Origin of the sequence: Thermus brockianus, assembly GCF_001880325.1 — a bacterium.
Taxonomy (GTDB): Bacteria; Deinococcota; Deinococci; order Deinococcales; family Thermaceae; genus Thermus; species Thermus brockianus.
Genome location: NZ_CP016312.1, coordinates 328,081 through 437,058, shown reverse-complemented (window position 1 = coordinate 437,058; position 108,978 = coordinate 328,081). Strand labels below are relative to the sequence as shown.

The window sequence follows — 108,978 nt, the reverse complement described above, 5'->3', positions numbered from 1 at the left end:
CCCCCGGCCACCTGGTAGGGGCCCCCTTGGGGGCGGTGCTCCCGGAGCTCGTGGTCCTCCTCCTCATGGGGGTTGCCTTCATCCCCTTGGGCCTTTGGGTGTTCGGTCTGGCGGAGCGCTGGGCCAAGCGCACCGGAAAGCTCAAGCGCACGGGCTAGGCCAGGGGTAGCTCCAGGGGCTCGGGCTCCCTCAGGATGGCCTCGGGGTCGGGGTAGCGGAGGATGCGGTAAAGGGGGTCCCGCTCCGCCGGCCTAAAGCCCGCATCCACGATGTGGCGCACGATCTGGCGCACCGTGGCGTGGGTGCGGCCGTGCCCCCCAGCGGCCGAGACCACGTTCTCCTCCAGCATGGTGCTCCCGAAGTCGTCTGCCCCGTAGTAGAGGGCGGCCTGGGCCACCTTGAAGCCCAGGGTGGGCCAGGAGGCTTGGAAGTGGGCGAAGTTGTCCAGGGCGAGCCGGGCGATGCTCAAGGTCTTCAGGTACTCGTGGGCCGTGGCCCCGGGCGCCTTGCCCTTGAGGCGGGTGTGTTCCACCTGTAACGTCCAAAGGGCGAAGGCGGCAAAGCCGTTTTTGTAGCGCTCCTGGGCCCGATCCTGCTGGGCGCGGAGGCCGAGGAGGTGGGCGGTGCGCTCCTTGGTGCCTTCCCCAAACCCGATCACCATGCTGGCCAGGGTGTAGAGGCCCAGGGCCTGGGCGGCATCCACGATGCGGTACCAGTCCGCTGTCTTGATGCGGGCGGGGGCCGCTTTGTGCCGCACCTCGTCCACCAGGATCTCCGCCCCCGCCCCCGGCATCCCGTCCAGCCCCGCCGCTTTGAGCTTTTCCAGGATGGCCTCGGCCCTAAGGCCCGTGAGGCGCTCCAGGCCCAGGATCTCCTCGGGGCTAAAGGCGTCAATCCGGAGGTCGGGGAACCGTTCCTTGAGGTAGCGGAGGAGGTCCAGGTACCACTCCAGGGGGAGGTCGGGGTTCACCCCGCCCTGCATGAGGATGCGCCTTCCCCCCACCTGGTAGAGTTCCTCCACCTTCCTGGCGATCTCCTCGTAGCTTAGGGTGTAGGCGTCCTTCTGGCGTTTGGTGCGGTAGAAGGCGCAGAAGGCGCAGGCCACGGTGCAGACGTTGGTGTAGTTGATGTTGCGGTCTATGAGGAAGGTGACCACCTCGGGGTCGGTCTTCTTGAGCCGCACCTCGTGGGCGGCGGCGGCCAGTTCGGGAAGGGGGAGGTCAAAGAGGGCGAGGACCTCCCTTTCCGAAAGCCTCTCCCCGGCCACGGCCTTCTCCAGGACGTCCATGCCCCCTATGCTACACCGGAGAGCCCCCCGGCATGGGGGCCTGGCCCACGGGTACAATGGCCCCATGGAGCTCAAGCTCATCCCCATTGAAAAGCCGGACAACCTGAACGTGATCCTGGGCCAGGCCCACTTCATCAAGACCGTGGAGGACCTGCACGAGGCCTTGGTGACCGCCGTGCCCGGCATCCAGTTCGGCCTCGCCTTCTCCGAGGCGAGCGGCAAGCGCCTCATCCGCCGTTCGGGCACGAACGAGGGCTTGGTGGAGCTGGCGGTGAAAAACCTCCTGAACCTGGCGGCGGGGCACACCTTCCTCATCGTCCTGGGGGAGGGGTTTTTCCCCATCAACGTCCTCCATGCGGTGAAGGCCTGCCCCGAGGTGGTGCGCATCTTCGCCGCCACCGCCAACCCCCTCAAGGTGGTGGTGGCGGAGGAAGGGGAGCAGCGGGCCATCCTGGGGGTGATGGACGGGTTTAAGCCCCTCGGGGTGGAGGACGAGGCCGAGGTGGCCTGGCGCAAGGACCTCCTCCGCCGCTTCGGCTACAAGCTATAATGCCCGCCATGGAAGGCACCCTAGCCCCCGATTTCGCCCTTCCCGACCAGGAGGGCCGCATCCACCGCCTTTCCGATTACCGCGGCCAGTGGGTGGTCCTCTACTTCTACCCCAAGGACGACACCCCGGGGTGCACCAAGGAGGCCTGCGGCTTCCGCGACCACATGGGAAGCCTGCAGGCCCTGGGGGCGGTGGTCCTCGGGGTCTCCGCCGACGACGTGGAAAGCCACAAGCGCTTCGCCGAGAAGTACGGCCTCAACTTTCCCCTCCTCGCCGACCCCGAGCGCCAGGCTATTGCCCTTTACGGGGCCTGGGGGAAGAAGAACCTCTACGGCAAGGAGGTGGAAGGGGTCTTGCGCCAGACCTTCCTCATTGACCCCGAGGGGAGGGTCGCCAAGGTGTGGCGCAAGGTTTCCCCCGAGGGGCACGCCCTCGAGGTGGCGGAGGCCCTGAAGGCCCTAAGGGGAAGCTGATGGAACGCCCCCTGGAAAGCTACAAGAAGGAGGCGGCCCACGCCGCCGTGGCCTACGTGCAGGACGGGATGGTGGTGGGCCTGGGCACCGGCTCCACCGCCCGCTACGCCGTTTTGGAGCTCGCCCGCCGCCTGAGGGAAGGGGAGCTTAAGGGGGTGGTGGGGGTGCCCACCTCCCGGGCCACGGAGGAGCTCGCCCGCAGGGAAGGAATCCCCCTGGTGGACCTTCCCCCCGAAGGGGTGGACCTGGCCATTGACGGGGCGGACGAGATCGCCCCGGGCCTCCTCCTCATCAAGGGCATGGGGGGGGCGCTTCTCCGGGAGAAGATTGTGGAGCGCACGGCCAAGGAGTTCATCGTCATCGCCGACCACACCAAGAAGGTGCCCGTCCTGGGCCGGGGGCCCGTCCCCGTGGAGATCGTCCCCTTCGGCTACCGGGCTACGCTAAGGGCCATCGCCGAGCTTGGAGGGGAGCCTGAAGTCCGCATGGACGGGGACGAGTTCTACTTCACCGATGGGGGCCACCTCATCGCCGACTGCCGCTTTGGGCCCATCGGGGACCCCTTGGGCCTCCACCGGGCGCTTTTGGAGATCCCCGGGGTGGTGGAAACCGGGCTTTTCCTGGGCCTCGCCACCCGCGCCCTGGTGGCGGGGCCTTTGGGGGTGGAAGAGCTTCTGCCCTAGGGTGTAAACTCCTTCCCATGAAGGGCATGCCCCGGCGCTAGGGCGGGAGGCCATCCCGCCCGGGGCGCATGCCCCGGTTTTTTCTTGGAGGAGGGCGCATGGAGAAGGTCTTTTACATCACCACCCCCATCTACTACGTGAACGCCGAGCCCCACCTGGGCCACGCCTACACCACGGTGGTGGCGGACTTCCTGGCCCGCTGGCACCGCCTGGACGGCTACCGGACCTTTTTCCTCACCGGCACGGACGAGCACGGGGAGACCGTCTTCCGGGCGGCGGAGCGGGCGGGGGAGGACCCCAAGGCCTTCGTGGACCGGGTTTCCGAGCGCTTCCGCAGGGCCTGGGAGCTTCTCGGCATCGCCTACGATGACTTCATCCGCACCACGGAGGAGCGGCACAAGCGGGTGGTGCAGCAGGTTCTGCAGAAGGTCTACGAGGCCGGGGACATCTACTACGGGGAGTACGAGGGGCTTTACTGCGTTTCCTGCGAGCGGTTTTACACGGAGAAGGAGCTCGTGGAGGGGCTTTGCCCCATCCACGGCCGCCCCGTGGAGCGGAGGAAGGAGGGGAACTACTTCTTCCGCATGGAGAAGTACCGGGAGTGGCTTATCGGCTACCTCCAGGACCACCCCGACCTCATCCGTCCCGAGGGCTACCGGAACGAGGTCTTGTCCATGCTCTCCGAGCCCATCGGGGACCTTTCCATCTCCCGGCCCAAGGCCCGGGTCCCCTGGGGCATCCCCCTGCCCTGGGACGAGGACCACGTGACCTACGTGTGGTTTGACGCCCTCCTGAACTACGTGTCCGCCCTGGGCTACCCCGATGGGGAGCGCTTCCAGACCTTCTGGCCCCACGCCTGGCACCTCATCGGCAAGGACATCCTGAAGCCCCACGCCGTCTTCTGGCCCACCATGCTCAAGGCGGCGGGTATCCCCATGTACCGCCACCTGAACGTGGGGGGGTTTTTGCTGGGGCCCGACGGCCGCAAGATGAGCAAGACCCTGGGGAACGTGGTGGACCCCTTCTCCCTGGCGGAGCGCTACGGCAAGGACGCCCTGCGCTACTACCTCCTGCGGGAGATCCCCTACGGCCAGGACACCCCGGTGAGCGAGGAAGCCTTAAGGGTCCGGTACGAGGCGGATCTGGCGGACGACCTGGGCAACCTGGTCCAGCGTACCCGGGCCATGCTCTTCCGCTTCGCCGAAGGGCGCATCCCGAGGCCCGTGGCGGGGGAGGAGCTCGCCTACGGTACGGAGCTTGCCGGGAGGCTTCGGGGCCTTGTGCGGGAGCTCAAGTTCCACGTGGCCCTGGAGGAGGCCATGGCCTACGTGAAGGCCTTGAACCGCTACATCAACGAGAAGAAGCCCTGGGAACTCTACAAGGCGGACAAGGAGGCGGCCCAGGCGGTGCTCTACCGGGTGGTGGAGGGCCTAAGGATCGCCTCCATCCTCCTCACCCCGGCCATGCCCGGGAAGATGGCGGAGCTTAGGCGGGCCCTGGGGCTTAAGGAGCCTGGGAGCCTCGAGGAGGCGGAGGCGTGGGGCCTGGCAGCGCCCCTCCCCCTCCCCGAGGAGGCCCCGGTCCTTTTCCCCAAAGAGGCCAGACCCCCAAAGAAGGAGGAAAGCGTGGAAAGGATCACCATAGAGGACTTCGCCAAGGTGGAACTCCGGGTGGCGGAGGTGGTGGCGGCGGAGAAGCACCCGAACGCCGACAAGCTCCTGGTCCTCCGCCTTTCGCTGGGGAAGGAGGAGCGCACCGTGGTTTCGGGCATCGCCCAGTGGTACCGGCCCGAGGAGCTTGTGGGCAAGAAGGTGGTGCTGGTGGCGAACCTCAAGCCCGCCAAGCTCCGGGGCATAGAAAGCCAGGGCATGATCCTGGCGGCCCAGGAGGGGGAGAAGCTCGCCTTGGTCACGGTGGAGGGGGATATCCCCCCGGGGGCGGTGGTGAAGTAGAAGGGGGGCCGGGGCTTTAGCCCCGGCCCCAAATCGTAGGGGCTACCGGTTCAACTCCTCCAGGGCCCGCTTGAGGATGGCGTCGTTTTCGGGGTCCAAGACCGCCTGGCCCCGCTCCTCGGGGAGAGGCCGCTGGCGCTGGGGTTCGGCGTAGGTGAACTTGCCCTCGGCGTCCGCCTTCACCTTCACGGTCTTCCCGTTGAGGGTGACGCTCACTTCCGCCCCCGGCGGGGCCCCGGCCCCTTGGAAGGAGAAGGGGGTGGGGAAGCGGGTGTCCTTGACCTCAACGTCGGGCTTTAGGCCCTCCTGGTTGATGGCGCGGCGCTTGGGGGTGAGCCACTCAAAGGTGACCAGGGTGAGCTCCCCGCCGTTGGCCAGGGTGTAGGGGGTCTGGCCCACGCCCTTGCCGAAGGTCTTCTCCCCGATGACCTTGGCCCGCCCGTAGTCCTGGAGGGCCCCGGCCACGATCTCGCTGGCGCTGGCGGAGTTGCCGTTCACCAAGACCACCATGGGGCCATCCCAAAGGGGCCTTCCCGAGGCCTCGCACCAAACCCGGGTGAGGTTCTTGGTGCGGGTGTAGACGATGGGGCCCTCTTTCAGGAAGGCGCTCGCCACGGCGCACCCCTGGTCCAGGAGGCCACCCCCATTGTCCCTTAGGTCAAAGATGAGCTTCTTGACCCCCTGGGCCTTCAGGTCCTCAACGGCCTTCTTGAGCTGGTCCTCCACCTTGAAGTTGGCGAAGGTTTCCAGGGCGATGTAGCCCACGTCGCCGATTTTGCCGGTGGAAACCGAGATAATCTCCACCTTCTCCCGGATGAGCTCAAAGACCAAGGGGGCCGGCACCCCTTCCCGGCGCACCTTGATGGTGACCTTGGTCCCCTCCCGGCCGCGGATGCGGGCCACCACCTCCTGCAAGGGCAGGCCGGTCACGTCCTCCCCGTCCACCTCGAGGATCACATCCCCCGCCCGCATCCCCGCCCGCTGGGCGGGAAGGCCCTTCATGACCCCCTCAATCCTCGCCCCGGTGCCGTCGGGGTTGGCGGGGCTTAGGGTGGCCCCGATGCCGTAGAACTCGCCCCTAAGGTCCTCCTGGCGCAGGCTTGCCCGCTGGGGCGGGGAGTAGCTGGTGAAGGGGTCCTTTAGGGCGGCCACCATGCCGCCGATGGCCCCTTCCAGGAGGGCGTTGAGCCTCTCCTTGGGCAGGGTTTCCAGGTAGTCCTGCTGAATCCGCTGGTAAACCTCCAGGAGGGCCTGGCCGTTGGGGTTTTGCAGGAGGCTTTCCGCCTGGGGCCTGGGAAGCTGGGCGTAGACCAGGGCGAGGAGCACCCCGATCCCGGCGATGAACCACGCGCGTTTTTTCATCTTCTCCCTCACCTAGCCTCCACTATAGCGCCCTTCCATGAGAAGCAACCGTGGCCCGCCTCCCGTATAGTGGGGGCATGATCGCCTTCCACCGGGTGGGTCTGGAGTACCCCCGCACGGGGACCAAGGCGCTTTACAACGTGAACCTCGAGGTGAAGAAAGGGGAGTTCGTCTACGTGGTGGGGCACTCGGGGGCGGGGAAGTCCACCCTCCTCTCCCTCATCTTGCGGCGGCTCCTTCCCACCCAGGGAGCGGTCTACTTCGCCGGCCAGAACCTGAAAAGCCTCCGGGGCGACCAGGTGGCCCTCCACCGCCGGCGCATCGGCATGGTCTTCCAGGACCACCGCCTCCTTTCCGACCTAACCGTGGAGGAGAACCTGGCCTTCGTCCTGGAGGTGCAGGGCGTGCCCCGCAAGGAATGGCCTGAGCGCATCGCCACCGCCCTTCGCCGGGTAGGGCTTGCCCACAAGAAGCGGGCCTTTCCCGAGGAGCTTTCCGTGGGGGAGGCCCAGCGGGTGGCCATCGCCCGCGCCCTCCTCCTGGATCCCCCCGTGATCCTGGCGGACGAGCCCACAGGCAACCTGGACCTGGAAAACGCCCTCCAGGTCCTGGACATCCTCAAGGCCGCCCACAGCCGCGGGGCCACGGTGGTGGTGGCCACCCATAGCCGCGAGCTTCTGGAGGCCTATCCCGCCCGGGTGGTGGTCCTCAAGGCGGGCCAGGTGGTGCGGGACGAGCGTCCCGGGGAAGGTGGTAGCATAAGGGTAAGGGAAAGCCCTGACCGGGGCGGAAAGGAGGGCACATGAACGTCTACAAGCTCATCGGCCGCAACCTGGAGATCACCGACGCCATCCGGGAGTATGTGGAAAGGAAGCTCTCCCGCCTGGACCGCTACCAGAACGGGGAGCTCATGGCCAAGGTGGTCCTCTCCTTGGCGGCGAGCCCCCATGTGGAAAGGAAGGCCAAGGCCGAGGTGCAGGTGGACCTCCCCGGGGGGCTGGTGCGGGTGGAGGAGGAGGACCCGGACCTCTACGCCGCCATTGACCGGATGGTGGACCGTTTGGAAACCCAGCTCAAGCGCTTCAGGGAGCGGCGCTTCATCGGTAAGCGCCACTCCTACCAGGGCCCTCCTCCTCCCGAGGTGCGGGACCTCGAGGCCCTGCGCAAGCCCGAGGAGGAGGAAGGCCCCAGGATCGTGCGGGTGAAGCGCTTTGAGATGAAGCCCATGTCCCCCGAGGAGGCCGCCTTCCAGATGGAGGCCTTGGGGCACGACTTCTTCGTCTTCCGCAACGCCGAAACCGAGGAGATCAACGTCATCTACCGCCGCAAGGACGGGAACTACGGGCTCATTGAGCCCGCCTGAAAGCCCACCCGCCCCGCCCTGGGAAGCCCCGGGGCGAGGCTAGTAATAGGCGGCGGGGTCCACGAAGCGGGTCTCGCTTCCCACCCGCACCGCCACGCGGAACTCCAGCTCCTCGGGGCGGATGAGGAGGCCGCCCCCCGTGTACCCGAGGAGCTGGCCCCGTTCCACCTTCTGCCCCTCCTGGACCAGGGGTTCTTGCAGGTTGGTGTAGACGGTGGAGAGGGTTTCCGTGTGCACCAGCATTACCGTGTAGCCCAGGTTGGGGAGGTAGAGGATGCCCGCCACGTACCCCTCGGCGGCGGCCTGGACCGGGCTTCCCGGGGCGGGCCCCTGGATGACCTGGAAGGGGCCCTCCCGGCCGTAGGGCACCAGGACCCGCCCTCCGGGCACGGGGAAGGCCAGGCGGCCCACCTGGGCGGGGAGGGGTGGGGGTGGCACCACCGCCTGGGGGCGCAGGGCGGCCTGGCGGCGGGCAGCCTCCTCCCTCCTTCGCGCCTCCTCTTGCCGCCTCCTCTCCTCTTCTTGCCGCCTTAGTTCCAAAAGCCGCGTCCTTTCCGCTAGGACCCGGGCCTGGAGGGCGGCGAGCTCCGCCTGGAGGCGCTGCCTTTCCTGGAGGGTGTCCCGCAGGAGGGCCCTTTTCCCCTCCTCTTCCCTTTGGAGGGCGGCTAGGGTGGCCTCGAGGCCCCGCCTTTCCCGCTCCAGGGTGGCTTGGGTTTGCGCCAGGGACCTCTCCTTCTGGGAAAGGTCGGCGAGGAGGAGGCTTAGCCGCTCCCTTTCCTCCCGTAGGGCCTTCAAGGTGGCCTGGAACGTGCGCACCAAGGCGGCGTCCTGCCGGGAGAGGTAGCCCACCCAGCGGGCCCTCACCGCCAAGTCGGCGAAGGACTGGGCCCTGAGGAGGGGCAGGTAGCGCCCAGCCTTTTCCCGGTGAAGGCTTCCCATGAGGGCTTGGAGCCTGGCCTTGAGGTTTTCCAGGTCCTTCCCCAGCTTGGCGATGCGCCCTTCGGTTTCCCGCACCGCCTCCTTGAGCCTGCCGATCTCCTGGCGTAGCCGGGCGCGCTCGCCCTCCAGGCGGGCGATTTCCCCTTCCAGGCGGGCCTTTTCCTCAAGGAGGCCCTTCACCCGTTGGGAGAGGCGGCTAAGCTCCCGGTTGAGGGTCTGGATGCGCCTTGCCGCTTCCTCTTCCAGGGCCCTGGCCCGGGCGGTTTGGGCCTCGAGGCGGCGCACCGCCTCCTCCTGGGCCTTGAGGTCCTGGGCTAGGCCCAGGAGGGAGAGGGCCAAGAGGAGAAGGGGCCAAAGCCGCACCCTAGACCTCCTTCAGGTAAGCCCGGCTCGCCATGTAGGCCCCGCCCGCCCCCAGGACCCCGGCCAGGAGCAAAACCCCAAGCCCCGTGCGCAGGAGGTCCCCCGGGCCTAGGACCGGCACGAAGGGAAGAAGCCCCTGGACCGCCTGGGCCAGGCCCCGGTAGAGGAGCCCGCCCAGGACCAGGGCCAAGGCCCCCGCCCCCAGGGTGAGGAGAAGCCCCTCCACCACGAAAGGCCCCTGGATAAACCGCCGGGTGGCCCCCACCAGGAGCATGATGGAAAGGGCCTCCTTGCGGCTTTCCACCGAAAGCCGGATCGCCCCCATGACGCTGAAGAAGGTGTTGAGGAGGAGAAGCCCCACCAAAACCCCCATGGCGAGGCGGCTTCCCGAAAGCACCTGCACCAGGCGCTCCGTGAGCTCGCCCCCGTACTCCACCTCCTCCACGCCGGGGAGGTTCTTCAGGCGCTCCGCCACCTTGCGCACCTCTTCGGGGTCCTTGAGCCGCAGGCGCAGGGTGTCGGGGAGGGGGTTTTCCACCAGGTCCTTGGCCTCCGCCAGGTAGGGGTAGTCCAGGACCAGCTGGGCCAGGGCCTCCTCCTTGGTCTGGAGGCGCACCTCCCCCACCTCGGGCCAGGCCTGGATCTCGGTGAGGATGGCCTCCAGGTTGGCCTCGGGCTTGAGGAAGGCCGCCACCTCCAAATCCCTTTCCAGGGTTTCCACCACCCGCTCCAGGTTCCAAAGGAGAAGCCCGAGAAAGTAGAGGAGGGCGAAGGAAACCAAAGCGGTGAAGAAGGTGGCGAGGCTGGCCGTGGGGTGGCGGAGGATCTGCCTTAAGCCCTGGCGGATGGCGTACACGCCCTACATCTTACGCAGGGCCTTGGGGCTTGCGGATGAGATGGCCTTTAACGCAGGCGCTCCCGCAGGTAGGCCAAGACGGTGTCCGCATCCTTAAAGGGGTTCACCCCCCACCAGATCTTTTGCACACGTCCTTCGGGGTTCAGGAGGAAGGTATCCCGGCTGTAGAAGCCGAAAAGGCTCCGCACCCCGTAAGCCCGGGCGAGCCGGCCTTGGGGGTCGGGGAGCATGCCGCCTTTTAGGGAAAGTTTATCTATAAAATCGCACTGCTCGCCGGCGGGATCGTGGCTTACGCCGTAGACCCGCACGCCCAGGCTTCGGAACTCCTCGTAGAGCTCGCTATAGCGCTTGGCCTGGGCGGTGCATTCGGGGCTTTTGGCCTTGGGGTAGAACCAGAGGACCACGTGGCTTCCCCGGAGGTCCACGGGGCGGCCGTAGCTGTCCTGGGCTTCTAGGAGGGGGGCCTTATCCCCGGGGGCGAGGGCTTGCGCCCGGAGGAAGCCTAGAAGGAGGAGGAAGGCCAGGGAGCGCATACCCTTAGCCTAAAGGGGGATTTTGGAAAAAAAGGTGGCCTGGCCCCCAAGGAAAGGGAGCCCCCGCCTTTTCCTCCGAGGCCGGGGCTGCTAGGCTTGGGCTATGAAACCCTTCCTTTGGGGTTTGGCCCTGGGAGGGCTTCTGGGGGCGGGGGTGGCCTTCCTGGCCCGTCCTGGAGAGGCGCCCGTGCAGTTCGCCTTGCCGCCTGCCCAAGGGGAGGAGGCCTGCGAGCCCCAGGTCTACCTCTTCCTAAACGGGCAGTTTTTCCGCATGCTTCCCGTCCCGGGCGGCGAGCCCCAGGAGCTCTTCCCGGTGGAGCCCGTGCCCAACCCCTTTGGCGGCTCCTAAGCGGGGGAGAGGTAGCGCCTTAGCCCCACCCCCAGAAGGGCGAAGACCCCGCCCAGGAGGGCGAAGAGGCCCGTGGCCTCCTCCTTGGCCACCTCCAGGCGCACCCCTTGGGCGAGGCGGCGGTAAAGGGAGGCAAGCTCCCCTTCCGAGCGGATGAGATGGTGCTCCCCACCCGTCATCTCGGCGATGGCCCAAAGGAGCTCCTCGTCCACCTCGTAGGCCCCAGGGAAGAAGCCGAAGCCCATGACCGGGTCCTCGGGCCCTGGGGTCCAGCCCGGCACCCCCACGCCCACGGCGTGGACCTTCACGCCCATCCTGGCCGCTTCCGCGGCTGCCTCCAGGGGGTCTATGCCCGTGCGGTTCCGCCCGTCGGTGAGGAGGAGGATCTCCCCTTTGCCCCCGGCCTGGCGGATCTGGGCTAGGGCCTCCATGATCCCTTCCCCGATGGCGGTGGAGCGGCCGAACTCCAGGCTATTCAGGCTGTCCCATAGCCGCTTGCGGTCCGGGGTGGGGGGGTGGACGGTCTGGGCGTAGCCGCTAAAGGCCACGAGGCCGATGCGGAGCCCCCTGGGGGCCTCATTGAGGAAGGTGCGGGCCGCTTCCTTGGCGGCCTCGAGGCGGTTCGGCTTCAGGTCCGTGGCCATCATGCTCCGGCTCACGTCCACCACCAGGACCACCACGTTCTCGCTCGTCCGCCCTATGAGGGGCAAGAGGGGGCGGCTTGCGGCGAGGGCGAGGAGGAAAAGCCCTAGGGCGAAAAGGGCCGTGGGAAGCCAGGGGAGAGGCCCCTTGGCCTCCCGGGCCGCCTCCTGGAGGAGGGCTGCCAGGGGGTGGGGCAGGCTGGCCTTGGGCCTTCCCCGCCAAAGCCCTAGGAGGAGGAAGGCCAGGAGGAGAAGGAGGCTTAAAGCCTCCGGGGCGAGGAGGCTCACGGCCACCTCCCTTCCCGGGCCAGGGCCACGTAGGCCCCAAACCCGAGGAGCAGAAACCCCGCCACCACCAGGGCCTGGGTGAGCTCCTGGGGGCGGGTTTTCCAGACGTAGTGGGGCTTAAGCGCTTGGTAAAGGGGGCGGAAGTCCTCCTGGAGCACCCCGCCCCCCGTGGCCTGGGCCAGGCGGAGGAGGGTGCCGGGGTCCGTGGGCACGAAGTAAAGCCCCTCCCCGATGCGGCTCACCGCCCCCCGGGGGTCCCCCAGGGGCCGGACGAAAACGGGAAGCCGGGAGCGGCCAAGGGCTGCCGCCGCTTCCAAGGGGTCTTTGCCGGCGTTGGCCGCCCCGTCGGAAAGGAGCAGGATGGCGGCGGGGGGCCTCGCCTCCGGGAGGTCCCGTTCGGGGCCCTCGGGGCGGAGGACCCGCCTGGCCTGTTCCAACCCCTGGCCCAAGGGGCTTACACCCCCCGGCTTCAGGCCCGAGAGGGCTTCCAGGAAGGTCTGGCGGTCGGTGGAGGGGGCAAGGACCAAAACGGCCTGGGGGCCAAAGCTCACGAGGCCCACCTTCACCGAGGGGTCCAGGCCCTTGAGGAAGGCCCGGACCAGGGCCTTGGCCTTTTCCAGGCGGCTTGGGTCCTCGTCGTCGGCGGCCATGGAGTGGCTGGTGTCCACCACCACCACGGCTTGGGTGAGGTTTTCCCGCCAGGGGAGGCTGGCCTCGGGCCGGCCTGCCGCCAGGAGGAGAGGGAGGGGGGCGAGGAGGTAGGGGAGGGGAATGGGCTTGGGCCTGGGGGCGAAGGGGGGGTCCAGGGCCGCCTCCAGCCGCCTCCTACCCCCTGCCCAAAGGAGGAAGAGGACGAGGCCCGCCACCCCCAGGAGGAAGGCCCCTAGGAGAAGGGTTTCTGGGCTCTTGAAGGCCACCTGCGCCTCCTTTCCACAAAGCCGAGGAGGAGGGGGAGGAGGTCCATCTCCGTGGAGGCCAAAAGGAGGTCCGCCCCCACCTTCCCGATCTCCCGGATCCGGTGCGCCCTTAGGGCCTCCGCCCGCTTCCGGTAGGCCTCCCGCACCCGGGGGTCAAAGGCGTTCACCTCCACCTCCAAACCCCTTTCCGGGTCGCGGAAGCGCCAAACCCCCCCTTCGGGCAGGGCCCGCTCCAGGGGGTCTTCCACCAGGACCGCCACCACATCGTGCCGGGCGGCGAGGCGGGCGAGGGCCTCGGCAAAGGGGTCCAGGAAGTCCGAGAGGACGAAGACCAGGCTCCGCCGCCGGGCCACCCGCCCAAGGAGGTCAAGCCCCTCGGCGAGAGGCCTCGCAGGGCCTCCCTTTTGCGCCTCTTGGGCCAGGAGGAGGGCCTGGGATTTTCCGCCCCTGGGGGGCAGGAGGCCAGAGGGGAGGACCGCCCCTACCCGGTTCCCGTGCCTTAGGGCGATGTAGGCCATGCTCAGGGCGAGTTCCAGGGCCAGGGCGTACTTCTCCCGCCGCTTGGAGCCGAAGCGCATGGAGGGGCTCCCGTCCAGGAAGAGCCAAAGGGTGAGCTCCTTCTCCTCCCGGAAGCGGCGCACGTGGACCTCCCCCGTGCGGGCGGTGGCGGGCCAGTCAATCCGCTCCGCCTCGTCCCCGGGCTGGTAGGGGGCGATCTCGGCAAGCTCCAGGCTCTTGCCGTAGAACACCCCCCGGTAGTCCCCAAAAAGGAGGCCATCCAGAGGACGCACCACCTTAAGCTCCAGGCGGGCTAGGAGTGCTTCGGGCGTCTCCATAAGGGTCATGCAGGGGTACGAAGGGGGCGGGGAAGTGGGCGAGGATGGCCTTGAGCACCGCCTCCGCCGTGATGCCCTCCGCCAGGGCCTGGTAGGAGAGGACCAGGCGGTGGCGGAGGGCGTCCAGGTAGAGGTCGCGCACGTCCTCGGGGAGGGCGTGGGCCCTGCCCCGCACCAGGGCCAAGGCCTTGGCCCCCTGGACCAGGGCCAAGGAGGCCCGGGGGCTTGCCCCGTAGGCCACGTAGGGTTTGAGCTCCTTTAGCCCCGCCCCTTCCAGGTTCCGGGTGGCCTGGACCAGGGCCACGGCGTGCTCCGCCACCTTGGGGTGGACGTAGACCCGGTCGGCCAGGCGGGAGAGCTCCAGAAGCTCCTCCAGGGAGAGCACCTTTTCCACCCGGATCTCCTCCCCCGTGGTCATGCGGCGGACGATCTCCAACTCCTCGTGGAAGGCGGGGTAGTCCACCACCACCTTGAGAAGGAAGCGGTCCAGCTGGGCCTCGGGGAGGGGGTAGGTGCCCTCGCTCTCAATGGGGTTTTGCGTGGCCAGGACGAGGAAGGGCTTGGGCAGGGGGAAGGTTTCCTTGCCTAAGGTCACCTGGCGTTCCTGCATGGCCTCGAGGAGGGCCGACTGCACCTTGGCCGGGGCCCGATTGATCTCGTCCGCCAGGAGGAGGTGGGCGAAGATGGGCCCGAGCTCCGTGCGGAACTCCCCCTCCTTGGGGTTATAGATGCGGGTGCCGAGGAGGTCCGCCGGCACCAGGTCCGGGGTGAACTGGATGCGCTTGAAGCTCCCCCCCAGGGTCTCCGCCAGGGTCCGCACCGCCAGGGTCTTGGCCAGGCCGGGCACCCCCTCAATGAGGAGGTGGCCCCGGGCCAAGAGGGCCAAAAGCATCCGCTCCAGGAGGTGGTCCTGGCCCACGATGACCCGCTTGACCTCTTTGAGGAGCCGCCTAAGCTTTTCGCCCGCCTCTATAAAGGGTTCCTCCTCCCAGGGCATGCCCCCTCCTTCCGCTTTGCCGGGAGTATAGCCTTAGCCCCTTGGGGCCATCCCCGCCTAGGGCACATTTGGCCGGAAGAGGGCCTTGCCCCGGGCGGAGAGGGCCTCCTTCCAGGCGGGAAGGGGATAGATCCCGCCGATGAAGGCCTCCAGGCCCCCAAGCTCGGGGAGGAGGGCCACCGCCTCGGCGAACTCCTCCCGGGTGTAGGTGTAGCTTCCCACGAGGCCCACCTCCTTGAACCAGAAGGGGGAGAGATCCACGGCCTCTAGCCCTGGCGCCCCCAAAAGGAGGACCTTTCCCCCTTCCTCCGCCAAGGTGAGGGCCTCCCGGAAGCCCCGGCCGCTTCCCGAGGCCTCTACCACCCCTTGGTACCCCCCCCTATGGCCCGTGAAGAGGAGGTAGCGGTAGCGCCGGCTTCTCGCCTCGAGGGCCTCCCGGGCGCTTCTGTAGACTGCGTCTGCCCCGAAGGCCCTCGCCCTTTCCGCCTGGTGGGGGTACTTGGCCACGGCCAAGACCTTCCCCCCGTAGCCCAAGGCCCGGAGGAGGCGCACGGCGAGGAGGCCCAGGGTGCCCATGCCGAGGACGAGGACCTCCCCGGGCCAGGGCCTGAGCTTCTTGAGGCCCCTTAGGACCACGGCCAAGGGCTCCGAGAGCACGGCCCTTTCCTCCGGGACCCCGTCCGGGATGGGATGGAGCCGCTCGGGCCGGGCCAGGACCCACTCCCCCCACCCCCCGGGCAGGTCCCGGTTGTAGCCCAGCATCCCCGGGGCCAGGGCCCCCTCCGCCACGTTTTGGCATAGGCCCTCCTCCCCCGCCTGGCACCGGGCGCAGGGGGAAAGCCCCCGGTCGGCGCAGGCCAAAAGGGGGTTCACCGCCACCAGGCTCCCCTCCACCTCCCCCAGGATCTCGTGGCCCAAGACGGCGGGGAAGGAGAAGAAGGGGCTTATGGAGGGGGGGCTTTTGCCGTAGAGGAGGGCGAGGTCCGAGCCGCAGACCCCGCTGAGCCGGACCCGTACCCGCACGAAGCCTTCCCGTTCGGGCAGGGGGATTTCCGTGAGGGCGAGGGGGAGGAGCCCCTTGGGGAAGCGCTTTCCCAGGAGCCTAGCCCCGAAGAAGCGGGGGAGGGAGGGGGTATAGAGGAGGGCCTTCATGACATGGGGACGGTGCGGATGAGCTTGCCCTCAATGCGCTCCAAAATCTCGTCCAGGCTCCGCCCGGTGATGGTGAGCCCGTGGTTCTTAAGTCCCACCACCGCCCGGGTAGGGTCGGGCGCTTGGCGCACCTTCTCCGCCACCGCCTGGGCCAGCTCGTAGGTGCCGCAGGGGTAGTTGAAGGAGGTGGCGGGCACCCCCTCCATCCAGGCGTGCACGTGCAGGATGGCCCCTACCCCGGGGTGTTCCCGGTAGATCATCCAGTGCTCTATGGCGTCCACGCTCACCCGCCTGGGCTCCACGTGGGGGGGGACGGAGAGGAGGATGGCGTTCCGCTTGGGGTCGTAGTCCTTCACCATGAGGATGTCCCGGCCGATCTCCCTAAGGTTCGCCTTGTCCACCCCGCTGGCCGACATCCAGAAGCGCCTTTCGTCCTTGCGCACGGAGAGGTTGCCGTAGGAAAGCCCCCCGATGCCGTAGAGGCGCTTCACGTGGCGGAGGTCCTCAGGGGGCAGGATCTCCTCAATGGGGAAGGGGGCGGGGAGGAGGTCCCATTCCTTAAGCTTCTTCCCCGCCCGGTACATGCTCTCCGTAAGCTCGTCCCCGTGCCAAAGTTCGGGCTCGAGGTCCTGCTCAAAGAGGTTGTTGATGACCAGGCGGCTACAGGCGATGGGCCTTAGGCGGGCCGCCACCCTTTCAAAGAAGCCTTCCCCCTCGGGTTCTTGGTAGTGCCCCAGTTCCAGGGTGAGGAACTTCACCCCTTTTCCCGGCACGTAGGCCAGGAGGACGTTGGAAAGGGCCCGGACCAGGTAAGGGTAGAGCTGGCGCAAGGGGTCTTCCGGGTACTCGGGGAGCTCCAGGACGGAGGCCACGAAGGTGGCCTGGGCCTTGCGGCGGTAGGGCCTCGGGTTTTCCGGGGTAATGGCGTTCAGGACCAGATTGGGGGCTTCCGCCTCTGGGTTGAAGCGAAAACCCTGGGCCTCCAGCGCCTTGCCCACCCCTTCCAAAAAAGCTTGCAGCCTGGGCGACGGTTCGCCGTGGATGAGGTACTCCCACATACCGCCTCCTTGTCTTGCCCCTAAGCCTACCCCATACTGGCCCTATGGCGGAAGCCTTGTGGGGCAAGGAGGCGCTTTTCCCTAGGGTTAGGGTGGGGCACTTCACCGACCTCGAGGCCCGCACCGGGTGCACCGCGGTCCTGGTGGAGGAGGGGGCGGTGGCGGCGGCGGACGTGCGGGGGGCAGCCCCGGGCACGCGGGAGACGGACCTCCTCCTCCCCGAGAACACCGTGGAAAGGGTACAGGCCGTCCTCCTCACCGGGGGGAGCGCTTTTGGCTTGGGGGCGGCGGAGGGGGTCATGGCCTACCTCCGGGAAAGGGGCAGGGGTTTCCCCACCCCGGCCGGGGTGGTGCCCATCGTCCCCGCCGCCGTGCTCTACGATCTCGGCCGGGGGAAGGTCTTCCGGCTCCCCTCGCCCGAGGCGGGCTACAGGGCCGCCTTGGCCGCAGGGGAGGAGGTGGCGGAGGGTAGCGTAGGGGCGGGCACGGGGGCGGTGGCGGGCGGGGTCAAGGGGGGGGTGGGCCTTGCGGGCTACCGCCTGGAGGAGGGCTTTAGGGTGGTGGCCCTGGTGGCGGTGAACAGCCTAGGCCGCCCCTTTGACCCTTCCACGGGGAGGCTTTACGCCGAGCCCTTCCTGGCCGAGGGGGAACGGGCCCTTCTGCCCGACCTTGCCCGCTACCGGGGTTTCCCCGAGGACTACCGCTTTCCCTCGCTTTTGGGCCAGAACACCACCTTGGCCGTGGTGGCCACGGACGCTCCCCTCACCAAGGCGGAGGCCAGACGGTTCGCCATCATGGCCCAGGACGGCCTTTCCCGGGCCATCCGCCCCGCCCACACCCCCTTGGACGGGGATGTGGTCTTTGCCCTGGCCTTGGGGGATGGGCGGGGAGTTGGGCCCATGGGCCTTTTGCGCCTAGGGGCCTACGCCGCCGACGCCGTGGCCCGGGCCATCGCCCGGGCGGTCCTCCTGGCGGAGGGGATGCCGGGTGTGCCCGCTTACCGGGACCAGATGGGTTAGCGCCCCGGGAAGGGGGCGAGGACCGCTTCCACCTGGAAGACCTCGGCCCCTCGGCGCACGGTGAGGCGCACCCTTTCCCCCACCTCCCGCTTGCGCACCTCCCGCAGGAGGTCCTCAAAGGAGTTCACGGGGGTGCCGTCCACCTCGAGGATTACGTCGGGCACGCCGCCGGACTCCAGCCCCCTGAGCCCCGCCCGGTGGGCCGCCCCACCCGGGACCACCTCGCCCACCAGCACCCCGCCCGGCGTAAGCCCAAGTTGTTGGGCGAGGTCCGGGGTGAGGGCCCTAGGCCCCCTGAGGCCCAGGTAAGGCCAGTAGCGCCTTTCTCCCCGTTCCAATGCGGTGAGAACCCCTTGCCGCCCCAGGAGGGGCGTGTAGAAGCTCCGGAACCCCTCCTTCGTCTGGCCGATGGCCACCGCCACCCCCAGGACCTTCCCGCTTGCGTCCAGCACCGGCCCCCCCGAATCCCCCGGGGCGAGGGGGAGGGAGGTTTCCACGAGGCCTTGGGGGAGGAACGGGGAGGGGCTCACCTCGAGGCGGGTCACCCGCCCGTACCGGGGGGCGATGAACTGGTTGCGGCCGTTACCGATGTGGAGCACAGCCTCCCCCACCCGGGGCCGCCTTTCCGTTTCCAAGGGGAGGGTCTTGGGTGCTTCTCCTTCCGGGGAGAGCACCGCTAGGTCCAAGGGTTCGGCGAAGCCCAAAAGCTGGGCCGAAGCCCGCCTGCCGTTGGCGAGCACCAGGGTGTAAGGCCCCCCTTCCGCCACCACGTGGTAGGCGGTGAGGACGAGGCCTCGGGCGTAAAAGAACCCCGTGCCCCGGCTTCCCTCGGGGCCCTCTATGCGGAGAACGGCGGGATGGGCCTCGGCGTAGAGGGTTTGGAGGGTTTCGGGGGGTGCCTGGATGGGTTCAGTCCAAGGGCGAGGGGGTGTGAGGAGGCGGAGGGAGAGGGAAAGGAGGGCCAGGGCCAGGGGCAGGAGGACGAGTAGGCCCCACGCTTTGCGCATACCCCCATGCTTCCCTAGGCTTCAAGGGGCCAGAGTACGTAAGGCCACTATCCGTGCCCGAGGAGGAGAAGCCCCAGGAGGAAAAACCCCACCCCCGGCCAAGGGTGGGGCCTGCGGAGCAGGGCGTGGGCCAGCGCCACCCCGAGGAGGGCCAGGAAGGGGTGCGGGGATAGCGGCGCCCCCAAGGCCAGGTAGAGGAGGCCCAAGAGGGCGTTCAGGTCGTAAAGCCCCAGGGCGAAGCGGGCTGCCCGCGGCACCTCCTTGCGGAAGAGAAGCCAAAGGCTCAGGGCGAAGGCGAGCCCCACCAGGGCCCACCCCAGAAGCCGGTGGAGGCTTGGCACCCCCAAAAGGGCGGTGGGAAGCCCCCTCTGGGTGTAGCCGAAGGCGGTGAGGAGGACCAAAAGGAGGCCAAACCCCATCTGGGTCCAGCCGATGACCCGGGCCGGCACCGGGGGGCGGAGGAGGGCGTAGCTTCCGTAAAGGGCGAGGGCCAGAAGCCCAAAGAAGACAGGGTAGGGGAGAAGGCCACCCTGGGCGAGGAGGAAAGCTAGGGCCGTCGAAAGGGAAAGGGCCAGGAAGGCGGGGTAGCGCTTGGGAGAGGCGCCCCGGGCCCTTAGCACCTGGGTCCGGGCGTAGTAGAGGGCGGCCACGTCCCTTAGGGCCAGGGCGAGGAAGCTTCCCAGGGCCACCCCCGCCTCGAGGCCGCCCGCAAGCGCCCCTGCCGGGGCCAAGGCGGCCATGAAGAGGGCCGCCGCCAGCTCGGGGAAAAGTTCCCGGGACCGGTTCTTGGCGTCGGCGTAGGCCACGTAGGCGGCAAGGGGGAGGGCCAAGAGGAGGGGCAGGAGGAAGGGCCCTTGGGCGGTAAGGGCAGCGAGGAGGAGGCCCGAAAGGGCCAGGAGGAGGTAAAAAGCGCCTACCCTTAGGGCCAGGTCCGTGCGGGGGTAGCGCTTTCCCTTCCGCAGGTCCTGGTAGGCGAGCTTCAGCGGGTGCCGGGCCAAAAAGCCGAAAAGGCCGAGGAGGAAGATCCCCAGGGTGGCGGGCCCCGGGGCAAGGAGAAGGCCCAAGAAAACCGGCTCCAAGGTGAAGCCCCAGCCCCCGTGCTCCGCAGGCAGGGCCACCGACTTTAGAGGGACGCTCTGCACGCGCATCCTTGCCTCCAGGGTAGGGGAAGGGCGTAGGGGCAAAAGTCCTTTAGCCCCACAGCACCTCCAGCATCAACAAGGCGAAAAGAAGCCCGGCCACAGCAGAAACCCCGGCGAAGACCCCCCAAAGGGTTGGGCCCCAAGCCAACCCCCAACCCAAGGCCATGCCCAGAAGCCCTAGGTTGGCGAGACCCACCTGAAAGAGAGCAAGCCCAGGCCGTCGGAAGACCACGCCCCGAAACCGGGGCAGGGCGTGGTAGGCCACGCCGTAGATCATGAGGCTCACAAAGCCTAAAAGTTGCGTATGGGCATGGGCCGGTTTCCAGGTAAGGGGTAGGGCGCCAAGCCCCATTAGAACACCGAGGAGGTTGGCTACCAGGAACCAAAAGAGGGCGCTGGTCAGGGCCAGGCGGCTTGCGGGGATCATGGGTGGGGGGTGATGATGCCGAGGACCAAAAAACGCCCCTGGTCGGCCCGCGCCCCGTGGGGCTCGCCTGGGGAGGCGTCCAGGAGCGTGCCTGGCCGGGCCAGGACCTCCCGTTCCCCAGCGAAGAGGGTGCCCTCTCCTTCCAGGCAGAGGAGGTGGACTCGAGGCTCCCCCCTCCCCCGCACCTCTTGGCCCCCTTGCAGGCTGAAGAGGACCAGTCGCACCTCGGGGTAGTCGGCCAGAAGTTCCACACCCCGCACCGCCCCATAGCGGGCCTTTTCTCGCAGGTTCATTGGCGCACCTCCTTTTGCAGGAAGTTTGTTAAGGCGTTCAGGACCTCTATGGGGTCCCGCCCTGCCTGCCTGGCCGCTTCCTCCAGGGGCTCAGCTCCGCCGCAGCAGGTGTCCAGGCCAAGCCCGCTCAGAAGCCGCACCGCTTCCGGGTAACGCCGCAAGATCTCGTTGACCGGGGTCGTCAGGGCGATTCCTTCCATGCCCTTAGCCTGGGGGATAAGGGTGGGCGGGGCCATGACCTGGGTCAAACCTTTTCGGGAAGGAGGTCCTTAAGGGTGAGGCTCCCTAGGGCTTTCCGGATTTCTAGGTTCATGCGCACCAGGTTGGGCTTGAGGTAGCAGACGCCCCGCCTCTCCTCGGTGGGACAGCGTTTTAGGGTGGCGCAGAGGTCCAGGGCCACGGGGCCAGAGAGGGTCTCCATGACCTTGAGGAGGCTAATCTCTTCAGGGGTGCCTTTGAGCCATACCCCTCCCGCACGTCCCATCCGGCTTTCCACCAGCCCCGCCTTGGCCAGCTTGGAAAGCACCTTGGCCATGAAGGCAGGTGGAGCCTTGAGTTTTTGGGCGATCTCCATTGCGGATAGGCCGGGTTCCTCCGCCAAAAGGAGGAGGGCATGGAGGGCATAGGACTCTTCCCGCCGAAGAAGGCTGCGCACGGGCATGCCCCTATGGTAAACCCCCGGGATTCCCCCGGGGGCTGGGAGGGAAGGGTTTTACCGGATGCCGATGGGCCACGCTTGGGAAAGGAAGTAGTGGTTGTAAAGATAGTACAGGAGGAAGAAGGCGAGAAAGAGCAGGGCGAGCAGGTAAACGCCTTTGGGGGTGGCGGGGCCTTCCTCGGAGCGCACGGCGTAGGTGAGGCGAATCTCCTCATCGCTTAGCCGTTTGCCCCCAAAGAGCGAGCCCACCACCAGAAGGACAAAGAGCAGCCCCCCTGCCAGGGACAGCGCACCGCCAATGCCCATGGCGGCAAGAAGGGTAGAAGCCTCCGGGGGGTAAGCGAAGCCAAAGGGGCTTCCCCCAAACTGGAAAGTATCTCCGAACCGCCGGGGGAGGCCGTAGACCACACCAAGGCGCATCATCGCTAGGGAAAGCAAGGCCATCCCTAGGCCGAAGAGCCAAGGTTGCCAGGCGGCCAGGCGCGGCAAAACCACTTTCCGGCGGAAAAGAAGCGGAAGGAGGTAGTAGGTCAGCCCCATAAAAGCGAGACTCGTTCCCACCACCACTGTCCCCTTGAAGTGGCCTACCACGGCCAGGGTATTGTGCCACTTCAGGTTCATGTCGTAGGAACCCATGGTTACCCCGCTTACGCCGCCCAGCAGGCCGAAGAGGACTACAGAAAGGAAAAGGGCGGAGAAACCGGGATTCCCCCAAGGGGCGCGAAGGAGCCAGGTGAAAAGCCCCTGGGTAAAGCCCTTCATGCGCAACCCGCGTTCAATGGCTGCAGGCACGGAAAAGGCATGAATCAAGCTTCCCAGAACGGCCACATGGATGAGGTAGCCGGTGTTCACCCAGGTCCAGGCGCTAGAGAGCGCCCCCGTCGGTTCGGTGAGGAGGTGGTGAGCCGAGCCCAGGTTAATCCCTAGCAGGTAAAGCAGAAACGCAATGCGGGATAGCCTCTCGCTTGGAGTTGTGCCCCCCACGGTGAAGAGGGCCAGGAGGTACCAAGCGGTGACCATGGCGGCCAGGTTGACCTGTTGGGCTCCGTGGCCGAAACCCCAGTAGGTGTGCCGCCACCACAAGGGATCTAAGCTCGGTAGGAGGCCTAAGGACCAGAGAAAAGCGGGGATGAAAGCGATCGCTCCCGAGAGGAGGGTGGTGGTGGCCAGGATGGCGGCGGTGAGTGCTCCGAAAGCGGCTAGGGGCATAGAGGGGCCGTAGACCTTTGTTTTCCAGGCGCGGTGGAGGGTGAGGAAGAAAACGCAGACGGCCAAGATGGCACCCACGGCGAAGAGGAGGACCGCTAGGTAGAAAAGAGGGGGGGCCTTTAGGGGCACATAGGGGGTAAAGGGCAGGAACGAAAGGGGCTGGGCCATGCCCAGGTAGTTGATGAGGACCGCCCCGCCTAGCATGAGCCCGAACCCTCCCCACGCGAGCTGGGGCAGGGCCAAGGGCGTTTTGAGAATGGCGGAAGCGGCAAAGTAGAGGAGGGCCACCTCAAAGAAGAGGATCCAGAAAATGAGCATGTTCCAGCCGTGCAGGAAGGTAGCCTGATAGTACAGGTTGGGGGAAACCACTTCTGGCCCAAGAACCCGGTTCAAGGTGGTGGGGATTACCCAGAGAAAACCCAAAAGCAGGAAGACCACAGCAGCTACGGCGTTCCACCGGACCAGGGTTTCGGCAACGCCAAAGAGCCTAAGCCCTGTGGCAGGGCACGTGCGTTCTAGAGGCAGGGCCACGGTTCACCTCCTTGACTGCTCCTTCTCCACCAGGATTCTTCCTAGCATGGTATGGTGTCCTAAACCGCAATAGTCGTTGCAGACGAGGGTGTATTCGCCGGCCTTGGTGGGCTTAAAAGTGTATACCCACTCGTATCCCGGGTAAAGCTGGAGGCTCCACTCGTGGGGGTAAAGGCTAAAGCCGTGGGGGAAATCCACAGAGCCTACGTGGAGCCTGTAGGTTTCCCCCTCTTTAAGCTTTAGGACAGGGTACCAGCTGAAGGCTTGGGCCATGAGGTAAATGTCTCCAGGAGGTGGAGCCACTACGGGGATTCCGTTTAGCTCCCCCACGCGATGCAATTCTGTAAACTCCAAGACCTTTTGCCGATAAGCCTGGGGATCTACCCGGTATGCCTCGCCATGGGTGGTTTGGCGGCCCGTGAGGTGCCATATGCCCATGAAGGCGGATAGGAAAACGATGGCGAAGAGGGCAGCCAGGGTCAACCAAATTCGCTCTTCGCGAGCAACGGATTCGTTTTGCCAGTCCTTGGGAGGATAGAGGGCCATGGAAACCTCCTTAAGGCCTAGGGATACGGCTGATGTCCAGCCAACCCCACACGAGGTAGAGGCCGACAAAGAGGACCACGTGGATGCCGAGGAGGAGCCAGGGGTTGTCTAAGAGCCAGTGTTCCTTTTCGGGCATGTGCCACCTCCTTTAACTACGACCTACACATCCGAGTTTTATGAAAAGCTGGGGGGGCGTCAAGTACAAAAGTCCCTGGGGGGTCCCCTAAACTTGGTCTATGCCCTTGTGGCTTCCTTCCCTGATGGCCCTCTTGCCGGCTCACCTACAGAGTTTGGGTGCAGGGTTGGGCTGGAAGGGGTTTTGCGGGGACCTGTTGGCAAGCCTAGGACAAAGGGCTTATGGGGGTGCGGCGGAAGCCTTTTTCTACGAAAGCGTTTTGTTGTGGGGGCTAATCCTTCAGGGGGGTCTAGGCTATACCCTTCTTTTCCTCAGTTTGGTACTGCCGGAGGCTTTGAGGGGTGGTCTGGGAACCTTGCTCCGGGCCTCTTCGGCGCTTTTGGCCTTAAGCCTTGCGGCGTTCTACCTGGCCTCGAGGCTCCTTGGCCTGCCCCTTCCCACGCCCTACGGCCTAGCCTGGGGAGGCCGGGCGGCCTGGGATCCTTTGGGCGGGTTTTTGGCCCTGTGGGAGTTATTGGTGTTTTGGGCCTTCTTGCGGCGCTAGGGTGGGGACCCGCCACCAAAGGAAATGGACCCCATAGGCGACGAGGAGGAAGACGAGGGCCCGGATCCAAGGGTGGGGGAGGCTAAGGGTGCTGAAAAGCGCCGCTACCAAGGCCATGCCGGTAGCTAGGCGCTTGGTGTTGAGGGGTATGCCGCGGCCTTCGCGGTAGCTCTGGAGCAGAGTGCCGATCCTGGGCAAGGAGAGAAGCCAACGTTCCAAGCCCGGGTGGCTACGGGAAAAAAGATATACCGCCACCAGAAAAAAGGGGGTGGCGGGGAGGACGGGAAGCACGGTCCCCAAAAAGCCAAACCCGGCGAAGAGTAGGCCGAGTATAAGGTAAACGAGCCGCATGGTTCTAAGTCTATGCCCGCCCTGCGAGGTTTGACCTTGGGCTAGGTCAAGACGTAGCCCTGTCCCAGGATGTGGGGCGATAGGGACATCTGTCACAAGGACACCTGTCCTTAGGGGTAGATGCTAAAACACGGATGAACAGGTCCGAGTTGGGACCTGCCGGAGGTGAGCGATGAAAGGCGCAAGGTTCTTACTGATGGCGGCGGTGGCCCTGGGGGTGCCTGCCCTAGCGGCGGTCAAGCGTTTTGAGCTGACGGCGCAAAGCAGTGTATTCCCCGTGGACGAGGGGGTTTACGTAAAGGGGTTCTCCTTTAACGGCATGAGCCCGGGGCCCATGTTGGTGGTGGAGGAAGGCGACACGGTGGAAATCGTTCTGAAGAATGTGGATAGCGTAGCCCATGGGCTTTCCATCCACGCCGCCAACACCCAGACCTCCAAATTCCTGGGCAACGTCCAGCCCGGGGAGGAACGGGTCTTCCGTTTCACCGCTGACTTCCCAGGTGTCTTCATGTACCACTGCGCCCCGGGTGGGCACGGGATTATGGCCCATACCATGGGTGGTCAGCACGGCATGATCGTGGTGGAGCCGAAGAAGAAGTACCGCCTCGAGGCTGAGCTCAAGCGCCCACCTGACCTCAAGCTCTACATCGTCCAGAGCGAGTGGTACGCTTCGGGAAGGGACTTCTTTGATGGCAAGGCTACCTACGTGGTTTTTAACGGGTACAACTTCCGCTACGTCAACGAGCCTATTCCCGTGCGGCCGGGCGACTACATTCGCATTTACTTCCTTAACGCCGGTCCCAGCCTCACCAGCACCTTCCACGTGGTGGGGGGCGTTTGGGAGTACATCTACTACCAAGGCAACCCGGACAACGTCATGAAAGGAAGCCAGACCGTGTTGGCAGGCCCTTCGGACTCCTGGGTTATTGAGTGGCGGGTACCTCCGGTGGAGGGGGACTACACCCTGGTGACCCACGTGTTCAATACCGCCATCAAGGGGGCCGTGGGAATTTTGCGGGCAAAGAAGGATGCCCCGCGGGTGCGCGCGGTGCCGGCAGAGGGACCGAAGGCCCTCACCGCCATCCCTGCGGATGCGAAGCGGGTACTGGACCCCTACGGCCTGGGAACCCCTGATCACGAGCACACGGTGCGCATGCCCCTGGACCCCGCCTTGACCCAACCCGTGGCCGTGGGAGCGAAGGCCCTGGAGCCCTTACCTGTGCGGGTACAAATGGTGGGCAACTCCTTCTACCCGAAAATCTTAGAAATCCCTGTGGGAACTACAGTGGAGTTTGTCAACGAGGACGTCTTTGACCTCTTGGAAGGAGAGCGCACGGGACGGCATGATGCCGTGGTCATCAACGTCCAAGGGCCCGAGCCTTTTGTTACCCCCAAGCTGGGTCACGGGGAGCGGTACCGCATCACCTTTACCCAGCCCGGGGAGTACACCTACATCTGCAGCATCCACCCCTACATGAAGGGTGTGATCCGGGTGTACGCGCCCGCCGAGCAAAAGGCCCACTCCCCCACGCACTAGGACTCGGGTAAGGTCCCCGGAGGACCCCTCCGGGGACCTCTTCGTGCGGAACCCCCCCACAGCGAATGGCGTGCGGTGAGGCTTGGGGCAGGGAGAGACTGGTACCCCTACGGGCAAGCTCAACGTGTCCAACACCGCCTACGACATCTACTAGGGGGCTGGAGGAAGAGACATGACCCGGGTCATGGACGGCGAGGGCCTTATAGCGAAGGCTAGAAACGTGGAACGCCCCGATTTCGCCCAATACCCTTACCTCGTCGCCTGGGAGGTGACGAACGCCTGCATGCTGGCGTGCCGGCACTGCCGGGCCTCGGCCATGCCGCATCCCCTTCCTGATGAGCTTTCTACGGAAGAGGGCCTACGGCTTTTGGAGGAGGTGGCCACCTACCGGCCTAAGCCCCTCCTGCTTCTTACCGGGGGTGATCCCCTGGCTCGAAGCGACCTCTTTCTCCTGCTGGAAAAGGCAAAGGAGCAGGGGCTCAAGGTGGGGCTCACTCCTGCGGCTACGCCGCTTCTAACCCGGGAGATGGTTTTCCGCCTTAAAGAGGCGGGGGTTAACCGGCTCGCCCTTTCCTTAGACGGGGCGGCCCCTGAAACCCACGACGCTTTCCGGGGAGAAAGGGGAACCTTTGCCCGGACCCTCGAGGCCCTGGACTGGGCCAAGGAGGCAGGGCTTCCCACCCAGGTGAACACCACCGTGGCCCAGGACAACTGGCCGGAAATCCAGGCGCTTCCCCCTCTTTTGGCGGAGAAAGGGGTGGTGCTCTGGAGCCTGTTCTTCTTGGTCCCGGTGGGTCGGGGAAAGGTGTTGAAGCAACTTTCCGCCCGGCAGTTTGAGGAGGTCCTCCACTGGCTTTACGAGGTTTCCCGAACCTACCCCTTTCATGTGAAAACCACCGAGGCCCACCACTTCCGCCGGGTGGTTCTGCAAAGGCGGAAGGCGGAGGGAAGGCCTGACCGGGCCCTGGCGGCAGGGGAGAGCCTGTACCAGGAGTACTTCCAGGACGGGATGGAACACTCCCGCCTAGGGGTTACGGATGGCAACGGCTTCGTTTTCGTCTCTGCCACGGGGAATGTGGCCCCGTCGGGCTTTTTGCCGGTGTATGCAGGTAACGTGCGCGAAAAGCCCCTTCTGGAGATTTACCGGGAAAGCTTGCTCTTCCGCGAACTCCGTGACAAAAACCTCCTCAAGGGGAAGTGCGGGGTTTGTGAGTATCGCTATGTTTGTGGGGGGAGCCGGGCCCGGGCCTGGGCGGAAACGGGGGACTACCTGGCTGCTGATCCCCGCTGCGCCTATGTGCCTCCCGCATGGTTGGACTTAAAGGGCAAGCGTCCTCTTGCGGAAAGGAAGGAAGCATGATGAGGAACGGGTGGATGATCTTAGCGTTGGGGTTATGGGGGATGGCCTTGGCCCAGGATGGAGGCAAGCTTTACGCCCAGTATTGTGCCGGATGCCACCAGCCCACGGGGCAAGGAGTACCGGGAGCCTTTCCATCCCTGGTGGGGTTAGATCCTTTATTCAAGGACCCTAAGGGGCGGGCCTATTTGGTGCAGGTGGTGGCCTTTGGCCTGCAAGGCTCTCTTAAGGTGGGTTCTTTTACCTATAACGGCCTGATGCCCCCTATCGGCCAGCTGGGAGACGAGGAGATCGCCCGCTTGCTCAACCACATAGGCGCTAGCTTCGGCAACCGAAACCCGCAACCCTTTACGCCTGTTGAGGTTCAAAAGGCTCGGGAAAGGCGCTTAACCCCGCAAGAGGTGCTTAAGGGAAGGCCTACCCGGTAGAGGATAACTTCAGGCGGGTGCGTGGTCCGGGCAGGCGAGGCGCAAGTCCTCTGGGGCGAGGTGGAGGCGGAGGAGGGCGCAGTAAAACCCTCCTTCCCGCCGCAGGTGGCGGCAGGTGAGGCAGAGGCCGGTATCGGCCATCACCCCTTGGCGCACGAGCCCCTCGAGGAGGGCCATGAGGGGGATTAGGAGTGCCTCGGCATCTACCCCCGCTAAGGCCTTCCGCAAGGGTTGGGCGTAGCCCTTTAGGGCTTCGGCGAGGCGCCCTCCTTCCGCCGTGGGGGCGAGGCGGAAGCGGCGTCCGTCTTTGGGGTCTTTTTCCCGCACCAGAAGCCCTTTCCGCTCCAATGCGGCCAGGGCCTTGTCCCGCATCCAGACAGAGGGCCCTCCCTTAAGGTCAGGGAGGTAGACCTTCGCTCCCTGGGGAGGGTAAAGGGTACAGGAGAGTAAGGGTTTACGGAGCATACCCTTAGCGTATGCAAAGGCCCCGGAGCAAGGGGCCCATGCGGGGGCTTGATCTGGGTCATGGACCCGTGCTGGGGCTGTCCTCCAGAGTGCGCCTTGGGAGGTGGCCTATGCCCCACGTGATCTGCGAGCCTTGTATCGGTGTGAAGGACCGGTCCTGCCAGGAGGTCTGCCCGGTGGAGTGCATCTACGATGCCGGGGAGCAGCTTTACATCCACCCGGACGAGTGCATTGACTGCGGTGCCTGTGTGCCCGCCTGCCCGGTGAACGCCATCTACCCCGAGGAGGACGTTCCCGAGAAGTGGCGGGACTACGTGGAGAAGAACCGGCTCTGGGCCCAGACCCTGCCCAACGTGCACGTTCTGGAACCCCAGGGTTAGGTACGCCACCAGTAGACCTCCCCGGGTTCTTGGCACGCGCCCCGGAAGGCGCAAGTCCCGCAGGCGGTGCCGCAGGGGAGGGGTTTGGCGTAACCCCGACGGGCAAGCTGGTGGAGGAGGAGCCTTGCCGCCTCCGGGGTGAGGCCCAGTTCCCGGGCCAGTTGGGATGCGGTCTTGGGCGTTTTGAGGAGGTCCAGGGCCTTCTGGGTCATGGCTTAAGGGGGAGGTGTCCGGCGAGGAAGGCCAGAGCGTAGGCCAAGAGGAGCTGGTAAGCCACGGACGAGGCGGCCCAGCGCGTCCCCACCACCTGGCGCAAGGCGGCCAGGGTGGCCACGCAGGGGGTGTAGAGGAGGACGAAGACCAGGTAGGCCAGGGCCCCCATGGGGTCCACGGCGTCCTTCAGGACGGCCTGCAAGGGGGTGGGCTCGAGGGCCAAGGAAAAGCTCACGGGGGCGACCAGGGAAAGGAGGCCTTGCAGGGTGCCCGCCAGGGCGTGGCCGAAGGCTTCGCCTAGGGTGCGCAGGCCCTCGAGGAGGCCCAAGGGGGCCAGGCCCGCTTCGCCCAGGAAGCTCACCCCCAAGGCCCCCACCACCACCTCCTTGGCCACGAAGCCCGGGATGAGGGCCCCCACGAGCCGCCAGTCCCCCACGCCCAGGGGGTCAAACAGGGGGGTCAGCGCTTGGGCCAGAAGGGCGTAGGGGCTGGTTGCCCCCAAGGGCACGTGAAGGAGGGCCCAGATGAGGAGGACGGCTACCAGGATGGGCCCCCCGGCCCCCCGCACGAAGCTTCCCGTGCGGGCCAAGGAGAGGCGGAGGAGGAGCTTTAGAGGCGGGAAGCGGTAGGGGGGAAGCTCCATGGCCCCCTCGCCCCGCCCGGCTTGGAAGAGGCGCCCAAGGAGCAAAGCGGTGGCGAGCCCCACGAGAAGCCCCAGGAGGTAGAGGCCAAGCACCACCAGGGGGGCGTTTTTCGGGAAGAAGACGAAGGCGAACAGGGTGAAGACGGGAAGCCGGGCCCCGCAGGCCAAAAAGGGGAGGGCCAAGGCCACCCGCAGGCGGTCTAGGGGGTGGGCGAGGGCCCGGGTGGCGTAGACGGCGGGCACGTTGCAGCCAAACCCCAGGACTAAGGGGATGAAGGCCTTTCCGGGAAGTCCCGCCCACTGCATGACCCGGTCGGCCACGAAGGCCATGCGGGCGAGGAACCCGGAAGTTTCCAAAAAAGCCAGGGCCAGGTAGAGGAGGAAGAGCACCGGGGTGAAGGCCAGCACCGTGCCCACCCCCGCCACCACGCCCTCCGCCAAGAAGGAGCGGAGAAGGGGCGGCAGGGGTGAGGCGGCAATCCATCCCGCAAGCACCTCTTGCACCCGGCCGATGAGGTCCACCCAGGGGCTAGAAAGGGCAAAGGTGAAGCGGAAGGCGAGAAAAAGGGCCAGGAGGAAAAGGGGTAGGCCCAAAAGGGGATGGAGGACCAGGCGGTCCAGGCGCTCGGTGAGGGGTGAAGGGGTGCCGTGGCGCTGGACCGCTTTTTCGTACACTTCCTTGGCCTTCTGGTAGCGTCCTTCCAAGGCCAACAGGTAGGGGTCGTGCCCCTTGCGTAGGAGCTTTTCCCGCTCCTCCTGGGCTGCCCTAAGGAGGGGTTCGGGTAGCGGCACCGCCTCCCCCAAAAGGGCGAGAAGGGCCAGCCCCCGGTTGGGGTAGGACGGTTCCAGGGCGGCCAAGGCCTCCTCGAGGGGGGCGGGGTAGCGCACGGGGGGCTTGGGCGCCAGGGCCCCTAGCGCCGCCTCCAAAACCCCTTCTACCTGGCCCCGGGCGGCTATGGCGCCGGCCACGGGCAGGCCCAGGGCTTCGGCCAAGGCCTCCAGGTCCACCCGAAGCCCCTTGGCCTCGGCCTCGTCCAGGAGGTTCACCACCAAGGCCATGGGCAGGCCGAGTTCCATGAGCTCCAGGGTGAGGACCAGGTTGCGTTCCAGGTTGCCCGCATCCAGGACGTTCAGGATCCGGTCCGGGGGGTTTTGCAGGAGTTCTTTTAGGACAAGGGCCTCCTCCGGGGAGGTGGGTAGGAGGCTGTAGGTGCCGGGCAGGTCCACAAGCTCCACCCGGCCCTCGCCCACGGACAGGTGGGCGGAAAGGCGCTCTAAGGTGGTCCCGGACCAGTTGCCCACCTCGAGGTCCGCCCCCGCCAGGGCGTTGATGAGGGAGGACTTGCCGGTGTTGGGGTTGCCCACCAAGGCCCACCTTTCCTCCGCCTTTAGGGCCAAGGGAGCCTGGGGTGCGCACCGGGGGCAGCTCATGCTTCTTCTAAGGCCTCCACCATCACCGCTTGCGCCTCTTCTTTGCGCAGGAGCAAGAAGGCCTCCCCCGCCCGTACCTCCAGGGGGTCGCCTAGGGGGGCCTGGAGCAGGACCTCCACGAGGGCCCCGGGACGGAGACCCAAGGCGAGGAGGCGGCGGCGCTCAGGTGCCACCTGGAGCACGCGGGCGCGTTGGCCGGGAGAAAGCTGGGAAAGGGGATACATAGGGGCACCTCCTGCTCCTGAGGCTAGGGTAGGTTCGGGGCAAAAGTCAAGTATTTTGCTCGGATTTCCTAGGTTAAAAGCGATAATCGCTCTCACAAGATCTCCTCCTCTAGCGCCATGGGGTTAGGGATTTCCACCTTCCGGCCGGAAAGGCGGATTAGCCCCCGCCGGTAAAGCTCCCCCAGGTTGCGGGAAACCGCTTCGGGCACGGTGCCCAAAAGGGCGGCGAGCTCGGGGTTGGTGGGTAAGGGGAAGCCCTGTCCCTTTGCCCGCAACTCTTCCAGCAAAAACTCGCAGAGCCTCTCCCGCACCTCGTGGAAGACCAGGCGGTCCAGGAGGTGGAGGAGCTGGCCTTGCCGGCGGGCCAGGTAGCGGATCAGGGCCCGGGCCAGGGGGGGTCTTTCCTCCACCAGGCGGAAGAAGACTTCCTTGGGAATGGCCAGGACCTGGCTTTCCTCCAGAGCCTCGGCGCTGGCAGGGTAGGTGGGCCGTTCCAGGAAAAGGGCCACCTCGGCCAGGACCCGGCCTGGCCCCTCCACGTGGAGGACCACCTGCTTCCTGCCCTCGGGGTCTAGCTTGTAGACCTTGATGAGCCCCTTTTGCACCACAAAGAGGGCCCGGACGGGCTCCCCCTCCAGAAAGAGCACCTCGCCCTTTTGCAAGGGGCGGGGCCTAGCCTCCCGGGCCAGGGCTTCCAGGTCCTTGGGGTCCAGCTCGCGGAAGAGGGGTACTTGGGAGAGGTCCATGCTTCACCCCTTCAGGGCCTCGAGGCGCCTTTTGGCTTCCTGGAGGAAGGGTTCCAGCTTTAAGGCGCGGGCGTAAGCTTCCTTGGCCACCTCCTTGTAACCCAGGGCCTCGGCCAGGTCCCCTAGGCGCAGCAGGCCGGAAAGGGCCCTTTCTTGGAGGTAGGTCCGTTCCGCCTCCGCCCACTCCCCGTAGGGGTCGTCGCCGAACAGGGGGCCTTTATAAAGCTCCAGGGCCTGGCGCAGGGTTTTGAAGGCGGAAAGCCCCTCCTCCAGGTCCGCTTTGCGCATGAGCTCCTCAAAGCGCTCAAAGTCCAGGAAGCGCCGCTCCGGGAGGTGTAGACGGTAATACTCCCCTTCCCGCTCCACGATGCCGGGTAGGGTCTTGCGCAGATGGTAAACGAGGGCGTAAACCTCCTGCCGGGCCCGCTCGGGTTCCAGCTCGGGAAAGAAGGCTTCGGCCAGGTCATCTGTGTAGAGGGCCCGGTCCTTGTTGGCCAAGAAGAACTTGAAGAGGCGGTAAGCCCCGCTGCGGCCAAAGTCCTTGGGGGAGAGCTCCTTGCCCCGGAAGCGGAGGCGGAAGCCTCCCAAGGCGTAAACCTCGAGGTCCAGCTCCTGCGCCTCGTTGTGGGGAAAGAGGAGGGGGGTGGCGAGCCGGGAAAACCACAGTGCGGGGGCGGCGGGGCCGGTGGGAGGCTTGGGCGGGCGGGCGTGGAACAAGGTGCCCACGGCCACCACCTGCCCCTTGGCCCAAAGGGGCAGGCAGATCCTGGGCCTCCCTTCCGCTTCGGGGCAGTCGGGAAGACCGTTTTTCAGGCCCACCACCTCCCCCCGCCAAGCGGGGCAGTTCCGCATGGCGCACGGGGGGACAAGCCCCAGCTCCATCCGCTCGCCGCCGGGAGTCACCAGCCTTACCCCGGTGGCCTGGGTGAGCCGTTTGAGCGCCTGGAGGAAGGTGTGCCGGGCCTCGGCAACCTCCCCCCGGTAGAGGCGTTCCCCTAGGGCCAAAAGCCCCACCTCGCCCAGGCGGGTGAGGAGGGTGTAGAGGGTGCTGGCGAAGAGGGGAGCGATGCGGGAAAGGGCCTCGAGGGCCTCCTGGTGGTCCAATTCGGGGTTACGCGCCGCCAGGTTGAGCACGCCGATGAGGCCGTGGGGAAGCTCCAGGGGGTAGCAGATGTAGGTCTGGTATCCTAGCTGTTTCACCTTTTGCCGGAGGTACCGGGGGTCTTGCTGTAGGGCGTGGGTGAAGAGGGGTTCCCGATGGAGGGCCACGATGCCCGGGTAGCCCTCGCCCAGGTGAAACCAGGGCTTTTCCAAAAACGCTTCCCGGTGTAGCCCCTCATAAGCGGTGAGGATCAGGTGGTGTCCCTCGGGGTCGGCGAGGAAGAGCTCGGCGGCGTCCATGCCCAACCCCTGGCGCAAGACGCCCAGGAAGCTTTCCAAGGCGTCGGGGAAGGCTTCTGGGTGGCGCAGGAGGTGCCGGGTGAGCCGGGAAAGCTCCAAAAGCAGATCCGGGGGTTCAGCCCGTTCGGGGTAGAGCTCCACCAGGTACCCTCCATTTTCCCGGTAGCCCTGGCAGCGAAGCCGCTTTCCCTTGAGGAGAAGGGGGGTGCTGGCCCGGTAAGCGCCCCGCTTCAGCTCCCGCTGCACCGGGCAACGGGAGCACAAGGGGCGGCCAAAGGGGTCTTGCCCCTGCACCAGCTCTGCGCAGGGGCCTCGGCCTTCCAGGCCCAAGGAGGGGTCCGCCTCCAGGACCTCGGCCAACCCTTCGGCGGTAAGCCTGAGCCGGGCTAAGGGCCGCATCGCCTTCAGGGTAGGCCTCTTCTCTTAGGACAGATGTCCCGGGCCGGGCCAGTGTCTGTGAGGTGGTGTCCCCACACTAAGGGCCGGAGGTGAGGATGAAGCGAAGGCTCTATCCCCTGGTCCTGGCCTTCCTCCTGGCCCCTACCTTGGCCCAGGAGGGGAAGGCCCTTTACGGCCAGTTCTGCGCCGGTTGCCACGGGGCCGAGGCCCAGGGCATTCCCGGGGCTATCCCGCCTTTGGCCGGGAACCCCAGGGCCTTGGACGAAACCCACGTGGTCCAGGTGGTGCGCCAAGGGCTTTCCGGGCCCTTGGAGGTGGGGGGCGTCACCTACAACGGGGTCATGCCTCCCATGCCGCAGGTTTCCGAGGCCCAGGCCCGGGCCATCGCCCAGTACCTGAAGGGGCTTTCCGGAGCCGAGCCCCAGGGACCAGCGCCGGTGGCGACCCAAGGGGACCCCGCCTTGGGCCGGGCCCTATACCTGGGCCAAAGGCCCTTGCAAAACGGCGGCGCTCCCTGCCAGGCCTGCCACACCGTGGCCGGGTTGGGGTTCCTGGGGGGTGGTTCCCTGGGCAAGGACCTCACGGACGCCGCCAAGCGGCTGGGAGGGGAGGCGGGGCTTACTGCCTTGCTCACCAACCCCGCCTTTCCGGTGATGCGGGAGGCGTATAAGGGCAAGCCCCTCACCGAGGCTGAGGCCGCCGCTTTGGCTGCGTTCTTGGTGCAGGTTTCGCAGGAAACCCCCAGGCCATCTTCCCTGTACCTGGGCCGCTTCTTGGTGGCCGGGGTGTTTCTTTTGGGGCTTCTTCTGATCTACCAGGCGGCGGTTTGGCAGCTCCGCCCCAAGAGCTTGGCGGAGCGCATCCGGAGCCAGCTTAGGAGGTGAGCATGAAAGACTGGATTAAGGAAGTGGAAAACCCGGCGGAAAGGAAGTGGGAGGAGTTTTACCGCAACCGCTTCCAGCACGACAAAAGGGTGCGCACCACCCATGGGGTGAACTGCACCGGCTCTTGCTCCTGGGAAGTTTTCGTCAAGGACGGCATCGTCACCTGGGAACTCCAGGCCACGGACTACCCGAGCCTCGAGGCGGGCCTCCCCCCCTACGAGCCCCGGGGGTGCCAGCGGGGCATCAGCTTTAGCTGGTACCAGTACAGCCCTATCCGGGTGAAGTACCCCTACGCCCGCGGGGCCCTTTTGGACCTCTGGCGGGAGGCTAAGGCCAAGCACCCAGACCCCGTGGCTGCCTGGGAAGCCATCCAGAACGACCCCCACCGGCGCAAGCGCTACCAAAAGGCGAGGGGCAAGGGGGGTTTCCGCCGGGTGACCTGGGACGAGGCGCTGGAACTCATCGCCGCCGCAGTGGTTTCCACGGTGAAGCGTTACGGGCCTGACCGGGTCATCGGGTTTTCCCCCATCCCCGCCATGAGCCAGATTTCCTACGCCGCCGGAAGCCGTTTCCTCTCCCTTTTGGGCGGCGTACCCATGAGCTTTTACGACTGGTACTGCGACCTGCCCAACGCCTCGCCGGAGATCTGGGGGGAGCAGACGGACGTCCACGAGTCCGCCGACTGGTATAACGCCCGCTTCATCGCCGTCATGGGCTCCAACCTCAACATGACCCGTACCCCGGACACCCACTTCATCGCTGAGGTGCGGCACGCCGGGGCTAAGCTCACCGTTTTCAGCCCCGACTTCTCCCAGGTTTCCAAGTACGCCGACTGGTGGATTCCCATAAACCCCGGTCAGGACGGTGCCTTCTGGATGGCGGTGAACCACGTCCTTCTAAAGGAGTTCTACGCCGATAAGGAGGTGCCCTACTTCCAAGACTACCTAAAGCGCTACACGGATAGCCCCTTCCTGGTGGAGATCAAGGACGGCCGCCCCGGGCGCTACCTCCGGGCGAACCGCCTTTCGGCCTACGCCGAGGAGGAAAACGGCGACTTCAAGCTTCTCGTCTATGACGAGGCCAAGGGTGCCCGGATGCCCGGTGGGACCTTGGGTTTTCGCTGGCAGAAGGAAAAAGGCCAGTGGAACCTGAAGCTGGAAGACCCCAAAACCGGCGAACCCCTTAACCCCCGCTTGAGCCTCCTGGGGGTGGAGGATGCGGTGGTCCTGGTGGAGCTGGACGATTTCGCCTCTGACCGCAAGCTCAAGCGCGGGGTTCCCGTAAAGTACCTCACCACCAAGGAAGGGGAAAAGGTGGCGGTGGCCACGGTCTTTGACCTGCTCATGGCCCAGTTCGGGGTGGGCCGGGGTTTGCCCGGGGACTACCCGCAAAGCTACGAGGACGACCTGCCCTACACCCCGGCTTGGCAGGAGAAATGGACGGGGATCCACCGGGAAACCCTCCTCCGGTACGCCCGGGCCTGGGGGGAAAATGGCCTCAAGACCCAGGGGAAGAACCTCATCATCATCGGCGCGGGCATCAACCATTGGTACCACAACAACCTCATGTACCGCGCTGGGATCGTGGCCCTCATGCTCACGGGGAGCGTGGGCGTGAACGGGGGCGGCCTCGCCCACTACGTGGGTCAGGAGAAGCTCGCCAACCAGGCCAGCTGGGGCCCCATCGCCTTCGCCACCGACTGGGGTTACCCCCCTCGGCAACAGAACACGCCGAGCTTCCACTACGTCCACTCGGACCAGTGGCGCTACGAACGGGGCTTCTCCGCCTACGACAAGACGGCCCAAGGGCTTGCCGACCACACCGTAGACCACCAGGTGCGGGCCGTGCGCAAGGGGTGGCTTCCCTTCTTCCCGCAGTTCAACAAGAACCCCTTGGAGGTGGTGAAGGAGGCGGAGGCCAAAGGGGCCAAAACCGAGGCGGAGGTGGTCCAGTACGTGGTGGAAGCCCTGAAGCGGGGTGAGCTTAAGTTCGCCGTGGAAGACCCGGATGCCCCGGAGAACTGGCCGAGGGTCTGGTTCATCTGGCGGGGGAACGCCATCGGCACCAGCGCCAAGGGGCACGAGTTCTTCCTGAAACACTACCTAGGTACCCACACCAACGCCATCGCCGAGGAGGTGGCGGAAGGGCACGTGGCGGAGGTGGTGTACCGCAAACCTGCCCCCGAGGGAAAGCTGGACCTGGTGGTGGACCTCAACTTCCGCATGGACACCAGCGCCCTTTATTCCGATCTCGTTCTCCCCGCCGCCACCTGGTACGAGAAGGACGACCTGAACACCACCGACCTCCATACCTTCATCAACCCCCTGCAGGCCGCCGTGCCCCCTTCCTGGGAGTCCAAGCCCGACTGGGAGATTTTCAAGGCCATCGCCAAAAAGGTCTCCGAGTTGTCCAAGGTCCACCTGCCCAAGCCCGTAAAGGACATCGTCATGATCCCCTTGCAGCACGACACCCCCGACGAGCTGGCCCAGCCTGAGGACCGGGACTGGAAGCGGGGTGAGGTGGAACCCATCCCCGGGAAAACCATGCCCAAGTTCCGGGTGGTGGAGCGCGACTACACCCAGCTCTACGAGAAGATGGTGACCCTCGGTCCTGCCGTGGAGAAGAACGGGGTGGGGATGCACGGGCTTTCCATCCCCGTGGAGGACTTCTACAAGGAGCTTGCCGAGCGCCAACCCCGGCTTTACCAAGGGGAGAAGCGGCCCAGCCTCGAGGAGCCCCGCCAGGTGGCGGAGGCCATCCTCTTCCTGGACCCCGTTTCCAACGGCGAGCTCGCCTACCGCGCTTTCTTGGACGAAGAGAAGAAGACCGGGGTGAGGCTCACCGATCTGGCGGAGGGCAACCGCCACGTGCGCATCTCCTTCAAGGACCTCGTGGCCCAGCCCCGGCGCCAGCTCACCACGCCCACCTGGAGCGCCATCCTCAACCACGGCCGGGCCTATAGCCCCTACACGCTGAACGTGGAACGGATGGTGCCTTGGCGCACCCTCACGGGGCGGCAGCACTTCTACCTGGACCACCCCAACTACCTGGCCTGGGGCGAACACCTGCCCACCTACAAGCCTCGCCCCGAGGTTCACATGCTCCAGGAAACGGAAAGAAGCGCCAAAGAGGCTCAAGGCAAGCTCATGAACTACATCACCCCCCACGGCAAGTGGTCCATCCACTCCACCTATTCCGAGAACCACCGCATGATGACGCTTTCCCGGGGCGGTTACCCCATCTGGCTCAACGATAAGGACGCTGCCGAGCTCGGCATCCAGGACAACGACTGGGTGGAGCTTTTCAACGACAACGGCGTTTTCGTCCAGCGGGCCATCGTTTCCGCCCGCATTCCCCGGGGCACGGTCTTCGTCTACCACGCCACGGAGCGCACGGTGGGCATTCCCAAGAGCCCGCTGAGGGGCCAACGGGCGGGGATGAACAACTCCATCACCCGCGCCCGCCTCAAGCCCGTGCTGATGTCGGGCGGCTACGCTCAGTTCACCTATGCCTTCAACTACTGGGGGCCTGTGGGGGTAAACCGGGACACCTGGGTCTTCGTGCGCAAGCTGGAGAAGCCCCCGGAGTGGTAAAGGAGGAAGCCCATGAAGGTTAGAGCCCACATGTCCATGCTCTTCCACCTGGACAAGTGCATCGGCTGCCACACCTGCTCCATCGCCTGCAAAAACCTTTGGACCGACCGCAAGGGCGCGGAGTACATGTGGTGGAACAACGTGGAAACGCGGCCTGGGGCTGGCTACCCCACGGGCTGGGAGGACCAGGAGCGCTTCAAGGGGGGGTGGGCGTACAAGGACGGCCATCTGGACCTTAGGCTCCACTCCCGCGCCCAGGGCCTTTTCCGCCTCTTCTTCAACCCCGCCCTGCCTTCCTTGGACGACTACTACGAACCCTACACCTTCCGCTATTCCGACCTTTTCACCGCTCCTGAAAGCGAGTACCAGCCCACGGCCATCCCCGTGTCCATGATCACCGGAGAGCCCATGACCCCGGAGGCGGGGCCCAACTGGGACGACGACCTGGGGGGAAGCCCTCTCTACGCCCAAAACGACCCCAACCTAAAGGCCCTAGACCCCGAGGTACGGGCGCAGCTTCAGGAGATTGAGGGGGTGGTCTTCCAGTACCTGCCCCGGATCTGCAACCACTGCCTGAACCCCGCCTGCGTGGCCGCTTGCCCCAGCGGAGCTATCTACAAGCGGGCCGAGGACGGCGTGGTCCTGGTCAACGAGAACAAGTGCAAGGCCTGGCGGATGTGCGTGGCCGCTTGCCCCTACAAGAAGGTCTACTACAACTGGGCCACGGGCAAGAGCGAGAAGTGCATCCTTTGCTTTCCCCGGCTGGAAACCGGCCAGGCCCCGGCCTGCGCCCACTCCTGCGTGGGGCGGATCCGCTACATGGGGGTCTTGCTTTACGATGCCGACCGCATCCCCGAGGCGGCCATGGTGCCGGACGAGGACCTGGTGGCCTCTCAACTCTCCCTCATCCTGGATCCCTTTGACCCCGAGGTTATCGCCGCCGCACGGGACGAAGGGATAGACGAAGGCTGGATCAAGGCGGCCCAGAATTCGCCCATCTACAAGTTCGTCAAGGTATGGGGGCTCGCTTTGCCCCTCCACCCCGAGTACCGCACCCTGGCCATGATGTTCTACGTTCCCCCCCTCTCCCCGGTGGTGGCCACGGTGGAGAAGGCCCTGCGGGCGAGCCAGGGTAACGGGGGCCTGGTGCGGCTGGACCTGCCCGAAACCGACCTGGACTTTGAACTTTACGCCGGTTTGGAAAAGGCCCGCATGCCCGTGAAGTACCTGGCGAACCTCTTCGCCGCTGGGAACGAGGCCCTCATCCTTCCCATCCTCAAAAAGATGCTGGCGGTGCGCATCCTGAAGCGGCAGGAGAGCCTCGAGGGCCGCCCCACGGAAAAGGCCCTGAAGGTTTTGGCGGATGCGGGGCTTTCCCTAGAGGAGGCCGAGGCCATCTACCGCCTCACCACCTTGCCCACCTTGGAGGAGCGGTTCGTTCTGCCCCCTTACCACCGGGAGATGGCCGCCGAGGTGTGGAACGACCCCCTGGCCGCCAAGGGCGAGGTGGGCTTTGGCTACATCCAGCCGCCCGTGCGGGGGGAGTAGGAGGGAAGCATGCTGAACCCCACCCTGTTGGAAACCCTGGCCCTGGCGTTGGACTACCCGGTGCCGGGGCGGCTGGAGGAGCTTTGGCGCCGGTGGATTGAGTGCCCCAGGGGTCCAGCCAAGCAACGGTTGGAGCGCTTCTTGCGACAGGTGGAGGATCTTTCCTTGGGCGAGTGGGAGGAGCTCTACACCCGGACCCTGGACCTTACCCCCACCACCGCTCCCTATGTGGGCTACGCCGCTTACGGGGAAAGCTACCATCGGGGCGAGCTTTTGGCGGCTTTGGTGCGGGCTTATCGGGAGCTCGGCCTTGACCCGGGGAGCGAGCTTCCCGACCACCTGGCGAATGTCCTCCGCTATTTGGCCCGCTGCCAGGCTCCCTTGCCTGAGCTTTTGGAAATCCTGCCCAAGGCGCTTTCGGAGATGGAACGCACCCTGCGGACCCTGGACGCCAAAAACCCCTACCTTCTGGTCCTCGAGGCTGTCCGGGAGGCCTTGCAAGGGGTCTTGACGGGGAGGTGAAGGATGAGCTGGAACACCCTCCTTTTCGGCGTTTTTCCCTACATCGCCCTCACCTTAGCGGTGGCGGTTACCGCCTACCGCATGGTCTACCGGCCCTTTTCCGTTTCCGCCCAGTCCAGCCAGCTTCTGGAGCAAAAACGCCTCTTCTTCGGCTCCACCGCCATGCACTGGGGGTTGGTCATCGTCCTCTTAGGCCATCTTCTGGCCCTCTTGCTTCCCAAAGGGCTTCTCCTTTGGAACGCTGTCCCCTTGCGGCTTTACCTCTTGGAGATCACCGGACTTGGCCTAGGCCTGTGGGCCCTTGTGGGCACGTACGTCCTCCTCACCCGCCGGATCGCCGTGGCCCGGGTGCGGGCGGCCTCCACCGCCATGGACTATCTCGTCTTGGTTCTGGTCTTCCTCTCCGCCCTCACTGGGGTCCTCACCGCCCTCCTTTACCGCTACGGGAGCTACTGGTTCCCTGCGGTGATGACCCCTTACCTGTGGTCCGTCTTCACCCTTCAGCCTAGGTCCGAACTCGTTCTGGACCTACCCTTTTGGACCAAGCTCCACGTGTTCAACTTCTGGCTCCTGCTCGCTGTCTTCCCCTTCTCTCGGCTCGTGCACATCGTCACGGTTCCCCTGGGGTACCTGGTGCGGCCCTGGCAGATCGTGATCTGGGTTAGGAAGCTGGCGAGGTGAACCATGGTCCATGACCCTGCGCAACTGGAAAGGGAAAAGCCGGAGCGGCTCCGCGTCCTTTGGCTTTCCACCTTGGCCTTCACCCTGATGTTCGCCGTCTGGCTGATGTTCGGGGTGCTGGGCGTGCCCATCCGTAAGGAGTTTGGCCTCACGGATGTGCAGCTTTCCTGGCTCTCAGCGGTGGCCATTCTGAATGGTTCCTTGTGGCGTCTCTTGGCGGGCATCTTTGCTGACCGCTACGGGGGACGGCTGGTCTTCACCCTGATGCTCTTCTTCACCGCCATCCCCGCCTACCTGGTGTCCCGCGCCGGAAGCTACGAGGAGCTACTTCTCTACGCCTTCTTGGTGGGCTTTGCCGGGAACAGCTTCAGTGTGGGTATCGCTTGGAACTCCGCTTGGTTCCCCAAGGAGCAACAGGGGTTCGCTCTAGGGGTCTTCGGGGCGGGGAACGTGGGGGCCAGCCTCACCAAGTTCATCGGCCCTGCCCTCATCGCCAGTATCCCGCCTGCCGGGTATCTGGGGGGGCTCATCCCTGGGGGTTGGCGCTTCATCCCCTTCCTCTACAGCATCCTTCTGATCCTCATGGGCCTGGCGCTGTGGTTCGGCACCCCCCGGCAAGACAAGCGCCCAGGGCAGGGAAGGCCTTTCTTGGAGATGCTTAGGCCTCTCAGGTACGTGCGGGTCTGGCGCTTCAGCCTCTACTACGTGGTGGTCTTCGGCGCTTACGTGGCGTTGTCCGCTTGGCTCCCCAAGTACTACGTGGATGTCTTCGGTCTACCGTTGCACGAAGCCGCGCTCCTCACCGCCCTTTTCATCTTCCCAGCGAGTCTCCTCCGCCCCGTGGGTGGCTACTTCTCCGACCGGCTTGGGGCCCGGCGGGTCATGTACTGGACCTTCGGCATCATCCTCCTCGCCTCGGGCATCCTCATGATGCCCGAAGGGCACATCGTCCTCTACACCAAGGGGGGACCAAGGAGGTTATGCGCTTTACCATGAACGTCTGGCTGTTCACCCTTCTGGTCTTCCTCATCGGGGTGGGGATGGGCATCGGTAAGGCGGCGGTCTACAAGCACATCCCCACCTACTTCCCTCAGGACGTGGGAGCGGTGGGGGGATTGGTGGGGATGCTTGGGGCTTTGGGGGGTTTCTTCCTCCCGCCTCTTTTCGCCTACGCCCAGGCTTGGACAGGACTTCCCCAGATGACCTTCTTCGTGCTCTTCGTCCTCACCGCCCTCGCCTTCCTTTGGATGCACCTCACGGTGATCAAACTTCTCCAAGAGGAGGCCAAGCACCTCAAGCACGATTTTGAACTCAAAGGAGACCGGCCATGATCAAGACCCTCAAAGGCACCTGGCTCAAAGAGTGGGATCCCGAGGATCCCAAGCGCTGGGACCCTGCCTTGGCCTGGCGCACCCTTTGGATCACCACCTTCAACCTCACCCTCTCTTTCATCACCTGGTACGTGGTGAGCGCCCTGGTGGTGCGCCTGCCCAAGTCCGGCTTCCCCTTGGACACGACCCAGCTTTTCTGGCTCACCGCCATGCCGGGGTTGGCGGGAGGGACGTTGCGCATCGTTTGGACCTTCCTACCGCCTATCCTGGGCACCCGGCATCTCGTGACGTTTTCCACCTTGCTCCTCCTTGTGCCGTTATTGGGCTGGGGCTTCGCCGTTCAGAACCCGAATACTCCCTACTGGGTTCTCCTCCTGCTCGCCTTTTTGGCCGGCGTGGGCGGAGGGAACTTTTCCGGCTTCATGCCCTCCACCAGCTACTTCTTCCCCAAACGCCTACAGGGAACGGCCTTGGGCTTGCAGGCGGGGATCGGCAACTTTGGGGTTTCCGTGGTGCAGTTCGTAACCCCTTGGGTCATCGGCTTTGCCCTCTCCAGTTCCCTGCTGGGGAGTTCCCAGACCTTTACCCCTAAGCCTGGCGTCAGCCAGCCCATCTGGTTGCAAAACGCCACGTTTGTTTGGATTCCCTTTGTGCTGGTGGGAGCCTGGCTTGCCTGGACCTTTTTGCGGAGCGTCCCAGTGCGGGCCAACTTCCGCGAGCAGCTGGACATTTTCCGGGATAAGCACACCTGGATCATGACCAGCCTCTACATCATGACCTTCGGTTCCTTCTCGGGCTTTTCCGCCATCTTCCCCCTGCTCATCCGGGAGGTCTACGGGAAGTTTGATGGCGCCCCCGATCCCTTGCGCTATGCCTTCCTTGGGCCCCTGGTGGGTTCCTTGGCCCGGGTGATGGCCGGGCCCGTTACGGACCGCTTCGGCGGGGCCATCGTGACCCAGGTGGCCGCCATGGGCATCTTCCTTTCGGCCCTCCTGGTTACCCTCTTCACCCGCCCTACGTCCTTGGAACAATTCCCTTTCTTTGTGCTGGCCATGCTCCTGGTCTTCTTCTTTAGCGGGGTGGGCAACGCCAGCACCTTTAAGCAGATGCCCATGATCTTCCCCCCCAGGCAGGCGGGTGGGGTGATCGGCTGGACGGCGGCCATCGGCGCTTACGGGCCCTTTATCTTCTCCACACTAGCCGCTTACACCCAAAAGGCCACGGGGGGCTTTACCGCCTTTTTCTACGGCCTCATGGTCTTCTACGCTCTGAACCTCTTCCTGAACTGGTACTACTATGCCCGTAAGGGGGCGGAGAAGCCCTGTTGAATCCAGGCCTGGCTGGTGGCCCCCGCCTTTGGCGGGGGCTTTTCCCTTTGACCCAGGTCATGGCGAAAGGGGGACTGGCCCGGGGAAACTGAGGGCGCTATGGAGCTGGACGTTCGCACCATACCCCCAAGAGAGCGGCACCCACGGATTTTTGGCGTCTTTGACAGCTTGAAGCCGGGGCAGAGCTTCGTTTTGGTCAACGACCACGACCCCAGGCCCCTTTACTACCAGTTCCAGGCGGAGCGGCCCGGGGCTTTCGCCTGGGAGTACCTCGAGGCCGGGCCGGAGGTGTGGCGGGTTCGGATCACCCGGCAGTAGGAGGCGGTATGGTCCGGCCGGAGATGAAGGTGGCGGAGGTCCTAAAGCGCTGGCCTGGGCTCCTGGAGGTCTTTTTGGAGGCTAGCCCTGCTTTCCAGAAGCTGAAGAACCCTCTCCTGCGCCGGACCATGTCCAACCTGGTCACCGTGGCCCAGGCAGCCAGGGTGGCCGGGCTCGCTCCTGAGGAGCTGGTGGCGCGGCTCAACCAGGCCTTGGGGGTGGCCTCGGAGGCCCCACCGCCTTCCTCCTTGGAGGAAAGCCTCCTTCTTACCCCGCCCCCTCCCTGGCTGGATGCCCCCGTGGGCTTTCACCTGGACGTGCGCCCCATCCTGGAAAGGGGTGGGGAACCGTTTGCCCACATCATGGCCGCCGCTAAGGAGGTGGGTCCCGGAAAGAGGCTCGTGCTGGAGGTTCTTTTTGAGCCCGTGCCCCTTTACCGGGTGTTGGGTAAGCAGGGCTTTGCCGCCTGGTGCGAAAAGCTAGGGGAGAACCACTTCCGCGCCCACTTCTACCGGGAAAGCGTGGGGGAGAGTCAGCAAGCCCCCCCGTTGCGCTCCCTCGCCGAGGAGGATTGGGAAGACTACCAGGCGGAGGTGGTCGTTGAGGAGAACCTCGAGCCTCCCCTGCCGATGGTGCGGGTTTTGGAGGCGCTGGCCTCCTTGAGGCCGGGGGAGAAGCTATTGGTCCACCACGTGCGCCGCCCCATCCATCTCCTCGCCCGTTTGGAGGAGGAAGGGCACGCCTACGCCCTAAAGGACCTGGGTCCGGGCCAGGTGAAGCTCCTCATCCGCAAGGGAGGGTAATGGGTTTTTGGCACTTCCTCTTCGTGCGGGCGGCTCTTTTGTACCTGGTGTACACCGCCCTCCTGGGAAGCCTCTTTTACCTTTTTCCTTCCCTGGTGGGCCCCTTTCGTCCAAGCCACGTGCACGCAGGCCTCGTGGGGTTTTTCTTGCAGATGGTCATGGGCGTGGCTTACTGGATGATGCCCAGGCCTGGCGGGCTTCGGCAGGAGGCCCTCGAGGCCCTGACCTTTTCCCTCCTCAACGCCGGGCTCCTCCTGCGGCTTGCCTTGGAGCCCCTCTACCTTATGGGCCACGAGGGGCTTCGCCCCTGGCTTGCCCTTGGGGGGGCCTTGCAGCTTCTCGCCACCTTGGTATTCGCCCACGCCATGGGCAAGCGGGTGGTGACGGCGGATATGCTGAGGAAAATGCGCGAGGAGCGGGAAAGGAGGAAGGCGTGAAGCCGGTAGAGGTGGGGGTGGAAACCCTTGCGCTAGAGCTACCCCCCTTGCCCGAGGAGGTTTTCCAGGACCTCTTGGCCTTTGGGGGGCTTACCGAGGAGGCCAAGCGGGGCATGCGCCTGGATACGGAGCGGCTTCTGGAGGGGGCTTCCCGCTTCGTGGCCGAGGTTTACGAGCACCTAAGCCGCCACCCCGGCACGGCCAGGGCCTTAGGCTGGGAAGGACGGGTGCCCGAGGGGGAGCTTTACCTTAGGCGGGCTTTTTTCGCCGCCTGGTTGGCGCGCACCCTGGGGGTGGACACTTCGGCGGAGTTCGCCCGGGAGGTCTACCGGGCCGGGCTTTGGCACGGGGGCCTGGGGCCCAAGGGGGCCTACATCCCCCCGGAGTACGTGGGCCTTTCCTTCGCCCAGGTGGGGCGGTACGTGGCGGAAAGGGTGGGGGACGTCCGCCCGTGGCTCGTCTACCTCTCCGCCCAAGAGGAGGTGATGCGCAAAGGCTTTGACGCCGCCCTGGCCCTACGGGAAGGAGGGGTTTCCGTCCGCTTCCAGGCCCTAGGCCTGGCCTACCCCGCCTTGCCCAAGCCCCTTTCCCTGCGGGCGGGTAGCGTGGAGGAGGCCTTGCGCAAGGTGTATACCGCCTTCCCCGCCCTAAGGGACGTTTCCCTAGAGCCCCTCTTTGCCGAGGAGGCGGTGGGGCTTTGGTTGGAGCCCAAAACCCTTTGGCGCCTCCGCCCCCGTTTCGCCGTCCTCTTAAACGGCCGGGACGTGCGCTACCTAAAGGGCCTGGCCACCCTCTTGGCCGAGGGAGATACCCTCACCCTGCTTCCCCCCGGGCGCTAGCCATGACCTAGGTTATGGCGAAGCCTGCGTGGGGCCCTGAGGATTAGGGCATGGTGGCGACCGCCCACACCCGGGTTATCCCCTTGGCTGTTCCCGCCGGGTTTATCTTCCTGGGGGAAGCCTTTCTCCTTTGGGGGGCTTGGCTTTGGGTCCTCCACCCGGAGGCGTTCCTCGTGCCCCGGCACCCCGTGGGTCTGGCGGGGGCCCACCTCTACCTCTTGGGCTTTGGGGTAGGGGTGCTCCTCGGGGCCATGCACCAGCTTTTGCCCGTAGTGCTGGAAGCCCCCCTCTACCGCCCCGGCCTCGGCTACCCGGTGATGGCCCTTTGGGCCTTGGGGGTAGCGCTCTTGGCCCTGGGCTTTGCCTGGCTGCCAGTCCTCGTCCCCCTGGGCGGGGGGTTGGCCCTTTGCGCCCTCCTCCTCTTTGCCTACCATGCCTACCGGACCTTCCGCCTCGCCCCCCGCTGGAACCGGGTGGCCACCGCCCTCGCCTGGGTGGTCTTCTACCTGGTCCTAACCCCCCTCTTGGGCTTGGTCCAGGCCCTTGCCCTCCGCTTCGGGTTCTACGACCCCGAGCGCTTGGCTTGGCACCTCCTCGCCGGGCTCGGCGGGGTTTTCCTCCTTTCCATCCTGGGGGTAGGGTACAAGCTCCTTTCCATGTTCACCCTCACCCACGGGGTGGACGAGGGGGTCTTGGGGCTTCTCCTCTGGGTGGCCAACCTGGGGCTTGGGGGGCTTACTTTGGGGGAGAGGCTTGGGTATGTTCTCCTCCTCCTCGCCTATGGCCTTGCTCTTTACGATACCTACCGGATCCTTCGCCACCGGGCAAAGCGGAACCTGGACATCGGGGTGCGGCACTACCTGGCGGGGCTTGGTTTCCTGGGCCTGGCCCTGATGGCCCTTCCCGCTAGGCCCCTCTGGGCCGTTTGGTGGTTCGCCCTGGGGTTTGTGGGGCTCGTGGTGAGCGGGATGCTCTACAAAATCCTTCCCTTTTTGGTCTGGACCCACCGCTACGCTCCCAGGGCGGGGAAGGAACGGGTACCTCTCCTCAAGGACATGCTCCCAGAGGGGCTTGGGTACCTGGCGGGGGGGCTTTGGGGGCTTGGGGCCTTGGCCTTTCCCCTCTTCCCCTGGGCGGGGTGGGCCCTGGCCCTTGGGGCGGCGGTGCACGCCTTCGCCCTTTGGGAGGTGATGCGGCGATGACGCTGGAAGAACAGGCATGGAACCTGCTCAAAGCGGTCTACGATCCCGAGCTGGGCCTGGATGTGGTCAATCTCGGGCTCATCTACGAGCTTAAGGTGGAGCCTCCCCGGGCCTTGGTGCGCATGACCCTCACTACCCCGGGTTGCCCCTTGCACGACAGCCTGGGGGAAGCGGTGCGGCGGGCCTTGTCCTTCCTGCCCGGGGTGGAAGAGGTGGCGGTGGAGCTCACCTTTGACCCCCCCTGGACCCCGGCCAGGCTTTCCCCCGAGGCCCGGCGGCTTTTGGGCTGGGACTAGGGGGTGGACTCGGGGCCTTCCTCCGCCATGAGCCGGAGGAAGGCTGCCACCACTTCGGGGTCAAACTGCTTGCCCGCTTGTTCCTGCAGGTAGGCCAAGGCCTTTTCCCGGGGCCAAGCCTTGCGGTACGGCCGGTCGGAGGTTAAGGCGTCGTACACGTCTACCACGGCGAAGATGCGGGCGGAAAGGGGAATCTCCGAGCCCTTTAGCCCCCGGGGATACCCGGAGCCGTCCCAGCGCTCGTGGTGGGCGTAGGGGATCTCCAGGGCCTTCTTGAGGAAGGGGATGCCGGAAAGCCACTCGTAGGCGTAGACCGGGTGTTTCCGCATCTCCTGCCACTCCTCCTCCGTGAGGGGGCCTGGTTTCAGGAGGATGGCGTCGGGGATGGCGATCTTGCCCACATCGTGCAGGATGGCACCCCGCCTCAGGTCGTCCAGGTCCTCCTCGGGCACCCCTAGGGCGCGGGCGAGGCGTAGGGTGAGTTCCGTGACCCGTTCCGTGTGGCCGGCGGTTTCCTGGTCGCGCAGTTCCACCGCTTTAGCCCAGCCCCAGAGGGTGAGGTCGTAGGCGGCTTCCAGCTCCCGCTGGCTTCTTTGGAGCTCTTGAAAGGTGAGGGCGTTGTCCAGCGCCACAGCCCCTTGGCCCACCAAAGCCTCCAAGAACTCTTCTTGCTCTGGAGAGAGGTCCCAGGGTTTGCGGGTGAAGACGGCCAGCGCCCCCAGAAGCCTACCCTTGGCAAAAAGGGGATAGACCCGCTCGGATACAAACCCCTCTTTAAGGGTAAGGTCGGGAAGGGCCCCGGGGTCTAGGGCTAGGTCGCCCACGTGCACCGGCTGGCCCCGCAAGGCGGCCCGCCCCACGTGGCCCTGGCCCAAAAGGGTGGTTTTGGACCAGAGCCGTTTGGGGGTAAGGAAGCCCCGAAGCTCTACGAGTTCCAGCGTCCGTTCCCGGGGGCGATACAGGAAGAAGGCGGCGGCATCCAGGGGGAGGCGCATCACCTGGTTCAAAAAGACCTGCAGGGTGGGGGTGAGGTCCAAGGAGGCGGCGATGGCCTGGTCAATGGCCCGGAGGGCCTCCAGATGCTCTACCCTTTGGGCCAGTTTTCTACGCAGGCTGGCGCGCCGCACGGCGTTGCCCATGGCCTCGGCCATAAGCTGGGCTCGCTCCACCTCCGCCGGGGTGGGGGTGCGGGGGTGGGGCCAGGCCAGGGTTAGGGCGCCCACGGGTTCCGTCCCTGCCAGGATGGGTACCACCACCCCGCTAAAGCCCTCCGGTACCAAGGGCCTGGCTTCTGGCCGCACCCGAGGATCGTTTTTCAGGTCCTGGCTCACCACCACTTCCCCCTGGAAGGCCCGGGCCACCATGCCCTCCCTCGCAAGGGTGGGCGGCGTGGGGATGGCGCTCAGCCACCCCCGGCTTGCCGCCTCCTCCAGGCGGCCCGTGTCCTGGTCGTAGAGGAGAATGCTCCCCACGGGGGCTTCCAGGGTGGCCAAGGCGGCGTCCAGAGCGCTTTCCATCATCTCCTTGAGGTTTTCGCTTTTGCGCAGGGCGAGGCTTACCCGGGCGAAGGCCTCCAGGGCCAGCTCCTTCTCCTTAGCCTCGGTGATGTCCAAGCCCACGCCCAGAATGGCGGGCCTGCCCCCGATTTCCACCCGGGCGGCGGAGTAGTCTAGCCAGCGCACCTCTCCCCCTCGGGTCAGGATGCGGAAGGCGTAGCGTCCCGGGGGCGTTTCCCCCCTTAGGCGGGCCAGGCCCCGCTTTTGCACCATCTCCCGGTCGGCGGGGTGGACGAACTCCCAGATGGGCCGGGCGGCCAATTCCTCCTGGGAATAGCCGGTGATTTCCGTGGCCATCGGGTTGGCGAAGGCGAGGCGGGCGCTTCCCGGGTCCTCGGGGTTTTCCAGTTGCCAGAGGAGGATGAGGGCGGGGGCGGTCTCGGCTAGGGTGCGGAAAAGGGCCTCGGACTCGCGCAGGGCTTGCTCCTTGGCCTTCTCTTCGGTGACGTCCCGCTTGAAGGCGATGAAGTGGGCCACCTGGCCTTCCTCCAGGACCGGAGTGATGGTCATGTGCTCGGTGTAGAGGGTCCCGTCCTTACGGCGGTTGATGAGTTCCCCCTCCCACACCTGGCCCGCTAGGATGGTGGCCCACAGGTGTTGGTAGAACTCCCGGGGATGGCGGCCCGACTTGAGGATGCGGGGGTTCTGGCCCAGGGCCTCCTCGGGGGTGTAGCCGGTGAGGCGGGTGAAGGCGGGGTTGACCCAGGTGATGCGCCCGTCCTTATCCGTGAGGACCACGGCCTCGTGGGCGGCCTCGAGGGCCTTCTGCAAAAGCCTTTGGGTGGCTTCGGCCTTCAGCTTTTCCGTGACGTCCACGGCCACCACCAGGACCGCCGGGCGGCCAGCGTACTCCAGGGTGTGGGAGTGGATTTCCACCTGGATCTCCCGCCCGTCCTTCAGGCGGTGGGTCCAGGGACCGGAAACCTGGTAGGGTTCCCGAGGGCGCTTGAGGTCTTCTAGGAGCCGGGGGCGCTCTCCTTCTGGACGGATGTGCAGGATGGTCATGGAGAGAAACTCCTCCCGGGCGTAGCCGTACTTCCGCACCGCCGCCTCGTTCACCTCCAGGAAACGGTAGGTTTCCCGGTCGTATACCCACATGGGCAGGGGGTGGGCCTGGAAGAGGAGGCGGAAGCGCTCCTCCTGGGCCACCTCCTGGCTCACGTCGTAGGTGTAGCCCGTGAGGAGGCGGGTTGCCCGGTCAAAGACCAGGGTATCCCGGAGCCAGACCCAGGCTTGTTGCCCCCCGTGCCAGAAGCGGTAGGTGCAGACCTGCACCACCCCGGGTTCGGCCACCGCTCGGCGCACGGTGTCCATCAGGGGGGTTCGGTCCTCGGGGTGGACCTGGGTGAAGTAGAAGGCGGGGTCTTCCAAAAGCCTCTGGGCGGGGTAGCCCAGGAGGGTTTCCGCCTGGCGAGGGGCGGCGTAGAGCAGGGGGGCGTAGGCGGGGTCTTGGCCTTCGGCCACCCGGGCCTGGTACACCTCCCCCGGAAGAGCTTCCAAGATGCCTTTGAGCCTGGCCCGCTCCTCCTCCAGCTCGGTCTCGTCCTGGATGTTGAGGACGATACCTTCAATAGCGGGGTCTCCCAAGAGGTTTTTCCCCCAGACCTGCACCGTCCGCACCCTGCCCCAGCCGTCCAGGATACGGAACCGGTACTCCCGCACCTCCCCTGGGTGGCGGAGGAGGTCTTCCAAGGCCGCCTCGGCATAGGGGCGGTCCTCCGGGTGGACGAAGTCTAGGACGAAGAGGTCCTGGCGGGTGTAGCCCAGGGGGTCATAGTTCAGTACCTGTTCCACGTTGGGGGAGGCGTAGCGGATGTACCCCTTGGCATCCAGGAGGTAGATGAGCTCGCGGCTATGCTCCACCATGGCGCGGAAGCGGCGCTCCCAGGCCTCCAAGGACCGGACACTCCTCCGCCACAGGTTCTCCAGGCCTCGGGTCAGGAGGAGGATGAGCCCGCCAGAGAGGAAGACAAAGACCACGCCCTTGGCGCTTTGCCAAAGGGTAAGGGTTTCTGGGGAAGGGTTGAGGGCAAGGAGGAGCCGGTCGCTTCCCAAAACCCAGGCCAAGGAGAGGAAGATATAGGCGAAAGTGATTTTCCAAGGCTCGCTAAGCCTCACTCTTCCTCTGAGTATAAGGGCGTGGGCTTTCCCAGGAGATACCCCTGACCTAAGCGAAAGCCCAGGGCCTTCAGGTAGGCCAGCACGTGCTCGTCCTCCACGCCTTCGGCCACGGCTTGGAGCCCCAAGGTCTTGGCCAACGCCAAGACGGCGGCCACCACCCGGGCGGCGGGGCTTTGGGGATCAGGGGGACTTCCCAGGGCCTGGGTGAAGGCCTGGCCCAGCTTGAGCCCGTCCACGGGGAGCTGGGCCAGGCGCTCCAGGCTGGAGTGGCCGCTTCCGAAGTCGTCCAAAAAGACCCTTACCCCAAGCCGCCTTAGGATCTGCAGGCTCCCCGTGGCCTCCCGGCCCCGTTCGTCGGGGATTAGGGTGGACTCCGTGACCTCCAGGACCAGATTCTCCGGGGCGCAACCCGTTTCCTCTAGGATCTGGGCCACGTGGGCGGGGTAATGGGGGTCCAAAAGCTCATGGGGGCTCACGTTCACGTGAACGGGCAGGCCATGGCGGGGTTGCTCCTGGCAGGCCCGCCGCAGGACGAACTGGCCCAAAGAGGCCATGAGCCGGTGGCGCTCCGCTAGGGGAATGAACTCCCCGGGCGAGGCGAGGCGCCAGCGCAGAAGGGCCTCCAGGGCCACGGGTTTACCTGTCTTCAGGTCCACGATGGGCTGGTAGGCGAGCCAAAGGCCCTTTTCCCGCTCCAGGTCATGCCTCAGGGCTTCCAAAAGGTGCATCTCCCGCCGCAGGGCTTCCTGGAGGTGGGACTCAAAAAAGGCCAGGCGGTCCTTTCCTTCCCCCTTGGCCCGGTAAAGGGCCAGGTCCGCCCGTTGCAAAAGCTCCCCGGGGCCGAGGCCCCTTTCCCCCAGGGCCAGGCCAATGGAGGTGGTGAGGTGGTAGACCCGCTCCCGCAAGGGAATGGGCAGGCGCACCACCTCTAAAAGCCTTTCCGCCACGGCCACCGCCTCCTCGGGGTTTTTCAGGTGGGTTAGGAGGACCAGAAACTCGTCCCCTCCTTGCCGGGCCACCAGGTCCCGGGGGCGCAAGGTGGCCCGTAAGCGGGCGGCCACCACCCGGAGGGCTTCATCCCCGGCGGCGTGGCCGTCCAGGTCGTTCACCAGCTTGAGCCCGTCCAGGTCCAGGTAGAGGAGGGCCAAGGACTCGGGTTCTTCCTGTAGGGCTTGGGCCAGCTTTTCCAGGAAGAACAGGCGGTTGGGAAGGCCCGTGAGGGGGTCGTGGTAGGCCAGGTGCTGGAGCGCCCCTTCCAGCTCCAGCCGCCGCAGGAGAAGCCCAAGCTGGCTAGCGAAGGCCTGGGCGAGCTCCAGGTCCAGGGGGGTAAAGGCGTCGGCGCTTTCAAAGTTGTCCAGATACAAGAAAGCCTTGCGCTCCCCGGCCAAGAAGACGGGTACGGAGAGGATGGCCTTGATGTCCCGCACCCGGCCCGCTTCCTCCATGACCCGGCGCCTTTGGGGGTCCAGGCGGGCGTTGAAGCGCATGAGGTCCTGCCAGGTGAAGACCTGGGCTTCCCGGTGGCCCGTGAGGGAGAGGGGTTCTTCGGGACGGAGGCAGACCTGGCGGAGGGCCTCGAGGTCGTAGCCCTGGGCGGCCACGAAGTGGTAACAGCCGTCTTCCATGAGCACGGTGACGCTACCCGCCTGGGCGCTGGGGATGGTGTCCAAGGCGGCGTCCAGGATGAGGCCGAAGATGGAGTCGGAAAGGCTCTCGGCCATGAGGGTTTCGTAAACGCGGAGCAGGTTCCGCCGGAAGGCGTTCCAGCGGGCTTCCCGCGCCTGGGCCTCCTCCCTTTCCGTCACGTCCACCCCTAGGGCCAGCACCTCCAGCGCCTCCTTGCCCGGCCCCGGTACCCCAAGGAGGGTCCACTCCACCACCCGCTCCTTTCGGGAAAGGTGGGTAAAGGGGCGGCCAGGTTGGGCCAAGGCTTCGCTTAAGGGCAGGGAAAGCCCTTGGGGAAAAGCGCCCTTTAAGGCGGGGTTGGCGTACAGCAACCTCCCCTCTGGGGAGAACCGGGCCAGGTAAAAGGGGGATAGCTCCACCAAGAGCTGGAGCCAACGGGTGCGCTCCCAAAGCTCCAGGGTCTGGGCCAAAACCCCGGCTAGGGCCCGAAGGGTAGCCTCCTCTTCTCGGGTGAAGGCCCTTTCCCGGGCGCAGTCGTCCACCCCTAAAAACCCCCAAAGCCTTCCCTCCACAAAGATGGGCACCACCAGGAGGCTTTGGATGGCCTGGGCCTCGAGGAGGGGCCTTTCCTTCTCGGGGAAGGTGGCCACGGGGCCGCCCACGCTTCGGTCAGCCAAAAAGCGCGCTAGCCAGCGCCCGTAGCCGGACTCCACCATGGGCAGGTTTTGCAAAGCGGGGTTCTGGATCTGGGGTTCTACGTCTTCTTTGGCCCACTCCGCTAGCTGGCTGGCGTACCAGATCCCTTGCCGCTCCTCCAAGCGGAAGAGGTAGGCCCGGTGGGCCTTAAGGAGCTGGGCCACGTTCTTTAGGCTTTCGGGAAGCCCTGGCAACCCCTTCCGAAGGAGGGGGAGGAGAAGTTGGGTTAGGCTTCCCCCAAGAAGGCGCATGCTCGGACCGAGCCCATTTTACGCCTTTGGGGAGCTTTTGCAACGGCTTCAGGCCACCACCGCCTGGCCCAGGGCCTTGGCCTGGTACATGCGGGTGTCGGCGGCGCTTAAGAGTTCATCGGGCGTGGTGCCGTCCTCGGGGTAGGTGGCCACCCCGATGTTCACCCCCAGGCAGATCTCGCCAAAGCAAAGTCTTTCTATGGCCTGGGCGTAGCGGTAGGCGGCGGCGATGGCCCCCTTCTTGGGGGTGTGGGGGAAGAGGACGGCAAACTCGTCCCCGCCCCAGCGGAAGATGCGGTCGCCGTTGCGGCGTTCCCGCTGCAGGACCTCCGCCACCTTCATGAGGGCGAGGTCCCCCGTGGCGTGGCCCAGGCGGTCGTTCACGGGTTTGAAACCCTTGAGGTCCAAGATGGCCAGGGATAGGGGGTAGCCGTAGCGCTCTGCCCGCTTGAGCTCCTCCAGGAAGTAGCGGTCAAAGGCCCGGCGGTTGAGGAGGCCCGTGAGGGGGTCGGTGAGGGCGGCTTCTTCCAGGAGGCGCCGGGTCCGGTGCTCGTGGAGGAGGGTGGCCAGGGGGGCGGCGAAGAAGCGCGCCACCTGGAGGGAGTCCTCCCCGAAGGCCCGGGGGTCGTGGTGGTTGTCCAGGTTCAGGTAGGCAAGCACCTCGCCCTTGTAGGGCACGGGGAGGCAGAGGTTGGCCTGGATCTCCTTGGCCCGGCCGGTGGTGTCAATAACCTCCGGGGGAGCGGTCTGGTGGCTGATCTCGGGGATGGGGCGGTCCTCCACGCTCATGATCCGGGGCTCTCCCCGGCGGGCCTCTTCCTCCCCCCGGCCGTACCAAAAGAGCATGCCCTCAGGGCTGAAGCGCACCGCCTTGAGCCCCTCCAGGTCGTAGCCCACCACCGCCTGGAAGCGGTATTCCCCGCCTTCCAGCACCAAAAGGCTCCCCGCTTCCGAGCCCGGGACCTGGCGGATGGCCTCTTCCAGAATGGCTTGGTAAAGCTCTTCCAGGGGCCTTTCCACTAGTTCCAGGAAAAGCTGGTTCACCGCCTGGTGCCGGCGCTTTTCCGTAAGGCCTTCCAAGCCAAGGCCCACGGCCCGGCAGGCGGAGAGGAGAAGCTCCTCTTCCGCCTTGCGCCAAAGCCTTTCCTCCCTCTGCCCCACCACCAAGACCCGCCGGGCCCGGGGGCTTCCCGGGGAGGGGATGGGCAAGGCGGCGAAGGTGCGCCAACCCAGGTTTCTGAGGGCGGGAACGGTCCGGCTTTCCTCGGCGTAGCGGGCGGTGAAGAAGGGGCTATGGGATTCGTAGACCTGCCAAGCGAGGCCCACCCCATAGGGGAGGCCTTCGGCAATCACCTGGAGGAGGCTAGGTTCCTTCACCCCTTGGTAGGCCAGGGCGACCAGGCGGCTTCCCCTAGCTTCCCACAGGGTCCCGCTTTCCAACCTGAGGACCTCCAGGAGGAGGCCTAGCGCCTTTTGGGCCGCCTCCTCGGGGGTGGCGGCGCTTTGCATCCTCTGGGCGAGTTCGGCGAGGAGCCTCCGCTCCTCCATGTCCGCCAGGCGGGAAAGCTGGAGGCTCACCGCCTGGGCGAAGCGGGTAAGGCCTTCCACCTCCTCCCCGCTGAAGGGGCGGTTGCGTTCCACGTTGAGGACCGCCACCACCTCCCCCCGTTCCAGGAGGGGAAGGGCCAGCTCGGCCAGGGCCTGGTGGCCGGGTGCGCTGATGTAGGCGGGTTCTTGGCGCACGTCGGGCACGTGGATGGGCTTCCCTTCCCTGAAGGCCCGTCCCACCACCCCGGTAGCGGGGATGGTGTCCAGGGCGAGGGGGGGCTCGCTGGCTAGGAGGCGGAAGCCCTCCCGCACCGGGACCCAGACCCCGATGTGCCCCCCTTCCCCTAGGGCGGCGAGCCTTTCGGGGAAGGTGCGCAAGAGGGTTTCCCGGTCCTCGGCCTGGGGGAGGGCCTCGAGGGCCTCGGCCAAAAGCCTTTGCACCCGGGCCAGGTGCTTGGCCTGGCGGTGGGCCAGGCGGAGGCTTTCGCCCACCTGGTGGGCGAGGAGGGCGGAGAGAAGAAGAAGGGCCGCCGCCACCAGCTCAAAGCCGGGAAAGAGAAGGAGGAGAAGGGTGGAGAGGAAGGCCGCCCCCAGGCCCACCCCAAGCCCCCGGGCGCTGGCCAGGGTGGCGGTGAAGATCATGAACCAGGGAAGGACATAGGGGTCGCTATACCCCAAGACCCCGGCCAAGAGCCCAAGGAGAAGTGCCCCCAGGGCGATGGCGGGATAGGGGAGACGCATGTTGGGATTATCCTAACCGGGGGGTTTCCTTTTCGCCAGGGGGGGTCAGGGAGAGGTGGGCGAGGGCCCTGGCGGCCGCTTTTTCCCCCGAGCGCACCACCTCGGGAAGGCCCACCCCCGAAAGGTAGTTCCCGGCCAGGAAGAGCCCCGGGGCCTGGAGAAGGACCATCTCCAGGCGGGCTATCCGCTCCTGGTGCCCCACGCGGTAGGCGGGCATGCCCTCGGGGAAGCGGAAGACGAAGGTGCGCTCCGGGCGCACCTCCCGGCCCAGGTACCGGCGAAGCTCCGCCAGGGCGAGGCGGGCGAGCTCCCCTTCGGAAAGCCTCGCCGCCTCCCCGGAGAAGTAGGCCCGCACCAGGCTCCACCCCTCGGGGGCCCTTCCCGGCCACTTGCGGTGGGTCCAGGTGAAGCCCCGGGCCTGGTAGCCTTCCCCTTTGGCGATGAGGAGGCCGTGCCCGCTTACGGGGAGTTCCTCCTTAAAGGCCAGGCTCACCGTGGCCGCCGGGGTGTGGGGAATGCCCTTGAGGAGGGCCGTGGCCCCGGGGAGGAAGGGCCTTAGGAGGTTGGCGGCCGTGGGGGCTGGGGTGGCGAGGATCACCGCCTCGGCCTCGAGGGCCCCCCTTGGGGTGTGGAGGCGGAAGCGGTTGCCTAAAGGCTCTAGGAGGAGGACTGGGGTGGCGAGGAGGACGTGGTCCGCCACCCTTTCCGCCATCCTCCGGGTGAGGGCGGAAAGGCCCTCGGCGAAGGAGAAGAAGAGGCTTCCCCCTTCGCGGCTTCCCCGCCCTTTCCGGGAGCGCATGGCCCCGAGGAGGAGGCTCCGGTGTTTCCGCTCTAGCTCCAAGAGGGCGGGGAAGGCGGCCCGCATGGAGAGCTCCTCGGGCTCGCCCCCGTAAATCCCCCCGGCCAAGGGGGCCACCAGGGCCTGGAAGACCTCCGGGCCGAGCCGCCTTTCCACGAAGGCCTTTAGGCTTTCGTCCTCCCCGCCCCCTCGAGGGAGAAAGAGGTCGTAGAGGGCGCGAAGCTTCCCGGAAAGGGAGAGGAGGGGCGTCTTGGCCAGGGCCTTCAGGTCCCCCGGCACCACCTGCAATAGCCCCTCGGGGAGGGGATGGGGTTTTCCCTTGCGCAGGATGTAGGCGGAGGGCTTGGCGGGGAGGGTGCCCATGGGTTCCAGGCCCAGGGCCTCGGCCAAGGCCAGGACCTCCCGCTTGTAGCGCACGCTGGCGTCGGGCCCCCCTTCCACCAAAAACCCTTCCCCCCGGTGGGTGAAGACCTTGCCCCCAAGCCGGGGACTGGCCTCCAGGAGGAGGAAGTCGGCCCCTGCTTCCTTCAGGGCGAGGGCGGCGGCGAGCCCGGCCCAGCCCCCACCCACGATGGCTACCTGAGCCACGCCGCCTCCACCAGGTCCTTAAGGACCTGGATGTAGTCTAGATCGGCGTTGAGGCTTCGGGCCCGGAGGAGCCTGAGGCCCACCGCTTCTGCCGTGGCCTGGGCCTCGAGGTCCAGGTCGTAAAAGACCTCCAGGTGGTCGGCGGGGAAGCCCACCGCCTGCACCACCACCTCGGTGTAGCCCTCTTCCCTGAGTTGCCGCAAAAGCTCGTTGATGTCCGGCCCAAGCCAGGGCTCGGGGGTACGCCCCGCCGACTGGTAGGCCACCTGGAAGCGGGGCAGGGAGAGCCTTTTGGCTACAAGTTCCGCCGTCTTCTCCACCTGGCGCGGGTAAGGGTCCCCCCGCTCCACCGCCGCCACGGGGATGGAGTGGGCGGTGAAGACGTAGGCCGCCCGCTTGGGGTCCTTAAGCCGCCAGATGGCCTCCTCCAGCCGCCTGGCGTAGGCGGCGATGAGGCCGGGGTGGGCCTCGTAGCTTTCCACCCAGACGAAGTGGATGGGCTCGGGAAGGGCTTTCAGGGCCGCCTCCACCTTCTCCTTGTACTCCGCCACGCTCCTTAGGGAGTAGTGGGGAGCCGCCACGATGGCCACCGCCCGGCGCACCCCGTCCTCGTGCATGGCGGCCACCGCCTCGCCGATGGTGGGGTGCCAGTGCTTGGTGCCCACGTAGACCCGGGCCGGCCCCTGGGGGGCGCGGGGCGGGAAGGGGCCCAGGAGGCGCTTGGGAAGGGGAGGGGCCTCGAGGTTCAAAAGGGCCTGGAGCCTCAGGGCCTGGACCAGGGTGATCTCGTTCAGGGGGCTTTTGCCGATTTGCTCGTAGCGCTCGGCGAGTTCCTTCAGGAGTTCCTCGGAAGGCCTTTTGCCCCGGCGGATATCCGTGTAGTAGGGCTCAATCTCCTCGGGGGCGTAGGGGGTGCCGTAGGCCATCAGGAGTACGTTCACGCCGCCACCTCCTTCACGAGTTCTACCACGTAGCGCACGTTCTCCTCTGGGGTCTTGGGCAGGATGCCGTGGCCCAGGTTGAAGATGTGCCCGGGCCGCCCGGCGTTCTCCTCCAGGATGCGGAGGACCTCGCGCTTCAGGACCTCCTTGGGGGCGAAGAGGAGGGCCGGGTCCAGGTTGCCCTGCACGGGCGTTTCCCCCAGGACCTCCCGGGCCCAGGGGAGGGGGGTATGGTGGTCCAGGCCCAGGACATCCCCTCCCGCCTCCCGCATCTCCGCCAGGAGCCCCATGGTCCCCACCCCGAAGTGGATGGCCGGCACCCCCAGGGGCCTTAGGGCTTGGAAGAGCCTGGCCATGTGGGGCTTCACGTAGCGGCGGTAGTCGGCCGGGCTCAAGGCCCCCACCCAGGAGTCAAAGACCTGGAGGAGGTCTGCTCCCGCCTCCGCCTGGGCCCTCAGGTAGCGGGCCATGGCCTCGGTGAGCTTCTCCATGAGGCGGTGCCAAAGCGCCTCGTCCCCGTACATGAAGGCCTTCACCTGGAGGAAGTGGCGGCTTGGCCCCCCCTCCACGAGGTAGCTCGCCAGGGTAAAGGGCCCTCCGGCAAAGCCGATGAGGGGCACCTTAAGGGCCCGCTTTAGGATGCGGATGGTTTCCAGGACATAGGGCACGGCGCTTTCGGGCTCTAGGGGCAGGAGCGCCTCCACCCCCCTCGCATCCCGGATGGGGCGGTGGATCACCGGGCCCTTGCCCTCCACCAGGTCCAGGTCCACCCCCATGCCGTAAAGGGGGGTGGTGATGTCGGCGAAGAGGATGGCGGCGTCCACCCCAAGCTCCTCCACCGGGCTTAGGGTCACCTGGGCGGCGAGTTCGGGCTGGCGCACGATTTCCGGCAGGGTGTAGCGCTCCCGGAGCGCCCGGTAGGACCTTTGGTAGCGGCCCGCCTGGCGCATGAACCAGACGGGGGGCCTGGGGGTGGCCTGCCCCCGGGCCGCCTTGAGGACGAGGTCGTTCACGCCCCCCATGCTAGCATGGGGCATGCGCGCTTTCCTTGTCGCCTTAGCCCTTCTAACCCCTTTGGCCTTGGCCCAGGAAGACCCCGTGGTGGCCCAGGTGGGGACGGAAACCCTCACCAAGAGCCAGTTTGACCTCCGCTTTGGCCTTTTCGCCAAGAGCGCCTTGAGGCAACTGGGCCTGCCCGACACCGAGGAGACCCGGGCCCTCCTCGCCCAGTACCGGCCCCAGTACCTGGAGGCTCTGGCGGAGGAGCGGGCCCTTTTGCAGGTGGCCAAGGCCCAAGGTTTCTGGCCCAGGCCCGAGGCAGTGGAGGCCCGGGTGCAGGCCCTTATGGAGGCCTTCCCCGATGAAAACGCCCTGGCGGAGGCCCTGAAGGGGGCGGGGCTTCCCGACCTCGCCACGTACCGCCTCCTCCTGGCGGAGGCCTTGGCCCTCGAGGCCCTGGAAGGGCACTACCGGGAGAAGCTCCAAGTATCTCCTGCCGCCCTTAAGGCCCTTTGGCTCCTTTCGCCGGAGTACCGCCACGAAACCCTTTACTGCGCCCGGCATATCCTCCTGCCCACCCTGGAAGAGGCCCGGGAGGCCTTGGGCCGTTTGGAGAAGGGGGAGCCCTTCGCCCAGGTGGCCCAGGCCCTTTCCCAAGACCCCGGCTCCAAGGAGGCGGGGGGCGCCTTGGGGTGCGAGCCCCAGGGCACCTACATCCCCGCCTTTGAGAGCGCCCTTTTGCGCCTGAAGCCGGGGGAGGTGTCCGGCCCGGTGGGGACCCCGTTTGGCTTCCACGTCATCCTTCTGGAAGCGGTGAAGCCCGCCGGGCGCTACCCCTTGGAGGAGGTGGCGGAGGAGCTCGCCTTGGGCGTGAAGGACCGGGCCTGGGAAAAGCTCGCCAAGGCCCTCACCCGCCCCTACCCCATCCGGCTTTTCCCCGAGAGGCTTTAGGGAAAGTGGAGGAGGGCCTCGTCCCCCAGGGGCCTTTGGGCCAGGGCCAAGGCCTCCCCGGGGGCGTAAATGCCGCTTTGCCCCTCAAAGCGAAGCCCCAGGATCTTCCCGTTCAGCATGGGGTTTAGGAGCACCTTCAGGTGCTCCCGCCCCAAAAGCCTTGCCCGGGCCGAGGCCAGCCACACCTCCCCTTCCCGCCGGGAAGGGTCCGGGGGCCAGGGCCTTTCCCAGGGGGCGGGGTTGGCGGAGGGTTGCAGGAGGATCTCGGCCCCCAGGGCGTCCAGCCGGGCGAGGTGCCCCTCAAAAAAGCCGTCCAGGCAGATGAGGATCCCCACCCGGCCCGCCCGGGTCTCCACCAGGTGGGGGCCGAAGCCTCCCCGCTTAAGCCAGCGCTCGGGTGGGGTGAGCTCCATCTTGGGCACCTGGGCCAGGAGGCGGCCTTCGGGGTTAAAGAAGAGGGCCAGGTTCTGGAAGAAGGGGCTTCGGGGGAAAAGCCCCCGGGCGAGCTCCTCCTCGTAGGGAGGGGAGAGGAGGCTTCCCGCGAGGAGGTAGGTGCCATAGGCCTTCGCCGCCTCCGCCATCACCCGGTGGAAAACCCGGTAGGCCCGCCTTGCCCGCCGCCAGGGGGCGAGGGGGTCTTTCAGGAGCTCTCTGGGGTGAAACGCCCCCTCCAGGTGGAGGAGGAGGGGGAGGCCGAAGAGCTCGGGGAAGGCGGCGAGGCGGGGGGTGGGGGTACCCTTTAGGGGGCTTAGAAGGCTATGGACCCGTTCCCGGAAGGCTTCCTCCGTGCGGTAGGCCTCCGGCAGGACCTCCGCCTGCACGGCCAAGAGGGTGCGGAACGGCACCCCCTTAGCATACCCCTAGAGGCTTTGGGCCACGATGTAGACCCCCATGACCACCAGGAAGAGGGCGAAGCCCCGCTTGAGGGTTTCGTGGGGTACCTTAAGGGCGAGCCTTCCCCCAAGGAGGCTTCCCAAAAAGCCCACCCCCACGAAAAGCCCCGCCACGGCGTAGTTCACGGAGAGGCCATGGGCGGGGAGGAGGTGGAGGTACTTGTAAAACCCGGCGAAGGACTTGAGGGCGATGATGAGAAGGCTCGTGCCCACCGCCAGGTGCATGGGAAGCCCCCCTAGGAGGACCAAAGCCGGCACGATGAGGAACCCACCCCCCACCCCCACGAACCCCGTGAGGGCTCCCACGGCGAGGCCTTCTAGGACGATTTTCCAGGGTTTGCGCTTCCCGCCCTGGGCCAAGGGGACGGGGCGGGCCATGAAGTAGGCGGCGAGGAGCATCACCAGGGCGAAGACCAGGAGTTGCACCTGGCCGGAAACGAACTGAGAGAGGAAGGCGCCCAGGTAGGTGCCCGCCATGCCCGGCAGGCCGAAGAAGAGGACACTCCGCCCGTCCACGAGGCCCCTGAGGGCGTAAGGGATGGCTCCCAGAAGGGCGATCCCCCCCACGATGAGGAGGCTTTCGGCGATGGCTTGCTTGGGGGGCTCCCCCAGGAGGTAGACCAGGACAGGCACCGTGAGGATGGAGCCCCCCGAGCCCAAAAGCCCCAAGGAAAGGCCGATGAGGAGGGCGCCGAGGAGGGCTAGCGTCATCGCTCCAGGGGGAGGCCGGAGGCGGCCCAGGCGTAGGTGCCCCCCTCCAGGTTGTACACCTTGTCCCCGTCAAAGCCTTGCTCCACCAGGAAGTCCGCCGCCACCCCGGAGCGGTTTCCCGAGTTGCAGACGAGGAGGATGGGCCGCTCCCTGGGGAGTTCCGCCAGGCGCTGGGGCAGGGTGGAAAGGGGGATGTTTATGGCGCCCGGCACGTGGCCCTCCGGGTACTCCCAGGCCTCCCGCACGTCCACCACCAGGGCGCTTTCCAGGAGGTCCTTGGCCTCGAGGGGCCCCACCTCCCGGTAGGGGGTGGCGGCGTAGCCCACCTCCACCGGGGTGGTGTCCACGGGAAGCCCGGCGCGGTACCAGCGCACGATGCCCCCATCCAGGTTGTACACCTGGTACCCCTGGGCGGTGAGCCAGGCTGCCGCCTGCCAGGAGCGGTTGCCCGTGCGGCAGTAGAGGACCACGGGCCGATCCTTGGGGATTTCCCCAAAGCGGGCCATGAACTCGGAAAGGGGAAGGAGGCGGGCCCCGGGGATGCGGGCTTGGGCGTACTCCTCCACCTCGCGCACGTCAAAGAAGGGCACGCCTTCCTCGTAAAGCCGCTTGGCCTCCTCGGGGGAAAGGTCTTTCACGGGCGTCTCGTACATGAGGGACCTCCTTAGGCGGTTACCAGCTCCTCGCCCTTCACCACGGGGAAGCCCGCCTCCTGCCAGGCCCTAATCCCCCGGTGAGGTTCAGGGCGTTCCCGAACCCGTGGGAGAGGAGGGCGGAGATGGCCGTGCTGGAGCGGTCCCCACCCACGCAGTGGACGATCAAGGGCTTGTCCTTGGGAAGCCGGTCCAGGTGGGCGAGGATGCGGCCCGCATGGATGTTCAGGGCGCCCGGGATGTGCCCTGCCAGGTACTCGTCCCGCCCCCGCACGTCCAAGACCACCGCCTCCCCCCGCTCCCAAAGGGCCTTGGCCTCCCTGGCGGTGATCTGGGGCACGGTTTCCAGCTCGCCCTCGGCGTACCCCTGAAGCCCCGGGATGTACCCCACCACCTCATCCAGGCCGATGCGGATGAGGGCCCGGGTGAGGGCCTCCACCTCCGAGGGGTGGGCGAGGAGGACGAGGGGCCGGTCGTAGGGGAGAAGCCAGCCCGCCCAGGTGGCGAAGTTCTTTCCTGCGGGGATGTTGATGGCCCCCTTCAGGTGCCCCCCGGCGAAGGCGAACTTGTCCCGGGTATCCACCAGGATGGCCCCTTCCCGGAGCCAACGGAGGAACTGGGCCTGGGTAAGGCGGCCCGGGTGGGGCACGCCGCCCAGGATGGGCATCCCGTCCCGGTTTAGCCGCTTCATCTCCTTGAAGTAGGTGGGGGCTTCCGGCTGGCCCTTTAGGAGGGCCTTCACGAAACCGGCCTCGTCGTTCCTTTCCAGGTACTCCGCCCACCAGGCGTGGCGGCGCTCGTAGCCCACGGTGGTGGCGGGAAGGGCTCCCAGGGCCTTGCCGCAGGCGCTCCCTGCCCCGTGGCCGGGCCAGACCTGCACGTGGTCGGGAAGGGTGAGGAACTTTTCCTTTAGGCTTTGGAACATGCGCCGGGCCCCAGGTTCCGCCGTGCCCTTAAACCCGGCGGCCTCCTCCAAGAGGTCGGGCCGGCCCACGTCCCCCACAAAGACGAAGTCCCCGGTGAGGAAAAGGAGGGGCTCGTCCGTCACCGCCCCGTCCGCCACCAGGAAGGAGAGGTGTTCGGGGGTGTGGCCGGGGGTGTGCACCGCTTGAACGCGGATGTTCCCCACCTTAAACGCATCCCCGTCCTTGAGGAGGACGTAGGAGAAGCCTTCCAGGCCCCGGTACTTCCAGTTCTCGTCTCCCTCGTCGGAGAGGTACAAGGTGGCCCCGGTGGCCTTGGCGAGCTCCCGGGCCCCCGAGAGGTAGTCGGCGTGGATGTGGGTTTCGGCGATGGCGGTGATGCGGAGGCCCAGGCTCTGGGCGAGCTCCAGATAGGTGTCCACGTCCCGTTTGGGGTCCACCACCAAGGCTTCCCCGGTGGCGGCGCATCCCAGCAGGTAGCTCATCTGGGCGAGGCCTTCCTCGTAGATCTGCCGGAAGATCATGGCTTTACCTCCCTATCGGGACCTTTGTCCCCTCGGCCTGAACATACCCTATGGGGGTACAGGGTGTCAAGCCCGGGCAACGTGAGCCTCCCCCCTATGAAGGAAGGGCCCCATCTGCTATATTTGTCAAAGGACGTACCCCTACGGGGGTATCTGACCGAAGGAGGAAGCGATGCCGTTGCTGGGACCAAAGGAACAGGAAATCGTGCGCGAGCGGCTTTCCACCCTGACCCGGGATGTGGAGATGGTGCTTTTCACCGACTCCTCCACCCTCATCGCCCCGGGCAAGGAGCCCTGCCTTTACTGCAAGGAAACCAAGCAGCTTCTGGAGGAGCTCGCTGGCCTTTCCGACAAGCTCCACTTGGTGGTCTACGACCTCGCCACCCCCGAGGGTCAGGAGAAGGCCAAGGCCTACCAGGTGGAGGCGGCCCCCACCCTGATCCTGCGGGAGAAGGGTTCCGAGGCCATAAACCTCCGCTACCGGGGTATCCCGGCGGGCTACGAGTTCGCAAGCCTCCTCGAGGACCTGGAGATGCTGGGCCGGGATGGGCACGGCCTGCCGGAGAACGTGGTCCAGGAGCTGAATAGCCTCCCCGAGGAGGTGCGGCTCCAGGTCTTCGTTACCCCCACCTGCCCCTACTGCCCGCAGGCGGTGCGCACCGCCCACCGCATGGCTTACGCCTCCCCCAAGGTTTGGGGCGAGATGGTGGAGGCCAACGAGTTCCCCGAGCTTTCCAACCGCTACCACATCCACGGGGTACCCGACACCATCATCAACGAGGGCAAGGAGCGGGTGCTCGGGGCCCAGCCCCTTTCCCAGTTCCTCCAGGCCATCCGCAAGGCCGTGGGGGTCCAGGCCTAAGATGACCCGCCGCGCCCTTCTTGCCCTTCTCCCCCTCCTCCTCTTCGCCTGCGGGCCCAAGGGGAGCTACCAGAACGTGGGCCCGGAGGAGCTCTACCGGGCCTTGGGTTCCGGGGCCTATGTGGTGGACGTGCGCACGCCCCAGGAGTTTGCCCAGGGGCACGTGCCCGGGGCCATCAACCTCCCCGTGGAGGAGGTGGCCCGCTGGGCGGACACCCTTCCCAAGGACAAGCCCGTCTACCTCTACTGCCGTAGCGGCAACCGGAGCCGCCAGGCGGCGGAGTACCTGAAGGGGAAGGGCTATACCAACCTCTACAACGTGGAGGGGGGCGTGTTGGCCATAGAGAGCGCCGGCTACCCCCTGGTCCGCTGATGGACGCCCTGCAGCTTGGCCCTTTCGCCATTCCCTGGGCCCGGGTCCAGGTGGCCCTGGCCCTCTTGGCGGGGGTGGTGGCGGCGGAGGTCCTGGCCCGAAGGGTGGATCAAAAGCTTGCCCCTTGGGCCTACAACGCCATCCTGGTAGGGCTTTTAGGGGCGCGGCTCGGGTTCGTCCTGGAAAACCTTTCCGTTTACGCCCGCGACCCCCTTTCCGTCCTCTACGTCTGGCAAGGGGGGTTTGACCCCCTTTGGGGTATCCTGGCTTCGGGAGGGTACACGCTCATGGTCTTGCCCAAGCACCTTTGGCGCTACGCCCTCGTGCCCGCCTTAGCGGCAGGGCTCGTGGTGGGTCTTTTCCTCACCCGGGGAGGAACAAAGCAGGAGGCGACGCTCCCTTCCCTTTCCCTCACCACCTTGGGGGGCACCCCGGTGAACCTCCAGGACTTTCGGGGAAAACCCCTTGTCCTGAACGCCTGGGCCACCTGGTGCCCCCCTTGCCGCCGCGAGCTCCCCATGATGGTGCGCCTGGCCCAGGAAAACCCGGACGTGCGCTTCGCCTTCGTGAGCCAAGGGGAGGGCCCGGCGGTGGTGCGCTCGTTTGTGGAGGAAGAGGGCCTGACGGCGGACTGGGTCTTGCTGGACCCGGAAACCCGGCTCTCCCAGGCCCTGGGGGTGCAAGGCCTACCCACCACCTTCTTCTTTGACCGGGAGGGGCGGCTTGTGGCCCGGCACCTGGGGGAGCTTTCCGAGGCGGTGCTTTTGGGCTACCTTCGGGTCCTCCGCTAGGTCCCGGCGGAAAGGAGGCGTTCCTTTCCCCCCACCACGGTCTTGAGGTGCACGGGCCGTCCCCAGAGGCGGTGCAGGTTCTCCAGCACCGCCTGCGTTTTTTTCAGGTCCAGCTCCACCCCTTCGTAGGCGTGGACCAAAAGGAGCTCGCCCCGGTTCTGGTAGTTGGCGTCCCATAGCTCCACGATGGGGTAGCCAGCGTTGGTGAGGCGGAAAAGGAGGGCCTTTTTGGCCTGGGAAAACCCTTCCAGGTCCTCGGGCCCCAAGAGGCCCTGGCGCAGGGCGAACTCGGGGGTGAGGAACTCCTCCAGGAAGGGGAGGTCGGTGTAGATGGTGCGCACCTGGAAGAGCTTCCGCCTCCCTTCCCCGGTGGGTCTCTCGTAGCGGAGCTTTTCCCCCAAGGGCAGGGCCTCGTACCCGGGGCCAAACCGCCCCTTGTCCCAGCGCTCCTCCACCTCCTTGAGGAGGTGGTAGCCCAGGCGGTAGGGGTTAAGCCCGTGGGGGGCGAGGAGGCCTGCTTGGAGCTCGGCGAACTCCAGGGCCTCCTCGGGGGTGAGGAGGGGGAGGAGGATCTGGGTGTGCCAGTAGGTGGCCCAGCCCTCGTTGAGGATTTTCGTGGCGACCTGGGGAGCGTAGTAGAGGCTTTCTTCCCGGATGATCTCCAGGATCCCCTTCTGCCAGGGGGCCAGGGGGGCGTGCTGGACCAGGAAGCCCAGGATGTCCCGGGTGGGCCTTGGGGGGAGGGGCTTGGGGCTTGCCCCTTCCTCCGCCTCCTTGGGAAACCCGGGGGGCGGGTTCACGAAGGGGTCCAGGTAGGGGCGCACCCTAAGCCGGGCTTGGGGCTTTTCCTCCTCTGGCCCTTCCGGCCTTTGGATGTAGGGGGCGTGGGGGTCTATCAGGTTCTCCAGGGAAAGGGCTAGGTCCAAGAACTCCTCCACCGCCCTGGTCCCGTGCCGCTCCATGGCCTTTTCCACATAGGTGGCGTGGTGGGCCATCTCGTCCAGCATGTCCTTGGGGATGGGCTTGAACGCCAGGTTGTGGTGGAAGAAGTCGGCGTGGGCGTAGACGTGGGCCATGACCAGTTTTTGGGCGAGGAGGGTGTTCCCCTTGAGAAGGTAGGCCTGCACGGGGTGGGTATTCACCACCAGCTCGTAGATGCGCCCAAGGCCGTAGCGGTAGGTTTCGCGGTAGCGCAGGTACTCGCTCCCCCACCGCCAGTGGGGGTAGCGGCGGGGGAAGCCCCCGTAGGCGGCCAGCATGGCCATCTCCTCGGGGGTGACCTCCTCAAAGAGGACGGGGGGAAAGGAAAGCCCCAGGGCTTCCGCCCTTTCCCGCAGGCGCTCAGCCCAGTGGCGAAGCTCCTTCTCCACGCTAGCCTCCCAAAAGGCGCCTGAGGGCTTGGGGAAGGTCCTCCCGGCCCCGCACCTCGGCGGTGGCGAGGCCCTCCTGGCCCCCCAAGGCTTCCCGCAAATCCTCCAGGAAGCGGCCCTGGCCGTAGGGGCCCTCCACCTGGGCGTAGCCGTAGAGGGCGAGGGAGGGAAGGAGGCGCTTTAGGGCCTCGAGGGCCAAGGGGGTATCCCCTTGCCAGTTCTCCCCGTCGGAGAAGTGGTAGAGGTAGCGGTTGTAGAAGGCCTCAGGGTAGGCCTTGAGGATTTCCTCGGCCAGGAGGAGGGGACTGGAAAGCCTGGTACCCCCGCCCTCCCGGGCGCGGAAGAACTCCTCCTCGGAAACCTCCCACGCCTCGGCGTCGTGGAGGAGGTAGCGCCTTTCCAGGCGGGGGAAGTGGCGCTTGATCCAGAGGGTGATCCAGAAGGAAAGGGTTTTCACCAGCCTTAGCTCCTCCTCCCGCATGCTCCCCGAAACGTCCAGGGCGAAGAGGACCACCGCCTGGGCGTGGGGCTTTGGCCGGCGCTTGGCGGCCTTGTAGCGGAGGTCCTCCCTTTCGGGCACCAGGAGGGGGTCTTCCGGGCGGTACTCCCCGGTGAGGAGGGCCCGCCTAAGGCTTTCCTTCAGGGTGCGGCGCACGTGGCGAAGCCCCCTTGGGCCCTTGCGGGCGATGGTGGTGTAGCGGAAGGCTTCCTCCGTGACCTCCCCCTCCCCCTTGGGCAGGAGGCGGGGCAGGCGCAGGGCCTCCCCCATGAGGTCCAAAAACTCCTCCAGCTCCAGCTCGGCCACGGGGATGTGCCCCCCGGGGCCAAGAGCCTCGTCCCCCGGCCCCCCAAGGCCCAGGCCTTCCCCTATGGGCTCGCCGTAGACGATCTTGGGCAACTCCAGCTGGGGCAAGGGGATGGAGACGAGCCGCCCCTCCACCTGGCCGAAGAGCTCCTCCCGGGTCAGGAACTCCCGGGCCCTTTTCTTCACCTCGCCCCGGACGATCTCCTTGAAGCGCTCCAGGTCGCGGGCGATGGGCAGGAAGCCTTCCCCAGGGGTCATCGTTCGCTCCGGGCGAAGAGGGAGGCGGCGAACTCGAGGACGCCTGCGGCGCAGTGCTCGCAGTAGCCGTGGTCGCGGATGAGCCTCGCCTTCACCACGTCAATCTTGGCCTGGGTCTCCGGGTCCACCACCCCCGAGACCAGGGCGGAGAGCCGGATGGTGTCCTTCTGGTCCTCAAAGAGCTTGAGCTCCAGGGCGCGGCGGAGGCGGTCGTTGTCCTTGTAGGTGAACTGCCGCCCCTCCAGGGCCAGAGCCCCGATGTAGTTCATGATCTCCCGGCGGAAGTCGTCCTTGCGGGACTCGGGGATCTCAATCCGCTCCTCCACCGAGCGCATGAGCCTTTCGTTGGGGGGCTCGGGGGCCCCGGTGTAGGGGTTTTTCACCTTTTCCCCCAGCACGTAGGCCTTCACGTGGTCAATGTAGTTGTGGAAGAGGCGGTTTAAGGCCTCCTCGTCAGCGGCGATGGCCCGTTGCACCTCGTTGCGGACGATCTCGGCGTACTCCGCCTTGACCTCCTGGAGGAGGGCCTTGTAGCGCTCCTTGGTCTTCTCGTCGGAGATCAGGGAGTGGTGCTTGAGCCCCTCTTCCAGCTCGTTCATGACCATGAAGGGGTTGATGCACGGCTCCTCGCTGGTGACGAGGACGTTGGAGATCTTGTCCTGGATGTAGCGGGGGCTTATCCCCTCCAGACCCTCCCGCTTGGCTTCCTGCATCAGCTCCCGCACCGCCTCCTCCGTCCAGCCGGGGAGGAGCCTGCCGTCGTAGAGCTTGAGCTTTTGCATCAGGGTGAGCCCGGCCCGCTTGGGAGGCTCCAGCCGGGTCAGGACGGCCCAGGTGGCGGCCATCTCCAAGGTGTGGGGAGCGATGTGCTTGCCCCGCACCTTGGCGAAGTCCCGCTGGTAGATCCTCACCTCGTCGGAAACCCGGAGGATGTAGGGGATGTCAATCTTGATGGTGCGGTCCCGCAGGGCCTCCATGTACTCGTTGGCCTGGAGCTTCCTATATTCGGGTTCGTTGGTGTGTCCAAGAATAATTTCGTCTATGTCCGTCTGCGCAAACTTCTTAGACTTGATTTTGTGCTCCTGGCTGGCGGTGAGGAGGTCGTAGAGGAAGGCCACGTCCAGCTTCAGGATCTCAATGAACTCCACCAGGCCCCGGTTGGCGATGTTGAGCTCGCCGTCAAAGTTGAAGGCCCGGGGGTCGGAGTCCGAGCCGTAGATGGCCACCTTGCGGTAGTTGATGTCCCCGGTCAGTTCGGTGGCGTCCTGGTTCTTCTCGTCCTTGGGCTGGAAGGTGCCGATGCCCACGCGGTCCTTTTCCGAAAGGACGAGCCGCTTCACCACCACCTCGCGCTCCAAGACGGCGGCCAGGTCCCCTTGGTGGCGGGCCAGGGCTTCCCGCATCTGGAAGCGGCACACCGGGCAGAGGTCCCCCTCCACCTCGAGGGGGTACGGGTACTCGGGGTGAAGCGCCCTGAGCTCCTCCAAGAACTCCTGCCGGATGTCCATGGGCAGGAGGTGCAGGGGCTCCTCGTGCATGGGGCAGGGGAGGGGGCCTTCCGGGGTCTTCCAGTAGAGGGTGAACAGCCTGCCCTCCTCCGTGCGGCTATAGGCCTCCAGGCCTTTCTTGAGGAGGCGGGCGATGGTGCTTTTGGCCGAGCCCACGGGGCCGTGGAGGAGAAGGATGCGGCGCTCGGGGCCCAGGCGGTGGGCCGCCGCCTTCAGGGTGGCCACGAGGCGCATGAGGGGCTTGTCCAGGCCGAAGATGGCGTCCTTGCCCCCCTCAAAGGGGTCGTCAAAGAAGCGGTAATGGAGGAGCTTCTCCCGGAAAAGGGTGTACTCCTCCACCCCTTGGGCCAGGATCATGTCGTGGACCCGCTGGAAGCTGGTCCTTAGGGGCCTCGGGTCCTCCTTGAGGAGGCGCAGGTAGTCGGCAAAGGACCCTTCCCAGCTTAAGGCCCGGTAGGCCTCGAGGTCCTGACGGCGGCGGATGCGCTCCAGCTCGTTCATGTGCGCCCTCCTTCATAGGGGCTTGGCGGGAGTTGTCATAGCTTAGCCTCATTGTACCACGTTCCGGAGGGAAATTGTGGCGCGCACCCTAGGCAAAAGCGCCCAAAGGCCCCACAATAACCGATTGGTCTAGACGCTTAGGCCTCCCGCCAGAGCTGGTAAAACCCCCGGGCGTTATGGAGGATGTGGGCCAGGATGCCGGGGAGGAGGCTTCCCGTGAGAAGGTAGCTGAGGCCAAAAAGGAGCCCGGCCATCCCGGTGTAAAGGGGGTAGGCGAACGCCCGCTTGGGGGCGGGGTGGAGGAGGGCAAAGAGGAGGGCCTGGAGGGGAAGCCCGACGGGCCCTAGCCAAGCTACCAGGAGGTTTTGTAGGAGGCCTCGGAAGAAGAGTTCCTCCGCCACGCCAGAAAGAAAGGCCAGCAAAACCAGACTAGGAGGGCCTAAACCTTCCCTTTTAAGGGTCAAGCCCAGTTGCCGGTGGAGCCGTTCTGCCTCGAGGAAGGAAGCAGGGAAAATGGCGCGGAAGAGGATTTCCAAGGCCCAGAGCAAAAAGAGCAGAACTGCGGCCACCCAGATGTTTTGAGCTTCGGGAGGCGTATTCAAGCGGAAGCCGAATAGAAGCATTCCTGAAGCTCCTAGGAGAAGGAGACCTCCTTGTAAGAGGAGCAGTATGCGAAGGATCTGCACAGGCTAATCTTCTTTCAGCAAAGCGCGCACGAACCGTAGGCGGCTCATGACTCCCCCAGACAACAAGGCCCAAGGGCTTTCTCCGCCAAAAAGGCGGTCACGGATTTCCTTCGGATGCAAGCCTCTTCGTTTCAGTTGGAGCGCTTTCTCGCGGCTTTTTTCTATAAAGTCCAATTTAGCCTTGAGGGCCTGGACAGGGTGTTCCACCGGTCCTGCATGAGCACAAAAGAAATGGCGCGGTTTGAGTTCTATCACTTTCCGTAGGCTCCGGATGAGGGCTTGTACGTCAAACCCAGGGGGCGCTAAGTTGGCACGTACGGAAAGAAAGAGATCACCCCCAAAGACCAACCCCACTTCTTCGTCGTATATCACCACGTGGTCGGGCGCATGTCCCGGAGTGGGGAGGACGAGGAAGGACCCAATCCGCTCAACAGCCTGGGCACGGACAGATTTCACTGTTCCCCATACTAGGCGCCGATACAGCGGGAGCAAAGGAGGCTTTTGCAAGAGGTGTGCCGCCTCTTTCCCTGTGAAAATAGGCAGAGAAAGGCGAGACGCTCCGCCAGCATGGTCCTCATGAGTGTGGGTGATGAAAAGGGCTTCCGCGCGGCTGGTGTAACGCGGCGCCCGGAGGGGGCCTGCATCAATTTGAAACCCTTTGTACTGATAAATATAAACCCCGAAGTTTATCCACCTGGTTAAAGGTGTGACGAGAAAGAGGCTTTCCACACCGTGGCCGAGGGGTTTCCAGTCCCGCATATACTTAGTATAAAGTGAGAGGCTCCCCAAGTATGTCTGAAAAGATGGCCTCTTGGCTAGACCTCCAAGATTTTCTTGGGGCGAAACGCTAGGGCATCGGCCGAAACCAAGTGGAGGGGAATGCCCCGGTATGCTGAGGGAAGTTTCGCCGGGTCCGCCCCGTGGAGGTGGCCGTAGACGATGGCGTCCGGTTTGGCCAGGGCGGCTAGCTCCAAAAGCGGCGTGGCCTCCCCCCCAGGGCCGAAAGGGGGAAAGTGGAAGGCCACCACCAGGTGCCGGTAGGTCTTCCCGTCCAGGTCCTTTAGGGAAAGCCTAAGCCTTTCCACTTCCCGGGCGAAGATCCGTTCGTCCTCCGGGCTTGGGGGTGGGTACTGCCAGCCCCGGGTTCCGGCCACCGCCACTCCCTCCAGGACCAAGGCATCGTTTTGCAGGGCGTACATCCCGGGAGGCAATACGGCCCTTAGGCGGCTGATGGAGGGCCACCAGTAGTCGTGGTTGCCCTTGAGGAGCACCTTCTGGCCTGGAAGGGCGGCGAGGTCCAGGAGGTCGGGAATGGCCTCGCCGAGGCGCATGGCCCAGGAGATGTCCCCGGGGACGAGGACCAGGTCCCCTTCCCCCACCACCTCGCGCCAGCCCCGGAAAAAGGCCTCCGGGTGCCCCTGCCAAGCGGGACCGAAGACGGTCATGGGCTTGGGGTGGACGCGGGAGAGATGGGGGTCGGCGATGGCGTAGACCCGCATGGGCCATAGCGTACCCTAAAGGGGTGGGGGAGTCGGAAGCCTTGGCCTATGCCCTCAAGCTCTTGGCCCGCCGGGGCCTGAGCCGGTGGCGGCTTCGGGAAAAGCTCCTCGGGCGCTTTCCCGAGGGGGAGGTGGAGGCGGCCTTGGCCCGGTTGGAGGCGTTGGGCTACCTGGATGACCGGGCCTTTGCGGAAAGCTTCGTGGCTGCCCGGCGTAAGTTTGGCCCCGCCAAGCTCCGCTATCTGCTCCGGGCCCAGGGGGTGGCGGAGGAGGTGGTGGCGGAGGTGCTTGGGGGAATGGGGGAGGAGGAGGTCTTGCAGGCGGCCTTGAAGGCGCTTCGCCGCTACCCCCGCCGCCACGACCAGGCCAAGGCGGTGCGCTTCTTGCAGGGCAGGGGTTTTCCCCTCTCTGTGGCCCTCGAGGCCTACCGGCTTGTCAAAAAGGAGGAAAGGCGGTAAAAAGAGCCCATGCCTGAGGTACACGTTGAGCGTTTCATCCTGGCGCCTCCTGAGAAAGTGTATGCTTTAGCCAAGGACCTGGAGGGTCTAAAACCTTTCTTGAAAGATGTGCAAACACTTCGCCTTCTTCACCAGGAGAAGAACCGGACTCGTACGGAATGGGTGGGCGTGGCGATGGGCAAGAAGGTCCGGTGGATAGAGGAGGAGGAGTGGGATGACGCCCATTTACGCAACCGGTTTTGGTCACCCGAGGGCGATTTCGATCGCTATGAAGGGACCTGGGAGTTTATTCCCGAGGGGGAGGGTACGAGGGTTGTGTTAAATATAAGCTACGAGTTGACCATCCCTATTTTTGGTCCCCTCTTACGCCGGTTGATCCACAAGCTGATGCAGGAAAATGCCCAATCCGTACTCCAAGGACTGGAGGATCGCGTATTGGTTAGCTAGTTGCATAAGAGGGCTATTTGTTCTAGCATGGGCCTTGAAGCCGCCCATGTTTTTGCCGAACGGGGTGGCCCAAGAGCTTTCAGGAGGTCAAAGTGGAAACGTTGCGCGTCTCTTCCAAGTCCCGCCCCAACTCCGTGGCCGGTGCCATTGCGGCGCTGTTGCGCACCAAAGGCGAGGTGGAGGTGCAGGCCATCGGGCCCCAGGCGGTGAACCAGGCGGTGAAGGCCATCGCCATCGCCCGGGGTTATATCGCCCCCGATAACCTTGACCTGGTGGTCAAGCCCGCCTTCGTCAAGCTGGACCTGGAGAACGAGGAGCGGACCGCCCTGAAGTTCAGCATCAAGGCCCATCCCCTGGAGTCTTGAGGGCCTCAGACCCTAGGGCCCTAGCCCTCGCCCTTCTCCTCGAGGTGGAGGGGGGGTGGGGGGCCCAGCAACTTTTGGACCGGGCCCTGGACCGGGTGGCCTGGCCGGAAAGGGACAAGGCCTACGTGACCCACCTGGTCTATGGGGCCCTTAGGCGCCTTAGGCTTTTGGACCACCTTCTCGCCCCCCATCTGCCGCGGCCGGAAAAGCTCCCTCCCCTAGTGCGCTGGGCTTTGCGCCTAGGGGCTTTGGAGTGGCTCTTGGGCAAGCCGGACCACGCCCGGGTGAGCCCTTGGGTGGAGGCGGTGAAGGGGCGCTACCCCCGGCTCGCCGGCCTCGTGAACGCCGTTTTGCGCCGCTTGGCGCCCAGGGAGGCCCCGGAATGCGTGCGCCTCTCCCTCCCCGACTGGCTTTGCGAAAGGTGGCGGGGCTTTTTCGGAAGCCTGGACTTCGCCGAGGGGTTCAACGAGCCCGCTCCCCTCTTCGTCACCGCCTTGCGCAAGGTGGAAGGGTTAAGGCCCGGCCCCGTTCCCCATAGCTTTGTCTTTGAGGGTCCCAAAACCGACTTTTCGGCGTTAGGCCTCCAGCCGCAAAACCCCGCCTCCCTCTTCGCCGCCCAGCTTTTGGAGGCGCAGAGGGGGGAGAAGGTCCTGGACCTCTGCGGCGGGGCGGGGCTGAAGGCCTTCTATTGGGCGAGCCAGGGGGCGGAGGTGGTTTCCTACGACCTCAACCCCAAGCGGCAGGAGGCGGGCAGGCGCACGGCGGAGAAGCTCGGCCTAAAGGTGGCCTACCGCACCCAGGACCTCACCCTTCCCATCCCCGAGCGGGCGAAGAAGGTGCTTTTGGACGCCCCTTGCACCGGCACGGGCACCTTCCGCGCCCACCCCGAACGCCGCTACCGCCTCGCCCCGGAGGACCCGGCCCGCATGGCCGAGCTCCAGCGAAGGCTTTTGGAAACCGCCGCCTCCGCCACGGAGGAGGGAGGGGTGCTGGTCTACGCGGTCTGCTCCTTGACGGAGGAGGAGGGGGAAGGGGTGGCGCGGTCCTTTTTGGCGGGGCACCCCGAGTTCCGCCCCGAGCCCATTGCCTGTCCTTTGCCGGTGCTTCGGGAAGGCCTTGGCGTGTACGTGGCCCCGGAGGGGGGCCTGGACGGGTTTTATTACCTGCGCCTCCGGAAGGTAGACTCTAGGGCATGAGGCTTGCCTTCTTGGGCCTGGGAAAGATGGGCCGGAGCATCCTGAAAGGGGCCCTGGAGCGGGGGTTTCTGCGCCCCGAGGAGGTGGGGGTGGTGGGGCGCACCCGGGAGCGCACGGAAGAGCTGGCGCGCGCCTTTGGCATCAGGCCCCTGAGCCTCAAGGACCTGGCCCAGGCGGAGCGGGTCCTCCTGGCGGTGCAGCCCAGGGACTTTCCCCACCTGGCCCCGGAGATCGCCTTCCCCCAGGTGGGCTATGTTTCCATCATGGCGGGGGTGTCCACCGCGGTCCTCGCCCGCAGGCTGGACTCGAGGCGGGTGGTGCGGGCCATGCCCAACCTGGCGGCGGTGATCGGGGAAAGCTCCACCGCCCTCACGGCCCTGCGCGAGGCCCGGGAGGCGGGGGACCTGGACTTCGCCCGCGCCCTCTTCTCCACCGTGGGGGATGTGTACGAGATCCCCGAGCACCTCTTTGACCCCTTCACCGCCATGTCCGCTTCCGCCCCCGCCTATTTGGCGGTGGTGGCGGAAGCCTTGGCGGACGCCGGGGTGAAGATGGGGATGCCGAGGGGCCTCGCCCTGCGCCTGGCGGCGGAGGCCTTGGCGGCCACGGGGGAACTCCTCAAGACCCGCCACCCCGCACAGCTCAAGGACGAGGTGGCAAGCCCCGGGGGCACCACCATCCACGGCCTTCACGCCCTGGAGGCCCGCGCCCTCCGCGCCGCCTTCTACGAGGCGGTGGAGGCGGCCACCCGGCGGGGGCACGAGCTGGGGGAGGCGGAGTAGGTGCGCTTCCTGGCGCTTCTTCCCCTTTTCCTCCTGGCCTTGGCCCAGGCCTTCCCCCCAGGGGGAGGCCGCTACGCCTACTCCGACAGGACGCTCCAGGAACTCCTCCCGCACCCGGAGGGCTTCCGCCTGCGCTACCGGAAGGAAGGGCGGGTATTCCGGGAAGACCGGCTCCGCCTCGCCCCGGAAGGGGTGTACCTCCTGGGGGTGAGCTTCCCGGAGGGGTATTTCCCCTTTGACCCTCCCCTCCTCCTCTACCCAAACCCCTTGGGTCCGGGGGTGGCCTGGGGGGGAAGCGCCCGCTTCCTTGGGCAACGGGTGGCCCTCTCCGCCCGGGTGGAGGGCGTGGAGGGGGTAAAGGTGAGGGCGGGTGCCTTCAACGCCTACCGGGTGCGGGTGGCCTACACCACGGAAAAAGGGGGCACCGACCTCAAGGAGCTTTACCTGGTGCCGGGCCTCGGGGTGGTGGCCTACCGGGCGGGGCAGGCTTGGGTGGAGCTCCTCCGCTTCACCCCAGGTGCGCCCTGAGGTAGTAGCGGAGGATCTCGCGGTACATGCGCATCCGGTGGAGAAACCCCGGCAGGAGGCCCCGCTTTTCCTCCTTCATCACCTGGCTCACCCCGGGAAGGGGCAGGTAGCGCACCCGCCAGCCCTGGGCCTTGGCGTGGCGGGTGAGGAGGAGTTCCAGGTCGTAGCGGGCCCTTTCCAGGCCCGGCACCTCCCGAAGCGCTTGGGTGGCCAGGGCCCGCTGCCCCGAGAGGAAGGGGGTGAGGCGCATGGCCAGGTCCGTGGAAAGCCGCCCCCCCTGGAAGACCCCCACGGCCATCTCCGCCTCCTTTGCGCGCACAGGGTTTAGGAGGGCATGGAGGTGCTCGGGCTTAAGCCCAAGGAGGTCGGCGTCCAGGAGGACCACGTGGGGGGTCATCACCCGCTTGAGCCCCTCGGCGATGGCCCCGCCCTTGCCCCGGTTCTCGGGGAGGCGCACCACCTCCGCCCCCGCCTCCTCGGCCCTTTGGGCCGTGCCGTCCTTGGAGCCGTCGTCCGCCACCACCACGGGAAAGCCCGCCTCCCGGGCCACCCGCACCACCCGGGCGATGGTGGCCTCCTCGTTGAAGGCGGGGATGAGGACCGTGGCCTCCATCAGCCCCCCAGAAGCCGCCTCAGGTCCTGGAAGGTGACCAGGAGGACGAGGAGGATGAGGAAGAGGAAGCCTAGGTAGTGGACCACCGCCTCCTGCTCGGGGCGGATGCGGAAGAGGCGGGCGAGGGCGAGGAGGAGGATCCGCCCCCCGTCCAGGGCGGGGATGGGGAGGAGGTTGAAGAGGGCCAGGGAGAGGTTGATGGCCGCCGCCAGCTCCACCAGGCGGAAGAGCCCCTCCTGGGCCGCCCGCCCCGTTTCCGCCACGATGCCCACCGGTCCCACGACCCCGCTATTGGGGTTGCCCGAAAGGACCCCGAGGAGCCCTCCCACCAGGGCCCGCACCATCTCGGGGCCGAAGGCCAGGGTGCGGCTGGCCGCCAGGGCAAGCCCCTCCCCAAAGCCCACCTTGCGGTAGGTCACCTCCGGCTGGTAGACGAGCCCAAGCCGCTCCATCCCCGGCTCCCAGGTGAGGGTGAGCTGGACCTCTTCCCCTTGGCGGAGCACGGTGAGGGTGTGGGGGCCTGGGGTCTTGACCTTTTCAATGTCCTGGGGCCTTTGGAAGGGAAGGCCGTCCACGGCGAGGAGGACGTCCTGCGGCTTTAGCCCCGTCCTTTCCGCCAGGCTCCCCGGCACCACCTCCAGGACCACCGCCCGGCCCGTGGCCTCGGGCACCCCTTGGGCGCTGAAGAGGTAGCCGAGAAGCCCCCAGGCCAGGAGCACGTTCATCACCACCCCGGCCACCAGGACGAGGAGCTTCCCGAGGAAGGGGAGGGCGTCGTAGCCCCTGCCCCGCTCCTCGGGGAGGAGGCCTTCAATGTCGGCGTAGCCGCCCAAGGGGATGGCGGAAAGCCGCCACTCGGTGCCGAAGGCCTGCCGCCGCAGGAGGATGGGGCCGAAGCCCACGCTGAAGGCCTTGACCCGTACCCCCTGGAGCCTCGCCGCCAGGTAATGCCCAAGCTCGTGCACGAAAACGCTCACGCCGATGATGAGGAGAAACCAAAGAAGGCTCATGCCCACCTCTTGGCCTCTTCCCGGGCCCAGGCGTCCACGGCGAAGAGGTTCTCCCATGTTAGGGGAAGGGAGGGGGTGGCTTCCAGGACCCGGGCGAGGATCTCCGGGATGCGGGTGAAGGGGATACGGCCCGCCAGGAAGGCCTCTACCGCCACCTCGTCGGCGGCGGAAACCGCCACCTGGGCCACCCCGCCCCGCTTGCCCGCCTCGTAGGCCACCTCCAGGGCGGGGAAGCGGTTCAGGTCGGGCTCCAAGAACTCTAGGACCCCGGGGAGGGGAAGGTCCTTTAGGGGGGTTTCCGCCCGCTCGGGGTAGGTGAGGGCGTACTGGATGAAAAGCCGCATGTCCGTGGGGCCCAGTTCGGCTTTAAGGTTCCCGTCCACGAAGCGCACCAGGCCGTGAACGTAGGCCTGGGGGTGGATGAGGACCTTGATCCTCTCCAGGGGGAAGCGGAAGAGCTCCTTGGCCTCCAGGACCTCGAGGCCCTTGTTAAAAAGGGTGGCCGAGTCCACGGTAACCTTGGGGCCCATCCGCCAACGGGGGTGGTTCAGGGCCATCTCGGGGGTCACCTGGGAGAGGTCCTCGGGGGCTTTTAAGAAAGGCCCTCCGCTGGCGGTGAGGATGAGCTCGGCCACCTCCTCCCGCCTTTCCCCAAGGAGGGCTTGGAAGAGGGCCGAGTGCTCGGAGTCCACGGGGAGGATCTCCGCCCCAGAGGCCTCCACCTCCTGCCAAAGGAGGGGGCCCGCCGCCACCATGGCCTCCTTGTTGGCGAGGGCGATGCGCTTGCCCGTCTGGGCCGCCACCCGGGTGGGGGCGAGGCCGCCGAGGCCCGGGATGGCCGCCACCGCCACCTCCGCCTCCAGGGCGGCCACCTCCTCGGGGGTGCCGAGCTTTAGGCCGGGAAAGCGCGCCCTAAGCTCGGGGTGGAGGCTTTCGTCGGCCGCCACGAGGAGGGGCTTCCACTCGGCGATCTGCTGGGAGAGGATTTCCAGGTTTTTCCCGGCGGCGAGGCCCACCACCCTATAGCCCCGCCAGCGGCAGACCTCCAGGGCCTGCCTCCCGATGGAGCCTGTGGAACCCAGAACGACCACCCGTTTCATGTGAAGAGCACCACCAAAAAGTAGGTGAGGGGGAAGGTGAAGAGGAGGCTGTCTATGCGGTCCAAAAGCCCCCCGTGCCCCGGCAGGAAGCGCCCGGAGTCCTTGACCCCGGCGAAGCGTTTGAGCATGGACTCCGCCAGGTCACCGAGTTGCGCCGCCAAGGAGAGGAGGAGGCTAAAGAGCCATAACTCCAAAAGGCCGAAGGGAAAGACTTCCCGCACCAGGCCCGTGTAGGCAACCAGGGCTAGAAAGCTCACCAAGATGCCCCCAAGGGAGCCCTCGAGGGTTTTCCCAGGACTGATCTCGGGGGCGAGCTTCCGGCGGCCAAAGGCCCGGCCGGCAAAGTAGGCCCCGATGTCCGTGGCAAAGCTGACCACGATGGGCAGGCTCAGGGTCCAAAGCCCCAGGGTGCCGTCGGGGGTTTCCCGCAGAAGGAGGACGTAGCCTAAGCTCCAGGGCAGGTACAGGAAGGCGAAGAGGGTGAAGACGAAGCGGGTGATGTCCGCCCCCTTGAGGAGCTCGTAGCTGAAGCTCGCCATGAGGAAAAGCCCCAAGGCCACCTCCCGCCAGGGCACCTGGGGGAAGTGCCAGTACAGGACGGGCAAGGAGAAGAGGTAGACCCCCACGCCCCCCACCAGGAGAAGGGGGAGGTTCAGGCGGATGCCCCGCCGGGCCAGCATCTCCTTGAGCTCCAGCGCCCCCAAGAGGAGGACCAGGACCAAGGTGGGCAGGATAAGGGCTACCCCGGCCCAGAGGACGAGGAGGAGAAGGGCCGCCCCCACCAGGGCGGAGACCACCCGGGTGGGGAGGTCCTCGCGTCCCGTCATCCCCCACCCCCAACCCGGGTGGGGGGGCCATCCACCGCTAGCACCCGCACACCGCCCCTTGCCCGGCCTAGCCCAGGATCTCCTGCTCCTTCTTTTCCAAGAGCTCGTCCGCCTTGGCGATGAACTCGTCCGTGATCTTCTGGATTTCCGCCTCGGCCCGCTTGGTGTCGTCCTCGGAGAGGTGGAGGTCCTTGGCGAGCTTCTTTAGCTTTTCCAGGGCCTCACGGCGGATGTTGCGGATGGCTATCCGGCCTTCCTCGGCGTAGTGGCGGGCCGCCTTGACCAGCTCCTTGCGCCTTTCCTCCGTGAGGGGAGGGATGTTGATGTAAAGGGCGTCCCCCTTGTTGGCGGGGTTCAGGCCCAGGTCGGAGTCGCGGATGGCCTTTTCAATGGCCTTTAGGGCGTTTTGGTCCCAGGACTGGACCACCAGGGTCCGGGCATCGGGGGCGGTGACGGTGGCGATCTGGTTGAGGGGGACGTGGGTGCCGTAGTACTCCACCTTGAGGTGGAGGAGCAAGGCGGGGTTGGCCCGCCCCGAGCGCAGGCCCGCCAGGTTGTGCTCCAGGGCCTCGAGGCTCTTTTGCATGTGGCTTCGGGTTTCCGCGTAGAGCTCCTTCAGGGTCATGGCGCCTCCTTTCTAGGCGTGGATCAGGGTGCCCACCTTTTCCCCTTGGATAATACCCACCAGGGCTCCCGGCTTGAAGATGTCAAAGACCACGATGGGAAGCCCCGCCTCCATGCACAGGGTGATGGCGGTGGTGTCCATCACCTGGAGGCCGCGGTTGAGCACCTCCAGGTAGGTGAGCTCGTCAAAGCGCACGGCGTTCGGGTTCTTCCTTGGGTCATCGGAGTAGACCCCGTCCACCTTGTTCTTGGCCATGAGGACCACCTCGGCCCCCACTTCCAAAGCCCTCAAGGCGGCGGCGGTGTCGGTGGAGAAGAAGGGGTTGCCCGTGCCGCCCCCGAAGATGACGATGCGCTCCTTCTCCAGGTGCCTTAGGGCGCGGCGGCGGATGTAGGGCTCTGCCACCTGGGTGATGGTGAGGGCGGTCTGGACCCGGGTGGGGATGCCCAAGGCCTCCAGGGCGTCCTGGAGGGCCAGGGCGTTCATGATGGTGGCCAGCATGCCGATGTAGTCGGCGGTGGCCCGGTCCATCCCCACCCCCTGGCGCGCCCCGCGCCAGAGGTTCCCCGCCCCGATGACGATGGCGAGCTGCACCCCGGTTTCGTAGGCGGCCTTGATCTCCCGGGCCAGGGCCTTGGTGGCCTCGGGCTCTATGCCGAAGCCGTTGGACGTTAAGAACTCGCCGGAAAGCTTGAGGAGGACCCGCTTGTACTTCATGGCTTCAGGAAAAACCGGGGCCCTTCTAAGCGGGGCCCCGGTTTGGCCGCATGGCTTACGCCCCCAGTTCCAAGCGGCAGAAACGCCGCACCACGATGTTCTCCCCGGTCTTGGCGATGGCCTCTTGGATGAGCTCCTTGACCTTGACCTTGTCGTCCTTGACGAAGGGCTGCTCCAGGAGGACCACCTCCTCCAGGTACTTTTTCAGGCGGCCTTCGGCGATCTTCTCGGCGATCTGCTGGGGTTTGCCCTCGTTGAGGGCAGCCTGGATGTAGATCTGCCGCTCCTTCTCCAGCTCCTCGGCGGGGATCTCCTCGGCGGAGATGTAGCGGGGGTTCATCATGGCGATGTGCATAGCCAGGTCCTTGGCCAAGGCCTGGAAGAGCTCGTTGCGGGCCACGAAGTCGGTTTCGCAGTTGAGCTCCACCAGGACGCCCACCCGCTGGTTGTGGTGGATGTAGTGGCCGATGATCCCTTCGCGGGCCTCCCGTTCCGCCTTCTTGGCGGCCTTCATGGCCCCCCGCTCCCTGAGGAGCTGCACCGCCTTTTCCTCGTTCCAGCCGGCGTCCTCGAGGGCCTTCTTGACATCCATCATCCCGGCCCCCGTGGCCTCGCGTAGCTTCTTGATGAGTTCCATCTGGCTCATGCTTCCACCTCGTCCTCGCCGCCGAAGTCCTCCGTGGCGGCTTGTTGGGCCTGGCGCTCCGCCTCCTCCACCAGGGCGTAGGAGGGGGAGGGCTCCACCACCCCGCCCCGGGCCGCAATGATTAGGTCCGCCGCCCGGGAGAGGATGAGCTGGATGGAGCGGATGGCATCGTCATTGCCGGGGATGATGTAGTCCACCAGCTCCGGGTCGGAGTCCGTGTCCGCCAGGGCGATGACGGGGATGAAGAGCTTCCTGGCCTCCCGCACGGCGATGGCTTCCTTGGTGGGGTCCACCACGAAGATGGCGTCGGGCAGGCGCTTGAGGCGGCGGAAGCCCGAGAGGTACTTTTGCAACCTTTCCAGCTCGTGCTTCAGGCGCACCTGCTCCTTCTTGGGGCGCTCCTGGATAGCCTCGGAGGCGAAGAGGGCCTCCAGCTCTTCCAGGCGGTTCACCCGTTGGGCGATGGTCTTGAAGTTGGTGAGCATCCCGCCCAGCCAGCGCTGGTTCACGTAGGGCATTCCCGCCCGGTCCGCCTCCATGCGCACGATGTCCTGGGCCTGCTTCTTGGTGCCCACAAAGAGCACCGTGCCGCCCCGCATGGCCAGGTCCTCGAGGAAGCGGAAGGTGCGCTCCAGCTCCACCATGGTCTTTTGCAGGTCAATGATGTGGATGCCGTTGCGCTCCGCATAGATATAGCGGGCGAACTTGGGGTTCCAACGCTTGCGCTCGTGGCCGAAGTGCACCCCGGCTTCCAGAAGCTCCTTCACGCTGATGTTTACAGGCATATTCCTCCCGTTCGGGGAAGGTTGGGCTTGGCGTTTCCCGTGCACCGGCCTCTTTCCCGCAGGACCTTCCCCTGCCTGGCGGGCTGGCCCGGCACACCTCTCCGATTATAGGGGGCCTTTCCCCTTTGCGTAAGCCCCCCCTTTGGGCTATACTCCCTAGGGCGTGGGGCGGTAGCTCAGAGGGAGAGCACCCGCCTTGCAAGCGGGAGGTCAGGGGTTCAAATCCCCTCCGCTCCACCAGGTGTAAGGGCCGGGAAACCGGCCCCTTTTCTTATGATGGCCCTATGGCTCCACGGCTCCTCTTTCTGGGGGCGGGAAACCGGGGCTTCGCCTACGCGCGCCACGCCGCCGCCTTGGGGGCGAAGGTGGTGGGGGTGGCCGAGCCCCAGGTAGAGCGGCGGGAAGCCTTTCGGAAGGCCTTTGGCGCCACGCAGGCCTTTTCGGACTGGCGGGAAGTCCTGGACGCCCCCCTCTTGGGTGAGGCCGCCGTTGTGGCCCTTCCCGACCGCCTGCACAAGGAAGCGGCGGTGGCCCTTATGGAAAAGGGCTACCACCTCCTCTTGGAAAAGCCCATCGCCCCCACCTGGGCCGAGGTGGAGGAGGTGGCAAAGGCCAAGGCCAGAACAGGCCGCCTGGTGGCCGTGGCCCACGTCCTCCGTTACACCCCTTACGCCCAAGCCCTGAAGGCCCTGCTCCGGGAAGGGGCCATCGGGGAGGTGGTGTCGGCGCAACACCTGGAGCCCGTGGGCCACTGGCACTACGCCCACAGCTACGTGCGGGGGAACTGGCGGAAGGAGGCGGAGTCCAGCTTCTTCCTCCTGGCCAAGAGCGTGCACGACCTGGACTGGCTCCTCTTCCTAATGCCGGGGGAGGTGAGGCGGGTTTCCTCCTTCGGGGGCCTTTACCACTTCCGGCCGGAGCGCCGGCCTGAGGGGGCGGCGGAGCGGTGCCTGGCCTGCCCGGAAGGGGTGGAACGCACCTGCCCTTTCTCCGCCAAGCGCATTTACCTAGAGGCCTTTGACCGGGGGGAGAGGGGCTGGCCCTTGGACGTGGTGGCCTTTCCCCTGACCCGGGAGAACCTCCTTCGGGCCCTGGAGGAAGGCCCCTACGGGGAGTGCGTGTATCTGGGGAAGAACGACGTGGCGGACCACCAGGTGGTGGCCCTGGAGTACCGGGACGGGAGGACGGCGAGCTTTCACACGGAGGGGCTATCGCGGATGCGGTTCCGGGAGACGCGGCTTTTCGGCACGGAGGGGGAGCTTTACGGGGATGGGCGGTACCTGCGCCTTTTTCACTTCGTGAAAGGGGAGCGGGTGATGGACCTAGCGTCGGAGCGGGAAGGCTCGGTGCGCACGGGGCACGGGGGTGGGGACCTTGGGCTCGTGCGGGCTTTTTTGCAGGGGGTGGCCCGGGAGGACGAAGGATTTTTGGAGCCCTTTGCCGAAGCGGTCTACGCCCACCGCCTGGCCTTTTGGGCCGAGGAGGGGCGGCGCCTGGGGCGGGTCATGGAAACGAAAGGCCCCTAGCCAAGGGGCCAGGGGCTTGGGGTTGGCGGAGAGGGCGGGATTCGAACCCGCGAGGCAGGTTTAAGCCCGCCTACACGATTTCCAGTCGTGTCCCTTCAGCCACTCGGGCACCTCTCCAAGTGCCGACCTTGAGTCTACCAAGGCCCATTCCCATCGTCAAGTAATCTGAAGGCGTGCGGGTGGTGGTGGCCCACGAGAACCTGGACTTTGACGCCTTGGGCTCCATGGTCCTGGCAGGGAAGCTTTTCCCGGGGAGCCTCCTCGCCCTGGTGGGGGGCCTCGAGGGGCCCCTGAAGGACCTCGCCCCCCTTTTGGAGGACCGGCTGGACCTGGTGCCCGCGAGCGAGATCCCCTTGGACAAGGTGTCCGAGGTGGTCCTGGTGGACAACGCCCGCCCCGAGCGCATCGGTCCCTTTAAGGCCCTGGTGGGAAAGGTACCCTTCCTCGTCTTTGACCACCACCCCAAGGCCCCGGGGGACGTGCCCGCCGTGGGGGGGAGGGTGGCGGCGGTGGGGGCCACGGTGAGCCTGCTCCTGCCCCTCCTAGTGGAACGGGGGCTTGGCCTCGCCCCCTTGGAGGCCACCTTGGCCTACGCGGGGGTGTGGGAGGACACCGGGGGGTTTAGCTTCCCCTCCACCACCGCCCAGGATTTGGAGGCGGGCCGGCTTCTCCTGGAGATGGGGGCGGAGGCCTGGCGGGTGCGGGAGTGGGTCAGGCCCCACCTTTCCGACGAGGCCCGGAGCGTTTTGAGGGCGCTCCTGAGGAGCGCCCGGGTGGTGGAGCGGGAGGGCTTCCGCCTTCTCCTCGCCGAGGCCAAGGAGGAAGGGTACGTGCCTGCCCTTGCCCCGCTAGCCCACACCCTCTTGGACCTCCACGAGGCGGACGGGGTGCTCTTGGTGCTCCGGCTGGGGAAGGAAACCCTCCTCATCGCCCGGAGCAAGGCCCGGCTGGACGTGGCCCGTTGGCTTGGGGAGGTGGGGGGCGGGGGGCATCCTAGGGCGGCCTTCGCCCGGGTGCGGGGGTGAAGGGGGCGGTGGGGCGCCTCCTCCAGAGCCTTTCCCGCCACCTGGAGCCCGAGCCCACCCTGGGCGAGGCCATGACGGCGCCCGTGGAAACCCTGGCCCCCACCTCGGTGCGGGAGGCCCTCCGCATTCTGGAGGAAAGGGGCTACGGGGCCATGCCGGTGGTGGTGCCCGAGGGGGAAGGGGTGAGGGTCTTGGGCCTGGCCCGACGGCGGGACCTGAAGAAGGCGGAGCGGCTTGGCCTGGGGGACCACCCCGTGGAAGGGTTTTTGGCCCGGGCGGTGGTCCTCCCCCGAGGACGCCCCTTTCGCAGGTGGAGCCTTACCTGAAGGAAGGGGGAGGGCGGGTGTTGGTGGGCGAACGGATGGGGGAAGGGTGGCGGCTTCTTGGCATCTTCACCCGCACGGACCTCTACCGGAGGCGGCCCTCTGGGGAAAAGCCCCTGGGGGAGAGGATTCTGGAGGCCCTTCCCGAGGGGGCGCGGCGGGTCCTCGAGGCTTTGCGGGAGGCCTTTCCCCAAGGGGTCTACCTGGTGGGCGGGGCGGTGCGGGATGCCCTTCTGCTGCGCTCGGGGCCGGATATAGACCTGGTCCTGGAGCCGGGGGTCCGGGTGGAGGCGGTGGCCCGCTTCTTGGTGGAGCGGTTTGGGGGTAGCTTCTCCCTCCACTACGCCTTTGGCACCGGGCGGGTGCGGCTTCCCTTTGGCCTCGTGGTGGACCTGGCGGAAAGCCGGGAGGAGGTCTACCCCTTCCCCGGGGCGCTTCCCAAGGTGCGCCCGGCCCCCATCGCCAAGGACCTGGAGAGGCGGGACTATACCGTGAACGCCATGGCCCTCTCCTTGGCCACCCGGGAGCTTTTGGACCCCTACGGGGGGCTGAAGGACCTCGAGGCCCGCCTCCTCCGCCCCCTCCACCCCCTTTCCTTCGTGGAGGACCCAAGCCGCATCGTCCGCGGGGCGCGCCTTGCGGCCCGGCTTTCCTTCCGCTTTGCCGAGGAGGCCCTAAAGGCCCTTCCCCCGGCCCTTCTCCCCGAGGTCTTGAAGACCGCGAGCCAAAGCCGCCTGAGGGACGAGCTTCTCCTAACCTTGGAGGAGGACACCTTTTACCAGGCCCTGGCCCTCTTGGAGGAGCTAGGCGCCCTCAGGCCCCTCTACGGCCTAACCCTTCCGCCCAAGGAGCCCTTCGCCCGGCTCGGGCTTCCTGAGGGGCCCCACCCCGAGCGCCTCCTGGTGGAGGCAAGGCTCGTGGTCCTCCTCTTCTTTCAGGAAGACCCCTTGGCCCGGGCCCAGGCCCTCTGGCTTTCCCGGAGGCTGCGGGAGGGGCTTGCGCTCCTCCTGCGGGTTCGGCGGGGGGAGAAGGTGGAGCGGGAAGCCTTGGCCAACGAGCCCTTGCGGAGCGCCTTCCTCGCCCTTTTTCCCGAGCGGGAAGCGTGGCTTTTGGAAAGGCCCAGGACCCTTCGGGGCCGGGACCTTTTGGAGCTTGGCCTAAAGCCGGGGCCTAAGGTGGGGGAGATCCTGCGCCGGGTGGCGGAGGCCCGGGCCCGGGGCGAGGTGAAGACCTTTGAGGAGGAGCTGGCCCTGGCCCGTAGACTGATAGGGGATGGGACTCTTTCCGCTCCTTAACGATCCGCCCGTTTTCGTTTTGGCCTTCCTCCTGGGGGCCTTGGGCCTCATGCTCCACAACCTGGCCCAGGCCTGGCTCGCCGACCGCTACGGGGAGGTGGCGCCTAGGCGCTATGGCTTCCTCTCCCTGGACCCCAGGGTCCACCTGGAGCCCCTGGGGCTCGTCCTGCTCGTCCTCCTGGGCTTTGGCTGGCCCCGCTTCGTGCCCACAGGGCTTCCCGGGCGGAAGGGCGCCTTGGTGGCCCTCATGGGGCCTTTGGGCTTCTTTGGGGCCGCTTTCCTTTATGGGCTGCTTGCCCGCTTCCTCCCTTACCCCTTTGGCGAGGGGTTGTTGGTGGCCCAGGACCTCATGCTCCTCCACGCCACCATCTACCTCTTCCCCGTGCCCCCCTTGGACGGGGCCAAGGCGCTTTACGCCGTGGGCGGGCGGGAGGCCCAAAGGTTTTTGGACCAGCTGGCGGGCTATGGCCCCATCGGGTTCATCCTCATCTTCTTGGTCCTCTCCTACACCGGGGTGACGGGGGCGGCGGTCCAGGGGCTTAGCGGGCTCCTTGGGGCCCTGTACCGTCTATTGGGCCTATGATCGCCCTTATCCAACAAGACCCCTTGGCCTTCCTGCTGGCCTTCGCCGCCTTGCTCTTTAGCCTTTCCCTCCACGAGTGGGGGCACGCCTACGCCGCCTTCCGCTTTGGGGACGGTACCGCCAAGCGGCTTGGCCGCCTCACCCTGAACCCCCTAAAGCACCTGGACCCCTTGGGCACGGCGCTCCTCCTCCTGGTGGGCTTTGGCTGGGCAAAACCGGTGCCCGTCAACCCCTTGGCCTTCCGCACCTACCGGCTGGGCCTTTTCGCCGTTTCGGTGGCGGGGATTGTCCTGAACCTCCTCCTCGCCGTTCTCTTCGCCCTGCTCGTGCGGGGGCTTTTCGCCTTTGACCCCTGGGCCGTGGCCCTGGCCTTCCGGGGGGAAGGGGGGGCCTGGTGGGGGTCTTGGCGCTGGCCTTTTTCTACGCCAGCTCCGTCAACCTGGTCCTGGCGGTTTTTAACCTGCTTCCCATCCCTCCCCTGGATGGCTCCAAAATCCTGCAAAGCCTCCTGCCCCTTTCCTGGCATCCCCTCCTTTGGCGGCTGGAGGGGTACGCCTGGCTTTCCTTTCTCCTCCTCCTCACCGTGCTCCGGGGGCCGGTGCAGGAGGTGCTGCGCTTTGCCCGCAGGGTGTTTTTCGGCTTTTTCTTTGGCTAGACTTTTCCCATGCGGACCCTAAGCCTGGTCCTGGCGGTTTTGGCCCTGCTCCTCCTCCTGCCTGCTCTTTTTCCCCTCATGGGCTGGCTCAACTGGATGGTCCTCCCCTTGGCCCTCCTGGGGGCGGGGCTTGGGGTGCTCTCGGGGGAGGACAGGGCGTTCAAGCTCGGGCTATTGGTGATGGCGGTTTCCGCCCTGCGCCTCCTCTTGGGCGGGGGCCTCCTCTAGCCAGGCGCGGAGGACCTTTAGGTTCCAGGCGTCCTCCTCGAGGCCCCTTGGGGTTTCCAGCACGAAAAGGCGGCCTTCTAGCCGGGGGTCCAGGAGGACCCCTTTGAGCCCCTCGCCGATTTCCCCCTGGAGGAGGTGGGCGTGGTGGTCTATGCGGCTTCCCAGACCCCCCACCGAGTCGTTCAGGTGGACCACGGGCACCCGCTCCAGGCCCACCGCCTGGTCCAGGGCGGTGAGGACCCCTGCGGGGTCCTCCTTCACGCCGTACCCGGCGGCGAAGGCGTGGCAGGTGTCCAGGCAGACGCCCATGGGGGTATCGGCGACGAGCCAGGCGAGCTCTTCAAAGCGCGCCCCCACCTTTTCCCCACCCCCAGCGGTGTTCTCCAGGAGGAGGGTGGGGCGGTCCTTGACCCCGGCCAGGCGGAGGGCCCTAAGCGCCCCTTCCTTCACCCGCTTGGGGTCCCCGGAGCCGGGGTGGACCACCACGTACTCAATTCCCAGGAGGCGGGCCTTTTCCAGGTCGTCCGCCAGGCTCATCACGCTCTTCTCCCATAGCTCCCCCTCGGCCCCCAGGTTCACGAGGTAAGAGGCGTGGATCACGGCGGGGAGGTCCGCCATCTCCTTGAGGGCCCGGAAGGCCTCCACCTCGCTTGGGGAGAGGGTGCGGGTCTTCCAGCTCCTCGGGCTTTTGGCGAAGATCTGGAAGCAGGAAAGGCCCAAGGCCATGGCCTCCTCCACCGCCCCCGCCGCCCCCTTTTTCCCGGCGATGGAGAGGTGGAAGCCGTAGCGCCTCACGGGAGCACCTCCAGCCTCACCCGGGTGGCGGAGAGGGCCCCGATGGCCTTGGCGGCGGCGTAGGAGAGGTCTATGATGTACCGGCCCCCAAAGGGTCCCCGGTCGTTGATGCGCACCACCACGCTCCGCCCGTTTTTGAGGTTGGTCACCCGCACCCGGGTGCCGAAGGGGAGGCTCGGGTGGGCGGCGGTGAGGGCGTGCATATCGTAGATTTCGCCGCTGGCCGTACGCTTGCCGTGGAAGCCGGGGCCGTACCAGACGGCGAGGCCCTCTTGGTAGGGGCGGCCGGCGGGGGGGTTTTCCTTTGGGCTTATCCGTAGCACCTCTCCGGGCCGGATGAGGTCCGAGGTGAGGCCGTTTAGGCGCTTAAGCTCCGCCACGCTCAGGCCGTGGACCTTGGCGATGCGGAAGAGGGTGTCCCCCCGTTTCACGGTGTAGGTCTGGGCCAGGGCGGGGAGGAGGAGGAAGCAGAGGAAGAGGAAGCGCATTCACACCTCCTGCCAGCCTCGAGGAAAGCGGGAGAGGAGCTCAAAGCCGTCCTCCGTGATGAGGACGAGCTCTTCTATCCGCACCCCACCCAGCCCCGGGAGGTAGACCCCGGGCTCCACCGTGACCACCATGCCAGGTTCCAGAACGTCCTCGGTGTATGGGGAGAGGCTAGGCCCTTCGTGCACGGCAAGCCCCACCCCGTGGCCCAGGGAGTGGACGAAGTAGCGGTCTAGGCCATACCGCCCGAGCTCCTCCCGGGCGAGGGCGTCCACCTCCTTGCCGGTGCGGCCGGGCCTTAGGGCCTCCAGGGCCCTTTCCAGGGCAGCGAGCACCGCCTGGAAAGCGGTTTTGAGCTCGCCCTCCACCTGGCCCAGGGCGAAGGTGCGGGTCATGTCCGAGTGGTACCCCGCCACCTTGGCCCCGAGGTCCAGGGTGACGAGCTCCCCCGCCCTTAGGGGCTTTTCCGAGGCCCCGGCGTGGGGAAGGGCCCCCCGTACCCCCGAGGCCACGATGGGGGGGAAGGCCACGCCCTCCGCTCCCCGCCTTCTCAGGAAAAACTCCAGCTCAAAGGCCACCTCTCGCTCCGCCGTCCCTGGCTTTAAGAGGGAGAGGGCGTGGGCCAAGGCCTCTTCCGCCAAGGCCTGGGCCTTGCGGATGGCCGCCACCTCCTCGGGGGTTTTCTTAAGGCGGAGGCGCTCCACCACCCCCTTGGTGGGCACCCACTCCGCCGGGGAGAGCTCCCTCAGGCGTTCCAGGGCGGCGTAGGGAAGGTGTTCCGCCTCAAAGCCCACCCGGCCCCTTAGGCCCTGGAAAAGCCCCTCCTTTTCCTCCCGCCGGAGGACCTTGGCGGGGATGCGGCTTTCCCGTTCGGCCTCGGGGTAGCGGGGGTCGGTGAGGAGGAAGGCCCCTTCGTGGCTGAGGAGGACCTGGGCGTCTTCCGGGTGGGGGAAGCCCGAGAGGTAGCGGACGTTCTCCGGGCGGGTGATGTAGAGGGCGTCAAGCCCTAGGGGCTCTAGGAGGTTCCTTAGGTCCTGCACGGGGGTACTATACCACCTTCCCCTAGCCGCACGCCCCCGTAACGGGCGGCCACGGGGGCCACCGGGCAGGAAAGGGCGAGGGCGCCCCCCGGCCCCAAGGCCCAGGACGCCCTCCCTTTCGCGCAGGAGCCCTTTGCGGGCGGGTTTGCCCCTGGCCTCAGCCTAGCCGCTCCAGGCTAAAGCGCGCCCTGCCCTCCTCGTCCGCCACCTCCGTGGTGTACCCGGGGAAAAGCCCCTCGCCGAAGGCCCGGGCCAGGACCTCCTCGGCGATCCAGGCCCCGTGGCGCTCTAAAGCCTCCCGGTAGGGGCCTTCCGCCTCGTAGCCCACGCGGATGCGGTCGGAGACCTTTAGGCCCATCTCCTTGCGGGCCTGCTGCAGGTGGCGGATGAGGTCGCGGGCGAGGCCTTCCAGGCGAAGCGCCTCCGTGACCTCCACCTTGAGCGCCGCCACGTACCCCTCCTTCTCCAAGGCCTCGTACCCCTCGGGGGCCTTCGCCTCCAGGAGGACCTCCTCGGGCAGGAGGGTGAGGGTTTCCCCCGCCACCTCCAGGGGGATGGGCTCGCCCCTTAAGGCCAGGGCCGCCACCCGCTCCCCTTCCCGCTCCAGGGCCTCCCGGATCTGGGGGACGAGCCTGCCGTACTTGGGGCCTAGGGCCTTGAGGTTCGGGAGGACGCGGTAGGTGAGGACCTCCTCCCCCGGCTCCAGCACCCGCACCTCCTTGACGTTGAGCTCCTCGGCGATTTCCTCGGCAAAGTGCTTAAGGCCCTCCCGCTCCACGGGGGTGGGGGCGGTGGCGAGGAGGAGGGGAAGGGGTGTCCGGGTCTTCACCCCGCTTCTCGCCCGGGCTGCCCGGGCGAGCTCCACCACCCGGATGACCGCCCGCATCTTGGCCACCAGCTCCCGGTCCCAAAGGGCCTCCTCCACCGGCGGCCAGTCCGTGAGGTGGACGCTCTCCTCCGCCTTAGGGTCCACGCTTCGGGCCAGGTTCTGCCAGAGGACCTCGGCGAGGTAGGGGGTGAAGGGGGCGGAGAGCTTGGCCACGGTGAGGAGGGCCTCGTAGAGGGTGGCGTAGGCCGCTTCCCGGTCCAGGGCGTCCTCGTTTTTCCAGAAGCGGCGCCGGTTCCGGCGCACGTACCACTGGGAGAGGTCTTCCACCACGAAGTCCCGGATGGCCCGGCTAGAGGTGGTGGGGTCGTAGGCCTCGAGGGCCTCCGTCACCCGGTGCTTGAGCTCCTGGAGCCGGGCCAAGAGCCAGCGGTCCATCTCGGGACGGGCCGCAGGCGGGGGTGGGTTCCTGAGGTCCGGGCGGTCCAGGTTGGCGTAGGTGACGAAGAAGCTATACACGTTCCAAAGGGTGAGGAAGTAGTCCCTGACCGTTTCCCGCACCAGGTTGGGGCCGAAGCGCCGATCGGCCTCGGGCGGGGCGGAAACGTAGATGTACCACCTAAGGGCATCGGCCCCGAACTCCCTCAGAATGTCCCAGGGGTCCACCACGTTCCCCTTGGACTTGGACATCTTCTGCCCTTTCTCGTCCAGGATGAGGCCGTGGCAGATGACGTTCCTGAAGGCGATGGAGCCGAAGAGCATGACCCCTAGTTGGTGGAGGGAGTTGAACCAGCCCCGGGTCTGGTCAATGCCCTCGGAGATGAAGTCGGCGGGGAAGCTTTCCCTAAACTCCTCCTGGCGCTCAAAGGGGTAGTGCAAGGAGGCGAAGGGCATGGCCCCGGAGTCGTACCAAACGTCAATCACGTAGGGAACCCGCCGCATGGTCCCCCCGCAGGCGCACCGAAGTTCCACCCGGTCCACGTGGGGCCGGTGGGGGTCAAAGGGCTCGGGGAGGGGGGCCGTGGCCCTCTCCTTGAGCTCCTGGAAGCTCCCGATGGCCTCCTCCTTGCCGCAGGTCTGGCAGACCCAGATGGGCAGGGGCGTGCCCCAGTAGCGGTTGCGGCTTAGGGCCCAGTCCACCAGGTTCCTGAGCCACTCCCCGTACCGCCCCTCCTTGATGTGGGGGGGCACCCAGTGGATCTCCTGGTTTTTCTTGAGGAGCTCCTCCTTGAAAAGGGTGTTGCGGATGAACCAGGTTTCCGTGGCGTAGTACATGAGGGGGGTGGAGCAGCGCCAGCAGTGGGGGTAGTTGTGCAGGTAGGGCTCCTCCCTAAAGAGAAGGCCCCGCCCCCTTAGGTCCTTGAGGATGGCCCGGTTGGCCTCGCGGAAGAAGAGGCCTTGGAAAGGCTCCACAAGGAGCTTCCCCTCCTCGTCCACGGTCTTGAGGAGGGGGAGGCCGTAGGCCCTGGCCGTTTCCAGGTCCTCGGCGCCGAAGGCGGGGGCTTGGTGGACGATGCCCGTGCCGTCCTCCCGGCTCACGTACTCCGCCAAGACCACGAAGTAGCCCTTGTCCACCCCTTGGGGATAAGGGGGGGTGTAGGCCAGGCCCTCCAGCTCCTTGCCCAGGAAGGTTTTGCGGATGGGGGTTTCCTCCCCGAGGAGCTTCCGGCCCAGGCCTTCTTCCAAAATCAGGACCTCTTCCCCCAGCTGGAAAGCGGCGTAGGTGAACTGGGGGTGGACCGCCGCCGCCACGTTCCCGGGCAGGGTCCAGGGCGTGGTGGTCCAGACGAGGAGGCTTCCTTGGGAAAGCCCAAGCCGGGAGGGCTCCTTGAGGGGCAGGCGCACGTAGACCGAGGGGTCTTGGATCTCCTTGTAGCCCAGGGCCACCTCGTGGGAGGAAAGGGGGGTGCCGCAGCGGGGGCAGTAGGGCACCACCTTGTGGTCCCGGTAGAGGAGGCCCCGGTCAAAGAGGTTCTTCAGGCTCCACCAGATGCTCTCAATGTAGGTGGGCTGGAGGGTGGCGTAGGCGTCCTTCAGGTCCACCCAGTAGGCGATGCGCTCGGTGAAGGCCTCCCACTCCTTCTCGTAGGTGAAGACGGATTCCCGGCAGGCCTGGTTGAAGCGTTCTATGCCGTAGGCCTCAATCTCCCGCTTGCTCTTGAGGCCCAGCTTCTTCTCCACCTCCAGCTCCACGGGAAGCCCGTGGGTATCCCAGCCCGCCCGGCGGGGCACGTAGTAGCCCCGCATGGTCTTGTACCGGGGGAAGAGGTCCTTGTAGCTCCGGGCCTGGGCGTGGCCCACGTGGGGCATGCCGTTGGCGGTGGGGGGGCCTTCGTACACGGTGTAGCGGGGCCCTCCTTTGCGTTTCTCCACGCTCTTTTCAAAAATCTTTTCCCGCTTCCAGAAGGCCAAAACCTCCTCTTCCAGCGCCGGAAAGTTGGGTTCGCCCACTTCCTTGAACATGCCCACCTCCTAAAAAGACGCCCGCGCCCTAAGGCGCGGACGAAAGCGCTAAGGCTTCCGCGGTACCACCGCGCTTCCTGAGGAAATCCTCAGGCCCTCGTTTGGGCGCTGTCACGGGCGCCACCCGGCGGGCATTACTCGGGACGTGCCCTTTCCTCCCGCGGCTCCGGGGCGATCTTCCCGCCTTCCCGCACCACCGGGCTCCCACCGTCCCCGGCTCGCTTGGGGCTATTGGGAAGGGGTACTCTCCCCATCCTCGCCTTTACAACCTGTGCCCCCTGGGGTAAAATCCCCCGTTGGCGGCTAAGGCCATGCTAGCAGCCTTTCCCCTCCCTTGACAACGCCCCGAAGAGGTCTGCTAGACTCAGGCTAAGCCGGTTCCTTTCCCGCACACAAGGAGTGCGCCATGGAGCTTTACCTAGACACCGCCAATCTGGAGGAGATACGGGAGATTGCCGCCTGGGGGGTCCTCTCGGGGGTCACCACCAATCCCACCTTGGTGGCCAAGGAGTTCGCCCAACGGGGGGAGCGCCTGAGCGAGGAGGGCTTGGTCCAGCACCTTCGCGCCGTGGCCGAGGCGGCAGGAGGCCCGGTTTCCGCCGAGGTAACGGCCCTGGAGGCGGAGGCCATGGTGGCGGAGGGTAGGCGCCTGGCCGCCATCCATCCCAACATCGTGGTCAAGCTTCCCACCACCGAGGAGGGCCTTAAGGCCTGCAAGCGGCTTGCTGCTGAGGGTGTTCCGGTGAACATGACCCTCATCTTCTCCGCCAACCAGGCCCTTCTGGCGGCGCGGGCTGGGGCAACCTACGTGAGCCCTTTCCTGGGCCGGGTGGACGACATTTCCTGGGACGGGGGGGAGCTCTTGCGGGAGATCGTGGAGATGATCCAGGTGCAGGACCTGCCCGTAAAGGTCATCGCCGCCTCCATCCGCCATCCCCGGCACGTGACGGAAGCCGCCCTTCTCGGGGCGGACATCGCCACCATGCCCCACGCCGTGTTCAAGCAGCTTCTCAAGCACCCCCTCACGGAGATCGGCCTCAAGCGCTTTATGGAGGACTGGGAGAAGGTTAAACCATGAGGAGAAAAGCGGAAACCCCCGATACCCCCCTTACCTACCAGGAGCTTTCCAGCAAGATCCTGCCGGAACTCCACCTCCTGGCCCAGGAGGCGGGGATTGAGAACTACAAGCGCATGAAGAAGGACCAGCTCATCATGGCCCTCTTGGAGCGGCAAACCCAGGGGGAGGGCCTGCAGCTGGTTAAGGGCTACCTGGAGATTAGCCCCGATGGCTACGGCTTCCTGACGGAAAACCTCTACAACCTCGAGTCCCGGGTGGCCATCGTTTCCGCCGGGCTCATCCGTCAGTACGCCCTAAGGAGCGGGGACTACATCGTGGGCCGGGTGCGCCCGCCCCGGGAGAACGAGCGCTACGGCACCCTCCTCAAGGTGGAGGCGGTGAACGACCTGGACCCCGAGGCCGCCAAAAACCGCCCCCGCTTTGACGAGCTCATCCCCCAGTTCCCCGACCGGCAGATCAAGCTGGAGACCACCCCGGACGAGCTTTCCACCCGGGTCATTGACCTCCTCGCCCCCATCGGCCGGGGGCAGCGGGGCCTCATCGTGGCCCCCCCCAAGGCGGGGAAGACCACCCTCCTCAAGAAGATCGCCAACGCCGTTCTCAAGAACGAGCCCGACATCAAGGTTATCGTCCTCCTCATTGACGAGCGCCCGGAGGAGGTCACGGACTTCCGGGAAAGCGTCCAGGGGGCGGAGGTCATCGCCAGCACCTTTGACGAGCCCCCCCAGAACCACATCCGCGTGGCGGAGTTCGTCCACGAGCGGGCCAAGCGCATCGTGGAGGAAGGGGGACACGTGATGATCCTCCTGGACTCCATCACCCGCCTGGCCCGGGCCAACAACCTGGTGACCCCGCCCACGGGGCGGACGCTTTCCGGGGGCTTGGACTCCGCCGCCCTTTACTTCCCCAAGCGCTTCCTGGGAGCGGCGCGGAACATCCGGGGCGGGGGAAGCCTGACCATTCTGGCCACCGCTTTGGTGGAGACGGGAAGCCGCATGGACGACGTGATCTTTGAGGAGTTCAAGGGCACGGGCAACATGGAGCTCCACCTTTCCCGCCGCCTCGAGGAGCGCCGCATCTTCCCGGCCATCGACATCCTGAAGTCCGGGACCCGTCGGGAGGAGCTCCTCTTGGGCGAGGAGGTGGTGCACAAGATGTGGCTTCTCAGGAAGGTCCTGGCGGATATGGACCCGGCGGAGGCCATGGAGATGCTCCTTGCCCGCCTGGGGCGCACCAAGAACAACAAGGAGTTTCTGGCGTCCTTGGCCGCCCGTTAGGCGGGATTTTCCCTTGGGGGGCGGAAAGCCCGCCCCCCAAGGCCTTTTGCCCCTTGCCTTTTCCCCGCTTGGTCCTGGTATAATCCCCGCGAGGTTTTGGTGGGGTTTGGGAGGTGAGCATTGCGGGGAGTATGGGGAAGTTTATGGCTCTTGGTTTCCTCTTTGGCCTTCGCCAAGCTGCCTGCTCTTAGCCCCCTTCCTCTTCCCGCGAACACGGTGGAGGTGGGCCAGGCGGTCAAAAAGGGATGGGTGGTCTATGAGGTGAAGCCCGGGGATACCCTGGCGGGGATTGCCGCTCGTTACGGGGTGGATCCCCGGCACATCATGTGGTCCAGCAACCTGCAAGGCGATCGCTTGCAGGTGGGGCAAAGGCTTCTTATCCCCTTGGTGGCCGTGGAGGACCGTTCCCCCCGGGTACCCCCGGGGGTGGAGGTGTACCGCGTGCGCCCGGGGGATACCCTGCAGGGAGTGGCGAGCCGTTATGGTGTAAGCGTTCTGGAACTGGTTTCCGCCAACCCTTCCTTAGAGAGCTTGGACCGGCTGGTGGCGGGGAGCGTCCTGTACATTCCAAGAAAGGCTAAGGGCTTGGTGGTATCCCTGCCCGAGGGGCAGACCCTGGTGGACCTGGCGGCTCGTTTCGGCCTCTCCCCAGTGGCGGTGGCCCGGGCCAACGGGGTGAAGGATCCCTTGGACTTGAAGCCAGGGGACCTGGTCCTCCTCCCCGGTATCCAGGCCAAGACCACCTATGAGCGGCTTCTCGCCAAGCAGGAGGAGGAGCGAAGGGCCCGCCTCGAGGCGGAGCGCCGGCGCCAGGAGGAGCTTAGGCGCCTGGCGGAGGAGAGGAGGAGGCAGCAGGCCTTGGCCCAGCAACGTGCCCGGGAGACCCAGACCCAGCGGCCCCAGGTGCGCCGGGTGAGTTACCAGGAAGGGGCCATGCGCTGGCCTCTTTCGGGTTTTCGCATCACCACCTATTTCGGCCAACGGGGAGTCTTTCAGCGCTTCCACACGGGGATTGACCTAGCTGCAGCGTACGGCACCCCCATCGTGGCGGCCAAGGCGGGGCAGGTGGAGGTGGCGGGTTGGAGCTCCGTGGGCTATGGCTTCCATGTGGTGTTGGACCACGGGGGCGGGGTGGAAACCCTTTACGCCCACATGTCGCGCATCGCTGTGCGGGCCGGCCAGTGGGTGGAGGCCGGGCAGGTGATCGGCTACGTGGGCTCCACCGGCTGGTCCACCGGGCCCCACCTGCACTTTGAGGTGAGGGTGGGTGGGGTGGCCCGCAATCCTCTGGCGTATTTGCCCTAAGGGGTTATTTCCCCGCCCAGAAGCCCTTGGGCTTCTGGGGTTTGTGTTCCCTTGGGCTTGACCCGGTGGGCGGTAAGCTGGAGGATGGAGGACGGGATGGAGAAGGGAACCTTTCAGATCAAGACGGGCTTCGCCGAGATGTTCAAGGGTGGGGTGATCATGGATGTGACCACCCCCGAGCAGGCGGTGATCGCCGAGGAGGCGGGGGCAGTGGCGGTGATGGCCCTGGAGAGGGTCCCCGCCGACATCCGGGCCCAGGGTGGGGTGGCCCGCATGTCCGACCCCAAGGTCATCAAGGAGATCATGGCCGCGGTTTCCATTCCCGTGATGGCCAAGGTGCGGATCGGCCACTTCGTGGAGGCCATGATCCTCGAGGCCCTGGGGGTGGACTTCATCGACGAGTCCGAGGTCCTCACCCCTGCGGATGAGGAGCACCACATCGACAAGTGGAAGTTCAAGGTGCCCTTCGTGAACGGGGCCCGGGACCTGGGGGAGGCCTTAAGGCGCATCGCTGAGGGAGCGGCCATGATCCGCACCAAGGGGGAGGCGGGCACGGGCAACGTGGTGGAGGCGGTCCGCCACGCCCGCACCATGTGGAAGCAGATCCGCTACGTCCAGTCCCTCCGGGAGGACGAACTCGTGGCCTACGCCAAGGAGATCGGGGCCCCCTTGGAGCTGGTGAGGTGGGTCCACCACCACGGCCGGCTCCCCGTGGTGAACTTCGCCGCCGGGGGCATCGCTACCCCAGCGGACGCGGCCCTCATGATGCACCTGGGCATGGACGGGGTTTTCGTAGGTAGCGGCATCTTCAAGTCCGGGGACCCCAAGAAGCGGGCCCGGGCCATCGTGCGGGCGGTGACCCACTACAACGATCCTGAGGTGCTGGCCGAGGTTTCCGAGGACCTGGGCGAGCCCATGGTGGGCATTAACCTGGATCAACTGAGGGAAGAGGAGCGCCTGGCCAAACGGGGCTGGTGAGATGGTGTCGCGGGCGGTCTGCGGGGTTTACGAGATCCACCCTGAGCGGGTGGAGAAGGCGCGCGCGGCCTTGCCCGAGGAGGCGGTGCTGGGGGAAGCCGCCCTCCTCCTTAAGGCCCTGGCCGATCCCACCCGGATGCGGCTTCTTTTGGCCTTGAAGGCGGCGGAAGAGCTTTGTGTGTGCGATTTGGCCCTTCTTGCCGGGGTTTCCGTTTCTGCGGTGAGCCATCAGCTCAGGCTTCTGCGCCAGGCAAGGCTGGTGGCCTTCCGGAGAGAGGGAAAGCAGGTCTACTACCGCTTGGCGGACGAGCACGTGGAACGGCTTCTTGAGGGGGCTTTGGAGCACGCGGAAGAGAACACTTGACTAGCTACTCAAATGATGCTACCCTGGGAACATGGATGCTCACAGGGTTCGCGTGTTCCGGGTGGAGGGTTTGGACTGCGCCGACTGCGCCTTAAAGGTGGAGAAAGCCCTTTCCGGGGTGCCTGGAGTGGTGCAGGCCCAGGTCAGCTTTGCCAGCGGTAAGGCGTATCTGCACCTCGAGGTTCCCGGGGCGGAGAAGGAGGCGGAAAGGGTGGTTTCCGCCCTGGGCTACCGTTTGAAGCCTGAAGGGGACACGACCAGGGGTGTTTTGGGACCCTGGCGCTGGGCCTTGGCTTCCGGAGGGCTTCTCCTGGCGGCCTTTTTGGCTTCGCTCTTCCTCCCCGGCCTAGCCCCTTGGGGCTATCGGCTGGCGGCCTTGGTGGGGGTTTTCCCCCTGGCTCGTCGTGCGGTGGCTGCGTTCCGGCAAAACCCCTTCAGCATGCAAACCCTGGTTACGCTGGCTACCCTGGGAGCCTTGCTCATCGGGGCGGAGGCCGAGGCGGCGGTGGTGGTCTTCCTCTTCCTCGTGGGGGAGGTGCTGGAGGCTTATAGCGTGGCCCAGGCCCGCAGGTCCCTTTACGCCCTTTCCGAGCTTCTTCCCAGGCGGGCCTACCGCCTGAAGGAGGGTGGGGTGGAGGAGGTACCCCTTAAGGCCTTGAGGGTGGGGGACCTGGTGAGGGTGCCCCCGGGGGAGCGGGTACCGGCCGACGGGGTGGTGGTGTCTGGACAGGCTTCCTTGGAGGAGGCCGCCTTCACCGGGGAGCCCTTGCCTAGGCCCAAGGGGATAGGGGACCGGGTTTACGGGGGCAGTCTGGTGCAGGAGGGGAGCTTGGTGGTAAAGGTGGAGCGCCTTCCCGAGGAGGGCTTCCTGGCGGAGATGGAACGCCTGGCGGAGGGGGCCTTGCTTAAGAAGAGCCAGGCGGAGCGGGTGGTGGATGCCTTTAGCCGCCGCTACACCCCGGCGGTCCTGGCCCTGGCAGGCTTCGTGGCCCTGGTCCTTCCCCTTTTCCAGGGGGATTTCCTGGGGCATGTCTACAAGGCCTTGGCCCTTCTCCTCATCGCCTGTCCCTGCGCTCTGGTGGTGTCGGTGCCTGCGGCCATCGCCGCAGGGGTGGCCCGGGGAGCCAGGGCGGGGGTGCTCTTTAAGAGCGGGGCGGCCCTGGAGCGCTTGGCTGGGGTTCGCTACGTGGCTTTGGACAAGACGGGAACCCTGACCCTGGGAAAGCCCACGCTGGTGCGGGTGGTTACCTTTGGGGTTTCGGCGGAGGAGGCCTTGGCCCTGGCGAAGGGGGTGGCGGAGGGTTCCTCCCACCCCTTAGCCCGGGCGGTGCGGGAGGCTTTGGGCCCCAAGGCCTTGCCCTCGGAGGAGCATCGGGCGGTGCCGGGCCTCGGGGCCTTCGCTCGGGTGGAGGGGAAGGAGGTGGGTTTGGTGCGGCCCGAGGCCTGGGACCTGCCCCCGGAAGTAGAGGCCCAGGTGAAGGCCTTGGCGGAGGAAGGCTTCAGCCTTTCCCTCTTGGTTAGGGAGGGGGTTCCCTTGGCCCTCTTGGCCTTCCAGGATACCCCCCGCCTCGAGGCCCGGGAAGCCTTGGCCGAACTGCGCCGACTGGGCCTTAAGCCCCTCCTGCTTACCGGCGACCGGGAGACCTCTGCTTTGGCTTTGGGCACGGCCATAGGGCTTTTTCCTGAGGAAATCCGGGCTGGCCTTTCTCCCGTGGACAAGCTCCGCCTGGTGGAGGAGATGGAAGGTAGGGGTGGCGTGGCCATGGTGGGGGATGGGGTGAACGACGCCCCAGCCCTGGCCAAGGCCACGGTAGGGCTTGCCGTGGCCGAGGGCACGGAAGCGGCCCTGCAGAGTGCAGACGTGGGGCTTCTGAGCCTTGCCGCCTTGCCCCGGGCCTTCCGGCTAAGCCGCCTGACCCTGGGCGTGGTCCGCCAGAACGTGGCCTTGGCGGTGGGGCTCAAGGGGCTTGTCCTCCTCACCACCCTCATGGGTTACACGGGGCTTTGGACCGCAGTGCTGGCGGACAATGGAGCACTCGTGTTGGTGACGGCCAACAGTCTGCGTCTTTTGTGGCGCCGGGTATAGTAATCCCATGCCCGTGCGCAGGTATCCCAGGCTACTAGAGCAGTTTCTTGAAAGTGAGGCCAAAGGAGGGCTGGTCCTCTTCTTGGCGGCTCTTCTGGCATTTATACTGGCCAACACTCCGGCGGCCACGGTCTATTTTGGGCTACGAGAAGTTCTGGTGGGTGTTCGTTTTGGCGAGTTTTCATTGGAAAAGCCGCTGCTTCTTTGGGTCAACGACCTCCTCATGGCGTTTTTCTTCCTACTGGTGGGACTGGAGCTTAAGCGTGAACTTGTTTCTGGCGAGCTTAAGAATCCCAGGAGGGCTGGGCTAGCCTTGGCAGGGGCGGTAGGGGGGATGATCCTGCCGGCCTTTTTGTACCTGGCAATCAATCCCAGTCTGCCCGAGGCTCGTGGCTGGGGAGTACCCATGGCCACGGACATCGCCTTTGCCTTGGGGGTTTTGGCTCTGGTACCTCGGGTGCCTCTGGGACTTAAGCTCTTTCTCACTGCCTTAGCCATAGTAGATGACCTGGGGGCGGTTTTGGTGATTGCCCTCTTCTACACCGGGGGCTTAGAATCCCTTCCCTTGATCCTGGCGGTCCTGATCCTGGGTTTTGCTCTTCTGCTCAATCGCCTAGGGGTGTGGCATCTTTGGCCCTACATGCTTCTGGGGTTACTTCTGTGGTATTTTGTCCTCCAGTCAGGTCTTCATGCTACCTTGGCCGGGGTGCTTTTGGCTTTGGCTGTCCCTCTGCGGCGGGCTAGGGCTTTCCAGGGGGCTACCTCTGCCCAGGACCCCGAGGAGCTGGAGGGGGAGTTGGAAGGCCTCGAGGAGCAGGTGGAGGAAGCGCAAAGCCCCTTGCACCGTCTGGAACACACCCTTCACCCTTGGGTAGCCTTTGGGGTGTTGCCGGTTTTTGCATTTTTTAATGCTGGGGTTGCCTTGCAGGGGCTGGGGTTTGGTTCCGTGGCCTGGGGGATAAGCTTGGGTCTTCTCTTGGGGAAACCTTTGGGAATCTTCTTTGCTTCCTGGCTAGCGTTGCGGTTGGGTTTGGGCGCCTTGCCCGAAGGGGTGAACCTAAAGTCCATTGTGGGTGTGGGCTTTTTGGCAGGCATTGGCTTTACCATGGCCCTTTTCATTGCTGGCTTGGCCTTTGAAGGGGGGATGCTGGACCAAGCCAAGGTGGGGGTACTCTCCGCTTCTCTAGTGGCCGGGTTAGTGGGTGTTCTTTTGGTGCGAGCTTCCCTTGACAGGTCCGAAGCCTAGGTCCAGGATGAGGGGCGTGGTCGGCGTCCTAGCCCTGCAAGGGGATTTCCGCGAGCACAAGGAGGCGCTTAAGCGCCTGGGGATAGAGGCAAAGGAGGTGCGGAAGAAGGAGCACCTGGAGGGGCTCAAGGCTCTCATCGTGCCTGGCGGGGAGTCCACCACCATCGGCAAGCTGGCCCGGGAATACGGAATCGAGGACGAGGTGCGCAAGCGGGTGGAAGAGGGTTCCCTGGCCCTCTTCGGCACCTGCGCCGGGGCCATCTGGTTGGCCAAGGAGATCGTGGGCTACCCCGAGCAACCCCGTTTGGGGGTGTTGGAGGCATGGGTGGAACGCAACGCCTTTGGCAGGCAGGTGGAAAGCTTTGAGGAGGACCTCGAGGTCCGGGGTTTGGGTCCCTTCCACGGGGTTTTCATTAGAGCCCCAGCCTTCCGCAAATTGGGGGAAGGAGTGGAGGTGCTGGCGGAGCTGAATGGTCTTCCCGTCCTGGTACGCCAGGGCAAGATCCTCGCCAGCGCCTTCCACCCCGAGCTCACCCAGGACCCCAGGCTTCACCGCTACTTCCTGGAGCTGGCAGGCCTCTAGGGCCGCATCCGGGTGTACATCCTGGGGAAGGGGATGGCCTCCCGCACGTGGTTAAGGCCACAGATCCAGGCCACGGTGCGCTCGAGGCCCAATCCGAAACCCGAGTGGGGCACGCTGCCAAAGCGCCTCAGGTCCAGATACCAGTCGTAGACCTCCTCCGGGAGGCCGAACTCCTGGATTTTCCTGCGTAGAAGTTCCAGGTCGTGGATTCTCTGGCTACCCCCGATGATCTCCCCGTAGCCCTCGGGGGCCAGGAGGTCGTTGTTTAGGACCAGCTCCGGGTCCTCGGGGTCGGGTTCCATGTAAAAGGCCTTGATCCGGGCAGGGTAGCGCTCGATGAAGACCGGCCGGTCAAACTGGCGGCTGAGGGCGGCCTCATGGGGGGCGCCGAAGTCCTCCCCGTAGGGCAGGGGCGGCACCTCGGGGTCCTTCTCCGCAAGCTGGTTCACCAGGGCCACCGCCTCCTTATAGGTGAGGCGGGGGTAGTTTCCTTGGGCGGCGGGCTCGAGGGCCTTGGGGTTGCGACCGAGCATCTCCAGCTCCCGGGCGCGCCGGTCCAGCACCCGGGCCACCAGGTAGCTCACCAGCTCCTCCTGGAGGGCCATGTTCTCCTCGTGGGTCATGAAGGCCACCTCGGGCTCCACCATCCAGAATTCCAGAAGGTGGCGCCTGGTCTTGGAGCGCTCGGCGCGGAAGGTGGGGCCGAAGGTGTAGACCTTGGCGTAGGCCAGGGCCCCGGCCTCGGCGTAAAGCTGGCCCGACTGGGAGAGGTAGGCCTTTTCCCCGTCAAAGAGCTCCACCTCAAAGAGCTCCGTGGTCCCCTCCACGGCGCTTGGGGTGAGGATGGGGGCGTCAAAGCGCAGGAAACCCCGTTCGCCAAAGAAGTCGTGGATGGCCCGCTCCAGCTCGTCCCGGATGCGCATCACGGCGAAGGGACGGCGGTGGCGGAGCCAAAGGTGGCGGTGGTCCATGAGGAAGTCAATGCCGTGCTCCTTGGGGCCGATGGGGTACTCCCCTTGGGGCAGGCTCACCACCTCCAGATGCCTCACCATGAGCTCGTACCCGCCTGGGGCCCTCGGATCCTCCCGCACCAGGCCCCAGGCCTTGAGGGCCGTTTCCTGGGGCAGGCGGTCCGCTTGGGTAAAGACGTCCTCGGGCACCTCCCCTTTCACCACCGTGGCCTGGAGGAAGCCGGTGCCATCCCGGAGGACGAGGAAGTGGATCTTGCCCTTGGAGCGCTTCTGGTAGAGCCAGCCCCTGAGCTCCACCTCTTGGTCCTTGTACTGGGCGATCTCGTCAATGAAGACCCGCATACGCCCTGGAGTTTACCCGAGGGCGGCCAGGGCTTCCGCCAGGCCGCAGGCGTCCACGGGGGCCACCACCCGCTTGGCCGCCCGCTTCACGCTTAAGGGGGCGTTCCCCATGGCGATGCCGAGGCCCACCGCCTGGAGGACCTCGAGGTCGTTCTCCCCATCCCCCACCATGGCGCAGGCCGTAAGGTCCAGCCCATAGGCCTCCGCCACCAACCGGGCCCCCGAGAGCTTGCCCACGCCCTTTCGGGTGAGGGAGACGAAGCGCACCCCGGGCATCTTGGGGCTTTCGGCCGTGTGGGCGGCGAGCTCCTCGGGCAGGGCGTCCAAGAGGGCCCCCAAAGGCGCCTCGGGTCCCGCCAGCACCTGGAGGCGCACCAAGGGGCTTTCTAGCCTCAGGAGGTCCGCCCCTTCCGCCTCCACCCCCAAAAGCCTTTGGTGGGCCAAGAGCAAGGGGCTATCCCCTTCCATGAAAAAGCCCCCGTCGGCGGTGTAGCCCTCCAAGGGGAGGGAAAGCCGGCGGGCGAGGCGCACCACCTCCTGGGCCGCCGCCACGGGCAACGCCGCCACGAAGAAGGGCTTCGCCTGGGGCTCGTGGGGGTCTTGGGAAAGGGAGAGGACCACCGCCCCCGACTCAAAGACGTGGAGGCCTTCGGGGTCCAGCCGCTGGGCCAGGCGGAGGGCTTCCCCCCTTCCTGGGCGGCCCGTGAGGAGGGAAAGGCGCAGGCCCCGGGCCTTGGCCGCCTCCACCGCCGGCCAGACGCAGGCAGGCACCCCCTCCTTCCCCACCAAGGTGCCGTCCACGTCCACGAAAACCAGGCGCACCATCAGAGCTCACCCGTGGCCACGATGGCCGCTTCTCCCCCAAGCCGCACGGAAAGGGGTACCCCTGTGGGGCTATACTCCACCTCCACCTCCACCATCCCCGGGTTGCCCAGGCGGTGGCCCTGGTAGATGGAAAGGTGTACCCTCCCTTCCCGCTTGGGCACCACCCCCGCCCGGGCCAAAAGCGCCCCCAAGGCGGCGTTGGCCGAGCCCGTCACCGGGTCCTCGGGGATGCCGAGGAGGGGAGCGAAGTCCCGGGCGTAGAAGCTCCTCGGTCCCATGGGGGCGTAGGCGTGGACCGTGGCCACCTCCAAGCGCCGGGAGACCTCGGCGAGGAGGGCCATGTCCGGCTCCAGGGCGTCCACCACCCCCGGGGCCACCAAGGGGACGAAAAGGCTCCAAAGCCCGGTGTAGGCCACCCCGTAGGGCAGGCCCCGGTGGAGGTAGCGCTCATCGGAGCCCAAGGCCTCTAGGACTTCCTTCAGGACCTGGAAGGGGGGCAGGTCCCGGAACCTCGGGGTAGGCCCCCGCACCCAGGCTTTCTTGGGCTCCCCCGCCTCGTAGGCGACCTCCACCGGGAGGGCTTCCGCCGGGGTGTGGAGGATAAGCCGCTCGCTGCCCTCGGGGGCGAGGCCCAGGCGCACCAGGGCCAGGCCCAAGGCCACGGCGGCGTGGCCGGAAAACTCCACCTCGCCCCCTGGGGTGAAAAAGCGCACGGCGAAGACGTTGCCTTGCCTTTCGGTGACGAAGGCGGTCTCGGGCTCGGAAAGCCTTTTGGCCACCTGGCGCATCTCCTCCCCGCTCATGCCCCGGGCGTCCAGAACGATGGCCACGCGGTTTCCCGCCCCCGGGGTGGGGGCGAAGGCGTCCACCAGAACGTAGGGAATCCTAGCCATGGCGGATCACCATAAGGCCGAGTTCCCGCAGTTGCTCCTCGGGCACGGGGCTCGGGGCCCCGGTCAAGGGGTCCTTGCCCTCCTTGTTCTTGGGGAAGGCGATGACCTCGCGGATGGAGGGGCTACCGGTCATGAGGGCGAGGAGGCGGTCCAAGCCCCAGGCGATGCCCCCGTGGGGCGGGGCGCCGTAGGTGAGGGCCTCGAGGAAAAACCCGAACTTCTCCTTCTGCTCCTCCTCGCCGATGCCCAGGAGGGCGAACATCTTGGCCTGTAGGGCAGGGTCGTGGATGCGGATGGACCCGCCCCCCACCTCCACCCCGTTCAGGACCAGGTCGTAGGCCAGGGCCCGGACCCGGCCCGGTTCCGTGTCCAAAAGGGGCAGGTCCTCGGGGTGGGGGCTCGTGAAGGGGTGGTGCATGTAGGTCCAAGCCCCCCGCTCCTCGTCCCACTCCAGAAGGGGGAAGTCCACCACCCAAAGGAACCGGAAGCCTTCCCGAGGCAGGGCCAGGAGGTCGGCCAGGGCGAGGCGCACCTGCCCCAGGGCCTCCGCCGCCACTTTCCTGCTTGCCGCCACGAAGAGGAGGGTGTCCCCGGGCCTGGCCCCCGTGGCCTGGAGGAGGGCTTCCCGCACGGGGTCCAGGAACTTGGCCACGCTTCCAGAGAAGCCTCCTTCCTCCACCCGGGCGAAGGCCAGCCCCCCCGCCCCGTGGCGCTTGGCCACCGCTTCCAGATCGGCCACCTCCTTCCGGGAAAGGGCCTTGGGGGCGGAAAGGGCCTTCACGCTTTCCGCCTGTCGGAAAAGCTGGAAGGGGCTATCCCGGAAGAGGTGCCCCACCTCCCTTAGCTCCAGCCCAAAGCGCAGGTCGGGCTTGTCCGAACCGTAGCGCTCCATGGCCTCCTGGTAGGTGAGGCGGGGGAAGGGGAGGGGGAGCTCCACGCCCAAGGCCTCGCGGAAGACGTGGGCCATTAGGCGCTCGTTTAGGGCGAGGACGTCCTCCACTTCCACGAAGCTCATCTCCAGGTCCAGCTGGGTGAAGTCGGGCTGGCGGTCGGCGCGCAGGTCCTCGTCCCGGAAGCAGCGGGCGATCTGGAAGTAGCGGTCCAACCCCGCCACCATGAGCATCTGCTTGAAAAGCTGGGGGGACTGGGGCAGGGCGTAGAAGAGGCCCGGTTGGTGGCGGTAGGGGACGAGGAAGTCCCGGGCCCCTTCCGGGGTGCTCTTGGTGAGGAAGGGGGTTTCCACCTGGACGAAGCCCTCCCGGTCCAGGAAGTCCCAGATGGCCTTGATGACCCGGTGGCGCAGGCGCAGGTTTTCCTGCATCCGCTTCCTGCGGAGGTCCAGGTAGCGGTACTTCAGGCGGAGCTCTTCGGAAGCCTCCTTGTCCTCTTCCCCCCGCCAGCCGGCGTCCACGGGAAAGGGCGGGGTTTTGGCCTCGGCCAGGACCTCCAAGGCCTCCAGTTCCACCTCCACACTCCCCGTGGGCAGGCGGGGGTTGGGCTCGGGGCGGAGGCGCACCCGGCCCTTGGCCCGCACCACCCACTCGGAACGCACCCGTTCGGCGATGGCGTAGGCGGGGCTATCCGGATGGGCCACCAGTTGCACCAGGCCTTCCCGGTCCCGGAGGTCCAAAAAGATGAGGCCCCCCAGGTCCCGGCGGCGGTTGACCCAGCCCTCCAGGACCACCTCCTCACCCGCATGCTCTTCCCTAAGGCTTCCGGCGTAGTGGGTGCGGCGCATAATCCCCCCAAGCTTACCAAGTCCTCACGCCAGGGCGGAAAGGAGGAAACCGAGGGCTTCCGCCTGGGGAAGCCGCACCTGTTCCCCGGTGGAAAGGCGCTTCAAGGTCACCTCCCCTGTCCTAAGCTCGTCCTCGCCCAAGAAGCCGGCGAAGGCGGCGTTCCGCTTCAGGGCCTCCTCCACCCCCTTGCCCGGCTTCTTGGCGCCCAGGGCGTACTCCACCCGGAGCCTGGGCCTTAAGCGCTCTGCCAGGTAGAAGGCCTCGGCCACCGCCTCCTCCGTGAGGGGGATGAGGTAAAGGTCGGGGCCCTTTCCCTCGGGGAGGCCAAAGCCCTCCGCCTCGAGGGCCAGGGCCACCCGCTCCACGCCGAAGGCGAAGCCCACCCCCGGCACCCTTGGCCCCCCCAAAAGCTCGGAAAGCCCATCGTACCGCCCCCCACCCCCCAGGGCCGACTGGGCCCCGATCTCCTCGTGGTGCACCTCAAAGGCGGTGCGCACGTAGTAGTCCAGGCCCCGCACCAGGGCGGGCTCCAGGGCGTAGGGCACGCCAAGCCGGTTCAAGTGGCCCTCCACCGCCTTCAGGTGGGCCAAGGCCCCTTCCCCCAGGAAGTCCAGCATGGGCCGCACCTTGAGCTCTCGCAAAAGGGCCTGGTCCTTCTCGTCCTTGGAGTCCAGGATGCGCATGGGGTTGAGGTCAAGCCGCTCCTTGGAGTCCTCGGAAAGCGCATCCCGGTAAGGGGCCAGGACCTCCCGCAGGTAGGCGTTGTACCGGGCCCGGTCCTCCGGGTCCCCCACGGAGGAAAGCTTCACGGAAAGGCGCCTTAGGCCCAGCTCCTTGAGGCTTTCGTAGAGGAGGACGATGGCCTCGGCGTCCAGGATGGGGCTTTCCGAGCCCAGGGCCTCGTAGTTCACCTGGTGGAACTGGCGGTAGCGCCCCTTCTGGGGCCTTTCCGCCCGGAACATGGGGCCCGCCATCCAAAGTCGGACGGGCTGGGGCCACACCTTCATCCCGTGCTCCAAGTAGGCCCGCACCATGGCGGCGGTACCCTCGGGGCGCAGGGTGAGGGAGCGCCCACCCCGGTCCTGGAAGGTGAACATCTCCTTGCGCACGATGTCCGTGGCGGCCCCCACCCCCTTTTCAAAGACCTGGGTTTCCTCAAAGACGGGGGTGATGAGCTCCATGGCCCCCGCCGCCTCGAGGACCCGCCGGGCGGTGGCCACGATGTGCTGGTGGAGCCGAAGCTCCTTGCCGAAAAGGTCCTTGGTGCCCCGGACGGCCATACCCTTCCACTTTACGCGGTAGGG

The 108,978-nt window shown here is 66.3% G+C and carries 105 protein-coding genes, 2 tRNA genes and 4 pseudogenes (1 of these 111 only partly in view); 50 read left to right on the top strand and 61 right to left on the bottom strand.

The features are described 5' to 3' along the window. On the top strand, positions 1-158 hold the 3' portion of the coding sequence (locus A0O31_RS02230; RefSeq protein WP_071676493.1) for an ABC transporter permease. The gene continues 670 nt to the left of window position 1, outside the view; the window shows 158 of its 828 coding nt (coding positions 671-828); its start codon lies off the left edge, out of view; it ends in the stop codon at positions 156-158. Here the strand turns inward: A0O31_RS02230 and mqnC are convergent. Further along, positions 155-1,288, bottom strand: a complete 1,134-nt coding sequence (gene mqnC / locus A0O31_RS02225) for a cyclic dehypoxanthinyl futalosine synthase (protein WP_071676492.1) — start codon at positions 1,286-1,288, stop codon at positions 155-157. The two genes, A0O31_RS02230 and mqnC, sit on opposite strands and share 4 nt — an antisense overlap. Before the next feature lie 64 nt (positions 1,289-1,352). Here mqnC and A0O31_RS02220 point away from each other — a divergent pair, with 64 nt between their 5' ends. The 4 genes from A0O31_RS02220 to metG all read left to right on the top strand — a co-directional run bounded on the left by A0O31_RS02220 (position 1,353) and on the right by metG (position 4,946). Then, complete coding sequence (locus A0O31_RS02220) at positions 1,353-1,838, top strand: adenosine diphosphatase (RefSeq protein ID WP_071676491.1); 486 nt, start codon at positions 1,353-1,355, stop codon at positions 1,836-1,838. Continuing rightward, a complete protein-coding gene (gene bcp, locus A0O31_RS02215) occupies positions 1,838-2,311 on the top strand; it encodes a thioredoxin-dependent thiol peroxidase (RefSeq protein WP_084720298.1) in 474 nt (157 codons plus the stop codon). The genes A0O31_RS02220 and bcp overlap by 1 nt, the downstream gene beginning before the upstream one ends. Then, on the top strand, positions 2,311-2,994 hold the full coding sequence (gene rpiA, locus A0O31_RS02210; RefSeq protein ID WP_071676489.1) for a ribose-5-phosphate isomerase RpiA: 684 nt from the start codon (positions 2,311-2,313) through the stop codon (positions 2,992-2,994). The genes bcp and rpiA overlap by 1 nt, the downstream gene beginning before the upstream one ends. 98 nt (positions 2,995-3,092) lie before the next feature. Next, positions 3,093-4,946: a methionine--tRNA ligase gene (gene metG / locus A0O31_RS02205; RefSeq protein ID WP_071677899.1), complete on the top strand. Its 1,854-nt coding sequence runs from the start codon at positions 3,093-3,095 to the stop codon at positions 4,944-4,946. 42 nt (positions 4,947-4,988) lie between these two features. Here the strand turns inward: metG and A0O31_RS02200 are convergent, their stop codons facing one another. After that, the gene (locus tag A0O31_RS02200; RefSeq protein WP_071677898.1) at positions 4,989-6,308 is read right to left on the bottom strand and encodes a S41 family peptidase; all 1,320 of its coding nucleotides are present in this window, start codon (positions 6,306-6,308) and stop codon (positions 4,989-4,991) included. A gap of 77 nt (positions 6,309-6,385) precedes the next feature. On the opposite strand from A0O31_RS02200, the gene ftsE reads away from it, so the two are divergent. Further along, a complete protein-coding gene (gene ftsE, locus A0O31_RS02195; RefSeq protein WP_071676488.1) occupies positions 6,386-7,114 on the top strand; it encodes a cell division ATP-binding protein FtsE in 729 nt (242 codons plus the stop codon). Continuing rightward, entirely contained in the window at positions 7,111-7,671 is a 561-nt protein-coding gene (gene hpf / locus A0O31_RS02190; protein WP_071676487.1) for a ribosome hibernation-promoting factor, HPF/YfiA family, read from the top strand. Before ftsE ends, hpf begins: the two co-directional genes overlap by 4 nt. Before the next feature lie 39 nt (positions 7,672-7,710). Here hpf and A0O31_RS02185 read toward each other — a convergent pair whose 3' ends face one another. From A0O31_RS02185 to A0O31_RS02175, 3 genes are read right to left on the bottom strand one after another with little or no spacing between them, the layout of a single operon-like run. Further along, entirely contained in the window at positions 7,711-8,973 is a 1,263-nt protein-coding gene (locus tag A0O31_RS02185; RefSeq protein ID WP_071676486.1) for a murein hydrolase activator EnvC family protein, read from the bottom strand. A gap of 1 nt (position 8,974) precedes the next feature. Then, positions 8,975-9,829, bottom strand: a complete 855-nt coding sequence (locus tag A0O31_RS02180; protein WP_071676485.1) for a cell division protein FtsX — start codon at positions 9,827-9,829, stop codon at positions 8,975-8,977. Positions 9,830-9,876: 47 nt separating this feature from the next. Continuing rightward, a complete protein-coding gene (locus A0O31_RS02175; protein ID WP_071676484.1) occupies positions 9,877-10,362 on the bottom strand; it encodes a peroxiredoxin in 486 nt (161 codons plus the stop codon). A gap of 103 nt (positions 10,363-10,465) precedes the next feature. Between A0O31_RS02175 and A0O31_RS02170 the strand changes: the two genes are divergently transcribed. Then, positions 10,466-10,711 carry a hypothetical protein gene (locus tag A0O31_RS02170; protein WP_071676483.1) on the top strand — a complete coding sequence of 82 codons (246 nt, stop codon included), beginning with the start codon at positions 10,466-10,468 and terminating at the stop codon, positions 10,709-10,711. Here the strand turns inward: A0O31_RS02170 and A0O31_RS02165 are convergent. The 6 genes from A0O31_RS02165 to A0O31_RS02140 are packed head-to-tail and all read right to left on the bottom strand — an operon-like array spanning position 10,708 to position 16,600. Beyond that, positions 10,708-11,640, bottom strand: a complete 933-nt coding sequence (locus A0O31_RS02165) for a vWA domain-containing protein (protein ID WP_071677897.1) — start codon at positions 11,638-11,640, stop codon at positions 10,708-10,710. The genes A0O31_RS02170 and A0O31_RS02165 overlap by 4 nt on opposite strands. Then, a complete protein-coding gene (locus tag A0O31_RS02160; protein ID WP_071676482.1) occupies positions 11,637-12,557 on the bottom strand; it encodes a vWA domain-containing protein in 921 nt (306 codons plus the stop codon). The genes A0O31_RS02165 and A0O31_RS02160 overlap by 4 nt, the downstream gene beginning before the upstream one ends. Continuing rightward, positions 12,524-13,393 carry a DUF58 domain-containing protein gene (locus A0O31_RS02155; protein WP_071676481.1) on the bottom strand — a complete coding sequence of 290 codons (870 nt, stop codon included), beginning with the start codon at positions 13,391-13,393 and terminating at the stop codon, positions 12,524-12,526. Before A0O31_RS02155 ends, A0O31_RS02160 begins: the two co-directional genes overlap by 34 nt. After that, entirely contained in the window at positions 13,353-14,390 is a 1,038-nt protein-coding gene (locus A0O31_RS02150) for an AAA family ATPase (protein WP_071676480.1), read from the bottom strand. Before A0O31_RS02150 ends, A0O31_RS02155 begins: the two co-directional genes overlap by 41 nt. Positions 14,391-14,447: 57 nt before the next feature. Further along, positions 14,448-15,542 carry a zinc-dependent alcohol dehydrogenase gene (locus A0O31_RS02145; protein WP_071676479.1) on the bottom strand — a complete coding sequence of 365 codons (1,095 nt, stop codon included), beginning with the start codon at positions 15,540-15,542 and terminating at the stop codon, positions 14,448-14,450. Next, the gene (locus A0O31_RS02140) at positions 15,539-16,600 is read right to left on the bottom strand and encodes a class II aldolase/adducin family protein (protein WP_071676478.1); all 1,062 of its coding nucleotides are present in this window, start codon (positions 16,598-16,600) and stop codon (positions 15,539-15,541) included. Before A0O31_RS02140 ends, A0O31_RS02145 begins: the two co-directional genes overlap by 4 nt. Positions 16,601-16,644: 44 nt before the next feature. On the opposite strand from A0O31_RS02140, the gene A0O31_RS02135 reads away from it, so the two are divergent. Beyond that, entirely contained in the window at positions 16,645-17,619 is a 975-nt protein-coding gene (locus A0O31_RS02135; RefSeq protein WP_071676477.1) for a P1 family peptidase, read from the top strand. On the opposite strand, the gene A0O31_RS02130 is transcribed toward A0O31_RS02135, so the two are convergent. The 10 genes from A0O31_RS02130 to A0O31_RS02085 all read right to left on the bottom strand — a co-directional run bounded on the left by A0O31_RS02130 (position 17,616) and on the right by A0O31_RS02085 (position 24,463). Continuing rightward, positions 17,616-18,626, bottom strand: coding sequence for a S1C family serine protease (locus A0O31_RS02130; protein ID WP_071676476.1), 1,011 nt, complete (start codon positions 18,624-18,626; stop codon positions 17,616-17,618). The genes A0O31_RS02135 and A0O31_RS02130 overlap by 4 nt on opposite strands. Before the next feature lie 47 nt (positions 18,627-18,673). Beyond that, positions 18,674-19,774 (bottom strand): YwiC-like family protein, encoded by a 1,101-nt coding sequence (locus A0O31_RS02125; RefSeq protein ID WP_071676475.1) that lies wholly within the window; start codon positions 19,772-19,774, stop codon positions 18,674-18,676. Positions 19,775-19,817: 43 nt separating this feature from the next. Further along, on the bottom strand, positions 19,818-20,195 hold the full coding sequence (locus A0O31_RS02120) for a hypothetical protein (RefSeq protein WP_071676474.1): 378 nt from the start codon (positions 20,193-20,195) through the stop codon (positions 19,818-19,820). Next, positions 20,192-20,488 (bottom strand): AraC family ligand binding domain-containing protein, encoded by a 297-nt coding sequence (locus tag A0O31_RS02115; protein ID WP_071676473.1) that lies wholly within the window; start codon positions 20,486-20,488, stop codon positions 20,192-20,194. Before A0O31_RS02115 ends, A0O31_RS02120 begins: the two co-directional genes overlap by 4 nt. After that, complete coding sequence (locus A0O31_RS02110; protein ID WP_203226799.1) at positions 20,485-20,688, bottom strand: DUF542 domain-containing protein; 204 nt, start codon at positions 20,686-20,688, stop codon at positions 20,485-20,487. Before A0O31_RS02110 ends, A0O31_RS02115 begins: the two co-directional genes overlap by 4 nt. A gap of 44 nt (positions 20,689-20,732) precedes the next feature. Beyond that, a complete protein-coding gene (locus A0O31_RS02105) occupies positions 20,733-21,149 on the bottom strand; it encodes an RrF2 family transcriptional regulator (RefSeq protein WP_071676472.1) in 417 nt (138 codons plus the stop codon). Positions 21,150-21,200: 51 nt separating this feature from the next. Then, a complete protein-coding gene (locus A0O31_RS02100; protein WP_071676471.1) occupies positions 21,201-22,886 on the bottom strand; it encodes a cbb3-type cytochrome c oxidase subunit I in 1,686 nt (561 codons plus the stop codon). Between the two features lie 3 nt (positions 22,887-22,889). After that, positions 22,890-23,432 carry a cupredoxin domain-containing protein gene (locus A0O31_RS02095; RefSeq protein WP_071676470.1) on the bottom strand — a complete coding sequence of 181 codons (543 nt, stop codon included), beginning with the start codon at positions 23,430-23,432 and terminating at the stop codon, positions 22,890-22,892. A 10-nt stretch (positions 23,433-23,442) separates the two neighbouring features. After that, a complete protein-coding gene (locus A0O31_RS13430) occupies positions 23,443-23,568 on the bottom strand; it encodes a hypothetical protein (RefSeq protein WP_256464042.1) in 126 nt (41 codons plus the stop codon). Between the two features lie 511 nt (positions 23,569-24,079). Further along, positions 24,080-24,463 carry a YbaN family protein gene (locus A0O31_RS02085; RefSeq protein ID WP_071676468.1) on the bottom strand — a complete coding sequence of 128 codons (384 nt, stop codon included), beginning with the start codon at positions 24,461-24,463 and terminating at the stop codon, positions 24,080-24,082. 172 nt (positions 24,464-24,635) lie between these two features. On the opposite strand from A0O31_RS02085, the gene A0O31_RS02080 reads away from it, so the two are divergent. From A0O31_RS02080 to A0O31_RS02070, 3 genes are all read left to right on the top strand, one after another. Further along, the gene (locus A0O31_RS02080) at positions 24,636-26,000 is read left to right on the top strand and encodes a multicopper oxidase domain-containing protein (RefSeq protein WP_203226798.1); all 1,365 of its coding nucleotides are present in this window, start codon (positions 24,636-24,638) and stop codon (positions 25,998-26,000) included. Between the two features lie 172 nt (positions 26,001-26,172). Continuing rightward, the gene (locus A0O31_RS02075; RefSeq protein ID WP_237259017.1) at positions 26,173-27,360 is read left to right on the top strand and encodes a TIGR04053 family radical SAM/SPASM domain-containing protein; all 1,188 of its coding nucleotides are present in this window, start codon (positions 26,173-26,175) and stop codon (positions 27,358-27,360) included. Next, on the top strand, positions 27,309-27,785 hold the full coding sequence (locus A0O31_RS02070; protein WP_420855817.1) for a c-type cytochrome: 477 nt from the start codon (positions 27,309-27,311) through the stop codon (positions 27,783-27,785). Before A0O31_RS02075 ends, A0O31_RS02070 begins: the two co-directional genes overlap by 52 nt. Before the next feature lie 9 nt (positions 27,786-27,794). On the opposite strand, the gene A0O31_RS02065 is transcribed toward A0O31_RS02070, so the two are convergent. Beyond that, on the bottom strand, positions 27,795-28,157 hold the full coding sequence (locus tag A0O31_RS02065; RefSeq protein ID WP_071677894.1) for a winged helix DNA-binding protein: 363 nt from the start codon (positions 28,155-28,157) through the stop codon (positions 27,795-27,797). A gap of 203 nt (positions 28,158-28,360) precedes the next feature. On the opposite strand from A0O31_RS02065, the gene A0O31_RS02060 reads away from it, so the two are divergent. Continuing rightward, on the top strand, positions 28,361-28,630 hold the full coding sequence (locus A0O31_RS02060) for an indolepyruvate ferredoxin oxidoreductase subunit alpha (RefSeq protein ID WP_071676465.1): 270 nt from the start codon (positions 28,361-28,363) through the stop codon (positions 28,628-28,630). Here A0O31_RS02060 and A0O31_RS02055 read toward each other — a convergent pair. The 5 genes from A0O31_RS02055 to A0O31_RS02035 all read right to left on the bottom strand — a co-directional run bounded on the left by A0O31_RS02055 (position 28,627) and on the right by A0O31_RS02035 (position 33,687). Then, a complete protein-coding gene (locus A0O31_RS02055) occupies positions 28,627-28,842 on the bottom strand; it encodes a hypothetical protein (protein ID WP_071676464.1) in 216 nt (71 codons plus the stop codon). The genes A0O31_RS02060 and A0O31_RS02055 overlap by 4 nt on opposite strands. Continuing rightward, positions 28,839-30,917 (bottom strand): ferrous iron transport protein B, encoded by a 2,079-nt coding sequence (feoB, locus tag A0O31_RS02050; protein ID WP_071676463.1) that lies wholly within the window; start codon positions 30,915-30,917, stop codon positions 28,839-28,841. The genes A0O31_RS02055 and feoB overlap by 4 nt, the downstream gene beginning before the upstream one ends. Further along, positions 30,914-31,141: a FeoA family protein gene (locus tag A0O31_RS02045; RefSeq protein WP_071676462.1), complete on the bottom strand. Its 228-nt coding sequence runs from the start codon at positions 31,139-31,141 to the stop codon at positions 30,914-30,916. The genes feoB and A0O31_RS02045 overlap by 4 nt, the downstream gene beginning before the upstream one ends. A gap of 92 nt (positions 31,142-31,233) precedes the next feature. Then, complete coding sequence (locus tag A0O31_RS02040) at positions 31,234-31,887, bottom strand: Crp/Fnr family transcriptional regulator (protein ID WP_071676461.1); 654 nt, start codon at positions 31,885-31,887, stop codon at positions 31,234-31,236. Positions 31,888-31,890: 3 nt separating this feature from the next. Continuing rightward, the gene (locus A0O31_RS02035) at positions 31,891-33,687 is read right to left on the bottom strand and encodes an AfsR/SARP family transcriptional regulator (protein WP_071676460.1); all 1,797 of its coding nucleotides are present in this window, start codon (positions 33,685-33,687) and stop codon (positions 31,891-31,893) included. 95 nt (positions 33,688-33,782) lie between these two features. On the opposite strand from A0O31_RS02035, the gene A0O31_RS02030 reads away from it, so the two are divergent. The 13 genes and pseudogenes from A0O31_RS02030 to A0O31_RS01970 all read left to right on the top strand — a co-directional run bounded on the left by A0O31_RS02030 (position 33,783) and on the right by A0O31_RS01970 (position 47,469). Next, the gene (locus A0O31_RS02030; protein ID WP_071676459.1) at positions 33,783-34,571 is read left to right on the top strand and encodes a c-type cytochrome; all 789 of its coding nucleotides are present in this window, start codon (positions 33,783-33,785) and stop codon (positions 34,569-34,571) included. 2 nt (positions 34,572-34,573) lie between these two features. Next, positions 34,574-38,164, top strand: a complete 3,591-nt coding sequence (locus A0O31_RS02025; RefSeq protein WP_071676458.1) for a nitrate reductase subunit alpha — start codon at positions 34,574-34,576, stop codon at positions 38,162-38,164. A gap of 12 nt (positions 38,165-38,176) precedes the next feature. Then, positions 38,177-39,712, top strand: coding sequence for a nitrate reductase subunit beta (gene narH / locus A0O31_RS02020; protein ID WP_071676457.1), 1,536 nt, complete (start codon positions 38,177-38,179; stop codon positions 39,710-39,712). A 9-nt stretch (positions 39,713-39,721) separates the two neighbouring features. Further along, positions 39,722-40,234 carry a nitrate reductase molybdenum cofactor assembly chaperone gene (locus A0O31_RS02015; protein WP_071676456.1) on the top strand — a complete coding sequence of 171 codons (513 nt, stop codon included), beginning with the start codon at positions 39,722-39,724 and terminating at the stop codon, positions 40,232-40,234. Positions 40,235-40,237: 3 nt separating this feature from the next. Next, on the top strand, positions 40,238-40,915 hold the full coding sequence (narI, locus tag A0O31_RS02010; protein WP_071676455.1) for a respiratory nitrate reductase subunit gamma: 678 nt from the start codon (positions 40,238-40,240) through the stop codon (positions 40,913-40,915). 3 nt (positions 40,916-40,918) lie between these two features. Next, positions 40,919-42,246 (top strand): annotated as a pseudogene (locus tag A0O31_RS02005) (MFS transporter). Further along, entirely contained in the window at positions 42,243-43,574 is a 1,332-nt protein-coding gene (locus tag A0O31_RS02000) for an MFS transporter (protein ID WP_071676454.1), read from the top strand. The pseudogene A0O31_RS02005 and the gene A0O31_RS02000 overlap by 4 nt, the downstream one beginning before the upstream one ends. A 99-nt stretch (positions 43,575-43,673) precedes the next feature. Next, positions 43,674-43,892: a DUF2249 domain-containing protein gene (locus A0O31_RS01995; protein WP_071676453.1), complete on the top strand. Its 219-nt coding sequence runs from the start codon at positions 43,674-43,676 to the stop codon at positions 43,890-43,892. 8 nt (positions 43,893-43,900) lie between these two features. Continuing rightward, on the top strand, positions 43,901-44,695 hold the full coding sequence (locus tag A0O31_RS01990; protein ID WP_071676452.1) for a DUF2249 domain-containing protein: 795 nt from the start codon (positions 43,901-43,903) through the stop codon (positions 44,693-44,695). Beyond that, a complete protein-coding gene (locus tag A0O31_RS01985) occupies positions 44,695-45,132 on the top strand; it encodes a hypothetical protein (protein ID WP_071676451.1) in 438 nt (145 codons plus the stop codon). The genes A0O31_RS01990 and A0O31_RS01985 overlap by 1 nt, the downstream gene beginning before the upstream one ends. Next, entirely contained in the window at positions 45,129-45,971 is an 843-nt protein-coding gene (locus tag A0O31_RS01980) for a protoglobin domain-containing protein (protein WP_071676450.1), read from the top strand. Before A0O31_RS01985 ends, A0O31_RS01980 begins: the two co-directional genes overlap by 4 nt. Before the next feature lie 50 nt (positions 45,972-46,021). Further along, positions 46,022-47,173 (top strand): hypothetical protein, encoded by a 1,152-nt coding sequence (locus A0O31_RS01975; protein WP_071676449.1) that lies wholly within the window; start codon positions 46,022-46,024, stop codon positions 47,171-47,173. Beyond that, positions 47,170-47,469, top strand: a complete 300-nt coding sequence (locus A0O31_RS01970; protein WP_071676448.1) for a metal-sulfur cluster assembly factor — start codon at positions 47,170-47,172, stop codon at positions 47,467-47,469. The genes A0O31_RS01975 and A0O31_RS01970 overlap by 4 nt, the downstream gene beginning before the upstream one ends. On the opposite strand, the gene A0O31_RS01965 is transcribed toward A0O31_RS01970, so the two are convergent. Genes A0O31_RS01965 through hemE form a run of 6 tightly spaced genes read right to left on the bottom strand, consistent with a single transcriptional unit; the run spans position 47,466 to position 59,358 of the window. Beyond that, positions 47,466-51,143: a PAS domain S-box protein gene (locus A0O31_RS01965; RefSeq protein ID WP_071676447.1), complete on the bottom strand. Its 3,678-nt coding sequence runs from the start codon at positions 51,141-51,143 to the stop codon at positions 47,466-47,468. The two genes, A0O31_RS01970 and A0O31_RS01965, sit on opposite strands and share 4 nt — an antisense overlap. Further along, positions 51,140-53,719 carry a bifunctional diguanylate cyclase/phosphodiesterase gene (locus A0O31_RS13425; RefSeq protein WP_071676446.1) on the bottom strand — a complete coding sequence of 860 codons (2,580 nt, stop codon included), beginning with the start codon at positions 53,717-53,719 and terminating at the stop codon, positions 51,140-51,142. The genes A0O31_RS01965 and A0O31_RS13425 overlap by 4 nt, the downstream gene beginning before the upstream one ends. Positions 53,720-53,767: 48 nt before the next feature. Next, entirely contained in the window at positions 53,768-56,008 is a 2,241-nt protein-coding gene (locus tag A0O31_RS01955) for a diguanylate cyclase (RefSeq protein ID WP_071676445.1), read from the bottom strand. Positions 56,009-56,015: 7 nt separating this feature from the next. After that, positions 56,016-57,395 carry a protoporphyrinogen oxidase gene (gene hemG, locus A0O31_RS01950; RefSeq protein WP_071676444.1) on the bottom strand — a complete coding sequence of 460 codons (1,380 nt, stop codon included), beginning with the start codon at positions 57,393-57,395 and terminating at the stop codon, positions 56,016-56,018. Further along, on the bottom strand, positions 57,383-58,336 hold the full coding sequence (gene hemH / locus A0O31_RS01945; RefSeq protein WP_071676443.1) for a ferrochelatase: 954 nt from the start codon (positions 58,334-58,336) through the stop codon (positions 57,383-57,385). The genes hemG and hemH overlap by 13 nt, the downstream gene beginning before the upstream one ends. Beyond that, positions 58,333-59,358: a uroporphyrinogen decarboxylase gene (gene hemE, locus A0O31_RS01940; RefSeq protein ID WP_071677893.1), complete on the bottom strand. Its 1,026-nt coding sequence runs from the start codon at positions 59,356-59,358 to the stop codon at positions 58,333-58,335. The genes hemH and hemE overlap by 4 nt, the downstream gene beginning before the upstream one ends. Before the next feature lie 13 nt (positions 59,359-59,371). On the opposite strand from hemE, the gene A0O31_RS01935 reads away from it, so the two are divergent. Continuing rightward, entirely contained in the window at positions 59,372-60,286 is a 915-nt protein-coding gene (locus A0O31_RS01935) for a peptidylprolyl isomerase (RefSeq protein ID WP_071676442.1), read from the top strand. Here A0O31_RS01935 and A0O31_RS01930 read toward each other — a convergent pair. From A0O31_RS01930 to A0O31_RS01915, 4 genes and pseudogenes are all read right to left on the bottom strand, one after another. Next, positions 60,283-61,131 carry a carbon-nitrogen hydrolase family protein gene (locus tag A0O31_RS01930; RefSeq protein ID WP_071676441.1) on the bottom strand — a complete coding sequence of 283 codons (849 nt, stop codon included), beginning with the start codon at positions 61,129-61,131 and terminating at the stop codon, positions 60,283-60,285. The two genes, A0O31_RS01935 and A0O31_RS01930, sit on opposite strands and share 4 nt — an antisense overlap. A gap of 15 nt (positions 61,132-61,146) precedes the next feature. Continuing rightward, complete coding sequence (locus tag A0O31_RS01925) at positions 61,147-61,890, bottom strand: sulfite exporter TauE/SafE family protein (protein ID WP_071676440.1); 744 nt, start codon at positions 61,888-61,890, stop codon at positions 61,147-61,149. Then, positions 61,887-62,543, bottom strand: coding sequence for a rhodanese-like domain-containing protein (locus tag A0O31_RS01920; RefSeq protein WP_071676439.1), 657 nt, complete (start codon positions 62,541-62,543; stop codon positions 61,887-61,889). The genes A0O31_RS01925 and A0O31_RS01920 overlap by 4 nt, the downstream gene beginning before the upstream one ends. An 11-nt stretch (positions 62,544-62,554) precedes the next feature. After that, a pseudogene (locus A0O31_RS01915) lies at positions 62,555-63,990 on the bottom strand (MBL fold metallo-hydrolase). A 172-nt stretch (positions 63,991-64,162) separates the two neighbouring features. Here A0O31_RS01915 and pdo point away from each other — a divergent pair. The 3 genes from pdo to A0O31_RS01900 are packed head-to-tail and all read left to right on the top strand — an operon-like array spanning position 64,163 to position 66,016. After that, positions 64,163-64,852 carry a protein disulfide oxidoreductase gene (gene pdo / locus A0O31_RS01910; protein WP_071676438.1) on the top strand — a complete coding sequence of 230 codons (690 nt, stop codon included), beginning with the start codon at positions 64,163-64,165 and terminating at the stop codon, positions 64,850-64,852. 1 nt (position 64,853) lies between these two features. Continuing rightward, positions 64,854-65,225 carry a rhodanese-like domain-containing protein gene (locus A0O31_RS01905; RefSeq protein ID WP_071676437.1) on the top strand — a complete coding sequence of 124 codons (372 nt, stop codon included), beginning with the start codon at positions 64,854-64,856 and terminating at the stop codon, positions 65,223-65,225. Then, the gene (locus A0O31_RS01900) at positions 65,225-66,016 is read left to right on the top strand and encodes a TlpA disulfide reductase family protein (RefSeq protein WP_071676436.1); all 792 of its coding nucleotides are present in this window, start codon (positions 65,225-65,227) and stop codon (positions 66,014-66,016) included. The genes A0O31_RS01905 and A0O31_RS01900 overlap by 1 nt, the downstream gene beginning before the upstream one ends. On the opposite strand, the gene A0O31_RS01895 is transcribed toward A0O31_RS01900, so the two are convergent. The 6 genes from A0O31_RS01895 to A0O31_RS01870 form a co-directional block, all read right to left on the bottom strand. Further along, entirely contained in the window at positions 66,013-67,386 is a 1,374-nt protein-coding gene (locus A0O31_RS01895; RefSeq protein ID WP_071676435.1) for a SpoVR family protein, read from the bottom strand. The two genes, A0O31_RS01900 and A0O31_RS01895, sit on opposite strands and share 4 nt — an antisense overlap. Before the next feature lies 1 nt (position 67,387). Beyond that, positions 67,388-68,449 (bottom strand): DUF444 family protein, encoded by a 1,062-nt coding sequence (locus A0O31_RS01890; RefSeq protein ID WP_071676434.1) that lies wholly within the window; start codon positions 68,447-68,449, stop codon positions 67,388-67,390. Further along, positions 68,446-70,458: a PrkA family serine protein kinase gene (locus A0O31_RS01885; RefSeq protein ID WP_071676433.1), complete on the bottom strand. Its 2,013-nt coding sequence runs from the start codon at positions 70,456-70,458 to the stop codon at positions 68,446-68,448. Before A0O31_RS01885 ends, A0O31_RS01890 begins: the two co-directional genes overlap by 4 nt. Before the next feature lie 137 nt (positions 70,459-70,595). Further along, positions 70,596-71,081, bottom strand: coding sequence for a CPBP family intramembrane glutamic endopeptidase (locus A0O31_RS01880; RefSeq protein WP_084720296.1), 486 nt, complete (start codon positions 71,079-71,081; stop codon positions 70,596-70,598). A gap of 66 nt (positions 71,082-71,147) precedes the next feature. Next, positions 71,148-71,903, bottom strand: coding sequence for an MBL fold metallo-hydrolase (locus tag A0O31_RS01875; protein ID WP_071676432.1), 756 nt, complete (start codon positions 71,901-71,903; stop codon positions 71,148-71,150). A gap of 56 nt (positions 71,904-71,959) precedes the next feature. Beyond that, a complete protein-coding gene (locus A0O31_RS01870) occupies positions 71,960-72,643 on the bottom strand; it encodes a metallophosphoesterase (protein ID WP_071676431.1) in 684 nt (227 codons plus the stop codon). A gap of 23 nt (positions 72,644-72,666) precedes the next feature. Here A0O31_RS01870 and A0O31_RS01865 point away from each other — a divergent pair, with 23 nt between their 5' ends. The 6 genes from A0O31_RS01865 to A0O31_RS01840 all read left to right on the top strand — a co-directional run bounded on the left by A0O31_RS01865 (position 72,667) and on the right by A0O31_RS01840 (position 76,419). Continuing rightward, positions 72,667-73,101, top strand: a complete 435-nt coding sequence (locus A0O31_RS01865; protein ID WP_071676430.1) for a regulatory protein RecX — start codon at positions 72,667-72,669, stop codon at positions 73,099-73,101. Positions 73,102-73,110: 9 nt separating this feature from the next. After that, entirely contained in the window at positions 73,111-73,548 is a 438-nt protein-coding gene (locus A0O31_RS01860) for a type II toxin-antitoxin system RatA family toxin (protein ID WP_071676429.1), read from the top strand. A 92-nt stretch (positions 73,549-73,640) separates the two neighbouring features. Further along, the gene (locus A0O31_RS01855; RefSeq protein WP_014515944.1) at positions 73,641-73,913 is read left to right on the top strand and encodes a stage V sporulation protein S; all 273 of its coding nucleotides are present in this window, start codon (positions 73,641-73,643) and stop codon (positions 73,911-73,913) included. Next, positions 73,910-75,109 (top strand): RsmB/NOP family class I SAM-dependent RNA methyltransferase, encoded by a 1,200-nt coding sequence (locus A0O31_RS01850; protein ID WP_071676428.1) that lies wholly within the window; start codon positions 73,910-73,912, stop codon positions 75,107-75,109. Before A0O31_RS01855 ends, A0O31_RS01850 begins: the two co-directional genes overlap by 4 nt. Next, positions 75,106-75,891, top strand: coding sequence for a pyrroline-5-carboxylate reductase (proC, locus tag A0O31_RS01845; RefSeq protein ID WP_071676427.1), 786 nt, complete (start codon positions 75,106-75,108; stop codon positions 75,889-75,891). The genes A0O31_RS01850 and proC overlap by 4 nt, the downstream gene beginning before the upstream one ends. After that, positions 75,892-76,419 (top strand): hypothetical protein, encoded by a 528-nt coding sequence (locus A0O31_RS01840; RefSeq protein ID WP_071676426.1) that lies wholly within the window; start codon positions 75,892-75,894, stop codon positions 76,417-76,419. Here the strand turns inward: A0O31_RS01840 and A0O31_RS01835 are convergent. From A0O31_RS01835 to rpsB, 8 genes are all read right to left on the bottom strand, one after another. Then, positions 76,400-77,032, bottom strand: coding sequence for a glycosyltransferase family 2 protein (locus tag A0O31_RS01835; RefSeq protein ID WP_071676425.1), 633 nt, complete (start codon positions 77,030-77,032; stop codon positions 76,400-76,402). The two genes, A0O31_RS01840 and A0O31_RS01835, sit on opposite strands and share 20 nt — an antisense overlap. Continuing rightward, positions 77,032-78,042 carry a M50 family metallopeptidase gene (locus A0O31_RS01830; RefSeq protein ID WP_071676424.1) on the bottom strand — a complete coding sequence of 337 codons (1,011 nt, stop codon included), beginning with the start codon at positions 78,040-78,042 and terminating at the stop codon, positions 77,032-77,034. Before A0O31_RS01830 ends, A0O31_RS01835 begins: the two co-directional genes overlap by 1 nt. After that, positions 78,039-79,142 (bottom strand): 1-deoxy-D-xylulose-5-phosphate reductoisomerase, encoded by a 1,104-nt coding sequence (dxr, locus tag A0O31_RS01825; RefSeq protein WP_071676423.1) that lies wholly within the window; start codon positions 79,140-79,142, stop codon positions 78,039-78,041. The genes A0O31_RS01830 and dxr overlap by 4 nt, the downstream gene beginning before the upstream one ends. Next, entirely contained in the window at positions 79,139-79,969 is an 831-nt protein-coding gene (locus A0O31_RS01820) for a phosphatidate cytidylyltransferase (protein ID WP_071676422.1), read from the bottom strand. Before A0O31_RS01820 ends, dxr begins: the two co-directional genes overlap by 4 nt. Positions 79,970-80,036: 67 nt before the next feature. Next, positions 80,037-80,594: a ribosome recycling factor gene (gene frr / locus A0O31_RS01815; RefSeq protein ID WP_071676421.1), complete on the bottom strand. Its 558-nt coding sequence runs from the start codon at positions 80,592-80,594 to the stop codon at positions 80,037-80,039. Between the two features lie 12 nt (positions 80,595-80,606). Further along, complete coding sequence (gene pyrH, locus A0O31_RS01810) at positions 80,607-81,311, bottom strand: UMP kinase (protein ID WP_071676420.1); 705 nt, start codon at positions 81,309-81,311, stop codon at positions 80,607-80,609. Positions 81,312-81,366: 55 nt separating this feature from the next. Then, positions 81,367-81,957 (bottom strand): translation elongation factor Ts, encoded by a 591-nt coding sequence (tsf, locus tag A0O31_RS01805; protein ID WP_071676419.1) that lies wholly within the window; start codon positions 81,955-81,957, stop codon positions 81,367-81,369. Then, positions 81,954-82,742, bottom strand: a complete 789-nt coding sequence (gene rpsB / locus A0O31_RS01800; protein WP_071676418.1) for a 30S ribosomal protein S2 — start codon at positions 82,740-82,742, stop codon at positions 81,954-81,956. The genes tsf and rpsB overlap by 4 nt, the downstream gene beginning before the upstream one ends. A 165-nt stretch (positions 82,743-82,907) precedes the next feature. Between rpsB and A0O31_RS01795 the strand changes: the two genes are divergently transcribed. Next, positions 82,908-82,982 (top strand) — tRNA-Ala (locus tag A0O31_RS01795). 44 nt (positions 82,983-83,026) lie between these two features. Further along, positions 83,027-84,268, top strand: coding sequence for a Gfo/Idh/MocA family protein (locus tag A0O31_RS01790; RefSeq protein ID WP_071676417.1), 1,242 nt, complete (start codon positions 83,027-83,029; stop codon positions 84,266-84,268). A 23-nt stretch (positions 84,269-84,291) separates the two neighbouring features. Here the strand turns inward: A0O31_RS01790 and A0O31_RS01785 are convergent. Then, positions 84,292-84,385, bottom strand: a tRNA-Ser gene (locus A0O31_RS01785). Between the two features lie 56 nt (positions 84,386-84,441). Between A0O31_RS01785 and A0O31_RS01780 the strand changes: the two are divergent. The 4 genes and pseudogenes from A0O31_RS01780 to A0O31_RS01765 all read left to right on the top strand — a co-directional run bounded on the left by A0O31_RS01780 (position 84,442) and on the right by A0O31_RS01765 (position 88,377). Next, positions 84,442-86,911 (top strand): annotated as a pseudogene (locus A0O31_RS01780) (CBS domain-containing protein). Continuing rightward, positions 86,889-87,494 (top strand): zinc metalloprotease, encoded by a 606-nt coding sequence (locus A0O31_RS01775; protein ID WP_071676416.1) that lies wholly within the window; start codon positions 86,889-86,891, stop codon positions 87,492-87,494. Before A0O31_RS01780 ends, A0O31_RS01775 begins: the two are co-directional and overlap by 23 nt. Then, positions 87,491-88,149, top strand: a pseudogene (locus A0O31_RS01770) (site-2 protease family protein). Before A0O31_RS01775 ends, A0O31_RS01770 begins: the two are co-directional and overlap by 4 nt. A 9-nt stretch (positions 88,150-88,158) precedes the next feature. Then, a complete protein-coding gene (locus A0O31_RS01765) occupies positions 88,159-88,377 on the top strand; it encodes a hypothetical protein (protein WP_071676415.1) in 219 nt (72 codons plus the stop codon). On the opposite strand, the gene nfo is transcribed toward A0O31_RS01765, so the two are convergent. The 4 genes from nfo to ileS form a co-directional block, all read right to left on the bottom strand. Then, entirely contained in the window at positions 88,321-89,172 is an 852-nt protein-coding gene (gene nfo, locus A0O31_RS01760; RefSeq protein ID WP_071676414.1) for an endonuclease IV, read from the bottom strand. The two genes, A0O31_RS01765 and nfo, sit on opposite strands and share 57 nt — an antisense overlap. After that, positions 89,169-89,660 (bottom strand): septal ring lytic transglycosylase RlpA family protein, encoded by a 492-nt coding sequence (locus A0O31_RS01755; protein ID WP_071676413.1) that lies wholly within the window; start codon positions 89,658-89,660, stop codon positions 89,169-89,171. Before A0O31_RS01755 ends, nfo begins: the two co-directional genes overlap by 4 nt. Continuing rightward, positions 89,661-90,698, bottom strand: a complete 1,038-nt coding sequence (locus A0O31_RS01750; protein WP_071676412.1) for a M24 family metallopeptidase — start codon at positions 90,696-90,698, stop codon at positions 89,661-89,663. A gap of 157 nt (positions 90,699-90,855) precedes the next feature. Continuing rightward, positions 90,856-93,987, bottom strand: coding sequence for an isoleucine--tRNA ligase (ileS, locus tag A0O31_RS01745; protein ID WP_071676411.1), 3,132 nt, complete (start codon positions 93,985-93,987; stop codon positions 90,856-90,858). 406 nt (positions 93,988-94,393) lie between these two features. Here ileS and fsa point away from each other — a divergent pair, with 406 nt between their 5' ends. The 8 genes from fsa to pdxT all read left to right on the top strand — a co-directional run bounded on the left by fsa (position 94,394) and on the right by pdxT (position 102,904). After that, positions 94,394-95,065 carry a fructose-6-phosphate aldolase gene (gene fsa, locus A0O31_RS01740; RefSeq protein WP_071676410.1) on the top strand — a complete coding sequence of 224 codons (672 nt, stop codon included), beginning with the start codon at positions 94,394-94,396 and terminating at the stop codon, positions 95,063-95,065. Beyond that, the gene (rho, locus tag A0O31_RS01735) at positions 95,062-96,342 is read left to right on the top strand and encodes a transcription termination factor Rho (RefSeq protein WP_071676409.1); all 1,281 of its coding nucleotides are present in this window, start codon (positions 95,062-95,064) and stop codon (positions 96,340-96,342) included. Before fsa ends, rho begins: the two co-directional genes overlap by 4 nt. Positions 96,343-96,462: 120 nt before the next feature. After that, positions 96,463-97,647, top strand: a complete 1,185-nt coding sequence (locus tag A0O31_RS01730; RefSeq protein WP_071676408.1) for a LysM peptidoglycan-binding domain-containing M23 family metallopeptidase — start codon at positions 96,463-96,465, stop codon at positions 97,645-97,647. A gap of 96 nt (positions 97,648-97,743) precedes the next feature. Further along, on the top strand, positions 97,744-98,625 hold the full coding sequence (gene pdxS / locus A0O31_RS01725; RefSeq protein ID WP_071677891.1) for a pyridoxal 5'-phosphate synthase lyase subunit PdxS: 882 nt from the start codon (positions 97,744-97,746) through the stop codon (positions 98,623-98,625). A gap of 1 nt (position 98,626) precedes the next feature. After that, positions 98,627-98,989, top strand: a complete 363-nt coding sequence (locus A0O31_RS01720; protein ID WP_038069716.1) for an ArsR/SmtB family transcription factor — start codon at positions 98,627-98,629, stop codon at positions 98,987-98,989. Between the two features lie 31 nt (positions 98,990-99,020). Continuing rightward, positions 99,021-101,075: a heavy metal translocating P-type ATPase gene (locus A0O31_RS01715; RefSeq protein WP_071676407.1), complete on the top strand. Its 2,055-nt coding sequence runs from the start codon at positions 99,021-99,023 to the stop codon at positions 101,073-101,075. Between the two features lie 7 nt (positions 101,076-101,082). Continuing rightward, positions 101,083-102,321, top strand: coding sequence for a Na+/H+ antiporter NhaA (gene nhaA / locus A0O31_RS01710; protein ID WP_038032361.1), 1,239 nt, complete (start codon positions 101,083-101,085; stop codon positions 102,319-102,321). A gap of 7 nt (positions 102,322-102,328) precedes the next feature. After that, entirely contained in the window at positions 102,329-102,904 is a 576-nt protein-coding gene (gene pdxT, locus A0O31_RS01705) for a pyridoxal 5'-phosphate synthase glutaminase subunit PdxT (protein ID WP_071676406.1), read from the top strand. Here the strand turns inward: pdxT and asnS are convergent. Genes asnS through hisS form a run of 5 tightly spaced genes read right to left on the bottom strand, consistent with a single transcriptional unit; the run spans position 102,901 to position 108,954 of the window. Beyond that, the gene (gene asnS, locus A0O31_RS01700) at positions 102,901-104,217 is read right to left on the bottom strand and encodes an asparagine--tRNA ligase (protein WP_071676405.1); all 1,317 of its coding nucleotides are present in this window, start codon (positions 104,215-104,217) and stop codon (positions 102,901-102,903) included. The two genes, pdxT and asnS, sit on opposite strands and share 4 nt — an antisense overlap. A 12-nt stretch (positions 104,218-104,229) precedes the next feature. Continuing rightward, positions 104,230-105,042: an HAD family hydrolase gene (locus tag A0O31_RS01695; RefSeq protein WP_071676404.1), complete on the bottom strand. Its 813-nt coding sequence runs from the start codon at positions 105,040-105,042 to the stop codon at positions 104,230-104,232. Then, positions 105,042-105,935: a PhzF family phenazine biosynthesis protein gene (locus A0O31_RS01690; protein ID WP_071676403.1), complete on the bottom strand. Its 894-nt coding sequence runs from the start codon at positions 105,933-105,935 to the stop codon at positions 105,042-105,044. The genes A0O31_RS01695 and A0O31_RS01690 overlap by 1 nt, the downstream gene beginning before the upstream one ends. Beyond that, positions 105,928-107,673 (bottom strand): aspartate--tRNA ligase, encoded by a 1,746-nt coding sequence (aspS, locus tag A0O31_RS01685; protein WP_071676402.1) that lies wholly within the window; start codon positions 107,671-107,673, stop codon positions 105,928-105,930. Before aspS ends, A0O31_RS01690 begins: the two co-directional genes overlap by 8 nt. 24 nt (positions 107,674-107,697) lie before the next feature. Next, on the bottom strand, positions 107,698-108,954 hold the full coding sequence (gene hisS, locus A0O31_RS01680) for a histidine--tRNA ligase (protein ID WP_071676401.1): 1,257 nt from the start codon (positions 108,952-108,954) through the stop codon (positions 107,698-107,700). Positions 108,955-108,978: the final 24 nt, after the last annotated feature.

Excerpts from the sequence above, each read along its gene's own strand:
- A0O31_RS02140 (WP_071676478.1), bottom strand. The coding sequence starts at position 16,600 with ATGTGGGAGTACCTCATCCACGGCGAACCGTCGCCCAGGCTGCAAGCT.
- A0O31_RS01830 (WP_071676424.1), bottom strand. The coding sequence starts at position 78,042 with ATGAGCCTTCTTTGGTTTCTCCTCATCATCGGCGTGAGCGTTTTCGTG.
- pdo (WP_071676438.1), top strand. The coding sequence starts at position 64,163 with ATGCCGTTGCTGGGACCAAAGGAACAGGAAATCGTGCGCGAGCGGCTT.
- A0O31_RS13425 (WP_071676446.1), bottom strand. The coding sequence starts at position 53,719 with ATGCGCCTTCTTGGGGGAAGCCTAACCCAACTTCTCCTCCCCCTCCTT.
- A0O31_RS02035 (WP_071676460.1), bottom strand. The coding sequence starts at position 33,687 with ATGCGGCCCTTAGCCCGGCTCAGGCTTACCGCCGAAGGGTTGGCCGAG.
- ftsE (WP_071676488.1), top strand. The coding sequence starts at position 6,386 with ATGATCGCCTTCCACCGGGTGGGTCTGGAGTACCCCCGCACGGGGACC.
- A0O31_RS02175 (WP_071676484.1), bottom strand. The coding sequence starts at position 10,362 with ATGCGCTCCCTGGCCTTCCTCCTCCTTCTAGGCTTCCTCCGGGCGCAA.
- A0O31_RS02095 (WP_071676470.1), bottom strand. The coding sequence starts at position 23,432 with ATGGCCCTCTATCCTCCCAAGGACTGGCAAAACGAATCCGTTGCTCGC.
- aspS (WP_071676402.1), bottom strand. The coding sequence starts at position 107,673 with ATGCGCCGCACCCACTACGCCGGAAGCCTTAGGGAAGAGCATGCGGGT.
- A0O31_RS02000 (WP_071676454.1), top strand. The coding sequence starts at position 42,243 with ATGATCAAGACCCTCAAAGGCACCTGGCTCAAAGAGTGGGATCCCGAG.
- A0O31_RS02085 (WP_071676468.1), bottom strand. The coding sequence starts at position 24,463 with ATGCGGCTCGTTTACCTTATACTCGGCCTACTCTTCGCCGGGTTTGGC.
- A0O31_RS01875 (WP_071676432.1), bottom strand. The coding sequence starts at position 71,903 with ATGCGGGACTGGAAACCCCTCGGCCACGGTGTGGAAAGCCTCTTTCTC.
- A0O31_RS01860 (WP_071676429.1), top strand. The coding sequence starts at position 73,111 with ATGCCTGAGGTACACGTTGAGCGTTTCATCCTGGCGCCTCCTGAGAAA.
- A0O31_RS02155 (WP_071676481.1), bottom strand. The coding sequence starts at position 13,393 with ATGGAGACGCCCGAAGCACTCCTAGCCCGCCTGGAGCTTAAGGTGGTG.
- A0O31_RS02065 (WP_071677894.1), bottom strand. The coding sequence starts at position 28,157 with ATGCGGGACAAGGCCCTGGCCGCATTGGAGCGGAAAGGGCTTCTGGTG.
- A0O31_RS02105 (WP_071676472.1), bottom strand. The coding sequence starts at position 21,149 with ATGCCCGTGCGCAGCCTTCTTCGGCGGGAAGAGTCCTATGCCCTCCAT.
- A0O31_RS01715 (WP_071676407.1), top strand. The coding sequence starts at position 99,021 with ATGGATGCTCACAGGGTTCGCGTGTTCCGGGTGGAGGGTTTGGACTGC.
- fsa (WP_071676410.1), top strand. The coding sequence starts at position 94,394 with ATGGAGCTTTACCTAGACACCGCCAATCTGGAGGAGATACGGGAGATT.
- dxr (WP_071676423.1), bottom strand. The coding sequence starts at position 79,142 with ATGAAACGGGTGGTCGTTCTGGGTTCCACAGGCTCCATCGGGAGGCAG.
- tsf (WP_071676419.1), bottom strand. The coding sequence starts at position 81,957 with ATGAGCCAGATGGAACTCATCAAGAAGCTACGCGAGGCCACGGGGGCC.
- narI (WP_071676455.1), top strand. The coding sequence starts at position 40,238 with ATGAGCTGGAACACCCTCCTTTTCGGCGTTTTTCCCTACATCGCCCTC.
- A0O31_RS02030 (WP_071676459.1), top strand. The coding sequence starts at position 33,783 with ATGAAGCGAAGGCTCTATCCCCTGGTCCTGGCCTTCCTCCTGGCCCCT.
- rho (WP_071676409.1), top strand. The coding sequence starts at position 95,062 with ATGAGGAGAAAAGCGGAAACCCCCGATACCCCCCTTACCTACCAGGAG.
- A0O31_RS01995 (WP_071676453.1), top strand. The coding sequence starts at position 43,674 with ATGGAGCTGGACGTTCGCACCATACCCCCAAGAGAGCGGCACCCACGG.
- nhaA (WP_038032361.1), top strand. The coding sequence starts at position 101,083 with ATGCCCGTGCGCAGGTATCCCAGGCTACTAGAGCAGTTTCTTGAAAGT.
- A0O31_RS02125 (WP_071676475.1), bottom strand. The coding sequence starts at position 19,774 with ATGCGCGTGCAGAGCGTCCCTCTAAAGTCGGTGGCCCTGCCTGCGGAG.
- A0O31_RS01905 (WP_071676437.1), top strand. The coding sequence starts at position 64,854 with ATGACCCGCCGCGCCCTTCTTGCCCTTCTCCCCCTCCTCCTCTTCGCC.
- A0O31_RS02130 (WP_071676476.1), bottom strand. The coding sequence starts at position 18,626 with ATGCGCAAAGCGTGGGGCCTACTCGTCCTCCTGCCCCTGGCCCTGGCC.
- A0O31_RS01920 (WP_071676439.1), bottom strand. The coding sequence starts at position 62,543 with ATGTACGAGACGCCCGTGAAAGACCTTTCCCCCGAGGAGGCCAAGCGG.
- rpiA (WP_071676489.1), top strand. The coding sequence starts at position 2,311 with ATGGAACGCCCCCTGGAAAGCTACAAGAAGGAGGCGGCCCACGCCGCC.
- A0O31_RS02080 (WP_203226798.1), top strand. The coding sequence starts at position 24,636 with ATGAAAGGCGCAAGGTTCTTACTGATGGCGGCGGTGGCCCTGGGGGTG.
- A0O31_RS01870 (WP_071676431.1), bottom strand. The coding sequence starts at position 72,643 with ATGCGGGTCTACGCCATCGCCGACCCCCATCTCTCCCGCGTCCACCCC.
- A0O31_RS01890 (WP_071676434.1), bottom strand. The coding sequence starts at position 68,449 with ATGACCCCTGGGGAAGGCTTCCTGCCCATCGCCCGCGACCTGGAGCGC.
- A0O31_RS02220 (WP_071676491.1), top strand. The coding sequence starts at position 1,353 with ATGGAGCTCAAGCTCATCCCCATTGAAAAGCCGGACAACCTGAACGTG.
- A0O31_RS01975 (WP_071676449.1), top strand. The coding sequence starts at position 46,022 with ATGGTGGCGACCGCCCACACCCGGGTTATCCCCTTGGCTGTTCCCGCC.
- A0O31_RS01755 (WP_071676413.1), bottom strand. The coding sequence starts at position 89,660 with ATGCGCTTCCTCTTCCTCTGCTTCCTCCTCCTCCCCGCCCTGGCCCAG.
- A0O31_RS01990 (WP_071676452.1), top strand. The coding sequence starts at position 43,901 with ATGGTCCGGCCGGAGATGAAGGTGGCGGAGGTCCTAAAGCGCTGGCCT.
- ileS (WP_071676411.1), bottom strand. The coding sequence starts at position 93,987 with ATGTTCAAGGAAGTGGGCGAACCCAACTTTCCGGCGCTGGAAGAGGAG.
- mqnC (WP_071676492.1), bottom strand. The coding sequence starts at position 1,288 with ATGGACGTCCTGGAGAAGGCCGTGGCCGGGGAGAGGCTTTCGGAAAGG.
- A0O31_RS02135 (WP_071676477.1), top strand. The coding sequence starts at position 16,645 with ATGGCGGAAGCCTTGTGGGGCAAGGAGGCGCTTTTCCCTAGGGTTAGG.
- A0O31_RS02145 (WP_071676479.1), bottom strand. The coding sequence starts at position 15,542 with ATGAAGGCCCTCCTCTATACCCCCTCCCTCCCCCGCTTCTTCGGGGCT.
- A0O31_RS01955 (WP_071676445.1), bottom strand. The coding sequence starts at position 56,008 with ATGCGTCTCCCCTATCCCGCCATCGCCCTGGGGGCACTTCTCCTTGGG.
- A0O31_RS13430 (WP_256464042.1), bottom strand. The coding sequence starts at position 23,568 with ATGCCCGAAAAGGAACACTGGCTCTTAGACAACCCCTGGCTCCTCCTC.
- A0O31_RS01690 (WP_071676403.1), bottom strand. The coding sequence starts at position 105,935 with ATGGCTAGGATTCCCTACGTTCTGGTGGACGCCTTCGCCCCCACCCCG.
- A0O31_RS02070 (WP_420855817.1), top strand. The coding sequence starts at position 27,309 with ATGGTTGGACTTAAAGGGCAAGCGTCCTCTTGCGGAAAGGAAGGAAGC.
- pdxT (WP_071676406.1), top strand. The coding sequence starts at position 102,329 with ATGAGGGGCGTGGTCGGCGTCCTAGCCCTGCAAGGGGATTTCCGCGAG.
- hisS (WP_071676401.1), bottom strand. The coding sequence starts at position 108,954 with ATGGCCGTCCGGGGCACCAAGGACCTTTTCGGCAAGGAGCTTCGGCTC.
- A0O31_RS01695 (WP_071676404.1), bottom strand. The coding sequence starts at position 105,042 with ATGGTGCGCCTGGTTTTCGTGGACGTGGACGGCACCTTGGTGGGGAAG.
- A0O31_RS01790 (WP_071676417.1), top strand. The coding sequence starts at position 83,027 with ATGGCTCCACGGCTCCTCTTTCTGGGGGCGGGAAACCGGGGCTTCGCC.
- proC (WP_071676427.1), top strand. The coding sequence starts at position 75,106 with ATGAGGCTTGCCTTCTTGGGCCTGGGAAAGATGGGCCGGAGCATCCTG.
- A0O31_RS02200 (WP_071677898.1), bottom strand. The coding sequence starts at position 6,308 with ATGAAAAAACGCGCGTGGTTCATCGCCGGGATCGGGGTGCTCCTCGCC.
- rpsB (WP_071676418.1), bottom strand. The coding sequence starts at position 82,742 with ATGCCTGTAAACATCAGCGTGAAGGAGCTTCTGGAAGCCGGGGTGCAC.
- A0O31_RS01985 (WP_071676451.1), top strand. The coding sequence starts at position 44,695 with ATGGGTTTTTGGCACTTCCTCTTCGTGCGGGCGGCTCTTTTGTACCTG.
- hpf (WP_071676487.1), top strand. The coding sequence starts at position 7,111 with ATGAACGTCTACAAGCTCATCGGCCGCAACCTGGAGATCACCGACGCC.
- A0O31_RS01835 (WP_071676425.1), bottom strand. The coding sequence starts at position 77,032 with ATGGAGGCCACGGTCCTCATCCCCGCCTTCAACGAGGAGGCCACCATC.
- A0O31_RS01775 (WP_071676416.1), top strand. The coding sequence starts at position 86,889 with ATGGGACTCTTTCCGCTCCTTAACGATCCGCCCGTTTTCGTTTTGGCC.
- hemE (WP_071677893.1), bottom strand. The coding sequence starts at position 59,358 with ATGGGGGGCGTGAACGACCTCGTCCTCAAGGCGGCCCGGGGGCAGGCC.
- A0O31_RS02110 (WP_203226799.1), bottom strand. The coding sequence starts at position 20,688 with ATGGAAGGAATCGCCCTGACGACCCCGGTCAACGAGATCTTGCGGCGT.
- A0O31_RS01935 (WP_071676442.1), top strand. The coding sequence starts at position 59,372 with ATGCGCGCTTTCCTTGTCGCCTTAGCCCTTCTAACCCCTTTGGCCTTG.
- A0O31_RS02120 (WP_071676474.1), bottom strand. The coding sequence starts at position 20,195 with ATGATCCCCGCAAGCCGCCTGGCCCTGACCAGCGCCCTCTTTTGGTTC.
- A0O31_RS02075 (WP_237259017.1), top strand. The coding sequence starts at position 26,173 with ATGACCCGGGTCATGGACGGCGAGGGCCTTATAGCGAAGGCTAGAAAC.
- metG (WP_071677899.1), top strand. The coding sequence starts at position 3,093 with ATGGAGAAGGTCTTTTACATCACCACCCCCATCTACTACGTGAACGCC.
- asnS (WP_071676405.1), bottom strand. The coding sequence starts at position 104,217 with ATGCGGGTCTTCATTGACGAGATCGCCCAGTACAAGGACCAAGAGGTG.
- A0O31_RS01720 (WP_038069716.1), top strand. The coding sequence starts at position 98,627 with ATGGTGTCGCGGGCGGTCTGCGGGGTTTACGAGATCCACCCTGAGCGG.
- A0O31_RS01820 (WP_071676422.1), bottom strand. The coding sequence starts at position 79,969 with ATGACGGGACGCGAGGACCTCCCCACCCGGGTGGTCTCCGCCCTGGTG.
- A0O31_RS01970 (WP_071676448.1), top strand. The coding sequence starts at position 47,170 with ATGACGCTGGAAGAACAGGCATGGAACCTGCTCAAAGCGGTCTACGAT.
- A0O31_RS02170 (WP_071676483.1), top strand. The coding sequence starts at position 10,466 with ATGAAACCCTTCCTTTGGGGTTTGGCCCTGGGAGGGCTTCTGGGGGCG.
- bcp (WP_084720298.1), top strand. The coding sequence starts at position 1,838 with ATGCCCGCCATGGAAGGCACCCTAGCCCCCGATTTCGCCCTTCCCGAC.
- A0O31_RS01885 (WP_071676433.1), bottom strand. The coding sequence starts at position 70,458 with ATGAACGAGCTGGAGCGCATCCGCCGCCGTCAGGACCTCGAGGCCTAC.
- A0O31_RS01880 (WP_084720296.1), bottom strand. The coding sequence starts at position 71,081 with ATGCTTCTATTCGGCTTCCGCTTGAATACGCCTCCCGAAGCTCAAAAC.
- pyrH (WP_071676420.1), bottom strand. The coding sequence starts at position 81,311 with ATGAAGTACAAGCGGGTCCTCCTCAAGCTTTCCGGCGAGTTCTTAACG.
- A0O31_RS01765 (WP_071676415.1), top strand. The coding sequence starts at position 88,159 with ATGCGGACCCTAAGCCTGGTCCTGGCGGTTTTGGCCCTGCTCCTCCTC.
- A0O31_RS02040 (WP_071676461.1), bottom strand. The coding sequence starts at position 31,887 with ATGGACCTCTCCCAAGTACCCCTCTTCCGCGAGCTGGACCCCAAGGAC.
- A0O31_RS02060 (WP_071676465.1), top strand. The coding sequence starts at position 28,361 with ATGCCCCACGTGATCTGCGAGCCTTGTATCGGTGTGAAGGACCGGTCC.
- A0O31_RS02025 (WP_071676458.1), top strand. The coding sequence starts at position 34,574 with ATGAAAGACTGGATTAAGGAAGTGGAAAACCCGGCGGAAAGGAAGTGG.
- A0O31_RS02150 (WP_071676480.1), bottom strand. The coding sequence starts at position 14,390 with ATGCCCTGGGAGGAGGAACCCTTTATAGAGGCGGGCGAAAAGCTTAGG.
- A0O31_RS02055 (WP_071676464.1), bottom strand. The coding sequence starts at position 28,842 with ATGACCCAGAAGGCCCTGGACCTCCTCAAAACGCCCAAGACCGCATCC.
- A0O31_RS01900 (WP_071676436.1), top strand. The coding sequence starts at position 65,225 with ATGGACGCCCTGCAGCTTGGCCCTTTCGCCATTCCCTGGGCCCGGGTC.
- pdxS (WP_071677891.1), top strand. The coding sequence starts at position 97,744 with ATGGAGAAGGGAACCTTTCAGATCAAGACGGGCTTCGCCGAGATGTTC.
- frr (WP_071676421.1), bottom strand. The coding sequence starts at position 80,594 with ATGACCCTGAAGGAGCTCTACGCGGAAACCCGAAGCCACATGCAAAAG.
- A0O31_RS02015 (WP_071676456.1), top strand. The coding sequence starts at position 39,722 with ATGCTGAACCCCACCCTGTTGGAAACCCTGGCCCTGGCGTTGGACTAC.
- narH (WP_071676457.1), top strand. The coding sequence starts at position 38,177 with ATGAAGGTTAGAGCCCACATGTCCATGCTCTTCCACCTGGACAAGTGC.
- A0O31_RS02115 (WP_071676473.1), bottom strand. The coding sequence starts at position 20,488 with ATGAACCTGCGAGAAAAGGCCCGCTATGGGGCGGTGCGGGGTGTGGAA.
- A0O31_RS02045 (WP_071676462.1), bottom strand. The coding sequence starts at position 31,141 with ATGTATCCCCTTTCCCAGCTTTCTCCCGGCCAACGCGCCCGCGTGCTC.
- A0O31_RS01925 (WP_071676440.1), bottom strand. The coding sequence starts at position 61,890 with ATGACGCTAGCCCTCCTCGGCGCCCTCCTCATCGGCCTTTCCTTGGGG.
- feoB (WP_071676463.1), bottom strand. The coding sequence starts at position 30,917 with ATGAGCTGCCCCCGGTGCGCACCCCAGGCTCCCTTGGCCCTAAAGGCG.